General features: G+C 42.0%; 93 protein-coding genes and 1 CRISPR repeat array (1 of these 94 running past the window's edge). Of the genes, 55 read left to right on the forward strand and 38 right to left on the reverse strand.

Annotated features, from left to right (window positions below):
* Positions 1-773 precede the first annotated feature (773 nt).
* Entirely contained in the window at positions 774-1,166 is a 393-nt protein-coding gene (locus HWQ39_RS24500; RefSeq protein WP_094350326.1) for a carboxymuconolactone decarboxylase family protein, read from the forward strand.
* A 54-nt stretch (positions 1,167-1,220) separates the two neighbouring features.
* Positions 1,221-2,042, forward strand: a complete 822-nt coding sequence (locus tag HWQ39_RS24505) for an alpha/beta hydrolase (protein WP_292850825.1) — start codon at positions 1,221-1,223, stop codon at positions 2,040-2,042.
* Between the two features lie 44 nt (positions 2,043-2,086).
* On the opposite strand, the gene HWQ39_RS24510 is transcribed toward HWQ39_RS24505, so the two are convergent.
* Complete coding sequence (locus HWQ39_RS24510; protein ID WP_292850828.1) at positions 2,087-3,652, reverse strand: hydantoinase B/oxoprolinase family protein; 1,566 nt, start codon at positions 3,650-3,652, stop codon at positions 2,087-2,089.
* 105 nt (positions 3,653-3,757) lie between these two features.
* Here HWQ39_RS24510 and HWQ39_RS24515 point away from each other — a divergent pair, with 105 nt between their 5' ends.
* Positions 3,758-4,525: an SDR family oxidoreductase gene (locus HWQ39_RS24515; protein ID WP_292850831.1), complete on the forward strand. Its 768-nt coding sequence runs from the start codon at positions 3,758-3,760 to the stop codon at positions 4,523-4,525.
* 159 nt (positions 4,526-4,684) lie between these two features.
* On the opposite strand, the gene HWQ39_RS24520 is transcribed toward HWQ39_RS24515, so the two are convergent.
* Entirely contained in the window at positions 4,685-6,790 is a 2,106-nt protein-coding gene (locus HWQ39_RS24520) for a hydantoinase/oxoprolinase family protein (protein ID WP_292850834.1), read from the reverse strand.
* Positions 6,791-6,921: 131 nt separating this feature from the next.
* Here HWQ39_RS24520 and bchH point away from each other — a divergent pair, with 131 nt between their 5' ends.
* Complete coding sequence (gene bchH, locus HWQ39_RS24525) at positions 6,922-10,644, forward strand: magnesium chelatase subunit H (RefSeq protein WP_292850837.1); 3,723 nt, start codon at positions 6,922-6,924, stop codon at positions 10,642-10,644.
* A gap of 40 nt (positions 10,645-10,684) precedes the next feature.
* Here bchH and HWQ39_RS24530 read toward each other — a convergent pair whose 3' ends face one another.
* Positions 10,685-12,196, reverse strand: a complete 1,512-nt coding sequence (locus HWQ39_RS24530; RefSeq protein ID WP_292850840.1) for a hypothetical protein — start codon at positions 12,194-12,196, stop codon at positions 10,685-10,687.
* A 603-nt stretch (positions 12,197-12,799) separates the two neighbouring features.
* A CRISPR array of direct repeats spans positions 12,800-12,981; the repeat unit is 38 nt; unit sequence TGTTTCAATCCCTAATAGGGATTTAGGTTAATTGCAAT.
* Positions 12,982-13,282: 301 nt separating this feature from the next.
* On the reverse strand, positions 13,283-14,374 hold the full coding sequence (gene ald / locus HWQ39_RS24535) for an alanine dehydrogenase (protein WP_292850843.1): 1,092 nt from the start codon (positions 14,372-14,374) through the stop codon (positions 13,283-13,285).
* Between the two features lie 396 nt (positions 14,375-14,770).
* On the opposite strand from ald, the gene HWQ39_RS24540 reads away from it, so the two are divergent.
* The 6 genes from HWQ39_RS24540 (at position 14,771) to HWQ39_RS24565 (ending at position 21,248) form a co-directional block, all read left to right on the forward strand.
* Complete coding sequence (locus tag HWQ39_RS24540) at positions 14,771-14,941, forward strand: hypothetical protein (RefSeq protein WP_292850846.1); 171 nt, start codon at positions 14,771-14,773, stop codon at positions 14,939-14,941.
* A 460-nt stretch (positions 14,942-15,401) separates the two neighbouring features.
* Positions 15,402-15,698 (forward strand): hypothetical protein, encoded by a 297-nt coding sequence (locus HWQ39_RS24545; protein WP_292850849.1) that lies wholly within the window; start codon positions 15,402-15,404, stop codon positions 15,696-15,698.
* A 76-nt stretch (positions 15,699-15,774) separates the two neighbouring features.
* A complete protein-coding gene (locus HWQ39_RS24550) occupies positions 15,775-16,842 on the forward strand; it encodes a WD40 repeat domain-containing protein (RefSeq protein ID WP_292850852.1) in 1,068 nt (355 codons plus the stop codon).
* Positions 16,843-17,648: 806 nt separating this feature from the next.
* Positions 17,649-18,701: a permease gene (locus HWQ39_RS24555; RefSeq protein ID WP_292850855.1), complete on the forward strand. Its 1,053-nt coding sequence runs from the start codon at positions 17,649-17,651 to the stop codon at positions 18,699-18,701.
* Positions 18,702-18,819: 118 nt separating this feature from the next.
* Entirely contained in the window at positions 18,820-19,593 is a 774-nt protein-coding gene (locus HWQ39_RS24560) for a TIGR03943 family protein (protein WP_292850858.1), read from the forward strand.
* Between the two features lie 158 nt (positions 19,594-19,751).
* Positions 19,752-21,248 (forward strand): Ig-like domain-containing protein, encoded by a 1,497-nt coding sequence (locus HWQ39_RS24565; protein ID WP_292850861.1) that lies wholly within the window; start codon positions 19,752-19,754, stop codon positions 21,246-21,248.
* A 66-nt stretch (positions 21,249-21,314) separates the two neighbouring features.
* Here HWQ39_RS24565 and HWQ39_RS24570 read toward each other — a convergent pair whose 3' ends face one another.
* The 4 genes from HWQ39_RS24570 to HWQ39_RS24585 form a co-directional block, all read right to left on the reverse strand.
* Positions 21,315-22,307, reverse strand: coding sequence for an RNA ligase (ATP) (locus HWQ39_RS24570; protein WP_292850864.1), 993 nt, complete (start codon positions 22,305-22,307; stop codon positions 21,315-21,317).
* A 27-nt stretch (positions 22,308-22,334) separates the two neighbouring features.
* Complete coding sequence (locus HWQ39_RS24575; protein ID WP_292850867.1) at positions 22,335-23,126, reverse strand: sulfite exporter TauE/SafE family protein; 792 nt, start codon at positions 23,124-23,126, stop codon at positions 22,335-22,337.
* 36 nt (positions 23,127-23,162) lie between these two features.
* Positions 23,163-24,449, reverse strand: a complete 1,287-nt coding sequence (locus tag HWQ39_RS24580) for a sulfite oxidase (protein ID WP_292850870.1) — start codon at positions 24,447-24,449, stop codon at positions 23,163-23,165.
* A gap of 242 nt (positions 24,450-24,691) precedes the next feature.
* The gene (locus HWQ39_RS24585) at positions 24,692-26,146 is read right to left on the reverse strand and encodes an aminotransferase class V-fold PLP-dependent enzyme (RefSeq protein WP_292850873.1); all 1,455 of its coding nucleotides are present in this window, start codon (positions 26,144-26,146) and stop codon (positions 24,692-24,694) included.
* Between the two features lie 1,236 nt (positions 26,147-27,382).
* Here HWQ39_RS24585 and HWQ39_RS24590 point away from each other — a divergent pair.
* Positions 27,383-28,924 (forward strand): hypothetical protein, encoded by a 1,542-nt coding sequence (locus HWQ39_RS24590; RefSeq protein ID WP_292850876.1) that lies wholly within the window; start codon positions 27,383-27,385, stop codon positions 28,922-28,924.
* Between the two features lie 42 nt (positions 28,925-28,966).
* Here HWQ39_RS24590 and HWQ39_RS24595 read toward each other — a convergent pair whose 3' ends face one another.
* Positions 28,967-31,111: a flavin-dependent dehydrogenase gene (locus tag HWQ39_RS24595; protein ID WP_292850879.1), complete on the reverse strand. Its 2,145-nt coding sequence runs from the start codon at positions 31,109-31,111 to the stop codon at positions 28,967-28,969.
* 160 nt (positions 31,112-31,271) lie between these two features.
* On the opposite strand from HWQ39_RS24595, the gene HWQ39_RS24600 reads away from it, so the two are divergent.
* Positions 31,272-31,505: a hypothetical protein gene (locus tag HWQ39_RS24600; protein ID WP_179065172.1), complete on the forward strand. Its 234-nt coding sequence runs from the start codon at positions 31,272-31,274 to the stop codon at positions 31,503-31,505.
* 618 nt (positions 31,506-32,123) lie between these two features.
* Here the strand turns inward: HWQ39_RS24600 and cimA are convergent.
* Entirely contained in the window at positions 32,124-33,785 is a 1,662-nt protein-coding gene (gene cimA, locus HWQ39_RS24605) for a citramalate synthase (protein WP_292850883.1), read from the reverse strand.
* 74 nt (positions 33,786-33,859) lie between these two features.
* On the opposite strand from cimA, the gene HWQ39_RS24610 reads away from it, so the two are divergent.
* The 6 genes from HWQ39_RS24610 to HWQ39_RS24635 all read left to right on the forward strand — a co-directional run bounded on the left by HWQ39_RS24610 (position 33,860) and on the right by HWQ39_RS24635 (position 40,822).
* On the forward strand, positions 33,860-34,198 hold the full coding sequence (locus tag HWQ39_RS24610; protein ID WP_292850886.1) for a 2Fe-2S iron-sulfur cluster-binding protein: 339 nt from the start codon (positions 33,860-33,862) through the stop codon (positions 34,196-34,198).
* A 16-nt stretch (positions 34,199-34,214) separates the two neighbouring features.
* Positions 34,215-34,598 carry a hypothetical protein gene (locus HWQ39_RS24615; RefSeq protein WP_292850889.1) on the forward strand — a complete coding sequence of 128 codons (384 nt, stop codon included), beginning with the start codon at positions 34,215-34,217 and terminating at the stop codon, positions 34,596-34,598.
* A 140-nt stretch (positions 34,599-34,738) separates the two neighbouring features.
* On the forward strand, positions 34,739-36,787 hold the full coding sequence (thiO, locus tag HWQ39_RS24620; protein ID WP_292850892.1) for a glycine oxidase ThiO: 2,049 nt from the start codon (positions 34,739-34,741) through the stop codon (positions 36,785-36,787).
* A 214-nt stretch (positions 36,788-37,001) separates the two neighbouring features.
* The gene (locus HWQ39_RS24625) at positions 37,002-37,181 is read left to right on the forward strand and encodes a ssl1498 family light-harvesting-like protein (protein ID WP_292850895.1); all 180 of its coding nucleotides are present in this window, start codon (positions 37,002-37,004) and stop codon (positions 37,179-37,181) included.
* A 261-nt stretch (positions 37,182-37,442) separates the two neighbouring features.
* The gene (locus HWQ39_RS24630) at positions 37,443-39,656 is read left to right on the forward strand and encodes a tetratricopeptide repeat protein (RefSeq protein WP_292850898.1); all 2,214 of its coding nucleotides are present in this window, start codon (positions 37,443-37,445) and stop codon (positions 39,654-39,656) included.
* Positions 39,657-40,153: 497 nt separating this feature from the next.
* The gene (locus HWQ39_RS24635) at positions 40,154-40,822 is read left to right on the forward strand and encodes a choice-of-anchor K domain-containing protein (protein WP_292850900.1); all 669 of its coding nucleotides are present in this window, start codon (positions 40,154-40,156) and stop codon (positions 40,820-40,822) included.
* Positions 40,823-40,879: 57 nt separating this feature from the next.
* Here the strand turns inward: HWQ39_RS24635 and HWQ39_RS24640 are convergent, their stop codons facing one another.
* The 4 genes from HWQ39_RS24640 to HWQ39_RS24655 all read right to left on the reverse strand — a co-directional run bounded on the left by HWQ39_RS24640 (position 40,880) and on the right by HWQ39_RS24655 (position 46,625).
* Positions 40,880-42,004 carry a site-2 protease family protein gene (locus HWQ39_RS24640; RefSeq protein ID WP_292850903.1) on the reverse strand — a complete coding sequence of 375 codons (1,125 nt, stop codon included), beginning with the start codon at positions 42,002-42,004 and terminating at the stop codon, positions 40,880-40,882.
* Positions 42,005-42,439: 435 nt separating this feature from the next.
* Positions 42,440-43,342, reverse strand: coding sequence for an adenine-specific DNA-methyltransferase (gene yhdJ, locus HWQ39_RS24645; protein ID WP_292850906.1), 903 nt, complete (start codon positions 43,340-43,342; stop codon positions 42,440-42,442).
* Positions 43,343-43,652: 310 nt separating this feature from the next.
* Positions 43,653-45,365, reverse strand: a complete 1,713-nt coding sequence (locus HWQ39_RS24650; RefSeq protein WP_292850909.1) for a bifunctional diguanylate cyclase/phosphodiesterase — start codon at positions 45,363-45,365, stop codon at positions 43,653-43,655.
* A 561-nt stretch (positions 45,366-45,926) separates the two neighbouring features.
* The gene (locus tag HWQ39_RS24655) at positions 45,927-46,625 is read right to left on the reverse strand and encodes a phosphorylase (protein ID WP_292850912.1); all 699 of its coding nucleotides are present in this window, start codon (positions 46,623-46,625) and stop codon (positions 45,927-45,929) included.
* 158 nt (positions 46,626-46,783) lie between these two features.
* Here HWQ39_RS24655 and HWQ39_RS24660 point away from each other — a divergent pair, with 158 nt between their 5' ends.
* The 4 genes from HWQ39_RS24660 (at position 46,784) to HWQ39_RS24675 (ending at position 52,550) form a co-directional block, all read left to right on the forward strand.
* Positions 46,784-49,468: an efflux RND transporter permease subunit gene (locus HWQ39_RS24660; RefSeq protein WP_292850914.1), complete on the forward strand. Its 2,685-nt coding sequence runs from the start codon at positions 46,784-46,786 to the stop codon at positions 49,466-49,468.
* Positions 49,465-50,451: a hopanoid-associated sugar epimerase gene (gene hpnA, locus HWQ39_RS24665; RefSeq protein ID WP_292850916.1), complete on the forward strand. Its 987-nt coding sequence runs from the start codon at positions 49,465-49,467 to the stop codon at positions 50,449-50,451. The genes HWQ39_RS24660 and hpnA overlap by 4 nt, the downstream gene beginning before the upstream one ends.
* Before the next feature lie 108 nt (positions 50,452-50,559).
* Positions 50,560-51,579: an adenosyl-hopene transferase HpnH gene (gene hpnH, locus HWQ39_RS24670; RefSeq protein ID WP_292850918.1), complete on the forward strand. Its 1,020-nt coding sequence runs from the start codon at positions 50,560-50,562 to the stop codon at positions 51,577-51,579.
* Positions 51,580-51,734: 155 nt separating this feature from the next.
* Entirely contained in the window at positions 51,735-52,550 is an 816-nt protein-coding gene (locus HWQ39_RS24675) for an alpha/beta hydrolase (protein WP_292850921.1), read from the forward strand.
* A 274-nt stretch (positions 52,551-52,824) separates the two neighbouring features.
* On the opposite strand, the gene HWQ39_RS24680 is transcribed toward HWQ39_RS24675, so the two are convergent.
* Positions 52,825-53,919, reverse strand: a complete 1,095-nt coding sequence (locus HWQ39_RS24680; protein WP_292850924.1) for an aliphatic sulfonate ABC transporter substrate-binding protein — start codon at positions 53,917-53,919, stop codon at positions 52,825-52,827.
* 172 nt (positions 53,920-54,091) lie between these two features.
* The gene (locus HWQ39_RS24685) at positions 54,092-54,748 is read right to left on the reverse strand and encodes a class I SAM-dependent methyltransferase family protein (RefSeq protein WP_292850927.1); all 657 of its coding nucleotides are present in this window, start codon (positions 54,746-54,748) and stop codon (positions 54,092-54,094) included.
* Positions 54,749-55,562: 814 nt separating this feature from the next.
* Here HWQ39_RS24685 and HWQ39_RS24690 point away from each other — a divergent pair.
* The 13 genes from HWQ39_RS24690 (at position 55,563) to HWQ39_RS24750 (ending at position 67,302) form a co-directional block, all read left to right on the forward strand.
* Positions 55,563-56,084: a phycocyanin subunit beta gene (locus HWQ39_RS24690; RefSeq protein ID WP_179063954.1), complete on the forward strand. Its 522-nt coding sequence runs from the start codon at positions 55,563-55,565 to the stop codon at positions 56,082-56,084.
* A 92-nt stretch (positions 56,085-56,176) separates the two neighbouring features.
* Positions 56,177-56,668, forward strand: a complete 492-nt coding sequence (gene cpcA / locus HWQ39_RS24695) for a phycocyanin subunit alpha (protein ID WP_094328476.1) — start codon at positions 56,177-56,179, stop codon at positions 56,666-56,668.
* A gap of 603 nt (positions 56,669-57,271) precedes the next feature.
* On the forward strand, positions 57,272-58,084 hold the full coding sequence (locus tag HWQ39_RS24700; RefSeq protein WP_292850930.1) for a phycobilisome linker polypeptide: 813 nt from the start codon (positions 57,272-57,274) through the stop codon (positions 58,082-58,084).
* A 180-nt stretch (positions 58,085-58,264) separates the two neighbouring features.
* On the forward strand, positions 58,265-59,134 hold the full coding sequence (locus HWQ39_RS24705; protein WP_292850933.1) for a phycobilisome linker polypeptide: 870 nt from the start codon (positions 58,265-58,267) through the stop codon (positions 59,132-59,134).
* 84 nt (positions 59,135-59,218) lie between these two features.
* Positions 59,219-59,476 carry a phycobilisome linker polypeptide gene (locus tag HWQ39_RS24710; protein ID WP_292850936.1) on the forward strand — a complete coding sequence of 86 codons (258 nt, stop codon included), beginning with the start codon at positions 59,219-59,221 and terminating at the stop codon, positions 59,474-59,476.
* Complete coding sequence (locus tag HWQ39_RS24715) at positions 59,476-60,321, forward strand: HEAT repeat domain-containing protein (RefSeq protein ID WP_292850939.1); 846 nt, start codon at positions 59,476-59,478, stop codon at positions 60,319-60,321. The genes HWQ39_RS24710 and HWQ39_RS24715 overlap by 1 nt, the downstream gene beginning before the upstream one ends.
* Positions 60,322-60,490: 169 nt before the next feature.
* Positions 60,491-61,219: a HEAT repeat domain-containing protein gene (locus HWQ39_RS24720; protein WP_292850942.1), complete on the forward strand. Its 729-nt coding sequence runs from the start codon at positions 60,491-60,493 to the stop codon at positions 61,217-61,219.
* 1,008 nt (positions 61,220-62,227) lie between these two features.
* Positions 62,228-62,539 (forward strand): co-chaperone GroES, encoded by a 312-nt coding sequence (gene groES, locus HWQ39_RS24725; RefSeq protein ID WP_292850945.1) that lies wholly within the window; start codon positions 62,228-62,230, stop codon positions 62,537-62,539.
* Positions 62,540-62,643: 104 nt separating this feature from the next.
* Complete coding sequence (gene groL, locus HWQ39_RS24730; protein ID WP_292850948.1) at positions 62,644-64,284, forward strand: chaperonin GroEL; 1,641 nt, start codon at positions 62,644-62,646, stop codon at positions 64,282-64,284.
* Between the two features lie 30 nt (positions 64,285-64,314).
* Complete coding sequence (locus HWQ39_RS24735) at positions 64,315-64,464, forward strand: hypothetical protein (RefSeq protein WP_292850951.1); 150 nt, start codon at positions 64,315-64,317, stop codon at positions 64,462-64,464.
* Between the two features lie 28 nt (positions 64,465-64,492).
* A complete protein-coding gene (locus tag HWQ39_RS24740) occupies positions 64,493-65,392 on the forward strand; it encodes a YihY/virulence factor BrkB family protein (RefSeq protein ID WP_292850953.1) in 900 nt (299 codons plus the stop codon).
* A gap of 88 nt (positions 65,393-65,480) precedes the next feature.
* A complete protein-coding gene (locus HWQ39_RS24745) occupies positions 65,481-65,987 on the forward strand; it encodes a DUF4112 domain-containing protein (RefSeq protein WP_292850956.1) in 507 nt (168 codons plus the stop codon).
* A gap of 382 nt (positions 65,988-66,369) precedes the next feature.
* Positions 66,370-67,302: an alpha/beta hydrolase gene (locus HWQ39_RS24750; protein ID WP_292850959.1), complete on the forward strand. Its 933-nt coding sequence runs from the start codon at positions 66,370-66,372 to the stop codon at positions 67,300-67,302.
* A 961-nt stretch (positions 67,303-68,263) separates the two neighbouring features.
* On the opposite strand, the gene HWQ39_RS24755 is transcribed toward HWQ39_RS24750, so the two are convergent.
* Entirely contained in the window at positions 68,264-68,914 is a 651-nt protein-coding gene (locus HWQ39_RS24755; RefSeq protein WP_292850962.1) for a hypothetical protein, read from the reverse strand.
* 201 nt (positions 68,915-69,115) lie between these two features.
* Entirely contained in the window at positions 69,116-70,216 is a 1,101-nt protein-coding gene (locus tag HWQ39_RS24760; protein WP_292850965.1) for a D-alanine--D-alanine ligase family protein, read from the reverse strand.
* Positions 70,217-70,578: 362 nt separating this feature from the next.
* On the opposite strand from HWQ39_RS24760, the gene HWQ39_RS24765 reads away from it, so the two are divergent.
* The 4 genes from HWQ39_RS24765 (at position 70,579) to argC (ending at position 73,012) form a co-directional block, all read left to right on the forward strand.
* A complete protein-coding gene (locus HWQ39_RS24765) occupies positions 70,579-71,130 on the forward strand; it encodes a hypothetical protein (RefSeq protein WP_292850968.1) in 552 nt (183 codons plus the stop codon).
* A gap of 128 nt (positions 71,131-71,258) precedes the next feature.
* Positions 71,259-71,573, forward strand: coding sequence for a hypothetical protein (locus HWQ39_RS24770; RefSeq protein WP_292850971.1), 315 nt, complete (start codon positions 71,259-71,261; stop codon positions 71,571-71,573).
* On the forward strand, positions 71,563-71,931 hold the full coding sequence (locus tag HWQ39_RS24775; RefSeq protein ID WP_292850974.1) for a pentapeptide repeat-containing protein: 369 nt from the start codon (positions 71,563-71,565) through the stop codon (positions 71,929-71,931). The genes HWQ39_RS24770 and HWQ39_RS24775 overlap by 11 nt, the downstream gene beginning before the upstream one ends.
* Before the next feature lie 106 nt (positions 71,932-72,037).
* Positions 72,038-73,012 (forward strand): N-acetyl-gamma-glutamyl-phosphate reductase, encoded by a 975-nt coding sequence (argC, locus tag HWQ39_RS24780; RefSeq protein WP_292850977.1) that lies wholly within the window; start codon positions 72,038-72,040, stop codon positions 73,010-73,012.
* 125 nt (positions 73,013-73,137) lie between these two features.
* Here the strand turns inward: argC and HWQ39_RS24785 are convergent, their stop codons facing one another.
* The 5 genes from HWQ39_RS24785 to HWQ39_RS24805 form a co-directional block, all read right to left on the reverse strand.
* Positions 73,138-75,558 carry a hypothetical protein gene (locus HWQ39_RS24785; protein WP_292850979.1) on the reverse strand — a complete coding sequence of 807 codons (2,421 nt, stop codon included), beginning with the start codon at positions 75,556-75,558 and terminating at the stop codon, positions 73,138-73,140.
* Between the two features lie 260 nt (positions 75,559-75,818).
* The gene (locus HWQ39_RS24790; protein ID WP_292850981.1) at positions 75,819-79,703 is read right to left on the reverse strand and encodes a TonB-dependent receptor; all 3,885 of its coding nucleotides are present in this window, start codon (positions 79,701-79,703) and stop codon (positions 75,819-75,821) included.
* On the reverse strand, positions 79,700-81,247 hold the full coding sequence (locus tag HWQ39_RS24795) for a hypothetical protein (RefSeq protein ID WP_292850984.1): 1,548 nt from the start codon (positions 81,245-81,247) through the stop codon (positions 79,700-79,702). The genes HWQ39_RS24790 and HWQ39_RS24795 overlap by 4 nt, the downstream gene beginning before the upstream one ends.
* Before the next feature lie 143 nt (positions 81,248-81,390).
* Complete coding sequence (locus tag HWQ39_RS24800) at positions 81,391-81,954, reverse strand: hypothetical protein (RefSeq protein WP_292850987.1); 564 nt, start codon at positions 81,952-81,954, stop codon at positions 81,391-81,393.
* 185 nt (positions 81,955-82,139) lie between these two features.
* Complete coding sequence (locus HWQ39_RS24805) at positions 82,140-84,629, reverse strand: hypothetical protein (RefSeq protein ID WP_292850990.1); 2,490 nt, start codon at positions 84,627-84,629, stop codon at positions 82,140-82,142.
* An 830-nt stretch (positions 84,630-85,459) separates the two neighbouring features.
* On the opposite strand from HWQ39_RS24805, the gene thrC (HWQ39_RS24810) reads away from it, so the two are divergent.
* A complete protein-coding gene (gene thrC, locus HWQ39_RS24810) occupies positions 85,460-86,764 on the forward strand; it encodes a threonine synthase (protein ID WP_292850992.1) in 1,305 nt (434 codons plus the stop codon).
* 145 nt (positions 86,765-86,909) lie between these two features.
* Positions 86,910-87,185 carry a ubiquitin-like small modifier protein 1 gene (locus HWQ39_RS24815; protein ID WP_292850995.1) on the forward strand — a complete coding sequence of 92 codons (276 nt, stop codon included), beginning with the start codon at positions 86,910-86,912 and terminating at the stop codon, positions 87,183-87,185.
* Positions 87,186-87,325: 140 nt separating this feature from the next.
* On the opposite strand, the gene HWQ39_RS24820 is transcribed toward HWQ39_RS24815, so the two are convergent.
* Positions 87,326-87,679 (reverse strand): hypothetical protein, encoded by a 354-nt coding sequence (locus HWQ39_RS24820; protein WP_292850998.1) that lies wholly within the window; start codon positions 87,677-87,679, stop codon positions 87,326-87,328.
* A 953-nt stretch (positions 87,680-88,632) separates the two neighbouring features.
* A complete protein-coding gene (locus HWQ39_RS24825) occupies positions 88,633-90,300 on the reverse strand; it encodes an iron uptake porin (protein ID WP_292851001.1) in 1,668 nt (555 codons plus the stop codon).
* A 333-nt stretch (positions 90,301-90,633) separates the two neighbouring features.
* Between HWQ39_RS24825 and HWQ39_RS24830 the strand changes: the two genes are divergently transcribed.
* Positions 90,634-92,982, forward strand: a complete 2,349-nt coding sequence (locus HWQ39_RS24830; RefSeq protein ID WP_292851004.1) for a hypothetical protein — start codon at positions 90,634-90,636, stop codon at positions 92,980-92,982.
* A 60-nt stretch (positions 92,983-93,042) separates the two neighbouring features.
* Here HWQ39_RS24830 and HWQ39_RS24835 read toward each other — a convergent pair whose 3' ends face one another.
* A complete protein-coding gene (locus HWQ39_RS24835; protein WP_292851007.1) occupies positions 93,043-93,234 on the reverse strand; it encodes a hypothetical protein in 192 nt (63 codons plus the stop codon).
* 769 nt (positions 93,235-94,003) lie between these two features.
* Here HWQ39_RS24835 and thrC (HWQ39_RS24840) point away from each other — a divergent pair.
* Positions 94,004-95,095, forward strand: a complete 1,092-nt coding sequence (thrC, locus tag HWQ39_RS24840) for a threonine synthase (RefSeq protein ID WP_292851010.1) — start codon at positions 94,004-94,006, stop codon at positions 95,093-95,095.
* A 94-nt stretch (positions 95,096-95,189) separates the two neighbouring features.
* Here thrC (HWQ39_RS24840) and HWQ39_RS24845 read toward each other — a convergent pair whose 3' ends face one another.
* From HWQ39_RS24845 to bcp, 4 genes are all read right to left on the reverse strand, one after another.
* Positions 95,190-95,654: a hypothetical protein gene (locus tag HWQ39_RS24845; RefSeq protein WP_292851012.1), complete on the reverse strand. Its 465-nt coding sequence runs from the start codon at positions 95,652-95,654 to the stop codon at positions 95,190-95,192.
* 88 nt (positions 95,655-95,742) lie between these two features.
* The gene (locus HWQ39_RS24850) at positions 95,743-96,924 is read right to left on the reverse strand and encodes an aminotransferase class V-fold PLP-dependent enzyme (RefSeq protein ID WP_292851014.1); all 1,182 of its coding nucleotides are present in this window, start codon (positions 96,922-96,924) and stop codon (positions 95,743-95,745) included.
* Between the two features lie 5 nt (positions 96,925-96,929).
* Complete coding sequence (locus tag HWQ39_RS24855) at positions 96,930-97,556, reverse strand: type I restriction endonuclease (RefSeq protein ID WP_292851016.1); 627 nt, start codon at positions 97,554-97,556, stop codon at positions 96,930-96,932.
* A gap of 109 nt (positions 97,557-97,665) precedes the next feature.
* Positions 97,666-98,145 (reverse strand): thioredoxin-dependent thiol peroxidase, encoded by a 480-nt coding sequence (bcp, locus tag HWQ39_RS24860; RefSeq protein ID WP_292851018.1) that lies wholly within the window; start codon positions 98,143-98,145, stop codon positions 97,666-97,668.
* A 134-nt stretch (positions 98,146-98,279) separates the two neighbouring features.
* Between bcp and HWQ39_RS24865 the strand changes: the two genes are divergently transcribed.
* Positions 98,280-98,759 (forward strand): SH3 domain-containing protein, encoded by a 480-nt coding sequence (locus HWQ39_RS24865; protein WP_292851021.1) that lies wholly within the window; start codon positions 98,280-98,282, stop codon positions 98,757-98,759.
* Positions 98,760-99,110: 351 nt separating this feature from the next.
* On the opposite strand, the gene HWQ39_RS24870 is transcribed toward HWQ39_RS24865, so the two are convergent.
* Positions 99,111-99,689 carry an NAD(P)H-dependent oxidoreductase gene (locus tag HWQ39_RS24870; RefSeq protein WP_292851024.1) on the reverse strand — a complete coding sequence of 193 codons (579 nt, stop codon included), beginning with the start codon at positions 99,687-99,689 and terminating at the stop codon, positions 99,111-99,113.
* A gap of 104 nt (positions 99,690-99,793) precedes the next feature.
* Between HWQ39_RS24870 and HWQ39_RS24875 the strand changes: the two genes are divergently transcribed.
* The 7 genes from HWQ39_RS24875 to HWQ39_RS24905 all read left to right on the forward strand — a co-directional run bounded on the left by HWQ39_RS24875 (position 99,794) and on the right by HWQ39_RS24905 (position 105,996).
* The gene (locus HWQ39_RS24875; RefSeq protein ID WP_292851027.1) at positions 99,794-100,282 is read left to right on the forward strand and encodes an NUDIX domain-containing protein; all 489 of its coding nucleotides are present in this window, start codon (positions 99,794-99,796) and stop codon (positions 100,280-100,282) included.
* 214 nt (positions 100,283-100,496) lie between these two features.
* The gene (locus tag HWQ39_RS24880; RefSeq protein WP_292851030.1) at positions 100,497-102,206 is read left to right on the forward strand and encodes a fumarate reductase/succinate dehydrogenase flavoprotein subunit; all 1,710 of its coding nucleotides are present in this window, start codon (positions 100,497-100,499) and stop codon (positions 102,204-102,206) included.
* A 366-nt stretch (positions 102,207-102,572) separates the two neighbouring features.
* Complete coding sequence (locus tag HWQ39_RS24885; RefSeq protein WP_292851033.1) at positions 102,573-103,169, forward strand: HAD family hydrolase; 597 nt, start codon at positions 102,573-102,575, stop codon at positions 103,167-103,169.
* A gap of 135 nt (positions 103,170-103,304) precedes the next feature.
* Positions 103,305-103,472 carry an acetyltransferase gene (locus tag HWQ39_RS24890; RefSeq protein WP_292851113.1) on the forward strand — a complete coding sequence of 56 codons (168 nt, stop codon included), beginning with the start codon at positions 103,305-103,307 and terminating at the stop codon, positions 103,470-103,472.
* 185 nt (positions 103,473-103,657) lie between these two features.
* Positions 103,658-103,885 carry a ferredoxin family protein gene (locus HWQ39_RS24895; protein WP_012408944.1) on the forward strand — a complete coding sequence of 76 codons (228 nt, stop codon included), beginning with the start codon at positions 103,658-103,660 and terminating at the stop codon, positions 103,883-103,885.
* Between the two features lie 45 nt (positions 103,886-103,930).
* On the forward strand, positions 103,931-104,926 hold the full coding sequence (locus tag HWQ39_RS24900; RefSeq protein WP_292851036.1) for a HEAT repeat domain-containing protein: 996 nt from the start codon (positions 103,931-103,933) through the stop codon (positions 104,924-104,926).
* Between the two features lie 2 nt (positions 104,927-104,928).
* Complete coding sequence (locus tag HWQ39_RS24905) at positions 104,929-105,996, forward strand: Mrp/NBP35 family ATP-binding protein (RefSeq protein WP_292851039.1); 1,068 nt, start codon at positions 104,929-104,931, stop codon at positions 105,994-105,996.
* A gap of 14 nt (positions 105,997-106,010) precedes the next feature.
* Here HWQ39_RS24905 and HWQ39_RS24910 read toward each other — a convergent pair whose 3' ends face one another.
* From HWQ39_RS24910 to HWQ39_RS24920, 3 genes are all read right to left on the reverse strand, one after another.
* Positions 106,011-106,991, reverse strand: a complete 981-nt coding sequence (locus tag HWQ39_RS24910) for a 2-dehydropantoate 2-reductase (protein WP_292851042.1) — start codon at positions 106,989-106,991, stop codon at positions 106,011-106,013.
* A gap of 50 nt (positions 106,992-107,041) precedes the next feature.
* The gene (locus HWQ39_RS24915) at positions 107,042-107,911 is read right to left on the reverse strand and encodes an inositol monophosphatase family protein (RefSeq protein WP_292851045.1); all 870 of its coding nucleotides are present in this window, start codon (positions 107,909-107,911) and stop codon (positions 107,042-107,044) included.
* A gap of 274 nt (positions 107,912-108,185) precedes the next feature.
* The gene (locus tag HWQ39_RS24920) at positions 108,186-108,788 is read right to left on the reverse strand and encodes a PEP-CTERM sorting domain-containing protein (protein ID WP_292851048.1); all 603 of its coding nucleotides are present in this window, start codon (positions 108,786-108,788) and stop codon (positions 108,186-108,188) included.
* Between the two features lie 119 nt (positions 108,789-108,907).
* Here HWQ39_RS24920 and HWQ39_RS24925 point away from each other — a divergent pair, with 119 nt between their 5' ends.
* Both HWQ39_RS24925 and HWQ39_RS24930 read left to right on the forward strand, forming a co-directional pair.
* The gene (locus tag HWQ39_RS24925; RefSeq protein ID WP_292851050.1) at positions 108,908-109,051 is read left to right on the forward strand and encodes a hypothetical protein; all 144 of its coding nucleotides are present in this window, start codon (positions 108,908-108,910) and stop codon (positions 109,049-109,051) included.
* Between the two features lie 338 nt (positions 109,052-109,389).
* Complete coding sequence (locus HWQ39_RS24930; RefSeq protein WP_185584679.1) at positions 109,390-109,662, forward strand: GlsB/YeaQ/YmgE family stress response membrane protein; 273 nt, start codon at positions 109,390-109,392, stop codon at positions 109,660-109,662.
* Positions 109,663-109,892: 230 nt separating this feature from the next.
* On the opposite strand, the gene HWQ39_RS24935 is transcribed toward HWQ39_RS24930, so the two are convergent.
* Positions 109,893-111,059, reverse strand: a complete 1,167-nt coding sequence (locus HWQ39_RS24935) for an AAA family ATPase (protein WP_292851052.1) — start codon at positions 111,057-111,059, stop codon at positions 109,893-109,895.
* A 332-nt stretch (positions 111,060-111,391) separates the two neighbouring features.
* Here HWQ39_RS24935 and HWQ39_RS24940 point away from each other — a divergent pair, with 332 nt between their 5' ends.
* On the forward strand, positions 111,392-112,222 hold the full coding sequence (locus HWQ39_RS24940; RefSeq protein ID WP_292851055.1) for a metallophosphoesterase: 831 nt from the start codon (positions 111,392-111,394) through the stop codon (positions 112,220-112,222).
* A gap of 195 nt (positions 112,223-112,417) precedes the next feature.
* Positions 112,418-113,251, forward strand: coding sequence for a metallophosphoesterase (locus HWQ39_RS24945; RefSeq protein ID WP_292851059.1), 834 nt, complete (start codon positions 112,418-112,420; stop codon positions 113,249-113,251).
* Positions 113,252-113,874: 623 nt separating this feature from the next.
* Here HWQ39_RS24945 and HWQ39_RS24950 read toward each other — a convergent pair.
* From HWQ39_RS24950 to HWQ39_RS24960, 3 genes are all read right to left on the reverse strand, one after another.
* Complete coding sequence (locus HWQ39_RS24950) at positions 113,875-114,627, reverse strand: hypothetical protein (protein WP_292851062.1); 753 nt, start codon at positions 114,625-114,627, stop codon at positions 113,875-113,877.
* Between the two features lie 289 nt (positions 114,628-114,916).
* Positions 114,917-115,117, reverse strand: a complete 201-nt coding sequence (locus HWQ39_RS34470; RefSeq protein ID WP_366932299.1) for a hypothetical protein — start codon at positions 115,115-115,117, stop codon at positions 114,917-114,919.
* Positions 115,118-115,202: 85 nt separating this feature from the next.
* Positions 115,203-115,343 carry the final stretch of a DnaJ domain-containing protein gene (locus HWQ39_RS24960; RefSeq protein WP_292851068.1) on the reverse strand. The gene runs 468 nt beyond the window's last position, so the window shows 141 of its 609 coding nt (coding positions 469-609); the start codon falls outside the window, past its right edge; it ends in the stop codon at positions 115,203-115,205.

Genomic DNA, 115,343 nt, shown 5'->3' on the forward strand with positions numbered 1-115,343 from the left:
TTAATCAACTTTTGTTACTTCAGTAAACCTGATGCAAGTTATTAGTTTTGCTTATCTAAAAGTAAACACTCGTTGTTTGCTTACTTCTCTGGGAATAATAGCTTTGTATATTACCGCTATTCTGAAAAAAATTAACCCTCAGCTTACAACTGGGGGCTTTTTTTGTTTGGCAAAATGGCATATCTCTAAATTAGAGGGTTGTTATGGTATTGGAGTAGGATACATTCCATGCGAAAAGTACTGACTTGCATTACCCCTGGTAGTTTGCTAGGGGTTTTATTTTTTATTTAAACTGAGAGCGATCGCTTTTAAATATTGTGCTGAGAAATTTATTTTTAGCGATTCTAATATAATTAACAACTACCCCTTTCAGGGTGACTCGTAAAATCTCTGTTTTTCTCTGTTGCGCCAGTTGCTTCTCCCTTGGCGCTAGCTTCTCCCTTTGGGAGAAGAGAAGACGCTACGTGTAGCAAGATCCCCGCAGGGGTACAAATCGGGGAACCGCAAGGGCGCACTGGCAAGTCTATTACCTCTGCGGTTTAAAAGTAATTTATTTCACCACTTCAGACGCAGAGAACGTAGAGTTAAGAGATTAAAGAAGAATTTTTTGAGCAAAATTTTTACTCACTTTGAAAGGGCTAGTTCTATATGAGTAATTTTAGAATTCTCTACTTTTGGGAATTAATTAGAGATGGCAATTTTAATTCAACCATAGAACTGACAATAAATATAAGCTTATATCAAGTGGAAAATCAAGTACAACGAATCAAAACATGACTAAGCTGATCGAATACGAAGAAGCCAGCGACGAAGTACGTGCAGTGTATGACGACATCCGCGTTACACGTCAGAATGACTATATTAATAACTTTTGGAAAGCCATAGCTAACCATCCGCCCACACTGCAACGAACGTGGCAAGCGTTAAAGGAAGTGATGGTTAGCCCTGGTGAAATTGATCCACTCATGCGCGAACTGATTTATATTGCAGTGAGTGCAACCAATGGCTGTGAGTATTGCATCGCCTCGCACACAGCGGCAGCACGTGCCAAGGGTATGAATGATACTATGTTCGGGGAACTAATGGCGATCGCAGCCACAGCCAATATGACCAATCGCCTCGCCAATGGCTATCAAATTCCGGTGGATGAGAAATTCAAGACGTAGGAGTTTAGCCTTGTCTATCCTGTTTAAAAATAAGGTTTAGCCGAATTATTTACTATGCCCAAGGTTCAGATTAATGGGATTGATTTGTTCTACGACATTAAGGGAACAGGTGAGCCTTTGCTATTAATAGCTGGCTTTCTTTGCGATCATGCTTATTGGTCGCTGATTATGCCATCGCTGGTTTCGCAATATCAAGTCATTCGCTTGGATAACCGAGGTATGGGGAGAAGTTCTGCTCCCGAAAGCCCCTATAGTATGAAGCAGATGGCTGGTGATGTTGCAGCCTTACTCGATCGCATCGGGATTAATCAAGTGCATCTAGCAGGGCATTCAATGGGTAGTCAGATAGCCCAAGAACTAGTATTAGCACACCCTGAAAAGGTAAGAAGTCTGATGCTACTTTCATCTTTGGCAAAGGGTGATGCCTTATTCAACAGCATCATCAAGACTTGGGGCGAACTTCCTAGTAATGTAGACCTCAAACTTTATGAAAAAGTCATATTGCCCTGGATATTTACAGATGCTTTCTATTCAATTCCTGACATGATTGAAGGTCTAATTGAATTTGCCATCAGATATCCTTTCCCACCGACAACTCATTCACTTTATTCTCACAGCCAAGCCATCCTTAACAGTGACACAACAGACCGTCTCCAACAAATTCATTGTCCTACTTTAGTTTTGGTTGGTAAACAAGATATTCTCACCCCGCTAAAGTTTTCCCAGCAACTTGCTCAAGGTATTCCCAATGCTGAACTTGTAGTCATCGAACGTGGTGGTCATGGCTTCTTGATTGAGTCGCCGGATGCTGTGGTTTCAGCCATGCTCGATTTTCTGGGGAAGTTGAAGCCAGCTTATAGCAATTTTGGGTTTTAGATTACTTCCTAAAACCCTGTTTATAGAATCTCAAATAATACTAACTAAGAGACTTTACCAAATCCACCACCGCCAGGAGTTTCTATTACAAAAACATCTCCAGTTTTCATATCTACTGTTGCTGTACTGTCTAAATTCTCTTCAATTCCGTTCTGACGTTGTATCCAGTTGCGTCCTACTTTACCTGCTTCCCCGCCATTTAATCCAAAGGGAGGAACAAGCCGATGACCAGAGAGAATATTAGCTGTCATCGGTTCTAGAAATCGAATGCGGCGAATAACTCCATTACCACCCGAATATTTTCCTTTGCCACCGCTATCAGGACGAAGACTAAAGCTTTCTAAAAGTACAGGATAACGGGTTTCTAAAACTTCTGGATCGGTCAAACGAGAGTTTGTCATGTGAGAATGGACACCATCAGTGCCATCAAAATCAATCCCCGCGCTCGAACCGCCGCAGATAGTTTCATAATATTGATATTGCTCATTACCAAAAGTAAAATTATTCATCGTTCCTTGGGAACCAGCCATGATACCCAAAGCACCATATAAAGCATCGACAATGGTTTGAGAAGTTTCGACATTACCCGCTACTACTGCGGCTGGATAAGTTGGGTTGAGCATACAGCCAACCGGGATAATAATTTCTAAAGGATTAAGACACCCAGCATTGAGAGGAATATTATCATCAACTAAAGTACGAAAAACATATAAGACTGCTGCTTGAGTTACAGCTTTAGGAGCATTGAAATTACTATTTAGTTGTAGAGAAGTCCCAGTAAAATCGATGGTAGCACTGCGGTTTTCTGGGTGAATCGTTACTTTAACTTGAATTTGTGCGTCATTATCCATTTTATAAGTAAATGAGCCATCCTTTAGAATTGCGATCGCACGTCTAACAGACTCCTCAGCATTAGCTTGCACAAATTTCATATAAGCTTGAACAGTATCAATCCCGTATTGTGCAACCATTTTACAAAGTTCTTGTAGTCCTCGTTCATTTGCAGCAATTTGGGCTTTAAAATCAGCTATATTTTGGTCAGGTTTACGAGCAGGATAAGTATGATTTGAGAGGTGCTGTCTGACTGCGGTTTCTCGAAAATTTCCCTCTTCAACCAAGAGTAAATTATCAAAAAGAATTCCTTCTTGTTCTACTGTGTTGCTGTGTGGAGGCATAGAGCCGGGAGTAATTCCACCGATATCTGCTTGATGTCCGCGAGAAGCAACGAAAAATAAGGGGGTAGGAAATAGAGTATTTTCAATACTTTCCAAAAAAACAGGGGTAATTGCAGTGACATCAGGAAGGTGTGTACCGCCGTTATAGGGGTTATTAGATAGATAAACATTTCCCGGTTTTAGGGTGTTGCTTTTATCGTTAACTAAACTGCGGACACTTTCACTCATTGAGCCTAAATGTACGGGAATATGGGGAGCATTTGCTACTAATAATCCCGATGAGTCAAAAATAGCGCATGAAAAATCTAGCCTTTCTTTGATATTCACTGATGTAGCCGTGTTTTGCAACACAATTCCCATTTGTTCGGCGATAAATTGATAGAGGTTTTTGAATATTTCTAAGCGGATAGGATCGGGTTGAGATGTTATGTACATTTTGATTCCTATTTTTGAATTTGTAATGAGAATATAATTTTTTTCAGCCAACTGCCACATCAAAAGTGATAAGTTGTTAAAGGATTAATTCAGAAAGAAAACGTTGTGACATCACCTGAATTTTCATTGGATGGGAAAATTGCTCTAGTTAGTGGAGGAGGGCAAGGATTAGGATTAGAAATCACCAAAGCACTTGCGAGTGCTGGCGCTTTTGTTCTTATCAATGGGCGGAACCATGAAAAGCTAAATCGCGCAGTTGCAGCTGTCACCGCAATTGGTGGATCAGCCTTACCATTGGAATTAGATATTACAGATGAAGCAGCCGTTAAAAAAGCGTTCAGGGAAATTCGAGAAAAATATGGGCATCTAGATATCCTTATCAATAATGTTGGTATGCGCGATCGGCGCAGTTTTTTGGAATTTGAAATGAATGCGGTGCGTCGGTTAATCGACACCAATCTTATTGCTTCCTTCAATCTATGCCAGGAAGCAGCACGGTTGATGATTGAGAATGGCGAAGGAAAAATCATCAACATAACGTCAATCGCTGGGCCAATCGCAGGTGCAGGCGATGCTGTGTATACTGCTGCCAAGGGTGGACTCGAATCACTAACTCGCGCTCTTGCTGCTGAATTGGGAATGTTTGGAATAACTGTCAATGGTGTTGCTCCGGGTTTTTTTGCGACTGAGAGCAATGCAGATGTCGTTGCCGATAAAGAAATCGCCGTTTGGTTGGAAAAACGAACCTCCCTTGGTCGTTGGGGAGATCCAAAAGAAATTGCTGGTGCTGTCGTTTTCTTTGCTTCTCCAGCTGCATCCTATATCACTGGTCAGATTTTAGCGGTTGATGGTGGATACCTCGCCCATTTTTGATTTATATGTCAATTCTAATTTTTAGCGCTAGAGGCTGTTTGAAAAGCCCAGGCGATTAGAAATCGTGGCTACACGTGTTAGTCCGCGGAGGCGGACAATGTTAGTGTAGTAGCGAATTATATTCGCCCAAAACTTTTCAAACATCCTCTTAGACAGATTTTATCTATAGCCTGTTGATAGATACTGTAAAATTAGATGATTTTGTGCTGTTAATCTCGCTTGCCAGTTAGGCTCAACTACAATTGTGCTAATTTTTTCCACAACGATAGCAGGGCCATTAATAATATCTTCTGGTTGTAAATCTTCACGTCGATAAACAGGAGTATCATGCCATCTATCAGCAGTAAACATCGTTACTGTCTCAACATTTACGGGGGCTTTATCTAAAGGACGAGTACGAAGAATGAAAGGTTCTTCGGGAGTATCCATTTTCTGAATTACTTCGACTGAAGCGGATTCGACAATTAAGTTTTTCTCTAATTGAATAAAACCATAACGCGATTGATGTTCAGTCTCAAATTCTTGTCGCATCACGACCACATCATCGGCAAAATTAACTGTCAGTGTAGAGTTAGTACCCTCATATTTTAAATTAGCTTTTCGGATTATTTCTACTTGACTTAGTGCCTCATCTACTTCACTTCTAGCTTGAGTTTCTAAATATACTATTAACTGCTGTAACTGAGGAATTACTGCTTGATTTAAAGGTTGTTCAACTCCTCCTTCTCTAATTGCCCGCACATCAGCTAATCCCATTCCGTAAGCAGAGAGAACGCCAGCATAAGGATGTATAAATATCTTTTTCATTCCCAAAGTATCGGCAATTAAACAAGCAACTTGCCCGCCTGCACCGCCAAAACAACAAAGCACATATTGGGTAACATCATAACCGCGTTGCAGACTAATTTTTTTTATTGCATTTGCCATATTTTCTACTGCGATCGCAATAAATCCAGCGGCTACTGCTTCGGGAGTACAATCATTTAATGTAGCAGCTTGAATGGCTTGGGCTAATTGGGTAAATTGCTGAATCACAGTATCTTTATCTAAAGGTAAATTGCCATCAATTCCAAAAACTGAGGGAAAATATTGTGGGTGAATTTTACCTAATATCACATTGGCATCAGTAACCGTTAATGGCCCCCCGCGTCGATAACAAGTAGGCCCAGGATTTGAACCAGCAGATTTAGGGCCAACACGATAACTCGAACCATCAAAAAAGAGAACTGAACCACCGCCAGCAGCAATGGTATTAATTGCTAATACAGGAACTCGCATCCTTGCCCCAGCTATTTCTGAATCTAGTTGTCGTTCATACTCTCCTTGAAAGTGAGCAACATCTGTACTTGTTCCTCCCATATCAAAGGTAATAACTAACTCAAAACCTGCTCTTTTACTAGTTTGAACTGCGCCAACAATACCGCCAGCCGGGCCACTTAAAATGCTATCTTTTCCTTGAAATTGCTCGGCTGCGACTAAACCGCCATCAGATTTCATAAACATTAATTTGACGCTGGGTAACTGACTCGCTACTTGGTTTACGTAGCGGTGCAGAATAGGAGTTAAATAAGCATCGACTACTGTTGTATCTCCTCGGCTAACCAACTTCATTAAGGGACTAACTTGATGGGATACGGATATTTGAGTAAAACCGATCTTTTGGGCAAGTTGTGCTATTTGTTGTTCGTGTTTGGGATAGCGATCGCTGTGTATAAAAACAATAGCACAACTCCGAATTCCTGTATGGTAAACTGCTTGTAAGTCACTTTTTGCTTCTTCAATATTTATAGAGATTAATTCATTACCATTAGCATCATACCTTTCATTTATTTCAATCACCTGCTCATAAAGCATCGTTGGTAAAACGATATGACGAGCAAAAATGTTAGGACGGTTTTGGTAGCCAATTCTTAGAGCATCTTTAAACCCTTTGGTAATGAGAAGAACGACGCGCTCGCCTTTCCTTTCTAACAGCGCATTTGTAGCTACTGTTGTCCCCATCTTGACAACTTCTACCGCTTCAGTTGGAAGAGGTTCGTTATTAGCAATACCGATAATATCCCGAATACCTTGAATTGCTGCATCTTGATATTGTTCGGGATTTTCTGAAAGTAGTTTATAGACTATAATCCATTGCTGATTGGGCAGATTTACAATTAAAAAACGCTTAGGATATTTTAAGAGTCTATCTATAATTGCTTGATTATTAGTAACAGCAACAATATCTGTGAATGTGCCACCACGGTCAGCAAAAACCTTCAACATGACTCTATTTCCTTGACACTATCGCATCCGATTTTATTTTTGAACTCACAGCAGTTTGCAAGCAACTGACGCACAAAATATAGAGATTGCATCTAAAATTTAAGTAAAGAAATATTTCGTAGCTTACAGGCATGAAACGCATCGTCTTGATTGCTGGGTTTGAATCGTTCAACGCTGAATTGTATAGAAAAGCAGCCTTTTTGGCTAACTCTCGCTGTCCACAGTTGGATATTCGGGTATTTAGCGATCGCGATCTTACCAGTCAACGTGCTGAGGTAGAAGCAGCACTGCATGACGCTGATGTGTTTTTCGGTAGCCTACTATTTGATTATGACCAGGTTGTGTGGTTGCGCGATCGCATTTCCCAAATTCCCATCCGTCTAGTCTTTGAGTCAGCCTTGGAATTGATGAGTTTAACCAAGTTGGGTGACTTTGCCATTGGCAATAAACCCAAAGGAATGCCCAAACCAGTTAAATTCATCCTCGACAAATTTAGCAACGGACGAGAAGAAGACAAACTCGCTGGTTACATCAGCTTCTTAAAAATTGGCCCCAAATTACTGAAATACGTTCCAGTGCAAAAAGTCCAAGACTTACGCAACTGGTTAATTATCTATGGTTACTGGAATGCTGGTGGTTCAGAAAACGTCGCTTCATTATTCTGGACACTAGCAGAAAAATATTTAAATTTAAAAATCGGCGACATTCCCCCGCTAATCGAAACCCCCAACATCGGATTACTCCATCCCGACTATCAAGGGTTTTTTGAATCGCCAAAAGCATACCTGGAATGGTATCAGAAGATCCCCCCTACCCCCCCTTATAAAGGGGGGAATATTAGCCCCCCTTTTCAAGGGGGGTTGGGGGGATCTAAAACTGCAAAACCTGTTGTAGGAATTCTCCTCTACCGAAAACACGTCATCACCAAACAACCCTACATTCCCCAACTAATTCGCAGTTTTGAAAAAGCTGGCTTAACTCCTTTACCCATATTCATCAACGGCGTAGAAGGACATGTAGCGGTACGAGATTTAATGACAACCGACTATGAAATTCAGCAACGACAACTAGGCAATATAGAGACTCCCTCACTTTCTAGTGAAGCAGTGAAGGTGGATGCGATCATTTCGACAATTGGCTTTCCTCTGGTGGGTGGCCCGGCTGGTTCGATGGAAGCTGGCCGCCAAATAGAAGTAGCAAAGCGCATCCTCACTGCCAAGAATGTACCTTATATTGTTGCTGCACCACTATTAATTCAAGATATTTCCTCGTGGACGCGCCAAGGTATCGGCGGATTGCAAAGTGTGGTGTTGTATGCCTTACCAGAATTGGATGGCGCTATTGATACCGTTCCCCTTGGTGGATTGGTGGGCGAAAATATTTATTTGGTTCCCGAACGGGTGCAGCGATTAATTGGTAGGGTAAAAACTTGGGTGGCTTTGCGACAAAAACCTGCTTTGGAACGCAAAATTGCAATTATTTTATATGGGTTTCCTCCAGGTTACGGTGCTGTGGGGACGGCTGCATTATTAAATGTGCCGCGTAGTTTGCTGAAGTTTCTCCACGCACTAAAAGAACAAGGTTATACCGTCGGAGATTTACCAGAAGATGGCGAAGAATTGATTCGTTGGGTGAAAGAAGCGGATGAATCTTTAGATGATACAAAAAATATCCCTGCGTCTGTTAGCGCCCGTACCCTAGAAAAATGGCTGGGATATCTGCAAACCTCCCGCATTGAAAAACAATGGAAATCTCTGACGGGAACTGGTATTAAAACTTATGGCGATGATTTTCAGATTGGCGGTGTGCAATTAGGGAATGTGTGGATAGGTGTACAACCACCTTTGGGGATACAAGGCGACCCGATGCGTTTAATGTTTGAACGAGATTTAACGCCCCATCCACAATATGCTGCTTACTATAAATGGTTGCAAAATGAGTTTCAAGCTGATGCTGTAGTTCACTTTGGAATGCATGGGACGGTGGAATGGTTGCCTGGTTCTCCGTTGGGTAATACGGGTTATTCTTGGTCGGATATTTTGTTAGGAAATTTGCCTAATCTATATATATATGCGGCGAATAATCCTTCTGAATCGATGTTGGCAAAACGTCGCGGTTATGGTGTGTTGATTTCTCATAATGTACCGCCTTATGGTCGTGCAGGTTTGTATAAGGAATTGGTGGGGTTGCGGGATTTGATTTCGGAATATCGGGAAGATCCGCAAAAGAATTATGTTTTAAAGGAAGGGATTTGTAAAAAAATTGTGGATTCTGGGTTGGATGCAGATTGTCCGTTTGCGGATGCGAAGAGGTTGGGAATTGCGTTTACTCCAGAGAATGTGCGGATGTTTAGCAGTCATGCTTTTGATGATTATTTGGTGGAGTTGTACGAATATTTACAAGTTTTAGAAAATCGGTTGTTTTCTTCTGGGCTACATACTTTCGGGGAAGCACCAAATGAGGAGGAATTGGCGTCGTATTTGGAGGCTTATTTTGGGGAGGAGGATGGAATAAACAAAGAACACCAAGAGGAAAGAGAAGAGGAGGAAAAATTAATAGGGGATTTGTTGATGCAATCTACGGATGAGTTAACGAATTTGTTAAGGGGGTTGAATGGTGAGTATATTCCGCCTGCGCCTGGTGGGGATTTGTTAAGAGATGGGGCTGGGGTTTTGCCTACGGGGAGAAATATTCATGCTTTAGATCCTTATCGGATGCCTTCGCCTGCTGCTTATGAACGGGGACGGGAAATTGCTCAAAAAATTATCGCCCAGCATTTGGATGAATATGGGAAATATCCTGAAACAGTGGCGGTGATGTTATGGGGGTTGGATGCGATTAAAACTAAGGGTGAATCTCTGGGGATTCTTTTGGAGTTGGTGGGGGCTGAACCTGTTAAGGAAGGAACTGGTAGAGTTGTTCGTTATGAATTAAAGCCGTTGGCTGAGGTTGGACATCCCCGCATTGATGTGTTGGGTAATTTGTCTGGGATTTTCCGGGATAGTTTTGTCAATATCATCGAATTATTAGATGATTTATTTCAACGGGCGGCTAATGCTGATGAATCGGAAGATCAGAATTTTGTTAGGAAACATGCTTTGGCTTTGAAAGCCCAAGGTGTGGAAAATGCATCGGCGAGATTGTTTTCTAATCCGGCGGGTGATTTTGGTTCTTTAGTGAACGATCGCGTGGTTGATGGTAATTGGGAATCTGGTGAGGAGTTGGGGAATACTTGGCAAAGTCGCAATGTGTTTAGCTATGGGAGAGAAGATAAAGGTCAAGCTAGACCGGAAGTTTTGAATACGTTGTTAAAAACTAGCGATCGCATTGTTCAAGAAATCGATTCGGTAGAATATGGTTTAACTGATATTCAAGAATATTACGCCAATACAGGCGGTTTGAAAAAGGCAGCAGAAAAACAAGGCGGTAAGAAGGTTACAACCAGCTTTGTGGAAAGTTTCTCGAAGGATACCACACCCCGGAATTTAGATGATTTGCTGCGAATGGAGTACCGCACCAAGTTGGTAAATCCCAAATGGGCGCAAGCGATGGCGAATCAAGGTTCTGGTGGTGCTTTTGAAATTTCCCAACGGATCACAGCGTTGATTGGTTGGGGTGGTACTGCCGATTTTACTGATGATTGGGTATACGATCAAGCGGCTGATACTTATGCGTTAGATGCAGAGATGGCGGATAAATTACGTAAGGCAAATCCTGAAGCTTTTCGCAATATTTTAGGGCGAATGTTAGAGGCGCATGGGCGGGGTTTCTGGGAAGCTGATAGTAACAAGTTAGATAAATTACGCCAATTGTATGAGTTGACAGATGAAGAGTTGGAGGGAGTGACAGTTTAGTGAATTGGGTACATTAGTGTGCGTCATGGTTCCAGTTTTCTCAGTTCAAAATATACCAAACACCATCATTACTTTTGGATAATAGATGATATCTTTTCTCAATCAATTCTATAATCTTGGGAAACTCTTGTTTAATAAGAGGCTGATAGTTATCACTAAGAAATATATAAGGAGGCTTGGATAAATCTAACTCCCGTAACAGTTGTGGCCATTGCTCAGACAGAAAAAACTCAAGTGACCATGCATTTAGAGATGTTGCTTGAGTACGACCAGATAAGTAGTAAATAGATGGGTCGCCAGCAACAAAAATCTTACCAGGTAAATTTCCTGGTTGAGAAAGAAAATCAACTTCTGAACGCAGCGATGTATAGTCTTCTCGAAATACAGTCTGATATTTAAATCGTGTATCTTCAGTCAAAGCAAAATTATTCTTCACTAAAGCAACAGTCTTGAATTGAAAATTTAATAATAAAGGCAATAAAAACAAAAAGGATGCCAGAATCTTAATTAGTGGTGAACTTAATTGTTTTAAAGGCTGCCATAATATATCTAACCCTTTCGTTGCTAAAATACCTATAGGTACAAATAATAGTAAATAATGGTAGCTCCAGAGTGACCTAGTTTGTAAAACAATAACAATCAGCCCCAAAACAAACCAAACAACAAGTAGCAAAGTGAATAAATTTCTATCTTTACGCAAGGATACATTGACTGCAACAGTAGCTATTAAAACTAAAGTGATAAAGTTCTTTAAAAACCATGCTGTTCCAAAAAGTAACTTAGATATATTAAATTTACCATTAGCAACCACTTGACCAGGATATACAAAAAATGTCTTATATACAATTGATAAACTATTAGCCTCAACAAAGTAGCTGAAAACAACTAGAAGAGGTAAGATAACTCCGATAGAAATTGGCAATAAAATCTCAATAAGTATTTTTTGAAAGTTCTGATGTTTTATCAATATAGAATGCAGCAAGATAGTTAGCCAAAAGCAAAGCAAGATTGGCAAAAATATTAATTTAAATATCAGGACTATCCCACCCATTAAACCAGATATTAAAAGTTTAATAAATCTTTGTTCTCTTTCATGACTAAAAGATTCATAAGTCAGCCAAAGACATAAAAATAAAGGAAACCCAACTAGTCCTTCTACTTGGGTAAATTGCCGATGATATGAAGAAATATAGTAAACACCAACGGTTAACAAAGGTACTAAGCTTGCTATTATATGATGCCGAAAATAGGTTTTTAGAGTCAGTTGCAATATGATAGAGAAAAGCACCATATAAATAAGTTCAAAGATATGGATGCCAATCTCATTAAAACCAAAGAAAGTTCCTGCTAAAAAATAAAAGTAATAAATTCCAGGTTGCTTTAAATCCCAAAAATCTCGATAGAGTACCCTTCCTTGTTGCATCTCTAAAGCACCTGTTGTAAATAGTGCTTGATCTCCTGAAAATGGTAAAGGTAAATGCATCAAACCAATTATGACAACAGAAATTAAAACCAGAAAGTCAATTTTACTTAATTTAGGAAGATTAATCATAAAAATTTACTCTTATTGAATAAATATAATATTGTCAAGTTTCATAAATAACAGAAGAATTGGAAATTAAGCTTTTTTGACTTGTATGTACACGGGAGCATCCCAAATGTGCAAGTATATAATATCAAACTCAGGTTACAAATTGTCATTGCGTACTCTTTCGGAGAACCCGCAGGGTACGCTACGCGAACACTACGCTTCGCATGTACCCAACTCTTGGAGAGGCTGCGCCAACGGAAACGCCAGGGGTTTTCTTTAAACTCTTTTTTCTTCTCTAGATTTTGTCTGTATTTTAGACTATACAATGCCTGTAAGGTAAGCATACTTTTTTCTTTTTAATACTTTCCTCACTTGCGAACCGCTTAATTTTAATCCTGTTTATCTAAAAATGTTGTTAATCTTTCTGCTGTCAATCTTCCAAATTCATAACCTAATTCACTTGGTTATTTATCTACTAGTTCTAATAATTTGTCTATGTAAATTTGGTTGGCTTTTCTCTTTTTCTTCTTCCGTCTTCTAGACTTTCTATCTTATCTGGATATCCATGCACACACCAATATGCTACCATCCTCCGCACGCAACTAAGAGAGGTTTTGAGAATGGTGTTTCAATCCCTAATAGGGATTTAGGTTAATTGCAATTCTGTTTGTAGCGTTAGAGTATCTGTCATACTTATGTTTCAATCCCTAATAGGGATTTAGGTTAATTGCAATATGATGCGAACACTCAAACTCTGGGTGTGTCCTTTGTTTCAATCCCTAATAGGGATTTAGGTTAATTGCAATCGCTGGAAGCTGAAAGCGCTGCTGTATTTGGTTTTCAAGGTACGGTTGCGCGAGCAAGCAAATCATAACACAGGGAATAGTTATAGCACAAGATACAAATCGCTGAAACGCAGTCCCCATAAGGTGCGCGGATGGTTTAAAGGTATGATCGCCCTCAAAGCCTTGTATAGATGGAGCGTACAGCCTTTTTTGTTCCTTCTTATTTTGTACACCTACCCATCCGCGTATAAGGCAAGGAAATTAGTCTAATTAGCGATCGCTACCACCATTAAAATAAGCGATCGCCTGACACTTGCACGCCTTAATTTACCAAATCAGGGAATACCTCTTGCACGGCTGAATGTACTAAGTGATGATTCTGCACATTCACACCCTTAGCTAAGGCTGAGTTAACTTCCAGTGCTTTAATTCCCAAATTCGCCAACTGGACAACATAAGGTAATGTACTGTTATTGAGTGCCTGAGTTGCTGTCCAAGGTACTGCACCTGGCATATTAGGAACGCCATAATGCACTACACCCTCTTCAACGTATACCGGATTTGTGTGGGATGTAGGGTGTAAGGTTTCTATGCAGCCGCCTTGGTCAACGGCTACATCAACTATTACCGAACCAGGACGCATTTGTTTGACCAATTCACGGGATACTAATATTGGCGCTCTACGTCCTAACACTAAAACTGCACCGATGAGCAAATCGGCTTCTTTGACTGCGGCTTCAATATGAGCAGAGTTGCTATAAATCAATTCGACTCTAGAGCCAAAAAGGGTTTCTAAGTAAGATAAGCGTTCAACACTTACATCTAAAATCTGCACGATCGCACCCACGCCCACAGCAATTTTAGCCGCTTCTGTACCGACAACGCCGCCACCTAAAATTACTACTTTGCCCGGTTGCACTCCAGGAACACCGCCTAAAAGTACACCTCTACCACCTTGCTGACGTTCTAAGAATCTGGCCCCAAATTGTACTGCTAACCGACCGGCAATTACGCTCATGGGGGTGAGCAAGGGTAATCTGTTAGCGCCTGGTTGTTCTACAGTTTCGTAAGCGATCGCAGTTGTGCCAGAATCAATTAAATGCTCTGTCAACTTGCGATCGGCTGCTAAGTGTAAATAAGTAAATAATATTTGTCCTTTTTGCAAAAAATTATACTCAGATGTCAACGGTTCTTTGACTTTAACAACCAATTCCCGATTCCAAGCCGTTTCTGATGTGGGGACAATTTCGGCTCCAGCACTTCTGTAATCATCATCGGAAAAACCAGCACCATTACCTGCTTGTGTCTGCACAAAGATGCTATGACCATTTTCTCGCAGCACCCGCACACTAGAAGGACTTAACCCTACCCGAAACTCTTGATCTTTATTTTCCTTAGGAACACCAATTTCCATATATCGCCTCTGATAATTTTTTTGTTTAACTGTAGCTTGCCAATTTCAACCTTGCTACTTTCCTATTGCTGCTGACATATTACAGATAGCTGCATTAAAGATAATTAATCTGTGTTCAAAGTTTCTCAATTAAATCTGAGTAGCCCTAAACTCTTACCCTTGACTATTGCCCCAGTATTTATACAATATATAAAGAATAGTAACAATTTATTAAAAGAGCGATTGCATAGCTCCCGACTAGGAAGCTTTTGCTGAATTTCTCAAGTTATCTTGGCATTCAAGCAGTGCAATTGGTCTTATAAGTTACCAAATGTAGGGTAAAAACCCCACTTTCCCTGACTTCTGCCAGAAGTCTGATATCAATTCCCGTTTGCCGAAAAAAGGTTTCTCAAAAAAATGACACAGACACAACCAACGATTACACCTAAACTAGAAGAGCCTAAGTTTGGCTTTAACGAATATGCCGAACGCTTGAATGGTCGAGCCGCAATGATTGGCTTCGCTTTGCTGCTGGTGATTGAATATATCACCAATCAGGGGGTGATATCATGGCTGGGTCTAAAGTAGTGCTATCAACAAGCATAATTTTGAAGTTGTAAGCTAGTGGTCTGTCAAGAACTAATTGACGGATAAATTTCCTCTAGAGACGGCGATTTATCGCGTTTCTCTAACCGCAAAAATGAATTTGACAGACCACTAGTAATTAAAAGAGTTTCAACCAGTTGGAACAACCAGTTGGTTTTGACTCCGCTATAAATTAGCGAAGCACTTCGCCCTAAATACTTTAATTAGACTTATTCATAAATAATTGCCTTAAAATGTAAGTAAGACAGGAATCGAAATACCTATTTTTGATGGAAATATTATAGACTTGCAACTAGCTGATGCAAAGCGATTAATGAGTAAACTTCCTCCCCTACTAAAGAAAATCATAAATTAGTGTCTGCCTGGATGAGAAAGGCAAATTACGGGTGAGGTATTCTTGGTAAATATACACAAAAGGTGAACAGGAACCAAGCAAGCTGTGATGAATGCTGTATTACCTCGTTTTTTGAAGTCAACCTACCGAAAAGAGCCATTAATCAGTGTATTGATGACGATGGGCGTTATGGATGCCCTGATTGGCGGATTGAATGATAGCTGGTCTTTGTTTGCTTTTGGTTTGGGAACGGCAGGGATAGCGCTAGGCTTTAAGTTGTGGCGTTTCCAGCAGCGTCGCCCTTTACCAGAGGAACCTGTAGTGCAACATTATTTGCCCTCTCGTTCTTCTTCTAGTACGCCTTTACCAATGTTAAGCGTTTCTAAGAAAAAACCGCCTCTTTAAGAATTTGCAGAGTTATTTGGTAATAACTCTGCAAAATTAATTTGGGTAACTGTATCTATAAAAGTGAGGAAAAAGAGTGAGTAGTGAGGGAAGAGGTGGCGGTAATTTTCTGCGGCCGTATATTATCTTGGCATTTATGGCAGCTGTTGCCCTTCCAGTGACTATCTGGAAAGGGTTTTACATTCATCAGGCTCATGCTGCTGTTGAAGTAACGCCAAACTCCCAAGCTACCAGCAACTTTGCTAATGCCCAATTGCTTTACACACTTATAGGACATAACGGAACCGTCAAATCCCTCGCTTTCAGTCCAGATAGCAGAATTCTTGCGAGTGGAGGTGCAGAAAACGAGGGTATAATTCGCCTGTGGAATACAGCAAACGGCAAAAAGTTAGCGGATATTAACAAAGCACACAAAGCAGCCATAGAATCTTTAGTGATTTCGCCAGATGGTCAAACCCTGGCTAGCTGTAGTGATGACAACACGATTAACCTCTGGAGCCTGAAAAATTTTAAATTTAGCCGCTCTTTTGTTGGACATACCAGTAACGTATTATCTTTAGCGGTGTCTCCTGATAGTAAAATTCTCATCAGTGGAGCTTTGGATGGGATTCGTCTCTGGGATTTGCTACAGCAGCGCCCTCTAGGGACTCTAGTTAACTTTGATAATTTGATTTATACCCTGGCTATTAGTCCTGATGGCCAGACCTTGGCTAGTGGTGATAATAAGGGTGTAATCAAGCTGTGGAATTTGAGTACTGGTAAATTAATCCGTGAATCAGTAGCTCATTCTAATGCTGTTAGCGCTGTTATCTTTACGCCAGATGGAGAAACATTAGTTAGTGCTAGCCGCGATCGCACCATAAAACAGTGGAATATTAATACTGGAGAATTAATCCGCACCTTTACAGGACATAATAACTGGGTAAATGCGATCGCTATTAATCCCGATGGACAAACCCTTGCTAGTGCCGGCAGAGATGGAATTAAATTGTGGAATTTAACTACAGGCGAGTTAATAAATACCCTGAGTGGACATACAGACTGGGTAAGTGCGATCGCTTTTAGTCCAAATGGTAAAATTCTTGCCAGTGGTGGATTTGATCGACAAATCAAGATTTGGGGGATTCCAATAAAACGTAAATAATCGCGATGGTACAAAATAATCGTGAACTAGTGAAGTAGATCCCCGGCTTCTTTAAGAAGTCGGGGATCTAGATTGTTTTATATTTTGACCGAAAAGGGGACTGGGGATTAGGGGATGGGGACTTTCAGCATTTACCGTATTTGCTAAAATTTGGTCTTGCCTTTTTAGAGTTGTTATATTGACATACTCCCTGACCTGAGAGTTCAGGGATTCTGGATTCAAACAGCAACAGCAGGCATAGCCCGTCTTACATCACCTAGCCCAACAGACAATGCCCTGCCTGTTCCCACTACTGTACCAAAAAGCCGTCCTATAAGGACGGGGCTTTAGACCCAAATTTTCGGTAAATAATCAATCAAAGATCAGATAAAATCTTGCCAAAACAAGCCAAAATCAATGATGGTCGCAAGCAAGAGCGATGTCTACGACAGGCTACACCTACCCCAAATGTTGCATAACTGTGAATACTTGATGAAAATAGAGCCGAGCTAATATCTAATCCAGTAAATTACTGTAAGTATAAACATAGGGAATTTCAAATCATCTATGCAGCTACTTGCCCTCTAGAACGGAACAAATTCTGAACTTAGACAATCTTAGAAATGGTCATCGTCAGTAAATGCACTCAGGTAAAAATCACTATCTTGCCTAAAGCAAAGGTTTGTAGCGCTGAAGCGCAATTTCAAACATTAGATAACTTGCTACTTAAATAATGTTTAATTTTCCCGAACTGCTTTTGATCCCCATTTCGATAGAATGACTAGGCAGAACTCTAAAACTAAAAACCGCTTTTGACTGCGACGCCCATGAATCAATTGAACAATGGTTTTACGCTATTTCTGAGTCTGCTAGTCGAGGCGATGCCTTTTTTGCTTCTTGGGGTTTTATTCTCCAGTTTGCTGCTGTTTTTTGTTGATGAGCGCAAACTCGTAGAAAAAATGCCCACAAATCCGCTGCTGGGTGCTTTAGTTGGCAGCATGATTGGCTTTTTATTTCCGGTGTGTGAGTGCGGGAATGTACCGGTAGCGCGGCGGTTCCTGATTCAGGGAGTACCCACACCAGTGGCAATTGGTTTTTTGCTAGCAGCACCAACAATTAACCCAATTGTAATTTGGTCAACTTGGACAGCATTTCGAGATCAGCCAGAAATAGTAGTCTTACGAGTCGTATTTTCTCTAGCAATTGCCACAATTATCGGGTATGTTTTCAGTTTTCAAAAGGACTTAAATCCGATAATTCAGCCTGCGATCGCTCGTTACATGAAGTTTAACCCACCCGCACCGCCTGAAACCAAACGCCGTGGTAAGCGTTACCAAGCACAAGAGGAAGCACTAGTACCGAATCTCTTGCAATCTGGGACTTATATCTTAGGAGGAAAAGCGGGTATACCATTGCGGATAGATGCTAATTTAGTACCGCCTACCTCAGCATCTACTTCTAATAAACCTTTGGCAGCCAAACTGCGTCTAGTGGTGGATAATAGCATCCAAGAATTCCGAGAATTAGGCGGAGTCATGGTTGTAGGAAGTGCGATCGCGGCTGCCATTCAAGTCCTCGCTCCCCGTGAATTAATTCTCAGTTTGGGTGCTGGCCCCATTACCTCAATTGTGGTCATGCTGATATTAGCAGTAGTGGTGTCAATTTGTTCTACAGTTGATTCTTTCTTCGCCCTATCTTTTGCCTCAACCTTTAGCAGTGGTTCATTGTTGGCATTTCTAGTGTTTGGGCCAATGATTGACATCAAAGGTATTGGTTTGATGTTATCCATTTTTAAACCAAAAACGGTCTTTTACTTATTTGCTTTAGCAGCACAATTAACATTTGTGTTCACCCTTTTCCTGAACTTGCACGTCTTTTAAAAAATTATTTGTCATTTGTCCTTTGCTAATGACCAATGACTAATGACCCTTCGGGTTCACCAGTTGCTCATGGGGGAGACCCCCAAGACTGCACTGGCTCACCAATGACTAATGACTAATGACTAACAAAACCCCCAAATCTAAAATCCCAAATTTGTTACTTCCTTGGCTGGATGCTATAGCAATTACAGCTTGGGGCACTTTGATGTTGAGATATTGGTTAACTAACAAGCTGAACCTGTTGATTCATCCAAATTACATTTGGTTCGTGGTTGTGACTGGTATCAGCTTGATTATTATTGGTTTATTCAAGATGCAGGAACTTTGGCAACGTCGTCGCCGTGATGTGACATCAAACGCCCCGCATATTAGTTTATTTCCCCCTGGTTGGGGTAGTTCTTTGTTATTGACTACGGCGATTTTAGGTTTTATCATTACACCGCAGGTTTTTGCTAGTGACAAAGCACTCCAAAGGGGTGTAACGACTGATTTATTGGGAAGCACACGTGTTAAGCCTCAAGCCTTTCGCGCTACTGTTCGCCCAGAAGAGCGATCGCTTGTAGACTGGGTACGCACTGTCAATGTCTATCCTGAACCAGATACATATACAGGGCAAAAAGTCAAGGTGCAGGGATTTGTGATTCACCCGCCCGATATAGGAAAAGAATATTTGTTTTTAGCACGATTTGTCTTAAGTTGCTGTGCAGCAGATGCTTACCCTGTGGGATTGCCCGTCAAACTACAAAATAATCAAGAGCTTTACTCTGCTGATACATGGCTGGAAGTAGAAGGACAAATGGTGACAGAAAATTTAGCAGGTAAACGCCAACTTACGATTGCCGCTAACTCTCTGAAAAAGATTCCTCAACCTCAGAATCCTTATAGTTATTAGTCATTTGTCCTCTGTCATTTGTCATTTGTAGATAACTAACGGTCAATGCCCAATGCCCTTCAGGAGTGCTGAGTTAGGAATCTCACTTCTTGACTCAGCACGGGCTAAACGCCCTGCTAACGGAACTCGGAACTGTTTTTCCCAATGCCCCATAACCAATGACTAAATCTAAAGCATTGCAACCACTAGATCGTATAGCGATCGCACTAATGTTACTGCTAAGTGTGCTGATTGGGTTAATCATCTTGCAAGGTGATGTGGTAACTGCTCGTGTCCGGGAATTTACTTGGCAAAATCAACAAATTGGGGCAGAAGATAATTCCTTCACCCTCACCTTCAGCCGCCCAATGGAAACAAAAAGCGTCGAGGATAACTTGAAAATCGAGCCACCCCTAGCAGGTAAATTCAGTTGGGCAGGGCGGCGGATGGTTTATACACTGGTGACACCAGCACCTTATGGCACAAATTATAAAGTGCAGCTACAAGGAGCTAAAGATAAATTTGCGGAGCAAGAGGGTACAAATCGGCTGATACAGGCTTTTACAGGTAGCTTCCGTACACGCGATCGCGTCATCCTTTATATCGGAACCGACAAAGAAGAACAGGGACGGTTAGTTCTTTACAACTTAACCCAAGAGCAAAAAAGGATACTTACCCCCAAAGACTTGATAGTTATCGACTTTGAGTCATTTCCTGATGGGGAGAAAATTTTATTTTCTGCTCGCGCCGCAAACAATCAAGACTTACTTTCAGCCCAACTGTATACAGTAACAACAGGTGTTTCTGCTAAATCTGGACAAAAAGCACAACCAGAAGGCAAAGTTGACCTGACTTTAGATAGTAAAGATTATCAAAACCTGAAATTTGACTTATCACCTGATGGGCAAACTATTGTCATCCAACGGGGTAATAAAACTAATCCTGGTGATTTTGGACTATGGTTTATGCCAGCAACCAGTGATGGTTCAGCAGAAAAACCCACCCCGAAACGCCTAAAAAGCCAGCCGGGGGGAGATTTTATGGTGACACCAGATAGTAAAGCCGTAGCGGTTGCTCAAGGACAGGGAGCAGCGATTTTACCACTGCAAGGTGATGCCAGTAAACCTTTGGATTTTCTGCCACAGTTTGGTTTGGTACAAGCTTTCTCAAAAGACGGCTCTCAAGCAGCGATGGTAAAGTTTAATACAGATTACACGCGGGATTTGTTTTTGGTAACAAACCAAGGTGTGCAGAAACAGCTATTAAAAACAACAGGTTCAATTCTCAGTTGCCAATTTGACATCGCCTCACCCACCCTCTACTGCTTGCTAACACAGCTAGTATCCAAGGAACAATACATAGAACAGCCCTATGTGGTGGCAATTGATTTGAAAACCGGGCAACAGAAACCATTGTTAGTACTGCCTCCCGCTCAACGGAATGTGCAAATGAGTTTATCTGCCGACGGTTTGGGCTTGTTATTTGACCAAGTAGTACCGCAGACAAATCCCCCAGGATCATTACCCCCAAACACTTTAAAAACTGATGATGGAGATACGATCGCTACCAGTAGCCTGTGGTTAATGCCTCTGTTGCCCATCGCTGATGCTACGACTGTTGAAATTAAACCAGAACAACTCCCCTTAGCCGGATTTCATCCCCGATGGCTACCTTGAGAGAATAATTGCTAAGTCGATTTCGGAAGGTTAGTTAAGGTGTCGCCACCAAAAATTAAGTTGAACCTAATGGAGTTCAGTTCCATCCTTACGGAGCAGATAGCGATCGCTAATCAACTTCAAGACTACTCTACCTATTTCTGGATGTGTTTTCTCAATGACTGGTTGCACAATAACGCCTTCCATGATGCAGTCGGGACTGACTACACTATTGGCATTATTGAATTGAGACACCGCTTCCCAAGTGTAAGCACCGATGTAAAGCACAGGTACTCTTGGCAAAGCAAATTCCTCGCAAAAAGTCACAAAATCGCTGTAATTGAGAAAATAACTGCCGCGACGCACAGCAAATATAGCAATTCCAATGTTTCCATTATTCAAGCCATATTTAATATCTTGTACGCCGTAGATTTCTCCAAAAATCTGAGTTCTTGGTGGAAGTTTCTGGAAAGCCTCGTTTTCGTTGTAAGCACGAATATAAACTAATTTTTTGTTGACTTCGCTGTTTTTCCAGAAGTAATTATGGCTGCCAATTTTAGTTGTGCCATCAGCATCAACTAAAACAGTGAAGTTAGTTCCGTGCAACTTCTCTGTTACAACAACTTCTTCGCCTTCCATGAGGATATTTTTGTAACGTTTTAGGTTTTCTGGACTGGGGAATTTGTAATGTCCAATAACATTTTCTGCTTCCCCACTCATCCCTTGAGGTATTGGATATTCGTACTTTATGACACCAAAATACTCCGTGTAGTCGTCTCCGACATTTCCCGTAAAGTTTTTACCAACGGGAATAAGCAAACCCTCAGAAAAAATTCCGCGAAGTTTGGCAGCACGTAGTTTTTTCGAGTAGTAGTTACGAATACCAAACTCATCTAAAAAGTTTTCTGGAATAACACTATCAATAGGAAAGTAAAAAGCTAAATCTCCAGGATTAAAGTTACCTTTGACTATAATTACCTGATATCCCATATCTTCAATAGAGGCAATATCTAGCCGATCGGCATTGGGATGAGGATTAATGCTATTGATTTTGACAACTTCAACTTTAAAAATACTCATAGCTCATCTCTTTGAAAAACATCCAAATTACAAAATAGTAATTATTTGTTGATAATTTATCCAAGCTTCCCAAAAAATATAAATTGATAGTATTCCTAAGAAGATGCGAAGTACTAAGCTCACAGTAGAATCTGGTAGTTTTGGCAATGTGCGAGTACTCATTTGAACACCTAAGAGACCTCCACATCCCAAAACCATACCTTGAGCAAATAGAATATTTCCTTCTAATGTATGTCCTGTGCAAGCAGCTAAACCAGTAATGACAATCACACCCAAACTAGTCTGAATTGCTACTTTTATTTCTTCTCCCAGTAATAACATTTGCAGCGGAACCATAATCGTACCGCCACCTAAGCCGAATAAACCTGCTAAAATTCCTGCTGCTCCCCCGGTTCCAATTTTAGAAACTAATGGGTTGAATATTGGGGCTATATCCTCTTTTTCCTGGAAGGACAATTGCTTGCGAAGCTCAATCAGATAGATGTTAGCAAGTAGTATGATGCCAAATGTAAATAGTATTATATAAGATGGAATTTTATTGGCAAAATATACACCTATTCCAGTAGTTAGAAAAGCTGGAATTCCTAAATAAATTACTCGTTTAAAGTCAAAGTAGCCCATCCACCAATTTTGCAAACTTCCAGAAATTGAAGTAATTACAATAGCAAGGCTACTAGTAGCGATCGCCTGAACGGGAGTATAACCTAATGTCACTAAAAGAGGAATTGTGATAATACCGCCACCTATTCCTAAAAGTCCAGCTATGACTCCAGATATTAAACCTCCACTCCCTAAAATCAACCAACTAAAATCAATCATAAATAATTATTTTTCTAGAGAAGTGACTTGGTGCGATCAACCTTGTACTGTCACAGGATGGCTAACAACACCTCCATAGAGCAATCCAGAGTCATTCCACGGAACTGTACTCGGTTGTGTATTACCTAAATTGTCAGTAGCACGAGCCTGGAGAAAATATTCCCCAGGAAGTGGGTTCCATTCAATGTCCCAGCGTACCCACGCAAATGGAAAATTTGGTTCTCTCAGTCGTGCAAATTGCCAAGTTTTACCGCCATCTAGACTGACTTCCACACGGACAATTTTTCCTTTCCCAGACCAAGAACGTCCACGTAGTAAGTAGGTTTTAGCCGAAAGCGTAGCTGGCCAAGCCAACTCGAAAGCGCTCTTAACATTTTGATAGGTAATCAGCTTACCTTTATATGGTGCGATCGCTGGGTAGTCTGCACCAACTAGCACCATCTGCTCCGTCACCCACTGGGTATATATCGGTGTTTCAGAAACCTCAATCCGCTCAATCCATTTAACGTTGGCGTTTCCTCCCCAACCAGGGAATAACACACGGCACGGCTGACCATGATCTGGAGGTAATGGTTCTCCGTTCATGGCGTAGACGACGAGCGAGTTATCTGCTAATGCTTTGCTAATAGGAACTACACTGCTGAACTTGGATTTATTTGTCTCCTTTGAGTCCAACGAATCCACATCTGCACCCTCAACGAGTACATCTTTTGCTGTGGATTTCAGTCCAGCTCGTTCCAATAACATACTAAGTGGTACACCAGTCCACTCAGCTACACCAATAGCCCCAAGTCTCCACCGTGTTCCAGGGAGTGGTGTGTTGTAAGCGTCTTCAAAGAAGCGCCGACCATTAGCAGCACACTCAATAGCGCAAGTGACTGAGATGGATGGCATGGCGATGATTTGATCGTAAGTAAACTCGCAGGGGGCAGAAACGCCAGTTCCATGAATTTGCAAACGCCATGTAGATGGGTCAAAAGGGGGAGGTGTATGGCGGTTGTGAACATAGAACCAATCATTTGGTACTAAATAACCACACCCATACATCGCTTCCCAGTTCATCTCTAATGTGCCTTTGCTATGAGAGATATACCCTGGTGGTAATGGCTTAAGTATGTTAATGCCTTTAGTTTTAATAGCTGTCTGACTCTGAGCAGGTGCAGGTTTAGCGAACCCTCCAATGGCTGTTGCACCAACCAAAGTAGCTAGTATTTTCAGAAAGCGCTGGCGCGAAATACCCGCATCTGTACTTTTTTGCCAGATATACCGATCAACGCGTGCCTGTAAATAATCCTCTTGGTCAAAGAGGTTTTCATCGCTCAAGCTATTACCCCCTTTTAATTATTTGTAATTTTCAGTCAACTTAAGCCTTGGCGAATGGAATTGCCTGCGGCACACTGCGTGAACGCGGCTACACAGGCAAAGTCCGCCTCCGCGGACTAAGGTCAAATCAAAGTTTTGAAACCCACGGAGGTGGGTTTTGTTATATCTAGACGCGGTTTATAACCGCCCATTTCGCGTTAAGTTGACTGCCATATATTTTTTGGTGAGAAAAAGAGGCGAGACTAGCTGTTTAGCGCTGTCCAAACACCAGTTATCTGGTCTTGTGTGTAGTTGGGCAAATAGTGAGCCAATCCGTTTTTAGCTATTTGGGCGATCGCATTTATAAAGCGATCGCAATCTTCTAATGTATTATATACAGCAAAGCTGGCTCGGATAATACTAGGAATATTACGTGTAATTCCTCTATCTACTTCCTCAGCAATCTCACAGTCTTGCTCGTCTGAAACATTCTTGAGTTTGCGAATATATTCATAAGTGCAGAAAGCCCCAGCCCGAACGCCAATACCATATTCTTGTGCCAGAATCTCTGCTACTAAGCGTCCATCAAATCCATCAATATCAAAGGGAATAACATGGGCTAAGTTATCTCCGGGAATATGTATTTTAACACCAGGAATCAGCCCTAGTCGTGTATACGTGAATTCAACTAGAGAGTGTTCATACTGAGCAATGCGATCGCGCCCTACTGCTTCGATAATTTCAATCGCCTTGGCAATGGCGATCGCACCCATTGCGTTTGGTGTTCCGGGGTCATGGGCCCGTTCTGTATAAAAACGCTTGATCTCTAGGTTTCTGGTGATATAAGGCAGGTTTCCACCCCCAATTTGATAAGGGTAGGAGCTATCAAAAAATTCCTTCGGCCCTAGCAAAACCCCGGTTCCATAAGGGGCATACATCTTATGTCCAGAGAAAGCCACAAAATCTAAATGACATGGGTCATCATCAGCACGCATATCTACTCGTTCATGCTGAATTAACTGACACACGTCGGCAAAAATCTTCGCGCCATACCGATGTGCTAAAGCTGCAATTTCGTAAATTGGGGGTCTGTAACCTGTAATTGTCGAAGCACCTGTAATAGTTACTAACTTAATTTGCTCGGCTTCGGGGAGATTTTGGTGTGCTTTGAAGATATCTTCAATTTCTGCAACACTTACACTTCCATCCGCCTGGGTTCTATACTGCACAACTTCGTCTCTAGTAACCCAAGGCAGCAGGTTAGATGAATGCTCGATATCAGAAACTAAGATTTTCCCCGGTTTTTTTGCCCAAAGTGTGGCGGCTCCATTAATTGCTTCTGTTGTATTCTTCGCAAAGATTACATAGTTGTCTAAAGATGACCCCACAAAGTCTCGAATGATGTTTCGGCTAGCGTCATATTCTCGTGTACTGATGATGGACTTTTGCCCAGAACCTCGATGCACGCTGCCATAAGTGTCAAGCATTTCGTCAACATGCTGCTTGACGGTTGCAAAGGGAGTGGTTGTAGCTCCATTATCCAAGTTTACGTACTTGACATAGTTTCCGTTGAGAGTTTTAACCTTGAAAGATAAAGACTCATCTGTAAATAACGGTCTGATTTCTTTGTCCCAAAAACTGTCAAAATTTTCTGACGACAGCGATAGTTTGGCAGCTTCTTGCTTGATCTTTGCACTCATTGCAAGTATATCGGTCATCTTTAGCACCCCTATTTTAAAATTGAATTTTTTGGACAAGCCTAACTGCCATAACGCTTTATTTCACACCAAAATCATCTTAATGGCAGTAATCATAGTCTTTATAACTACTTTATTACTAGTGGAAAACTCGGTTATATAAATTATTCTTTAACAAAATGATTAAAAAGTGTATCCATGTTAATACTTAATTATGATATTTTTATTGTTAACAAAATTACAATGTAAATAATATTAGTAAGTAGTTAAGTATACTTTAAATAATTTTCTTGTAGTCATTAAACAAACTTGACACATTGAAGGCAAGTTGAGAGAAAAACCTCTCACGAACTAAGCCGATAATTGCTTACTAGAACCGCATTTACCCAGATAAGAGCCAGTACTAGGTTGAGATTACTCTTTAAAAAAGTTTCATAAATACACTTAAAAGTATTGTTACTTCTTCAACAAGTCTTTATAAGTATTTATTCGTGCCCAGCAGAATTTTTTAACATTCTAGTTCTGGTAGAAGCTCTTAGTTGTTTGCTGACATTAAATAGCGATTTTCTAGATGGAGGCTGAAAACGAGATTTGAAGAGGCTTTTAGCTTAAGTCGCCTTTGGATACAGGCTCTCGTGTCGCCCACCCCACAAGAAATAGTTGAGTATTTTTGTATTTGTCGTCCCTTACAGAATCCAATACAGTTGAGAATGAGCAACAAAACACTTGTAGAGAAGGCGATTTATCACGTCTCGAAAACCCAAAATTGTTGCCATTAGCCATTAGCCCAACCGTATTGTTACAGAATCATCATTGAATAGAAGATACTTGTACTGAGATATATCCTAAGTAATAAATAAGCCAACACATAAATGTATTTAAAAGCACATTTATTGTTTATTTCTGAAGACAGATGCGGTTTTAAATAATAAAGTATATGTTTAGGCAGTTTTTTCACATAGAAAAACTTCATCAGCCAATACAACTTAGTTCATAACTGTCGAGTTTCTCCTCTATCTTGCCTATTCTCAAAGATCGCCGGAGTTCCCTTTCTGCCTATCCTTGACGGGAAAGAGCATCATAGTGTTATAACGGCATCAGTCTAGATACAAAATGGGGAACACCAATTGATAATTAATTGCTGGTGCTTGGAGAGAGTTAAACTTAGCTTCTAGAGCAAACCCTGATTAGACAGAGTTGATAAGCAATGCTAATGCCAGCACTGCTGAATATTTTTAAGCAGGTGAGTCAAGAGTGATGAATGAAGCTGACACCTCAAATAAGGGGGCTGTGATGGAATCCCTAAATTCTGCTAATTCGCCACAATCTGAACAGGCGAGTTGTCCCTTTTACTCAGTTGTGCCTAATGACAATATGGCAGTTAAAAAGCTGCCACTCCTCATGCCAGCTGAAGATACACAATTTTCACAAGATACCACCGAGCAGGACTGGGTTGCAGAGCCGGAAAGCGGCAAACAAGCACTTATTGACTCGGAGTTTCAAAACCTGCTGGCATTGAACGAAGAATTACGTGCGGCTAACAATAACTTGTATGAACAAGTAGAGCAGCTAAAAGATAACCTAGCTGAGTCAGAAAAGGTTTTGCAGTGGCAAAAAACGCGCTCCAGCGTTAGTGAGTCGATGCTCAACCAACACACTCAGGAACTCGCTGCCGCTCAAGAACAGATAAAATCTCTATTTCAACAATTAGAAATCGCTGTACAAACTATTCAGCGCCAGGAAATTTTTACTGATACTTATAAAGCACAGGTGCAAATTAGCCAACAACGCCTTGCCCAGTTAGAGCGAGAATGTACGTTGCTACATACTAGCAACAACGAACAGTCTGAGCAGCTATTGCAGTCAGAAAATGTTTGTCGGGAATTACGTACTAGACTGATGCGACAACAACGCCAAACACTGCAATTTAAAGCAGCTTTGGAAAAATGTCTAGATACATCGGTTCCTAGCTATGACTCCCTAGAGGATGCGGCAAAACATCCTAAAGACATAACTAGTAGCCAAGGAAGATTCTCCAGAAAAGCTCGGTCTTTGTTTCCTAACGCACAGCCAATTAAACCTTGGTCAGCAGAAGAAGAATCCTTGAGTAACGATCCAGATAATTCTTGGGGTGAACCTTCAGCACCCATCCCCTTCCAAAGAAATGAAGGCTCTGCAACGCCGCCATCATCTCCTTGGAATTGGACAGTTAAGAAAGACACGCCAACACCGACACAACCAGAGCCATCTCCAGAAGTTAATGATTCCCTAAATACGGCGGAAGCTGTTTCATCTTCGGGTTCATCAAATTTAGATCAGCAATTAGATAGTCTAATTCAAATGTTTTTCACCTCCCAGCCTGCATCTACATCACCATCACCTGCTGCAAAAACGGATGTAGGTGATGCGCCGATCTGGGAGACTTTAGCAACAATCTTAGAAGACGATGAGGAACTAGAAAATCCACAAAAGGAGCCGATAGAAGCAGAAATTAATCCTCCTGCAACTACCTCCACTTCTTTGACGACTGATTCTGTGCTTTCACCAGCAAATAACTTACTGGTTCCCTCTACTCCAACTCACACCGAAACGCCTGTTGGGGAAGCTGAAGACTACTGGTCAGAAGTTTCACAATTGACGAATTTGGAATTGTCGACAACTGATTTATTCTCAGATTCATCAGATGATAACACTAAGGATACCAGTTCACCTTCACCAGTAGTTTATCCTCGGCGTCCACCCAAGGGGCGTAAGTCATTGGCATCTGTGGAACTACCGAATTTTCGCCCCAAGAGTTAAGAGTGCTGAGTTGGGAGTAATAAAGTGATTAGTGACCAATGACTAATGACTAATTCTTGCTTCTGACTTCGGAATTATGGCTTCTGGGTTGGTTTTTGCGACTTGACTGCGCGATCGCGGTTTGCCTGTAGCGATCGCATAATTAATCGCCAATAGCCACAGCCACAAGCCTGGATTCCGGGGTTCTAGCCAAAAACCTACCCGATTCAAGAAGCGCTCAAACCACGGACTCAGCAAAGTGCTAACTATGGCATGACGACCGAAGTTGAAATAACTACCAAGCCATCGCACTAAATCTCTAGGGCCAGCAAGTTCCCAAATCCATAAAAGCAAGGCAGGATTTTTACTGGCGGCTTTCAGTGCTAGGCGGTTAAAGGTTAACCAATCACACTTATCTTTGATGAAATTATCTGCCACCTCTAGAGGTTCGTCTGCTAACAGTCCAAAAAAGGTGTTGAGCATGGCGTTAATCCGTTGCGGTGGTAAAAATTTCCCTGTGGGTACCATCATGCCTTTGGAAAATAGCCAAGTCACGGAAACGTTGCTTTGGTAAGCGCGAATTTGGTTTAAGTGTCGGAAAGTTAACAAGTCATGTTTGAGAGCAATATCCAACAGTGTTGTTAAACGCTCTAAGTTACGAACTAGCGAACCAAAACCAGTGAACACCAGGGGAGACTGGAGTGATGCCGCATCACCGATCGCCATCAATCGATCGAAGGCAACTGTGCGATCGCTACTTCCGATACTAAAATGCCCCGGTATATACCCAAATGTCGGTTTCTTCCACACCAATTTGTCCATGTCGCACCTGCGATACTCTGGCAAAATCGTGAAAAAGTCCTCGTACATCTCTAGCAAGGAACCAGGATTTTCAGCATTGACTTCGTGGTAATGAAATAAATAAATCGTCAGTTCATCACCTGCTCCAGGAAACAATTCCCAAATTAACTGCCTTCCCCGCGAAATATCCCCATGACTGTAAAGAACGTCTCCATATTGGGAATCCCATACTCCTGGCTCAAATCCGCTCTCGATTGCTGCTCCCACTGTCGGACAGACACTATCAAAAGCACGACCGCCATTTAATTGCCAAGCAATGGGTGATGCAGTTCCCATCGCATCGATTAGCAGTCGTCCACTTACTTGTTTTTCAATCTGACTGGGTAAGTGCTTGACTTTCAAAATGACTTGTGATATATCAATATCTGCATGGATAAACTCTGTTTCATCCCAGATTTCGCCACCTGCGGCTTGCAGCTTTTGCCCACACATTTGGAGCCATTTTTCGGAATCCAAGCCTAAATTTAGGACTGTGGGCGTGTGGAGGACGGGCGATCGCAGTTTGGCTAGATTATTAGCATCAAAAAACTTATTGAATCCATCTTTGTATTCCCTGGCAATGATGGTTTCTAACTCAGCGGGGGTGACTAAACCCAGGTTAACTAAGCTTTGAATCTCATCGCGCGAAATATTCCATTCTCGGTTCATCCGCCCAAAGGGCATTCGTTCCACCAGCAGGACTTTATATCCTAGTTTTGCCATCAGTGCTGCATGAATCGCACCTAATGCGCCGCCGATATAAATGATGTCGTACTGGGGATTGGGGACTGGCGATTGGGTCTTGGGATTATCTTTTTCCCAGTCTCCAGTCCCCAGTCCCCCGTCTCCTTTACCAGAAAACACAACCTGACGCGGCTGCTGTGGATTCCGTACCCCTTCGCGCCATCGTTGTTCCCACCAATAGGCACGTGTGAGGTCATATTCACCGTTGGGCATTTTCTGAAAATACTTGACGGTGAGGGGATAAGCAGAGGCTAGCGCAGCAAAAATCGATTGTTGGGATAAATCAATCGCTGGCGGTTCTGGGTAATGATGCGGAAAACGGCTTCTGATTTCTTTGGTTAGGTGTCGCAGAATTTGTCCCTCTCCGGGAAAGGGTTGTTCTGCCCAACGAAACACTTTCAGATAGGTAGTTCGTTGCACTGACCAGACAAATACCGAAAGTTCCGCAGGCAAGTTTTCGGAAAGAGCCGTGCCAGCAGGTGTAGTAGCACTAGGTATTTTGAGGCGAAAGCCTTCCGAGGTAAGCAATTTTTCCCCATTTCCAGGTTCAAAATTTGTTTGTAGCCAGCTACGCACAGTTGCCATATCTGGAGTTGGAATTTCTAAATAAAGGATTTCTCTCATCGTTTCCTGACATCTCCGATCAATCTACTCACTAAGACAGGTTTTCTTCAGGCACAAAGTAAGGTAAGCTCCGCCCTATTAGTTTGGTAAAGATTCAGTGAAGAAATTTTAAGAATTTGTTGAATTTATTGTTCATTTTGTATTTCTGTAAACCCACGCCATGAATTATCCCATTCCAGACAGTCCCCAGGAAATTTTTGCTTTGCGACAACAGCCGATTGATGAAGAACTCGTTGCTGCTGCGATCGCTGGAGTAATTAAAGTTGTCCGCGCTCAGGGTCAATCTTTGGAAGAATTAACCGCTCAGTTACTAGCAGATGATCCACTGCTGGATCAGCAACAGCGTCGCTGGTTGAGCCAATTAGTTGCCCAATCATGGGAAAAGTTCTCCTAAAACCTTTTATTATGATGAAGTTTTGGTCGCAGCATTAGATTTCTCTGTTTGCACCTAAATATTAGCGATGCCTGCGCCTACGCATTTTAGGTATATAGGTATAGAAGTAACAATTGGGTTACTATTTTTGTGTTCATGGTATCAGAAGCCACTAGATTAACCATATCAGCGTTTTAAATCTCGTTCCCAGTCTCCGACTGGGAATGCTCGTTGTTGAGGCTCCGCCTCTCTTCCTGGCGGCAGAGCCGCCAGGAGCAGCATTTCCAGCCGGAGGCTGGAAATGAGGTTTTAAAGGAGTTTCAGCTTACAGCTATTTTCAGGTAAATAGACCACGCGGTAGGGGTACAGCATTGCTCATAGGTGTCAATTTAAACTGGAAATAGCTTATATGTTGGCTTCCATGCCCGCCCCGAAATAAATTTTCGGGCTAATAGCTAAAGTCTACTGAAGTAGACTGGAGATTTTTGGCGATATTTAGTCATCTTCAGATGACTTTAGCTATGAGACGGGAATTTCAATTTCCGGCGGACAAGCGGTTTCACGTTAAGTTGACACTAATAGGCAATGCTGTACCCTATTGTGTATTGCATCCAAACGAGAACCGCTATACATCTTTTGTCAACTAGAAGCTTTCACCGCCGTTTCTGCTTGGGAATGTAACAACAAACCGTATTCCAGTCCCTCCACCACCGCTTGATAGGAAGCCGCCAAAATATTGTTAGAAACCCCTACCGTCGTCCAGCGTTGACGGCCATTACCTGACTCTACTAACACACGGGTTTTGGCGGCAGTACCCGTATACCCATCGAGAATCCGCACTTTGTAATCTGTAAAATCAAAGGTTGCGATTTGGGGATAAAAATTTACCAAAGCCTTGCGTAAAGCTGCATCCAAAGCTGCCACAGGCCCGTTACCTTCCGCCGCCTCCAGAATATTTTTGCCGTCAACAGCGACTTTGACTGTAGCTAGGGCATTGCTAGTTTCTTTCCCCTCAATTAAGTCGCAGTGGACTTGAAAACCTTTGACTTCAAAAAACTTCTGGCGATCTCCTAAAGCTTCGTGCATCAACAGTACAAAACTGGCTTCTGCTGCCTCAAATTGAAATCCTTCACTCTCCAAATCTTTGAGGCGCTGAAGAATTTCCCTGGCCTCTGCCTTTTGCTGATCCAATTCAATGCCAAAACTGCGGGCTTTAGCTAAAACATTGCTCAGTCCAGACTGTTCAGAAATCACAATGCGGCGACGATTCCCGACTTGTTCCGGCTGAATGTGTTCGTAAGTTAGGGGATTACGTTCCACTGCTGATACATGAATACCGCCCTTGTGGGCAAAAGCCGAACGTCCTACAAAAGGGGCATGTTCATCTGGTGCAAGGTTGACAACCTCACTCACAAAACGACTAGCTTCTGTAAGTTGGGTGAGCTGGTCTTCTGTGATACAACTGTAACCCGCCTTCAATTGTAAATTGGGAATTAACGAACAGAGGTTAGCATTGCCGCAACGTTCACCATAACCATTAATTGTGCCCTGTACCATCTTTGCCCCGGCCATTACTGCGGCTATTGCGTTAGCAACCGCCATTTCCGAATCGTTATGAGTATGAATTCCAATTTGGGGAATTATCCTTTGTCCTTCGTCCTTAGTCATTGGTTCTTGACAAATGACAAATGACAAATGACCAATGACATCTTCAACAATTTGGCTAATTTCGTGGGGTAAAGTGCCGCCATTGGTATCACAGAGGACTACCCATTCAGCACCAGCTGCGATCGCCACCTCTAATGTCTGTAAAGCATAATCTCGATTGTGCTTATAGCCATCAAACCAATGTTCAGCGTCGTAGATAATTCGACGACCTTGAGAACGGAGGTACTCAATTGTGTCGCGAATCATCGCCAAATTTTCTTCTAATGTCGTCTTGAGTCCTGTTGTCACGTGTAAATCCCAAGACTTGCCAAAAATCGTTACCCAGCGAGTTCCCGCAGCCAAAATATCCTGTAGCATCGGTTCGGTTGCAGCAGTGGAGTTGGGGCGTCGAGTCGAACAAAAAGCCACAATTTCAGCTTGTTTTAGCGGATCTTCTTGGAGTTGCCAGAAAAATTGTACATCCTTGGGATTGGCACCAGGCCAACCGCCTTCAATAAAGGGAATTCCCAGTTGATCGAGTCTACGAGCAATGCGTAACTTGTCTTCTATCGATACTGATAGCCCCTCGCGCTGAGTACCATCCCGTAATGTAGTGTCATAGAGCCAAAGTTGAGGTGATGAATTTGTGGTCATAAAACTGGGATCGACGAGACAACTTCGAGGCAATGTGTCAATATACAACAAAAAGCCATTTTGGCAGTTTAAAAATGCCTAAAGTACTAGCTAAAGGTAAAACAATTGATTGTGAGCAAGGAAGCAATCTCCGAGAGATTTTGCTGCAAAATACTATTGAACTCTACAATGGCAGTGCTAGGGTAATAAACTGTCGGGGCATTGGCAGTTGTGGTACCTGTACGGTTAAGGTAGAGGGCAAAGTATCAGCAGCGAATTGGCGCGACCCTGCGCGGCGTTCGCTTCCTCCCCATTCTCCTACAACAGACTTACGTTTAGCCTGTCAAACTCAGGTCTTAGGCGATGTGAAAGTGACAAAGTTTGATGGATTTTGGGGACAAGGTTCTCGAATAGTGTGGACACCAAAAGGTTAAAAAGGAGTAAGACAAGATGGGTAGATGGACACCCTTAATTTTGATGGCTGGAGGTTTGGCCATTCTGCTTGGTACGTTACTAGGCATCAATTTTCCGATGGGGGTACAAACCGCTAACGCTCCCAGTGAGAAAAAATCTCAAGTTCTCCCAGCTAATATCAATGTTAATAGCAGTGCAGGCAGCAAGAATGATGAAACTGCAACTGAAGGAAATGAAACAACTGAAACAAACGAAAACAGACGCGGCATTGTAGCCCCAAGATCTGATAACAGGAGTAGTGTTGCTCAGAATCCTTCCACTGACTCAACCTCACCGGCTGACAGTACAGATACTTCCGAAACAAACACCCCATCCAGCGATACAAATCAAAACAGCGAACCGATTCGCGCCTTGTGGTAACTCTCGATCCGTCTTTAGTTACGAGTTATAAGTTATAAGTTATGAGTTATGAGTTATGAGTTATGAGTTATGTACAAATGACTAATGACTAATGACCAATGACTAATGACCAATGACTAATGACCAATGACTAATGACTAATGACTAGTGAGACTGTAATTATTGGTGGCGGCGTTATTGGTTTGGCGATCGCCATTGAACTAAAATTGCGCGGGACAAATGTCACCGTGCTTTGTCGTGACTTCCAGGCTGCCTCTACCCACGCCGCCGCCGGGATGTTGGCACCAGATGCGGAAAACATCCCTAATGGGGCAATGCGTTCCTTGTGCTGGCGAGCGCGTGCCTTATATCCCGACTGGACGCGCAAATTAGAAGAACTGACCAGCTTAAATACTGGCTACCGTCCCTGCGGTATCCTCGCACCTGTTTTTGAAGAGGCAGGGGGGGAGGGAGCAGGGGGCAGGGAGCAGGGAGCAGGGAGCAGGGGGCAGGGGGCAGGGAGCAGGGAGCAGGGGGAAAATTTCTCTCCTCTGCACCCTTCCCCCTGCCCCTCTGCCTCTTCCCCGGCTTATTGGTTAAACAAAGAGACAATTCATCAATATCAGCCAGGATTGGGAGCAGAGGTGGTTGGTGGTTGGTGGTATCCTGAAGACGCACAAGTTGATAATAAGGCTCTGGCTCACGTATTGCGGACGGCGGCTGAGTCTGTTGGTGTTGAACTCAAAGACGGTATCACGGTAGAAGCATTTTTACAGCAGCAAGGGCAAGTGGTTGGTGTACAAACTAATGCTGGAATGATTTACGCCGCGCACTATGTTTTAGCTTCAGGTGCTTGGTCAAATGAATTGTTACCACTACCCGTGCGTCCCAGAAAAGGACAAATGCTGAGTGTGCGAATACCAGAAGTTTCGCCGGAATTGCCGTTAAAGCGGGTTTTGTTTGGGCAGGATATTTACATCGTACCAAGACGCGATCGCCTCGTGATTGGCGCAACCAGCGAAGACGTTGGCTTTATCCCCAACAACACCCCAGAAGGTATTCAAAAATTACTACAAGCTGCTATCCGGCTGTATCCCCAACTAAAGCATTATCCCATTCAAGAATTTTGGTGGGGATTTCGCCCAGCTACCCCTGATGAATTACCCATCCTTGGCACTAGCCACTGTCAAAATTTAACCCTTGCTACTGGTCATTACCGCAACGGGATTCTACTTGCACCCGTCACCGCCGCATTGATTGCCGATTTAATCTTGGAACAAAAGTCTGACCCCTTACTTGCTGATTTTCACTATTCGCGCTTCCAGTCCCAGCCATCTACCTCCACCCCAATGCTGACTCACTCTGCCAATTTCTCCAACGGGCATCGTACCCCAGACGCGATGAATCACGTCTCTACAAATTCCCCCTTGATTATTGCTGGCAAAACCTTCCAATCCCGCTTGATGACGGGAACTGGTAAGTATCGCAGCATTGAGGAAATGCAGCAAAGCGTCGCTGCCAGCGATTGCCAAATCGTCACCGTAGCAGTCCGACGGGTACAAACCAAGGCTCCTGGACATGAAGGTTTAGCAGAAGCCTTAGATTGGACAAAAATTTGGATGTTGCCCAATACCGCAGGTTGTCAAACTGCTGAAGAGGCGATTCGGGTAGCGCGTTTGGGGCGAGAAATGGCGAAATTGTTAGGACAGGAAGATAATAATTTTGTCAAGTTAGAAGTAATACCTGACCTTAAGTATTTACTCCCAGATCCAATCGGGACGCTGCAAGCAGCAGAACAACTAGTAAAAGAGGGCTTTGCAGTATTGCCCTATATTAACGCTGACCCGATGTTAGCCAAGCGTTTAGAAGAGGTAGGCTGTGCGACAGTAATGCCTTTGGCATCGCCAATTGGTTCTGGACAAGGGCTAAAAACAACTGCCAATATCCAAATCATCATTGAAAATGCAGGTGTGCCAGTGGTGGTAGATGCTGGTATTGGTTCACCCTCAGAAGCCGCCCAGGCAATGGAATTGGGGGCAGATGCCTTGTTAATTAATAGTGCGATCGCTCTTTCTCCCAACCCAGCAGCAATGGCCCGTGCCATGAATTTAGCAACAGTTGCCGGTCGTCTAGCATACCTTGCTGGCAGAATGCCTATTAAAGATTACGCTAGTCCTAGTTCTCCTCTGACTGGGACGATTACTAGTTAGGGAATGGGGACTGGGAAGAGTTAGAACTCATTAATCCACCTTAAAAACTTAATTAACAGAGTTCAAAGACTCATTCATCTAGCTCAAAATTCCCAATCCCTAATCCGTAATCTCTAATGCCCAATGCTCAATGTAACGATTTATCTAGCAGTTTAAGAGCAGATTTAGCATTTATGTAACATTAAATTAACGATAAAGATAAAGGAATTAATTCATGCCCTATACCAATGAAGAAGGCGGCCTTCTGAATAATTTTGCTCGGGAACCAAAGGTTTATCAAGCAGAACCTCCCACAGAAGGGCAAAAGCGAACTTATCTCCTACTAGGAATTGCCGCTACAACTTTGGTTGTAGGCTTGATTATAGTCGCCTTCTTTGTTTCTAAAAGCAGTTGATCGTAAAACACTTTAAGAAAATTTCATCTTTATAGGTTTTCAGGTTCCGATTTTAAGAGGGGCCTGGTTTTTTGTTTTTTGTTAAAATTGGAGGAGTCAAAGTATACAATTATACTTTATTATTCCGATTAGACATCAAGGCTCAATATATTTTGAGCAGCACAACATCTACTAGTTAAAAAATCATTTTTATTATGAATTTATCCTACTTGGATGCACCTATAAAGGTGATATATACTGTGTTTTGGCTCTTTAGCCGCTATGAGCGTGAATGATACTGCACACAACAATAATTCTACTTGGAATCGGCAAGTATACCACCGCCTAAAACTTGCCCTCAGTCTTGGCTTACGACGACAACTGTTTTTAGCTGTATGTGATAATTTACACTTAAGAAATCAGGTAGCAGCCCGCTTGCATTCTACATTGGCTTATCCTGTTGGACAAGTGCTATATCAGTCATCAAATGCTCAAGAAAATAGCACTCCAGCTTACCCGCGATTAGTGACGTTGCGTTTGAATTTAAACGATCCCAATCCCATAATCCAGATTAATCAATGGTTGGCTAATTATCCACCGCCAATGGTTGGAGTATCAAAAGATAGCCCTGGAAGACCTTTTCCAGTACCAGCATTTCAGATTGTCGGCGTGGAGCATCTCACTAAGCAACCAGTCGCCACACAACGATTATTTTTACACTATCTCCGCTTAAGTGAACAATATTTCTCTACACAAGATTCCAGCCGATTCCTAGAATCTAACTTGCTGCTGTGGATACCACGTCCTTGGTTATCTGCTATCAAGCAATCAGCACCACAATTTTGGCGTTGCCGTACTGGCGTATTTGTGTTTGCTGGAGAACCCACACCAGCAAATCAGAATTCGGGCTATCCAGAACGTTTTTCACGTTCTGGAAGCTTAGATTTACGGAATATTGAGCAGTCGATTTTAGATGAATCAGTTAACCAAGCAGAACTTAGAACCGCAGCCACCAAGTTCAAGTTTGAGAATAATTCCGATTTCCCAGTGGAGAGACAAGGGAATCGCGTACACAAAACTCAGGAAGCTTCATCATCAACAGCGGATTTATTGAAGGCTACGCCACAACCGCAGGAATCTACGAATAGGTCTGGTAGTGGAATTAATAATCAATCGCTGTTGTCTTTATCTTATATTAGCAGTGAGTTAACGGAGCTAGTAATAGCAACAATCAATACAAGCAACGCTCAAAATACAGAGAATTCTTTACAACCACAACAGATTTTGTTGGAAATTGAAGAATTACACGAAAATCTTGTTTCAGAAGAGATACTGGCAGAGGCTTATCATCGTCTGGGCACTTTATACCGCCTTCGCATTGAGCAAGGAGAGTCAACCCTAGAAAACTTGATGGTAGCAATTATTGCTTATCAAGAGGCAATTAGCTATGACGAAAATTCACCACAACTTCCAGATATCTTAAATGACTTGGGTACACTCTACTGGATGCTATATCGCACACCACCTAATTCAGAGGAAGGACAAACTTATATAGAGCAGGCTATAGAGTTTTATCAGTTGGCGTTAAAGATGATTTCACCCCAGACACATTCAGAAACTTACGCTCGTGTGCAAAATAATTTGGGGACAGCTTATGGTGATTTAGCCCGTTTTTCTCATCCATCTGAAAATTGGCAGCAAGCAGTTTTAGCTTACAGTGAAGCACTTAATTACCGTACAGCCGATATGGATTCATTAAAGTATGCGGCTTGTCAAAATAATTTGGGTACTGCTTACTGGCATCTAGGGCAATATAATCAACCAATTTTACATTTAAAGAAAGCGATCGCAGCTTACAATGAAGCACTTGTACACTACAACCCCGAAGAGGAACCGCTCAAGTATGGCATGATTCAAAATAATATCGGTACTGCTTGCTGGAATCTGGCACAATACGAACAACCTGCCCAAAATCTCCAGTTAGCGATAAATGTCTATAACGAAGCTCTCAAGTATCGCACTCCAGCAAATTTCCCCACCGCCTGCGCCGCTACACAAAATAATCTGGGTACTGCCTACTGGCATCTATCAAACCTATCTCAGACAACTAAAGAGGCACGGCAAAATTATCTGCAACTATGTATCAGTGCTTACGAAGAAGCTATAGCTTTGGCTCACTCACTTAGCGATACCTCTTTAAGTTTTGATTTGCTCACCTCTTACAATAACCTGGGATTAGCTCATTATCAGTTAGTAATAGATGAGTCTTTTAAGGGTGACAAAACAACACGTTCTCAACACTTAGAAGTAGCATTAGATAACCATTTGCAAGCCTTAAACGGATTCAGTAAACAATCCGAGGCTTATCAAACAACCTTCACTTATGTAGTGAAAACTATTCGTGCTTTTCATAATGCATTAGGAATACAGGGGCAAAATCTGGCTTTATCTAAAGTTCCTAGTCAGTTGTTGCCAGAGATTTTGTCAAAGTTATAAAACTACAGCAGGGAATAGGGAGTAGGGAACAGGGTTTAAAGTCTCTTATTATATAGCTTTTGTCTTAAAGTTTATACCTAATTTATCTGATGCTATCTGATGTACTTCTAACACTTTTCTATTACTCTGGTCAAAGAAAAATCTTCAGCCAATTTTGAATAGTAACTTTATATCAACTTGACAATCAATTAAGAAACCAAGTAAAGTAGCGATGTCTACGACGGGCTACGCTTACGCAACTCCTGTTTTAATAATGACCAAGCCATGAAATCTTTTAGCAATCCATAAACTTAACTTCACAAATATAAATTATTCATTAATTTATTTTTAAATCCATATAAATATTTTATGAAAAACACTATAAGACATTGGCGTATTTTCCGTAAATTTACTAAGGTAGATTTGAGGTCTACTTGAAATAAACTTCAGAATGATAATTAAAACCTAAAATTATGAAACTAAGTTTTATTTTTGCTACTGCTATATCGAGTTTTTTCGTGAGTTCTGCTTCAGGATTTGGTTTCTCTGCTCAAGCTTATGCTCTAACTTTTCCTGGTATCTCTAGCGCTACATGGGGAGAACCTACTCCAGGAAGCGCTAATACTGAACCCCTATATACAGGTGTGGGAAGCAATACATTTACTTGGGGTGAACCTGATTTACCGACAGGACTTCCAAATAGACTAACCTTTAATGGAACTTCGTTTTCTGCGGATATTAACTCTGTATTCAAAATAGCTGATTTAACTTACTTTAACGGAACGGTATTCAGCGGTACAAGCGTTGAATCTGTACCTTTAAATCTCAATGTATCCTTTAGCCCACCCGTTGGCATCAGCCAAGTTTTTGACTTCAAATTGGGTCTAATAAATACGCTTAACGACGCAACCGATCCTGAAAATAGTGCAGATTTTGTATATATAGACACAAATTGGAGTAATCAAAATTTTACATTTGAAGGCAATAATTATACTCTTGAGCTAACTGGCTTTAATCCAAACGTTCCCCAGATAAGTATTAAGGCTCTTGAAGGAGCCACAACTACATCAGCCGTTTATGCCAAAATCAAAGCTGTGCCCGAACCTACGGCAGTAGTGGGTTTATCTTTGCTGGGAATATATCTAATATCTCGTAAAAATTCTTGGAGAAGAATACTAAGAGCATAAAAATGTAGAGACGCGATAAATCGCGTCTCTACAAAGGGTTGCCGTTTTTGCAGACAACTATGCAGGATTAGGTTGGGTTCGGCTTTGAAGTAGCTGGATAATTGCAGCTTTTTCTAAGATGCCAACTAGAACACCATTCTCACGAACTACGGGAAGCACGGATAGTTTTTGTTGTTCGAGCAACTGCATAACTTCCAGCAGAGGTTGATCGGATTGGACTGTGGTAGATTCAGTAATTGGTCGCATGACTTCTTTGACTTGAGTTTCTGACCACAGTGTTGTGGGGATGGTTCTTAAATTATCAATTGTGATCGCACCTACTAATTGTCCATCATCATCAGTCACTAAGAACCGATGCCAGTTTTGCCCACTGATGACTCGCTCATCGGCAAACTCTCTCAAGGTAAGATTAGCAGATACAATCGGGCTGTCATAAGTTACAGCATCCTGGGCTGTCAAACCTGTGAGTTTTTCTTGCACTCTGGCAAATTGAGCCGAATTACCAGCATTTTGCAACAAGAAGAAGCCTATTAACAGATTCCAGAAGTTACCGGAGTTGCCAAATAATAATAAAGGAAGTACGCCTGAAAGAATTGCTACCCAACCAAAGATTTGCCCAACTCGACTCGCAAAGGTTACACCTTTATAAGGATTACCTGTAATTTTCCAAACGATGGCTTTCAGTATATTTCCGCCATCTAAGGGCAAGCCAGGAATCAGGTTAAACAGGGCTAATGCCAAGTTAACAGAAGCTAGAACACCAAGAATTGCAGCTAACGGCCCTGATGCAGCAGTAGTAACACCAATAGCTGTAACGATACCGCATAGTAGTAAACTTACCATTGGTCCGGCGATCGCAACCCAAAAAGCCTCACCTGGAGTTTTCGACTCTTTTTCTAAGCTTGCTAAACCGCCAAATATAAACAGCGTGATGGATTTGACATCGATTCCCTGACCAATCGCAACGAAACTGTGACCTAATTCATGGGCGACGACAGAGGCAAATAACATTAGCGCTGTCATCAATCCTAGTAGCAAAGCTAATCCCGCAGATAATTGAGGAAATTGCGCCGCCAGTCCACTGCTATAACTCCAAGTTACCAAACCCAGAACTAAAAACCATGACGGATGGATATAGAAGGGAATTCCGAAGAGATTACCAACGCGAATTGTGCCATTCATGTCGTTCACCTTTGATTTCAGCTTCGAGAGGTTTTGCTTTCTTCCGACTCGATGTCTTTACTGTAACGAAAGGTTAAGAGATTTTAATCTTGATGGCTGTAGTGGTGTCCGTCCGTAAAGGTGTGGTTATTGGTAATAATGACATTTGTTTTGACCGAAAGCGATTCATGATACAGCAATACAGTTCAGATTAAGCCCAAAACACTTGTATAGACGGCAATTCATCGCGTTTCTTGCCTTATAAGGATGTATTATTTCTCTCTACGAGACGCAATCATGCGAACGCGCTACGCCACGATGCTCGATAGCGCAGCGTTAGCGACGTAGGAGCGTCTGACTCGCTCTAAGCGAAGCCATGCCGAAGGCTTTACGCTGCGCTATAGTTATAAATTTAGTTGCTCTCAAACCATTTTTATTTTTCTTTATGAGTGCCTTTTAAATCTTTAGTTTTGCCTTATTCGGTAACTGTTCCTCAATCAAAGCTCTCGCTTTCTTGGAAAGATTTTTTGTTTTTCTTATTTTCTCTTTTGCTAACTCATCAGGAGCATAATTGGACGGCAGATTTAAGCGGCGAATTCCCATTTTTACGTATTCTTCATTTATCTCCATCCCAATGGATTTTCTTCCTAAGCGTTTAGCAACTGCACATGTAGAGAAACTACCAGAAAATGGATCTAATACGATATCTCCAATATTTGAAGATGCCAAAATAACTCGTTCTAAAAGTGCTTCTGGTTTTTGAGTTGGGTGATTTTCATATTCTTCCATTTTGAAACGTACTCGTGTAAAATCCCAAACATTACCCGGTACTTTCTGAGTATTGTAAGGCTGAGGAGGTTCTTTTCGATAATCAATCAATTGACGCTTTGCACCAGTTTTTGCCTCTACCATGATATTGTCGGAATTAAACGTGTAGTTCTTTTCATGCTTCGTTAGCATAATTATTGGCTCATACATAGAACCAAAGTGATTTTTTGCTTGCACTCCTGAGCTATCGTAATTCCAAACAATCCTACTTTTAATATAGAAGTTCTTGCGGCACTTGATATCAAGGTAGGGCATATTCTCTGTGCTGTTCATTAGGTAAAAAGTACCATTGGGCTTTAGGACACGATGGCATTCATCGATCCATTGATATGTCCACCTAAGAAATTCTTCTTCCGACCAATTTTCAACTAAACCATCGAAGTTTTTGCCAATATTGTAAGGCGGGTCAGCAAAAATTAGGTTAATGGATTCTGATTCAAGACGCTTTAAATTTTCAAGAGCATCGCCATGAATGATAGTGTGAAAATCGTCTTTATATATTTTGATATCTATCAAATCGTTGGAAATCACAGTTAGCGCCTTGAGGAAGTAACACAAAAATGTGACTTAAAATCTACAATATTGATTTGAATATTGCAAGGCTTGCTTATATCTTATTTTTGAGGATATGGATATTAAAACCACAAATAAGTGCTATGAGTCTGCTGATTTTCGTAATAAAAATAGATTCTAATACGGCTCAACCCAGACAATTTTTTGTGTGGAAGTCCCACTACCACACAAAAAGAATCTCAATCTAGTGCATAGTGCTATACAAGTATTCGGGCGATCGCCGAGATAGGTGCAAAATGGAACACGTTGTAATGGCTTAGGCATCTATTTATACTGCAATTGTCTCCATCTGCTGAGAACTTTTCTGCAACATCGGGATAATTAGATCGGCAGGGATAGGACAACTGAAGTAGTAACCCTGTCCTTCATGACATCCCTGCATTTTCAAGTATTCAACCTGTTCTTGGGTTTCTACACCCTCTGCTGTGATGTTCAATCGCAGGCTTTTTGCCAGAGCAATAATCGCATTAGTGACGGCAGCACTATCAGGATTGGACGTGACATCCTGCACAAATGACTGATCAATCTTCAGCATATTCACAGGAAAGCGCTTCAAGTAGTTGAGTGAGGAATAACCGGTGCCGAAGTCGTCTAGAGCCAACCATATACCCAGTTCTCGTAATTTTTTTAAGGTTTTAACCGATCGCTCTATGTCACCCATCAAGAAGCTTTCCGTGACTTCCAGTTCGAGATCGGATGCTTGGAGTCCAGTCTCCTCAAGAATTTGGCTGACTATTTCAACCAGATAGGGTTGTTCAAATTGTCGAGCTGAAAGATTCACAGACATCCGAATCGGGGTAAATCCAGCAAGCTGCCAAGCACGGTTTTGGGCGCAAGCAGTTCGCAAAATCCATTCACCAATTTCGACGATCGCACCATTGGTTTCTGCAATGGGAATAAACTTTGCTGGAGAAATCATACCTAATGTGGGATGTTGCCAGCGAATCAATGCTTCCATAGCTGTAATTTGTCCGCTATGTAAATCAATCAGAGGTTGATAATAAACCAGCATTTCGTTGCGGGTAAGCGCTCCACGTAATTCATTTTCTAAAGTTAATCGCTCCTGCAACTGAGCATTGATTTCCGGCGAATAGAATTGATATCGGCTACGTCCTTGCTGCTTTGCTTCATACAGTGCTATGTGAGCCTGTTGCAAAAGTTGATCTATGCTATTTTGCTCATTTATGCCATTCATGGTGATGCCGATGCTGACGGTGATATGAATCAAGTTACCCTCTAGAGAAAAAGGTTTACTGAGGGTACTTAACAATAGTTGAGACAGCTTAATTACACTTTCAAAAGAAACAATCTCTATACGAGCAATGGCAAACTCATCTCCACTCAAATGAGCAATAATATCTGTTTGCCTTATGCAGCTTGATAATCTCTGAGCAACTGCTCTTAACAACAAATTTGTTGTTTCAGGCTCTAACCCATGACTAATATCAGTGAAATCATCAATACTCAGTAAAAAGACGGCTACAAGGCGCTGGTTGTTTTCAGGTTGGGATAAAATCTGATTGAGGCGATCGCAGAATAAATCACGATTGGGTAATCCAGTTAGCTCGTCATAATTAGTGATGTAGTGAATTAATTCATCTAATTTGTGAAGAGTTTGTGAGGTATTCGCCATCAATGTACCCGCTTCATCAGTAAATTCTGTGGGTAATTCAGGTAAGGTTTTGGTGTTCAGATAATTTTGCAATGCAGCAGATGTCAAAATAACCGGTTTGAGGAGGTGGTGTAGCGCGTAGAGGGTGGCAGCCGTACCTGCTAACGTAGCCAACAAAGCAATGCTCATAACTCGGATCGCCATCTCTAAAGAATAGGAGTTTGAGATGACGAAACTCAAGAGTAAAGTCAAAAGTGGTACGTGAGTTCCCAAAAATGCCACCAACATTATTTTACCGGTGTAACTTTTTTTGAGCCATCCAAAACGAGCTAGGAACGAGTACAAGTAGAGGTTGTGATTGAGCTTCATAAATTTTGTACGGGAGTTGCTAAATTAGTTCCGAGCTATTGGGTGTTTTTGATTCACAATTCAGTAGAATTAGCTCTTCTGGAACCCAACCCTGATGAGGTTATATATTATTGTTCCCAATATAGGTTTCTCTTTATATGGATAACGATAAAGCTTCTGTAAAACTTATCTTTAATAAATTTCACAATTAATACCTAAATTATGTTGATTGTTATTAGTTTTTCTTTAGATGGTATAAGAGTAAAAAATATATAGCGTTCTAAGTTGATTCGCGGAAAATAATTTTTATAACTAACCGCATAAACACAGAAAACGCAGAGATAAAGATAGATTTTCACGAATGATTTAGGACTGGTATCTGTTGTAAGGGACTTCCAAGAAATAAATTATCCATCTTGTGGGATCGGTGTCCCCACCCGTCCCAGATTTAGGGCGCTCATGTTGCCCACCCTCACAAGAAAATTTGGGGTGTTTTTTTATTTGGAAGTTCCTAAAGGCACAGCATTGCTGTCCCTTACGCATGGTCTATTTACCTAACCATTGCTGTAAACAAACAACAGATTATTTCTGACTAGAGCCTGAAAAGAGCAGATTTGTAACTTTCTCTAACACCTTTAATGCTGTTAATGAACCTCGAATCAGCCCAATAGCAGCAAGGGGTTGTCGAAGCATTGCCATTGCCAAAGGAAAAGGATTTAGAGAGCCATCAGAGTTAATTCCTGATGTGAGATCGGGGATATTATGCTGACAATCGTCGCTGACTACTCGCAATATTGCTACGGATACCCCGGCTGTATTGAAAAATTCTAGGGCGGTAAATCCTTCCATATCAACAACATCAGCGGCCAAACTCTTACCCAAACGGCGTTTTTCGGCAGCAGACCAAATAACGCGATCGCTTGTCAGTGACTTGACTAAATTTAGTGGGGAGTGGGGAATAGGGAGTGCTGAGTGCAATTGGGCTGTAAAAGTGCGATCGCATTCTTGCTGTTTCCCCTGATAAACACAATCTTGATACAGCACAAGATCGCCAACTGTATAGCGATCACTTAAGCTGCCACATAAACCCATAATCAGCACTCTGGATTTTGGAGCTAGAAATTGTCCTTGTTGCAAATATTTGAGTAGAGGTTTCATGCCAACAGGTATAGCTACTATTGTTGGTATGGAGCCATTAATGCCGCTTAATCCGCGACACACAGCTTTATATTCTGCTCCCTGAGGCACCAGAATTGTGTTAATGGGTAAAAAATTAGACACTAGCGCTCTCAACAAGTTTCCTTTTGTATTAAAAATTGGGTCATATCTGAGTCAGAATAAGTAATATTGCCGTTTAGTACTAACCAAAACTCGCAAACCGAAGGTGATTGCTGTAGCATGACTAAATAATTGTGTCACCCACACGATAATTTTCCAAGATGGTAAAGCTTGATCGCTCAAAATCCGCACGAGAACTCTTCAATATTTCCAAATTGGCGATTCAATTTTCGTGGCTGACGGTGAGTTTTTGGATTGCCGTAACGGTAGCTGGGATTCTGGCTTTCAGTTCTCTTAAGTATGCCTTGTTTCCAGATATAACCTTTCCAGTGGTGGTTGTGAATGCTACAGCCCCCCTGACAACTGCCCTGGATACCGAGGCGAAGCTCACAAAACCCCTAGAAGAACGCCTCCGCTCCCTAGAAGGACTGGAGAATATTCGCTCATCCACCTATCCTAGTCAAACAGCCATTGCCCTTTCTTTTGCCGTTGGGACGAATTTAGAAACATCGACCAAAAAGGTTGAAACTGCCCTCAAGCAGTTGACTTTGCCTCCAGGAGCAACTTCTAAAATTATTCCCCTGAATTTAAACGAATCAGCCGCCATTAGTTATGCCATTGAGAGTCCCACACGGAATCTCAAAGATTTGACGAAATTGGCACAAGATGAGATTGTGAGTGCGATCGCTAAATTACCAGGAGTTCTGAAAGTCTCACTACTAGGCGCTGCTACTGCAATTCCTCCGGTAAATCCAGCGAATGCGAGTGCAGCAGCCGCTCAAGGTGGGGCGACATTAGTTAGGTTTAACGCTCAAGATGCACTGGCATTTCAAGTAATCAAACGCGGTAACGCTAACACTCTGGAAGTCGTGAGTCAGGTTGAGAAAGAAGTTCAAAGGCTACGCTCTACCCTGAAAGATGTCAAACTCACTTTAGCTGCCACCCAAGCAGAATATATCCGCCAAGCCACCCAGTCAACAATTGATGCTTTGCTGGAAGCAGTCTTGCTATCAATAGTGGTAATTTTTCCTTTTTTATGGAACTGGCGGGCAACTCTTATCTCTGCCTTGGCAATTCCTACGTCCTTGTTAGCGACGTTTATCGTCATGGCGATTTTCGGCTTCAACCTGGAAACAATCACCCTGCTGGCGTTAGCTTTGGTGATTGGTAGTATTGTTGATGATGCGATCGTTGATGTAGAAAACATCATGCGACACGTTGAAGATGGGGAAACTCCCCGCCAAGCGGCGCTTTTAGCAACAAATGAGATTGGGTTGACAGTTACCGCCGCCACTTTGACAGCAGTCGCAGTTTTTCTGCCCATAGGTTTGATGGGTGGGGTAATCGGTCAGTTTTTTAAACCTTTCGGCATAACTGTTTCAGCCGCGATGCTTGCTTCTATGCTAGTTGCTCGGACTTTATCTCCAGTTCTAGCTATCTACTGGCTGAAACCTAAATCCTCGCTATCTCCACGTCAGGAAGGAAAAATCTGGTTAGCTTTTACCCAATTTTACAGAAACTTGCTGAGTTGGTCTTTAAATCACCGCAAGATAGTTATCGGGTTAGCTGTCCTCAGCTTCATCGCAGGTATAGTGCTGATTCCACTCATTCCCAAAGGCTTTATTCCCAAACTCGATCGCGGCGAATTTAATATTGCTTATACAGCCCCTTTGCCAAGTATACCTAGTGGAGGAGAGCGACAGGGTATAAATTCCAATCCCCAGTCCCCAATCCCCAATCCCCAATCCCCCATTCCCAACCCTTTAAATGATTCTCTAGAGGTTGCGAAGAAACTAGAAGAGGTTGTGAGAAAATCACCGGCAGTTGAAACGGTATTTACTACTGTTGGTTCTCGTGAGGGTGAGCCGAATAAAGGAATACTATATGTAAAGTTAAAGGGCGATCGCAAAATCACCACTGGAGAACTACAAGACCAATTGCGCTCCTCCTTACCTGCTCTTTCTGGGGTAACTACTAGTGTTGAAGATATTCAATTTGTCGATTCCGGCGGTCAAAAACCCCTGCAAATAGCATTACAAGGTGATAATCTCCAAGCTCTGAGCAAAGCAGTCAAAGTGATTAAAGAAAAGATTCAGAGGCTACCGGGATTTGCTGATGTCACTATTACAGGTGAAACGAATCCACAGGGCACGGTTTTTCAGATCGAGCGTCTGAATAATCAGCGCGTGGCCTACATCAGTGCTAATCTTGGTAAAAACCTATCTTTAGGTGATGCCACTGACAAAGTGGTGGCTGAAGCAAAGGCGGTGTTACCCTCTAATGTTTCCTTAAATTTGGGGGGAGACTCTGCTAACCAAAATAAAGTTTTTAGCAGTTTTGGAACTACTCTGGCCTTATCCGCCCTGTGCATTGTCATAGTACTAATTTTGTTATTCAAAAGCTGGGTAGACCCTCTAGTTATTGGTGTCTCTTTGCCTTTAGCATTAGTGGGGGCAATGTTGGCGCTACTGATTACCAAGAGCGACTTTGGCATGATCTCATTAATCGGTTTCGTCTTTTTATTGGGACTAGCAAATAAAAATGCCATTTTGCTTGTAGATTACATCAACCAGTTACGCAACGCTGGCTTAGAACGTACTGAAGCGATTCTCAAGACCGGATTAGTGCGCCTCAGACCAATTATGATGACCACTGCCTCTACAATTTTAGGAATGTTACCGATCGCTTTAGGTTTAGGTGCGGGTTCGGAGTTGCGATCGCCTATGGCTGTAGCGATCGCAGGTGGACTAGTAACTTCAACTATCCTCAGCTTGATTGTTGTGCCAGTAGTTTACACCATTTTGGATGATTGGTTTCCCCGATTTAAGCAGAGGGGGACAGCTTGAGCCAGGTTTTTGTCACGGGAGGTACGGGTTTTATTGGTGCCCATTTGGTACGGTTGCTTCTGCAACAGGGTTATACAGTCAAAGCGTTGGTACGCTCAAGCAGCAATTTGGAGAATCTACGCGGTTTGGATGTGGAAATTGTCAAAGGCGATTTAAACGATCCAAATCTTTGGCAACAGATGGCAGGTTGTCAATATCTATTTCATGTCGCAGCTCATTATTCCCTCTGGCAAACAGACCGAGAGTTACTCCACCAGAACAATGTCCTGGGTACGCGCAATGTGTTAGCAGCAGCTCGCAAAGCGGAGATTGAGCGCACCGTCTACACCAGTTCCGTAGCGGCTATTGGGGTAGGCTCATCTGGTGAAGTCGTCGATGAAACACATCAGAGTCCCTTAGAAAAATTGGTGGGTGACTATAAAAAGTCTAAGTTTTTGGCTGAACAAGAAGCTATCCAAGCTGTTGCTAGAGGTCAAGAAGTAGTTATTGTCAATCCCAGCAGCCCTATTGGTTCGTTAGATATCAAACCTACCCCAACAGGTGATATAATACTGCGGTTTTTACGACGGCAAATGCCTTTTTACTTGGATACTGGTCTAAATTTTATCGATGTGCGGGATGTGGCATGGGGGCATTTACTGGCTTTGCAACGGGGTAAATCAGGCGATCGCTATATCTTAGGTAATCAGAACCTCAGTCTCAAAGAACTACTCGAACAACTCGCTGATATCACAGGTCTTAGCGCACCTCAACGAACAGTACCCGCTTGGCTGCCCCTGAGTGTTGCCTGGGTTGATGAAAAGATTCTCGCACCACTGGGAAAATCGCCCTCAGTACCATTGGATGGTGTTCGGATGGCGAAACAACCTATGTATTACAATGCTTCAAAGGCTGTACGAGAGTTGGGTCTACCTCAATCTTCGCTGAAAGTCGCACTCAAAGATGCTGTGGATTGGTTTGTTGCACAAGGTTACGTCAAATGAAAAATATAGCGATTCACGTGTGGATGCAATACGCGTTAGGGTAGCACAAGTACCCAGACCGATAATGACTGTGGTGTATTTATCTCTAAAAGAGGAGCGATCGCAACAATGGCAGTTAATCTACAACAAGCTATGGATATTGGGAAGTATCTGGTTACGCAACGTTTGAAAGGACGTAAACGCTTCCCCTTAGTATTGATGTTGGAACCTCTTTTTCGGTGTAATCTCGCTTGTACAGGTTGTGGTAAAATCCAACATCCAAAGGAAATTTTAAAGCAAAACCTCACCCCAGAACAATGTTTTACCGCTGTGGAAGAATGTGGCGCACCAGTTGTCTCAATTCCTGGGGGAGAACCTCTGCTGCATCCTCAGATTGATAAGATTGTCCAAGGATTAATTGAGCGCAAGAAATATATTTACTTGTGTACCAATGGTTTGTTGTTAGAAAAGAACCTAGATAAGTTTCAACCTTCCCCTTACCTGACTTTTAGTGTGCATTTAGACGGAATGCGGGAGTTACACGATCAGTGTGTCGATCGCAAAGGTGTTTTTGATATTGCTGTCAAAGCCATTCGCGCCGCTAAAGCTAAAGGCTTTCGTGTCACCACTAACACGACGATCTTTGAAGGTACTGAACCCAAAGATATGCAAGAGTTCTTCGACTTTCTGGAAACCCTAAATACTGACGGGATGATGATTTCTCCCGGTTACAGTTACGAGTGGGCACCAGATCAAGATCATTTTCTCCACCGTGAACAAACCCGCGCCCTCTTCCGGCAAATTCTGGCTCCATACAGAAGTGGTGAAAAAAACTGGAACTTCAATCACAATCCATTATTCCTAGATTTTCTCATTGGTGAGAAAGACTACGAATGCACGCCTTGGGGTAGCCCTAGTTATAGCGTTCTCGGTTGGCAAAAACCTTGCTATCTGCTGAACGAAGGTTATTACTCTACGTTCAAGGAATTACTAGCCCAAACTGACTGGAGTCAATACGGCCAGAAGAGTGGTAATCCCAAGTGTGCCGATTGTATGGTTCACTGCGGCTACGAACCCACCGCCGCAATGGATGCAATGCAACCGCAAAATATGGCACGTGCCCTTGGCAGTGTGTTTGGTAGGAACTAGTAAATACTAAAGGGTGCGGTGGGCTATGCCTATGCACCCTTTAAAGGTTCTGATTCCACTGGAATGTATGCAACAACATCCAGTGAGGATAAAAAGAGGATACTTATTTAGAGATATTGCGATCGACTTATACAAAATAATCAGGGAAAATACTCATGCCATTTGTATCTATTCGTGATTTGCAAATGTATTATGAGATTCGTGGCACTGGTCAACGCCTACTCAGTATTAGTGGTACTGGAGGAGACTTGCGGCGATCGCCTACTATTTTTGACTCACCGCTAGCCCCACACTTTGAAATTCTGGCTTACGATCAGCGCGGTCTCGGTCAAACTTCAAAACCTGATATTCCCTACACCATAGCAGATTACGCCGCCGATGCAGACTCTTTGTTAAACGCAGTCGGGTGGGAGAGCGCTCATGCGATCGGAATTTCTTTCGGGGGTATGGTAGCCCAAGAGTTGGCACTGCACTATCCGCACCGTGTTGAACGTCTTGTTTTAGCCTGTACTAGTAGTGGCGGTGCTGGTGGATCATCATATCCACTACATGAACTCGTGAACCTTCCAATTGAGGAAGTGGCTCATCGGCAAATCACAATTGCTGATACCCGATGGCAAGAGGAAGCTTGGCTATCTAGCCGAACTGCACAATTTCAGGATTTAGTGAAGCTGACACTAGCAGCTGCTCAAGAGGGTGTAGACGAACCAAATCGTGAACTTGGCCGTCGTCGCCAGCTTGAGGCTCGTGCTTCTCACGATACACATAATCGACTTTCTCAACTGCATATTCCTGTCTATATCTGCGGCGGTCATCACGATGGCATATCTCCTCCAGCCAATCTTGAGGCGATACACAAACAGATACCAGGTTCGTATTTAGAGTTCTTTAAAGGTGGTCATCGCTTTCTTTACCAAGACCCCCAAGCATTCAAGCGCGTTATCGCCTTTCTCCAAAATAAATTTGAGTAATTTTACAAAGGAATTTCGTCTTGTTTCTCAACCCATTAATCCCAAAACCCTGATGTAGAGACGCGATTTATCGCGTCTTCTCTAAACCAATTATCTACACCAATAACCCTTAGGGACTGACAAATAAAAAAATATCCAATTTACTCTTGTGGGGTGGGCAACATGAGCGCTATATAGCCTGGGCGCTCATGTTGCCCACCCCACAATATTGGATAATTTATTTCTTTGAGTTTCCTTAAATGAACCGTATTACACCATAGCTGCCTTCTTCAAACTATTTTTGGCTAATAGATTCTGGTGTAATTGCTGCATATTGTTCAGGTGTCAGCACAGCTTCCTGAATATTGACCTGTTTAGGAATCACACCATATTTATAAAAGTAATCTGCAACTCGCTGTTGTTCCTTAACTAATTCTGGGGAAATGGCTCTCAAGCCATAACTGCGGCGGCTAACTACTTTTTCCATGATGTCAGGAGGTAGTTTTTGGATTGGCCCAATGATTTTTGCGACTTCTTTGGGATTTGCCTCAGCCCAGCGCTGGAGTTTATCAATCTCCTCAATCACTATCCGCAGAATTCCCGGATTATCAACCGCAAACTGCCTTGCACCAATATAGTATCCACCAGGAGTATCAAGTCCTTCAGCAGTCTTAATTACTCGGATCTTATTTGATTTTTCAGCCAAAGCTAGATAAGGATCGCCCGCTACCCAAACCGGAATTTTCCCTTCTAGAAAAGCACTACTAGCTTCTACTGTAGGTATACTCAAGATTTTAATATCGCTGGGTTTTAAACCCGCATCTTCCAAAGCTCTAAAGACAAAATAGTGAGATGCAGAAGCTTTTTGAAAGACGATTTTTTGTCCTTTGAGATCCTTGACGCTCTTAATGGGAGAATTTGGCGGGACAGCAATCACACTTGCTCTACCCGTGGTTGGAGTGCGTCGAGAACCAACCACATAAACGATTTGAGCGCCAGCAGCTTGGGCGAAAATAGGCGGAGTTTCTCCAACGGAACCTAAATCGATTTTGCCGACATTCATCGCTTCCATTAGTTGTGGCCCTTGGACAAATTGTGCCCACTCCACTTTTACCCCTAGAGGTTCTAGACGCTTTTCTAATACTTTTTGCGATCTGACCAAATCGCCTGCTGATTGATACCCCATACGGAGTACCTTAGCTTTGATTCCAGATGAATTGGAATTGGTATCAGATACATTTGTCGCAGCAGATGGGGTTTGAGCTTTTTGCCCTTGGGTTGTGCAACTAACTAATGTTAACGAAGTTGCCAAGGTTAACAACCCAGGTGCTAAAAGCCGCGTGAAACGGTGAAAGATGTTTGTATGCTGAAGCTTAACTGTAGCGGTCATAGATTTTGTGTCAAAAAAATTTTAGAGATATTATTTACCACACTCAGTCCTGAGTACCTCGGCAAAGAGAGTGCTGAGTAATCAAGAAGATTACTCAGTACTTCCGCACTATGGTAAAAGCCCCGCATATTGTAAGCGGTCTTTCAACTCAGCACTCATCACTCAGCACTCTTCATCTGGCTTTACTTGGAGTACCAGTAAAGGCGAAAAACTGTTGCTCTTTGGGTGCAGCCAAACTTTCACCCAAGTAACGATGAATACCTACTCCCATGTCTCCTGTTGCAGTGAGTTTGAAGTCCACTTCTTCAAATCCATGTTCACGGAAAAATTTACGAACAGTTTCAGAGTGAGCAATACCTTGAGAGTGTCCACGAGTCCAAATTACAAAAGCACCTTTTTTGCTGAGAAAACTCAGGTTTGCCAGTAAGCGATTGAGTTCAGCTTCATCTGCAAGATTGCCAAATACACCACATACAATCACGATGTCTGCTGGTACTGCTCCTACATAGTTTGAGGAAATAGTTGCATCACCATTGATAAACTCAATTTGTTTTGTCAAACCCAACGATTCTATTGTTTCTTGTCCACGTTCAACTAGTTGGGGATTTAGCTCTACAAGTCGCGCATGAACATCTTTTGCCCGTGGATGATTTGATAGCGTTTCTAGCAAATCTCGTCCATCGCCCGCGCAAACGCTAACTACACGGATTAACCCTGGTTGGGACAAATTCAAGCTATGAGAAATGTATTCCTGCACAATTTGCAGGCGTTGTTGCAATTTCGGTTCGTTCTTGTAGAGGTCGTGCCATTCAAACCAGTCTTTGACCATAATAAGAGGTGATTTTCGTTTCCATTAACTATGAGGAAAGCAAAGTGACAAAGACACTGTGCAGATTAAACTACGGTAAATATATCAATAAACCGTATTTTGTATAGAACGCAGACTATCATGGAAATTCATCCAAAATCAAGTCTTTTTTCTTTGGTATGTAAATCTTGCAATTTAACAATTGAGAACTTCCTAGACGGCGTTGTATTCCAAATCTAGAAAAACTCACACAAATACTGAATTATAGCAAATTTAAAATTACAATATAATTACACTATATACTTAAATACTGATCGGCAAAAATTTAAATTTGTATTGCTCAAGACTGAATTTCTCCGTATTACTAGCAGTCGCAAAAAATATGGCGCGTGCCTTTGCTAAAAGCCATTTGAGTAGTAAATAATACATAATTCTAGGCGCGATACCTGCGGCGGGTTACGCCTAAGCATTCTTGAAGGAATTTCTCAGAATAAATTTCTCTACGGTCTAACAGAGACAAAGATGTAAAGTTATGTAAATCAAATTCACAAACATAACAATAATTTGTAATAAATAATGATGCGGCAGCATTGTATAAAGAGAACTTGAGAGTAAAAAACAACATCTTAATCAGGTTTTTCAGTCCTTCATAGAAGTTTGAAGTTTTCTAACAAAAGTTTTAATCTGAAAGCCTGGAGATCGTAAACTTATTCCGTGGATGTCTGTTTTAAACCTTTCGTAACTCGTCAGGCAGTGCTGACATCGGAAAATAAACTGAACCATTCAGTTTTGAGTCCAATTATTCTTAACCAAGCAAATTAGGAGATTTAACGCAATGGTTTTAGATGCATTTGCAAAAGTAGTATCCCAAGCTGATACACGTGGCGAATATCTCTCCGATGCACAATTGGATGCGTTGAGCGAACTAGTCAAAGATGGTAACAAGCGTGCAGATGCGGTTAACCGGATTACCAGCAATGCTTCAGCTCTTGTTGCTGCTGCGGCTCGTGATTTGTGGGCAGAACAACCCCAATTGATCACTCCTGGTGGTAATGCTTATACCAGCCGTCGTGCAGCGGCTTGTATCAGAGACTTGGACATCATTCTCCGCTACATCACTTATGCTATCTTTGCTGGCGATTCTAGCGTGCTAGATGACCGTGCCCTCAACGGCTTACGGGAAACCTATTTAGCATTGGGAACTCCCGGAGCTTCAGTTGCAGTTGGTATTCAGAAGCTCAAACAAGCTTCTTTGGCAATTGTCAACGATACAAACAATATCACCAGAGGCGATTGCAGTGCTTTGGCATCTGAAATAGCTGGCTATTTCGATCGTGCTGCTGCTGCTGTAGCTTAAGCAAAGCTTGCATTGCTGATGTTGACTAAATAATTGTCCATTAGGACAAAACAAAATTTCAACCATAACGTTTGTAAAAGGAAAATACCAAAATGACAAAAACACCTCTAACTGAAGCGATCGCATCGGCTGATTCTCAAGGACGCTACCTCAGCAGCACCGAAATTCAAGTTGCTTTTGGTCGCTTCCGCCAAGCACCAGCTAGCTTACAAGCAGCAAAAGCTTTAAGCGCTAACGCTCAACGCTTGACCGAAGGTGCTGCTCAAGCAGTATATAACAAGTTCCCTTACACCACCCAACAACAAGGCCCTAACTTCGCGTCTGATTCACGCGGTAAAGGCAAGTGTGTTCGTGATGTCGGCTACTACTTGCGGATTATCACTTATGCTTTAGTTGTTGGTGGCACAGGCCCCTTGGACGATTTCTTGATTTCTGGCTTGGCTGAAATCAACCGGACTTTTGACCTGTCTCCTAGCTGGTACATTGAAGCTCTCAAGTACATCAAAGCTAACCACGGTCTAAGCGGCGATCCTGCTGTTGAAGCAAATTCCTACATTGACTATGTAATCAATACTCTAAGCTAAGAGTATTTCTTTAGCCCGGAGAGGAAATCAGCTCTTATGACAAGTAAGTTCTATGAGTTGTTTACCTCTCCGGGCAGTTTTTTAGGAAACGCTAGCTGAATACCCTGGAGAAAGAGTTATAAAGGGATGAAAGCTGCCGATGTAGCACCGTACTTGCTACAACTTTTGGGAAAGTTCGCAACTGAGTGCCTATTTTAGGCTACCGTCAATTGGCACAATATTTTTATCAGTACAAGATTTAAAAACCTACCCCTGATCTGGGGAAAGTATACGCCCGAAATAACGTAAGGAGATATCACTATGCCCTCGTGGCAAATGTGGTGAGGCACTACAATCTTCTCTAGCGTAGCGGTAGCGAGTCTGCATAACCCTAGAGGAAAGCAAGCTACGTGCAGCGTTTGGGGGTTTCTCAGATTAGAGAATGCTGAATCCATAAAGTGAGCCTGGGAACCTGTGCAAACAGGATATTAAGGCAGCGATGTCTTAACAATCACCGTATCTAAAGATGCAGTGAGTGTCAATTTCAAAGGACTGTTAAAAGACTAGAAAAAATTTTTCTAAAAAGTTTTTAGTTTTGCAGTTAAAACTGAGGAGGTTTTAAAGATGGCAGCTTTGGGACAAGCAGCAAGATTAGGGATTGGAGCGTTTGAAAATTCGGCGCCAGTAGAACTACGTCCTGATAGAACAGAAGCGGATGTAGCAGTGGTTATCCGGGCGGCTTACCGTCAGGTTTTGGGTAATGACTATCTACTTGAAGGAGAGCGTCTTGTCAGCGCAGAATCACTGTTGCAGCAAGGTGGAATCTCCGTTCGGGGATTTGTGCAAGCCATTGCTCAATCGGAACTGTATCGGGATAAGTTTTTCCACTCCAATTCCCAAACTCGGTTTATCGAGTTGAATTATAAGCATTTATTGGGGCGTGCCCCACAAGATGAGTCAGAGATTTCGTACCATGTTGAGCTTTATAACTCACAAGGTTACGAAGCTGAGATTAATTCCTACATTGACTCATTAGAATATCAAGAGAGTTTTGGTGAAAATATTGTCCCCTACTATCGCGGCTTTAAGAGTCAAATAGGACAGAAAAACGTTGGCTATAGCCGACTGTTCCAACTGTATCGGGGTTATGCCAATAGCGATCGCGCTCAAGGACAAAAACAAGGACGGCTAACCTGGGAAGTGGCGAAGAATCTAGCTTCACCCATTTATCCAGTCTCAGCTGGAGCCTTAACAGGACTCTCTACAGGTGGTCGCGGCGAAACATACCGCATCAGAGTGCTACAATCTGCTTCCCCAAACTCAACTGTAGTCAGGCGCGGTACTGCGGAGTTGATCGTACCCTACGAGCAACTTTCTAGTAAATTGCAGCAGTTGAATCGCAAGGGCAGCCGAGTTCTTAGCATTACAGCCGTATAAATAGGGACTGGGGATTGGGGACTGGGGAAGGCGGAACCCCCTCTGTGGATAAGGGGTAATGGGGACTAGTAATTGGGACTAATGAGGATAAAAGGGATAACCGATACCTAATATTTAGTACCCAATCCCCGATCCCTAATCCCCAGTCCCCAATTATTAATTACAAAGGGAAAATTACCAATGGCTATTACAACAGCAGCTTCCCGTTTGGGAACAGAACCTTTTAGCGATCAGTCTCCTGTAGAATTGCGTCCAAATGCAAGCAAAGAAGACATTGAGAGAGTAATTGCTGCCGTCTATCGTCAAGTTTTGGGCAACAACTACATCTTGACATCTGATCGGCTCATAAGTGCTGAATCTATCCTGCGCGATGGAAAAATTACAGTGCAAGAGTTTGTGCGTCAACTAGCTAAATCAGAACTATACAAATCGAAGTTTTTCTACGACAACTTCCAAACTCGCGTCATCGAACTCAACTACAAACATTTGTTGGGTCGTGCCCCTTATGATGAGTCTGATGTCGTCTATCACTTGGACTTGTATCAAAACAAGGGATATGAAGCCGATATTGATTCTTATATTGATTCACCAGAGTATCAATCTAGCTTTGGTGAAAATATAGTGCCTTACTATCGCGGCTTTAAAACCCAAACAGGACAGAAAACTGTCGGATTTAGCCGGATATTCCAGCTTTATCGTGGTTATGCCAGTAGCGATACCTCCCAACTCAAAGGCAAATCTTCCCGCCTTGCTAGCGAACTAGGTCGCAATAGTGCATCCATCGTTGTTCCTCCGTCTGGTGGCCCCTCCGGCTTTTCATACGTTGCTTCTGAAAAAGGCGTTACCCCCAACAGTACTTTTGGTGGTGCGGGAACTTTTGGCAAAGAAGGCAGACTTTATCGCATTGAAGTAGCAGGCGTTTTCGGTGCCGGCTACCCTAGCACCCGCCGTGTTAACCAAGCGGTGATCATACCTTATGAAGAACTATCTACTTACTTCCAAAGAGTGGTAAAACAAGGTGGTAAAATAGCTAGTGTGAAACCACTTTAGTCTCATTAGTCATTAGTCATTAGTCATTATTAAAGACAAAAGACTAATGACAATAACAACAATTTAGTATTAGGAATTAATTTTATGGTTGGACAAATTAGTAGTAGAACGAGTAGTCGCTACTTTCGGTACGAAGTAGTGGGTCTGCGCCAAAGTGAAGAAACTGAAAAAACCAACTATCCCATTCGTTCTAGTGCCACTGTGTTTTTCACAGTACCAGAGAACCGGATGAATCAAGAAATGCAGCGAATTACTCGCTTGGGTGGCAAAATAGTGAGCATTCAACCATTGAACGCTGAAGCTAAAACAGATAGCGAACAAAGCGATCCTCCTTCTTCATAATGAATTCCAGTCCTCAGAAATTTGAAGATTCACCATCGACAGGGAACTCTGGCGATGGTGAATCTTTAACGGTAGAGCAAGCGATCGCTCATCTAGAGAGTTCAGATTTAGGTCTGCGGTTTTATGCTGCCTGGTGGTTGGGTAGATTTCGGATATCTGAAACAGCTGCGGTTACAGGATTAATTAAAGCTTTAGAAGATGAAGCCGATCGGACACCAGAAGGCGGATATCCTCTACGACGGAACGCAGCTAGAGCCTTAGGAAAACTAGGCGATCGCCAGGCAGTCTCACCTTTAATTGCGTGTTTAGACTGCTCAGATTTTTATGTGCGGGAAGCGGCGGCACAATCCTTAGAAATGCTGGGCGATCCGGTTTGTATTCCCGTCTTGATTAATTTATTACAAGTAGGTTTGCACGGTGAGCAGCTAATATCAAAGCAGCCTGATTTATCTCAACCCTACGAGGCCATATTAGAAGCCTTGGGAACCTTGAGGGCGACTGAGTTCACCCATTTGGTAAAACCATTTTTAGAGCATCCAATCGAATTGGTGCAATATGCTGCCGCACGAGCCATGTATCAATTAACCCAAGAGCCAGTTTATGGAGAACGGTTGGTACAAGCTTTGGCGGGTGAGAAATTGCAATTGCGTCGAGCAGTTTTAGCAGATTTGGGAGCGATTGGATATTTACCCGCCGCAGATGCGATCGCCGAGACTCTTGCTGAAAATAGCCTGAAGTTAATTTCTCTGAAAGCATTACTAGAACATCAAGTTAACCACACAGCAATAAGCACTTTGTCAGATGGTGCGATGAAAGTGATGAATTTGATGGACTTGCTGTTGTAGTTATAAATTTCCAGGAATTAGTTGTTATTAATACGTTTAAAAAAATACTTATCAAATGTAAACCCCCAACCCAACTGCAAAATCAGGGCTAGGGGGTTTATGTGTAGTGCCAACTACGGATAACTGAAGCTACAATTGGCTGATCCCTAATGACCCATGAAAAACTATTATGAATAACAGTGATCTTGCCCAAATATTGATCCGTGCTGTAGAAGAAGCAGACTCCTCAGATCGCTTATTAGACGCAGTTCAGGAGTTAGCGGCAGCTGGTATAGAGGAATCTGTTCCCACCCTGATTGCAGCTTTGGGCTACAACAATCCAGGGGCGGCAGTAGCGGCAGTCGATGGGCTGATTGCGATCGGGGAACCCGCAGTACCATCTCTATTGGAACTAATTGATGACTACAACTACAGTGCTAGAGCCTGGGCGATTCGTGCCTTAGCAGGAATTGGCGATGTTCGGGCACTGGATACTTTATTCGAGGCAGCAAAAACCGATTTTTCCTTGAGTGTACGGCGGGCTGCTGCTAGGGGATTAGGCACTTTGCGCTGGCATCAACTACCGCCACAGAAAGTGGAATCTGTTCAGACTCAGGTATTAGAGGCGCTATTACTAATTTCTCAAGATCCAGAGTGGGTAGTACGCTATGCAGCAGTGACCAGTTTAGAAATACTAGCGATCACTATAGCAACTACTTTACCCGATCAAGCATCACGAATTACAAATCAACTTCAGCAAATACTGGATAATGATGCCGATTTGGGAGTTCGCACCCGCGTCAAGTTTGCACAGCAAAAAATTCAACAGCAGCAACATCAAGAAGTGTTTGCACCGAAAAGAAAGCTAGAAGATGCTGATGTGTCGGAAGTGCCTCATCGTGGTGGTGGTAGACGTTGAAGTACCCATCACCTCCTCACAATCCCCAGGCTATGAGTACTTGGAGACTTCTACAATCGGCTAGAAATTTCTAGCCGATTCCAATTGCAGAGAATACAAGCTTATCTAGAAAACCTCTTTAGCATCAGTTTTTGTTCCAGCAATCCCAGGAGAGAGACTGGCGATTGATGGTAAAGGCATTTGCTGCACAGTCAGTCTTAGCAAAATTTTATCAATACAGTTCACATAAGCCCAAAACACTTGTAAAGATGGCGATTTATCGCGTCTCGAAAACCCAAGCGTATTAGTTCTATAGTCAACCTATCAGCCATGACAGCATTCCCCCGAAAACAGCTGTTGAGGTAATAATTTAGTGGAGCGATCGCAGATTTCATCTGGTGACAGACATACCCGAACCTGGCAGAGATTCCAATTTAACGTGAGTTCGACGAATCATATAGTGTCCATATAATTAGCCGTAAAAAAGACCTCTCCCTGGTTTTACTACGCAAAACCGTCCCTCTCCGACTCGGAGAGGGAGAGACTTAAACTTTAGTTCAAGGCTAGGGAGAGGTTTATCGAACTCATGTCAATTTACCAACTGCAAGGAGTCCCAGAATCGAAATACGAATCGAATGCTGAAACAAGGTCTTACTTCACTAAGCTTAAGCGTTTCCAAACCCTTGATTTTTACAAGACCATGTGACATGATACTTAACATAGTAAAATCCGGTATCTCGATAGACTTACCGGATTTTGATCTTGGACTACTTCACTGTTCCTTAGATTTGTTTCATCAGAAAACTATCCACTCCTAGTTTTTGATTTGAGAAATACTAAGCATGATGAACTGTCCTCCTAATCACTTACAGCAGTTTTCATGTATCTGTCGTAAGGACACAGCAATGCTGTGCCCCTACCTTGTGATCTATTGTCCTGAAAATAGCTGTAACTCCCCATTGAGTAACAATTGATCGCCTAATTACACCCATTTGTCCACATGAAGAAAGTTAATTTGGAGAATTTTGTATGGCCGCTATAACGTTGAGTGTATCTACTGTGAAGCCTTTGGGCGATCGCGTCTTCATCAAGGTTAGTGAGTCAGAAGATAAAACTGCGGGCGGAATTTTTCTACCTGATAGCGCCAAGGAAAAGCCGCAGGTGGGTGAAATTGTGGCAGTGGGTTCTGGTAAGCGTAACGATGACGGCACTCGTCAAGCGATCGATATTGCAGTTGGCAATAAAGTCCTCTACTCCAAGTACGCAGGCACCGACATCAAGCTTGGTACAGAAGAATATGTCCTGTTGTTTGAGAAAGACATCCTGGCAATTGTTTCATAGTCGATTGCCATTAGTTATTGGTCATTGCTACTCCACAAGCTGCCATAACCAATGACAATCGCAACTGCTCAACCTACACACTATTAAAGGGAACTGGAATTACTATGGCAAAACGCATCATTTACAACGAAAATGCTCGTCGCGCTCTGGAAAGAGGAATTGACATTCTCGCTGAGGCGGTAGCTGTCACCCTTGGCCCAAAAGGCCGTAACGTTGTTTTGGAGAAAAAATTTGGCGCTCCTCAAATCGTCAATGACGGTGTAACCATCGCTAAAGAAATTGAACTGGAAGATCACGTTGAAAACACAGGTGTAGCCCTAATCCGGCAAGCCGCTTCCAAAACCAATGATGCTGCCGGAGATGGTACTACAACTGCAACCGTTTTGGCTCACGCCATTGTCAAAGAAGGATTGCGGAACGTCGCTGCTGGTGCTAATGCCATCGAACTCAAGCGTGGTATCGACAAAGCCACAGGCTTTCTAGTAAACAAGATCAAAGAACACGCGCGTCCCGTAGAAGACTCTAAAGCGATCGCTCAAGTTGCTGCCATCTCTGCCGGAAACGATGAAGCCGTAGGTGCGCTGATTGCAGAAGCATTAGATAAAGTTGGTCGTGAAGGGGTGATTTCTCTAGAAGAAGGTAAGTCAGTCACCACCGAACTAGAAGTTACAGAAGGGTTGAACTTCGATAAGGGTTATATTTCTCCCTATTTTGCTACAGATACCGAACGGTTGGAAGCAGTGCTAGATGAGCCATTCCTGCTGATTACAGATAAGAAAATTGCCCTGGTACAAGATTTAGTACCAGTACTAGAGCAGGTTGCCCGTGCAGGTCGCCCATTGCTGATTCTGGCTGAAGACATTGAGAAAGAAGCACTAGCTACCCTAGTAGTAAATCGGCTCCGGGGAGTGCTGAATGTAGCAGCTGTGAAAGCTCCTGGTTTTGGCGATCGCCGTAAGGCTATTTTGGAAGACATTGCCATTCTTACAGGTGGCCAATTGATTACAGAAGATGCCGGTCTGAGGCTAGATGCCACCAAGCTTGACCAACTCGGTAAAGCTCGCCGAATCACCATCACCAAAGATAGTACGACCCTCGTTGCCGATGGTAATGAAGTAGCCGTTAAAGCCAGGGTAGAGCAAATCCGCCGGCAAATCGAAGAAACCGAATCTTCCTATGATAAAGAAAAGCTGCAAGAACGTTTGGCGAAGCTATCGGGTGGGGTTGCTGTGATCAAAGTTGGTGCCGCCACTGAAACCGAACTCAAAGACCGCAAGCTACGTCTAGAAGATGCCATCAACGCGACAAAAGCTGCTGTTGAAGAGGGTATCGTTCCTGGTGGTGGTACGACGCTGGCCCATCTAGCTCCTGAATTGGAAAGCTGGGCAAAATCTACCCTAGTAAATGAAGAGTTGACAGGGGCGTTGATTGTATCTCGCGCCCTGAGTGCCCCTCTGAAGCGGATTGCCGAGAATGCAGGTCAAAACGGTGCTGTAATTGCGGAGCGCGTGAAAGAGAAGGACTTCAATGTGGGCTATGATGCAACCACCGGCGAATTTGTGGATTTGTTTGAAGCTGGAATTGTTGACCCTGCCAAAGTGACCCGCTCGGCCGTACAGAATGCAGCGTCAATTGCCGGTATGGTGCTGACCACTGAGGCAATTGTAGTTGACAAGCCAGAACCAAAAGATGCTGCTCCTGCTGGGCCTGGTGGTGGCGGTTTGGGTGGGGACTTCGATTACTAATTGTTAATCCCTGGCGAAAGTTTTTGCGTCTTGCCTAAATCTCAAGAGGCGATCGTGCCAAATTATAACGATCGCCTCTTGTTTCATTGCATATTACCTCATCTTCCTCATTCTCCACCCCGTATTCTTGCGGTAAAAAGATCAGTGCGATCGCTACACAAAATTTGGCACAGTAGTTAAGAAACCTAACCAGTTTTAACTCTAAATTATGCCAAGGCCTCGTTTTTTCCGCTTCTTTCGCCACCTCAATTGGGGCACACTCAAAAAAACTTTTACCAGGACAATCGAAAGGCGACTTTTGGGACTTGCCTCGGAAATCGCCTTCAATGCGATGCTATCCTTGTTTCCAGCAATTCTTGCTCTGATTACAGCCATTGGCTTATTGGCAGAATCTTTGCAAACCACCTTTAGACAACTGGCGGTAGAACTAAGTCAAGTCCTACCCGAACAAGCTTTGGATCTGATTCGTGATTTTGCCACTACAGAGATTACCAACTCCAAAAACAGTGGTTTGTTTTCTCTGAGCTTTGCCTTAGCAATTTGGGCTGCTTCTGGGGCGGTAAATACCGCGATGACAGCCCTCGACCAAATTCATCAAATTCCTCCAGAAAACATACGTCCTTTTTGGAAAGCCAAACTCGTCTCTCTGGGATTAACAGTCGGGACTATGTTGCTTTTAGTATTGGCTTCTTTCTTAGTGTTTACCAGTGATTGGCTGCTGGCAATAGTAGTACATGAAAATGCTTCTTTAATCTTTTTGTTACATCTTTGGCAGCTGTTACGCTGGCCTTTAGCTTTAAGTATTGTTGCTGTCGCCTTTGGTTTCGTCTATCGCTATGGCCCAAGCAAATGGAACTCAGGTACGCCAATGATGCCTGGAGCAATTTTAGCTGCTGTTTTCTGGGCAATATTGTCTGCCCTCTTTCGGTTGTATGTGGCGAATTTTGGCAATTATAATAAAGTATATGGTGCTGTAGGGGCTGTGATAGTTTTAATGCTCTGGCTGTCAATGAGCGCTGCTGTGCTGTTAATCGGCGATCAGTTAAACGTAACTGTGGGCGAAGATATGCGCTTAAAAGGGCAGTTGCAATCTCAAGAAAAATATTAAATAGTAAATCCCTGAAAATAGTGATTGCAAAAGATCAGTAGGGGAGTAAAATATCTAACGATTCAATACAAATTTAGCGATCGCCTTCATGTCTGATTCTCCTCCTCGATTTTCGATGATTGAACCTGATGCCAAAGCACCCACCTTAAAGCGCCTGCGTCAGCTAAGTCGGCTTCTGGATAATATTATTACCATTCCTGGTACAAAGATTGGTTTTGGTCTAGATCCAATCATTGGACTCATACCGATTGGTGGTGATTTTTTGGGAGTTATGTTTTCTAGCTACATCATCCTAGAAGCAGCGCGGCTGGGTGTATCTAGAGCCACTTTAGGTAAAATGGTTTTAAATGTGATCGTTGATGGCTTGGTAGGCACTGTTCCAGTTTTGGGAGACTTTTTTGATTTTGCCTGGAGAGCTAACACTAATAATATCAAGCTATTAGAAGAGTACTTAAAGTTTCCCAGCGAGCAAAAGAGTGCAGACAGATGGTTTATCTTTGCCGTTTTGGTGGGATTGTTGCTAATCTCAATTGTCTTAGTAGCATTGCCTGTGATCTTAATTAGAATCCTGTGGAACGCTTTAACAGGTGGTTAAAATAATCCGTAATTCTTAATGGCCGAAAACGAAAAAGATACAAGCCCCTAAATTTATTTATGGAGAAGCAAAAAAATGTATAACGAGTGGCACAGTGAACCAGCGCCTACGGCGGGAAACCCGTTGTAGGCGACTGGTTTTCCCGTTGGGCGCAAGAAATACGAAGTTCATTTACAAGCCCCTAAATTTATTTATTGGGATCATTAATTTTTAATTTTTAATTCGGAGCTTTCGTCCTTGGCGTCTCCAAGAGTTGCGACGTGACGCCAAGGACGAGAGGCTACGTCAACGCTTGTAATGACGTAAAATCTTAGTCTGTGCATAATTACTATTAAACCCCTAGAATTAGTTCAATTATGTTCAATTATTTATTGATAACGGAATGAAAGATTGGTGGCAAGCTACTTTTCCTAAAGGGCGGCAAAATCTAATTATTACTGATGCTAAAGGGTATCCTATACAAATTGCTTATGGCGAAAAAGGTGAAGGTAAACCGCTAATTTTATTACATGGTATGGGGAGTTGGAGCTACAATTGGCGCCACACTATAGCACCATTATCTAAATATTATCGGGTAATTTGTTTTGATGCTAAAGGTTTTGGTTTTTCTGAAAAACCATTATTTCGTAGAGAACATAGTGGGCATCAACTTATTGAGTTTAAAAGAGTTATTCAGGCATTATGTGATGAACCCGCAGTAATTGTGGCTGAATCTTTGGGGGGATTAGTTGCCCTTGCCCTTGCTCAAGAAAATCCGCAATTAATCGGGCGGCTTGTAGTAGTAAACGTACCTGTTTTTACCGAATATCTACCCCATTGGGCTATGTGGTTACTAGCCCAAACGCCTTTAGAAATAATGCAAACAATTGACTCCTTACGTCTGGCATATCTGTTTGCACCTCTATTTAGAGAAATTATGGCAATAGAAAGACGTGGGGTATTATTTGATCCCTCAATCCTGACACAGGAAGATGTCTATTGGATAACTTACCCATTTATTGAATTGCCTGGTACAATTGCAAAAGTTGCCGAAGAGTTACAAATAGCCGCGCGAGAAATTGAGAATTGGCAAGCAAATAAGCCAAATATGCTCACCAAAATTCAAAATAAACTGAGTGCAATTAAGTGTCCTACACTAGTTTTGTGGGGTGAACAAGATAGTTGGTTTCCTCCTAGTCATGGTGAAAAATTGCATCAGCATATCCCCAATTCTAAATTACAGATTTTGCCTAACTGTTGTCATGATGCTTCAAGCGGTGCTTTTGAAGTACTGAATGCAGCAATTCTTAAGTTTTTACGTGATACTAATTTTTAGAGAATAATTCAGAATTCAGAATCAACCTGAATTCTGTTTTCATAAAAAGAGAGTGGGAGGAAGCATATCAGTCAGCTTTCAAACTCCCACTCTGCTATTTGCTGCTGAAGTGAACAGGAATATATACAGACGTTGCCCGTTAGTTGGGGGCTAATGCGTACTTAAACAACAACGCCCATACGCATTTAATATTCCTGTTGCAGCAAATGCTAAACCTAATTATTGATATTTATTTACTGAGAAAATACTCTGTAAATAATTGATAGAGATAGCTTTTTATGTTTACCAATCACTTAGTAAATAGTATTTTACAAAAATAAATTTGCTTACGTGGTAGCCCCTGATAACAAAACCCTTGAAGTCGTTTATCTTTATACAATTTAACTTGGTTAATCGAAAGCTGGTTGCCATTTTGGCAGGTTTTTAAATTTGCTAATTGCTCATATATAACTTTTTAAAAGCTCTTAAGCAGCTATAGCAATCCGATAGCGCAGCGGTAGCGAGTCAGACGCTCCTGCGTCGCTACCGCTGCGCTATCGAGCGTCTTTGATTTCTGAATCACTCGTAAAGAAAGGGAACGGAGAATAAAGATATAATGAGTTTTTTCAAAAATCAAATAGGAGTCCTATATGGCAATACAGTTCAGAATGAGCAACAAAATACTTGTAGAGACGGCGATTTATCGCGTCTTAAAAACCCAAAATTGTTGCCAGTAGCCCTTAACCCAAGCGTATTGCCCTATATGACAATAAATAATGTGTATATAGCGGTTCTCGTTTACATGAGGTATACCCGTAGGGGCACGGCATGCCGTGCCCCTACACCTTGCGATATAACGTGTACCCCATCTGAATGAGAAACGCTATATAACAAGATTCCCGACTTATTTAAAAAGTCGAGAATCTCAGCCAAGTAATTGGCAAAAAGTGTTAATTTAACGGGGTTTTACTTTACGGTAGTATTAATACTGGCGTAAAATTGCAGACAATGAACTATTTTTACGAAGATCCATCAAGTCTGCTAAAGGTTCTGTGGGCGTATCGAGGTGATGCTTGTGTTCTGCTGGTAAAACCGTCACCAGATGCTTTGTCTTGGGTTGCATCTGCATAAGGGGCATCAGTTGTGGCTGTGGCACAAAAATTGGTTGGTTCTTAGGAAGATGTGGTTCCAATTTTTGGTAATGGTTCTGTGCCAAACGTGCCTGATGACGGTTAACCTCTTTTTGGACTTTATTGCTAATCTTTGTCCGGTTGAACATTCGGAAAATGAATAGGGAACCACTACCACAACTGAGGGCGATCGCAGCCACCATCCATAAAGGTGTAGGATTAGTGTTCTCAGAGGGCGCATTAATTGGTTCTTCAACTATAACTGGGATTTTTTCTGGTTCTTCCTGTGTTATCGGGCCAGCATTACCTAAGCTATACAGCGCAAAGGCACCACCTCCCATAAACATGGCTAAAAACCCAGTTAGCAATAGCCAAGGATGATGTACAACTAAATAGATCAGAACATTCGAGCTTTTTCTTAGTCTCGATTTCCTGTTTGTCAGCTCTGGAGTAGCCCGTCTTCGTTGGGTTGGCTCGCGCTGTACATTCTGACTTTTTTCCATGATTACTTTCAGATTTGTACCCCTCTAGTCAATAAATTGTACTGGAGGAGTCAAGCATCAGGTATCCGTAGCAAAAGTGTAGATTCAAGTAGCTTTTTTGTAAAATACAGGCTACCAAATTCGGTTGAGTTTTGCCAAAATTCTGTATTTATTGTGACTTTTCGCTGTAATAATCTGAAATCAGTTCGCTTATTTTCTCCATCAACTAGGAGAATGCCTAGCGATCGCAAGTTGAATTAACCGATCAACTAATTGTGGAAAAGGAACTCCGCTATGGGCCCAGAGTTGAGGATACATACTCGTTGCAGTAAAGCCTGGCAACGTATTGATTTCGTTAATTAAAACTTCTTGTGTCGCTTCCACATAGAAAAAATCTACCCTTGCCAACCCAGCAGCATCAACAGCTGCGAAAGCCTGCAAAGCCATGTCTTGAACTTGACGAGCGATCGCATCTGGAAGCGGTGCAGGTATCAGTAAATCTGCTCGACCTTCAGTATATTTAGTTTCATAATCATAAAAATCGCTGTCATAAGTAATCTCTCCAACGATAGAGGCTTGGGGTTGATCGTTACCTAAAACGGCACACTCAACTTCCCTGGCAACGACACCAGCTTCTACAACTAATCGGCGATCGTAACTGGCAGCACTATCTAAAGCTGCTTCTAATTCTTGGCGCGATCGCACTTTCGCAATACCCACTGATGAACCCAAATTCGCAGGCTTGACAAAAGCGGGATAACCTAATGCTGCCTCAATGTCATCACAAAGTTTCGGAAATACGCAAGGATTAGACCAAACCTGCGCTCTCGTAATCGCCTTATATTTTACCTGTGGTAGTCCCGCTTGCTCAAAGGCAATTTTCATGGCAATTTTATCCATCCCCATTGCCGAACCTAACACCCCAGAACCCACAAAGGGAACCTGCATCAAAGTCAGTAACCCTTGAATTGTCCCATCTTCACCATTGGGGCCGTGGAGAATGGGAAACCAAACATCCACTTGGGCAACTTGAGAGGGAGATTGCCACTTACTCAGGGTTTGGGCTTGCGGGTTGGATGTCAGATTTCCTTCAGAAGTTGATTCTTCCGATTCCAGTAGTGGACTACCGGTTGTTAAAACCTTTTGAGGTACAACTCCTGCAAGCCAGCGGCCATTTTTTTGGATATAAAAAGGCAGGATTTCGTACTTATTAGCATTTTCCTCTGCACTTAAGGCTTTAGCGATCGCCCGTGCTGAGTTGATCGAAACTTCATGTTCTCCCGAACGACCGCCAAACAGTAACCCCACGCGCAGCTTAGTCATTTTCGGTTCCTCGACACTTCTCCAGCAGATAGCGTATCATAACCTGCAAAAGTTGCCATCTTTTTCTTTGATTTCTTTTACTTAGGACTTACGCAGAAGAGATCCCCCAACCCCCTTAAAAAGGGGGCTTTTCAGATCCCCCCCTTAAAAAGGGGGGTTAGGGGGGATCGAGGTTTCAGGTTTTCACTGCGTAAGTCCTATTACTGTTAGGACTAGTACCGCAAGGCGAAATTCAAAATTCAAAATTCAAAATTCAATGGATGTTGCCCAATTCGTAAAAATAATTTTATCTTTGCCCAACCATAGGGAACCTTGACCCGGAAAACATGGCAGATTACTTGAATAAGTATCAAAAGTCTGACATGAAAACCATAATAATGAGAATTTGGACTACTACTGCTGTGCTAGCTTCTTTTTGGCTAATATCTGGAGCCATCAGTTCTGAGCCAATCAACGCTACTTCTGTTTTGGTAGAAAATGCTATATCATCTCCTGTGCCAACGAATGTAAAACAGATTGTTGTCAGTAACACCGAGTTTGGGCTGAAGAGAGTTGACTCCCAAGGGAACGTTACCATTTTTCAGACAACAAGAGTACCACTTCAGGAAGGAAACACCTACGGATGGCGGATAAAACTCAAAGACTACCGAGGTGAAGTGAAATGGCGCGAAGTCTTACGTTTACCAAAACCTCCAGAAACTTGGGGTACAGATAACGGTGAAAATTTCTCAATATCAGCCGATGGCACTACATCTGTAACACGGCGTATACAATCGGCTCCAGAAGGTGTAATTGAAAATTTTTGGACGATCGCTCCTGGCGATCCAGTTGGTAAGCATAGAATAGAGGTTTATATTGATGACCGTTTGATCAGTACTTTCGAGTTTGAAATTATTCCAGTGAGGCAGATTTGAAAGGTATTGAGCATTGGTTAATAATCAATTGTTCTTCTTCCCCAGTTCCCTTGCTTCTACTTTTCCCGTTAACCTTAAGCTGAAGAGTATCTTAGAGATAGAAGTTTGATTCTTGTTAGGTGGCGATCGTGAATACAGAGGAATTCCTGCGATTAATCGAAAAGCAGCGCTCATGTCCCCAGACGCTACCAAAAGCGCTGCAAGCAATGTGGTATGACAAGAAAGGTGATTGGAGCAAAGCTCATGAAATACTTGGAAATGCCAGTGATGCCGATAGTGCTTGGGTTCATGCTTACCTGCACCGCAAAGAAGGCGATTTGAACAATACCCGTTACTGGTATCAGCGCAGTGGTCAGCCAGAGTTTTTAGGAGAACTAAGCCAGGAATGGGAACAAATAACTTCTGTATTGCTAAGGAAGGTGAACGCAACGCATGAATGCTGAGGAATTAAAAAGGCGTTTTGCCGCAGGAGAAAGATATTTTACAGCCGTCAACTTGAGTAAAGACAAGTTGATTGGAGCCTATTTGCCTGGAATCAATTTATGGGGGTCTGACTTGAGTGGAGCTAATCTAGCTAAAGCTAAACTCTGGGGAGCAGATTTAAGTAGAACTAACTTAGCCAATGCGAATTTGACTAGAGCTAATTTGAGCGGTGTCAAACTGAATGAAGCAAATCTTCGGGGAGCCAAACTAAATTATGCCAAGTTGTATGGAGCGAATCTGACTGGCGCTTACTACGATGAAAGCACACGATTTTCTAAAGGTTTTGACCCCATCAGTAGAAACATGCAGAAGGTGTGAAGGCGATTGAGACATTAAATTGGTGAACTATTAACATCTATAATTCATTTACCAGAGGTCAAGTAAGTATTAATCAGTCAAAATATCACTCACATATCAGAAGCGCATGACTACCAAACCGAAGATTTTCATTGATGGGGAATCGGGAACCACAGGCTTACAAATTTACTCACGCCTCAACCAACGCGATGATATCGAGTTAGTTAGCATTGAGGCATCTAAGCATAGAGATGCAACTGAGCGAGCCAAACTAATCAATGCCGTTGATGTTGTCATTCTCTGCCTACCTGATGATGCAGCCCGCGAAGCTGTTAGCTTAGTTAGTAATACTAGGGTTAAGATCCTGGATGCTAGTAGTGCCCATCGCACAGCTAAAAACTGGGTATATGGCTTCCCGGAACTCAATCCAGGACAGCGAGAGAAAATCACCAGCGCCCAGTTTGTCAGCAATCCAGGCTGTTATCCTACAGGATTTTTAGCCTGTATCCGTCCGTTGATTGCTAAAGGACTTCTAAACAGTAACTTTCCCGTCACCGTGAATGCAGTGTCAGGTTACTCAGGTGGCGGAAAGAATCTCATCAAACAATATCATAGCTTCCATGAACAGCAAGCCGGGGCAGAGTCACTCTATCCTTATGGCATCTACGGTTTGCAGTTTGGGCATAAGCATGTTAAGGAGATGCATCATTACTCAGGGTTAGCATCGCCGCCGCTATTCGTACCGGCAGTAGGAGATTTTGAACAGGGGATGCTAGTACAAGTGCCTTTGCCGCTGGGTAATTTGGATAATCCGCCATCAGGTGAAGTTATTCATCAAGCGATCGCTGACTACTACCAAAGTGAAAAGTTTGTGCAGGTTGCTCCATTCCAAGATTCTACTCTACTACGAGACGGAACATTTCTAGATGCGACCGCACTAAACGGTACCAATATTGTTCAGGTTTTTGTATTTGCCAATGACACCACCAAAGAAGTGTTGTTAGTTGCTCGTCTTGATAACCTGGGTAAAGGTGCATCAGGAGCCGCCGTCCAAAACCTAAACATCATGCTCGGTTTTCCAGAAGAGTTGGGATTGTCATGAAATGGCGATGAAGTAGTAGTCTGTCAATAAATAATTGATGGATAAATTACTTGTAGAGACGGCGATTTATCGCGTCTCTCTAACTAGTAGTGTTAATTAATTACCCCAGTTAACAGTAGCTAAAGCTATTTCACCTTAGCGCGGAAGCGCACAAAACCATAAGAATTAGCTGGTGTACCAGATCCAGTAGCAGCTGGCAGACTGGGAAAACTTGGGACTGTAATATTGACCACTACTCCCCCATTGGTGTTAATACCGCAGTATGATGGTGTGGCTGAGTCATTAGCTGTATAAAAACGCCCGCGATTGCTATCCGCTACATTAGTTAGATAAGCCGTAGGTGTAGTAGAACCAATAGCTAGGGCAATTCCTTGATCTGCTCCTGGCAAGCCGCCATCATTAGGAGTCATCCCATTAAAACTATTAGAAATAAAAGTAACATTACCAGGCACTAAGTCACAAATGCGGACATTAGTAGCATTAGACAGACCATTAGAAAGAAAGTATATGGTATATTCTAATTCGTCTCCTAGTTTGACTATCCCAGCATTAATCAATCCCCGCAAATAACCAAGTGGCCAAGGTTTATCGCTATCATCGTCAGTCTCATAAAGGGGTGATACATAATTGGCAGCACTGGTAGAAACGTCACTGCGACCATCCACAATATTGTTTAAATCTTGGTTATTGATGCGTGTGATCCGTTTAACTAAAAGTAGCTTAGGTTTACTAGTTGTAAATGGCATAGTTACAGTAGCAGGTGTGGGATCTTCTTTGCCTGCTGCATCTACACCTGCCACAGTAAATGTAACGGTTATCGTGCCATCATTTGGATCTAATGTCAGTTTAGTCGGGTCATAATTATTAATGACTTGGTTCGCTGTCACAGCTACGTTGTTGTAATAAAGTATCCCATTTGTTGGCAAACTAATAATCTTGAAACTTTTGCCAACACTAAAGTTGCCATCTTCAGGATCGGTAGCTGATAGGGTAGGTACTTGCGATTTATTGGTTCCCCCTGGATTCGTTTGCACAGATGCAGTGACGTTATTAGTATCGGGTAACTGTTCAATCCCAAAGTCCTTACTGGAGATGTTTGTGCCAGTATCAAAAGTAGCCGTCATCAGTGGGCTAGTATTGACCCAATTAGAGGGAAGAGATGGCGTAGGGGCAGTATTACCCACTGTGCCAGCAGTTGTACTTAAAATAATTTTAACGTTGCTTTGATTCAAGGGGACATCGAGAAAAGTGTAAGTACCATCTGCTGCGACGAGTATTGTTTTTAAAACCTTATTATTTGCATCCACCAGAATTGCATTTAACAACCCACCTGCATTAGTACCTGTTTCCGAGCCAGTATTGATATTAGTAAAAGTATTATTAGCGCTATTATCAGCATCATCCCAAACCTTGCCGCTTAGGAAATCATCATCATAGATCGTATAATTGGAGACGACTGTTGGAGAACCACCACAAGTTGCGGTTGAACTGGCGAAAAAACTAGTTGAAGTTTGTATGGTGAATATAATGTTCCTCACACCTTGAGGAACATTATTATTAATAACAGTAAAGGGAATGGTAAAAACACTAGTGGCATCACTACCATCATAGTTTCCCGCAGGGACAGTGATATTAAAGGTAGATGTGCCTGATATTGTATTGTAATCTGTGCCCAAAACTGCTGTTCCACTCACGGAGATAGGAACGCTTATCCCCCCAGTTGGCACTAAACCAACGATTCTGAGTTTTGGGGGGTTAGTCGTAGGGTTAGTTTCTGATTCTGCTGCACCACCCGAACTTGCTGTAAACTCGACCACAGGTTTCCCAGCAAATTGGACTTCATCAAGGAAGTTACCTATAGTATTGTTCCCGCCTGCTGTGGAAACAGCCGCAAATCCTACAGGTTTGTTTCCAGTAGTTCCGGTGTAAGGAACAGTGCCAGTGTATCGCACCCAGCCATTTCCGGCGTTATTGTTAGTTACAGTAGGAATAGTTGCACCATTCTGTGCAACTGGTTGTGCCGTAACTGTTCCATTGCTAGTTGTTGAGAATTTGCCAAAAACAGTTGGTGTTGGATCGGTAATTAGTCCAATTAAAAAGTTGGCCACATCAGCAACAGTTGTACTTGAACGCCCACGATGTAGAAAAGAAAATGTAATCGTCTCATCTTTAAGGAGGCATAAATTCTGATATAACTCAGAAGCTTCCTCAGCATTTAACTCAGCAAATTGATTCCCTGCATTAGTTGCTGTATTAACACTACCAAATCCTTTTGTCCAAATCTCAATAATTTTACCGGCTTGTCCGTATATGCCAACTGGACAAGACCTTGTTCCTTGCCTTGAACTGTGGCTTGTCGTCCAACCAATGATAAAGCTTTCGTCCACTTGAATATAACATGAAGTACCAAATACAGGCTGCTCAAAGCTTGGATTCAGAAACGATCGCTGGATATATTGAGCTTGCGCTGACGTAGGTTGAAGTACTAATGTCGCACCGATCAGCCCCCAGCCAAAAATATTAAAATTTTGCCATAAATTCTTCATTAGTAAATCACCATAAAATAACTTTTAAAAGATGCTAATTACCCTAACCATAATTATTAATCATGTCTGATTCACCTCAAATAAATCTCCAGTCTCTAGCTTGCCCAAAATCTTAGATAATCTACCATCTGTATTCCGGTTGAGTGTGGCGATCGCTTTTAAATAGTGAAAAATGATTTGATTTTAAATTTAATAAATCTTGGCTATAAATTGACGATTTGTAGAGACGTTGCATTGTAACGTCTCTACAAATAACCGTTTTATATTTCACGTTTTTGCATTGCCGTTGTTGCCGCCTTGAGTTTATTCACCAAAGTTTTCATTGCCGATTCCTGTGGCTGGCGTGGCGGAATTTTTTGCTGTCCAAAGCCGTCAAACAATTCGTTGAGCTTAACCGTAAAGCCTAAATATGCGCCTCCTGCAGAACGTGTGCCTGAGAAATCTCGGTCATCAACTTTACCAAAGACATAACCAGCAGAGACGCGCAGGTTAGGCGTGAGGTAGTAGCCTGTTTCTACAACAAAGCCTGTCTCACTATAGCTAGACTGACTAATTACACGAGCTTCACCCACCAAATCCCAGCTATATCCCAAACGATAGGTAGCTCGAAATTGCGCCAGATTCACTGTGCTAGTACCAGCTAAATCGTTAGCTAAATAAGAGGTGCTATTACGCAAAGCATACTTACCGTAGAATTCCCATTGCCAATTAGGAGCGTAAATTGCTTCTAAAGCAAAGGTATGGTCTTGGGAACCCGTACCACTTCCTAACAGGATGGTGTCAGGAATGGATGAAGGATTTTGGCGATATTCATAACGCAATAAAGCATTAAATTTATCGTTATTGGGGTCGCGGTAGGCTAAACCCAGCTTGAGGTTAGCAGTATCTCCCAGTCCTGAAAGCTTTTGATTGGAAGAACCAGCTTGTTGATAACGTACTAAGGCTGTGAGAGCCGGAGAAATTTTACCCGCAGCAGCAGCGGTAATTACTGTATTCCCTCCACCAGAAGAGGAACGATGTTCATAACGGGCGCTGGCTTGAAACTGCGGATTATCACTGTATTCCAGCCCAATGCTGTAGCTATCGCCACCATCAAATCCGATCGCAGATGCAGATTGACCAAAAGCGAAGGGTTGGGCATATTGTTGACCCGCCGCAGTCCGTCCGAAGAAGTTGCCAAATACGTGTTCGTAAGCAACATTCAGCCGCAATCCCGAAGCAATAGTCCAACGATTATTTAGACCAATTGCCCCTTGGGTAGTCATTTCGTTAGCACCACCCAAAATTGAATAACGACCTGTCAAGGTAGTATCCGATCCGAGTTTGTGTTCGCCGTTGACACTCAAGCTAGTGATGGAGTTACCCGAATATTGACCGCTACTGTAAAACTGTTGGGCTAAACTGACGCTGACACCAGGAATTACTGCCCAATTTAACCCGAAGATGGTGCGGTCTGGGTAAATAGGATCTTTTTGGGAAGATAAACTCAGTTCATTTTGCGCTTGGAAAGTCAGGTTTTTCGCAAGGGGAATGGAAAAACGCGATCGCAATTGATCGGAATTACTACTCAAACTACTATCGGGGATGCGGTCTTCCCGATGACGATGAATCCAATCCAGATCAATAATGGCACTACCTAAACGTTGTTGAATCCCAGCAGAAATTGTCGTCAGCGAATTATCAACCCTGCTCCCAGGTATCGCATCAGAACGCGGTGCAAATAGTTCTTCAAAGGTATCTAGAGGTTGGGGAGCAATCCCAAAATTGTCTTCGTGGTCGTATTGCGCTCTGAGGTTGGTAGTTGAGGTCACTTTCGCTGTAACCTGCGCTCCATAACGAGTTTGTCCTGGGACAAAGCTGACAGTGGCATTATTAGCAAAACCTGTATCAGCAAAGCGATAATAGCCACGGCCTTGAATTCCGTTAGCAATTTGTCCCTCAACTTCCAATCGGTAAGCATCACCTCTGACTTTTCCCACAACATCAGAATCATTAGTGGAATGGGCGTATTCTGCGATTAACTTACCGTTCTCACCCAGAGCAATCAGCGCATCTGCACCGTAGAGTTGAAAGTCGCGTACTCCGTGATTTTCTTGGATATAAGTTGCTCCAATCCAGCTTTCCTGATTAAGCTTGCGGGAAAGGTTATATTGCAAACGACCAGCATAGATATTGCCATCAGAGTTTTGATCGTCGTATTGGTAGCTAACAACAATCCGACGTACCAATACTTGTCCAGCCTGATCGACATCAGTACGAAGCATCGGTTCGCGGAATAATAATGTACCGCGATCGTAGTCGATTTCGTAGTCTGGGCCTCGGTTAAGCTGTTTACGTTCTAATACAGTTCCAGGACGATTGAGTTCTTCTAACTCGATAAAGACATTTTCACTACCTACTTGTAGTAGTCTGCGAGAGAGGAAGTAATAACCACTAGTACCATCGGGAGCAATAGTATCCCGTTGAAACCCCTCTAAGTGGTCGCCATAGAAACCTGTAATTTGGAGATTTCCTAAGTTGTAGTTAGCTTTAAAACCGTGGAGTTGACGGGTAATCGCAGTAAATTGCTGAGATCCTCGCGCAAATTCTTCTGTGTTATAGTCACCCCACATAGCATAATCAGGGGAAACTCCGGGGATACGAGATGAACGCTCGAAACGCAGAAATACACTGTCAATGGAAGGAGTAACGACATCAACTGTCGAGCTATCACCGTAAACAGGATAGTTTTGCTCGCTGGATTGGTAAGTTCTAAATAACCGATTATTACAGTCACAATCTTCATTGAGGCTACGAGAACTGTTGTATGCACCCGTAAACAACCATTCCCCGATCGCACCAGTGGCAAATACTGCGGAATGGAAATCTAATTGCGTGCCGTTGTTTTTGTCAGGAGGGAGGAAATCACGGAAACTGCCGTAATAATTTGTACCTCTAGCTCCCAAACGTAAATCTATGACTCCAGTAACTAAACTCGGACGCAATGCCGTTTCAAATTGCAGTTGAGTAAAGGCTTCTAGATTGTTAGTTATGGCTCGAATTCGGACAGTTTCGGCTTTGAGTTGCGATCGCAACGTCGTTGTAAATTGTCCTCCTTTCGCCTCCACTTGAAATCCGGGTTCATCGGGCTTAAAGTCTTTCCCGACAAACTCCCCAGCAGTGGGTATGAGGGTGATAACAGCATTACGATTAGAGCGATTGCCATTTGCATCAAGCAGTTGACCCCGGATTGTTGCTGTAGAACGTCCATCTGCTGGGATACGAGACTCAACTGTTTCTAAAGTTAGTTGCTGTGGCGCTCCCCGCACTGCGACTTGTACTGTTACAGGGGGTTCTGTTCCTCCAATAATTTTTGCAGAGATGGTGTTTACACCTTCTTTTAACGAGACACCATACCATGTCTGCGTTACTAAGTTAGTGCTAGCATCACTTTCCGTTCGTCCCAATAAAGAAGGGTCTACCAGCGCCCCATTCACCCGCAATTCTACCTGACTACCAACAGGAAACTGCACAATCACCGTGCTAGCTTGGACATCTACAACACTGTCAGCCGTTGGAGTCAGGATTTTGATGGCTGTAGATATGGGGAGAGTGGGAGACACGGGAAGATTTTCATTCACTCCTTGTCCGTTCTCTACTCCTGCTGTTTTGCGTAAGCCTCTAGGCAAACCTACCGAAGTTGCTGGTTGAAATGGTTGTATTGCCGTTGGAGAAGCTTGCAACTGTGTCTCTGTATCTTTACCTCCATCATTTTTGTTCTTGATTTCGGCTACTTTATTTAAGGCTGTGGGCAAATCAACAGAGTTTACTGGTTGAAACGGTTGTATTTCCGTTTTACTTGGCTGGACATCTGCAATTGAAGTATCAGTAGTCGGTGCTGAAGAAGTGGAAGAAAATTCATCAGATGGAAACTGCTGTTTAGAACTTCCCAAAAGATAAGCCTCTCTCCTGCTCCCTGCTCCCTGCTCCCTTGCCTCTTCTTCAACACCCTTGTGTGCTTGCGAAGGTGAATCAGGGAAAAGGAGATTTTCACTAGTGATTTCAGCTTTGACTATAGCAGGATACAAAACCAGGCAGAGAGCTACTGACATTGCCCCCATCAATTTCAGGTTAAATATAGTTGCACAGTGCAGTCTGGGTTTCATTTCTTGACTGGCTCCTGAAATGTGGGGGTGACAGCAAAGTTCATACGTACCAAGCCACCAGGCTCTAAATGCACCAAGCGAGATTGGCTATTTCGTTCGCGGAATTTTTCGTTATGAGCTAGGGTGTAACCAGTTACACTGCTCAGGTCTAGTACACCTGTGTGGTATCCAGGTAAGGCATTAGCTAAGGAGAACAAACCATTAGGATCTGTAGTGATGCGGTTTCCGTCCTCCAGAAAAATCACTGCATTTGGTATCCCCGGCTCACCAGATTGTTGTTCACCGTCAAAGTTTTTATCAACAAACACCCGACCGATAATCGTGCCACAGTCAGAAACGATTCCTGAACTAATTTTCAACTGGTGTGTTGCAGGGCCATCCTTGGTGCTAAAACGGTTATCGGCTCGTTGAGCATTAACGATCGCACTGTTGCGACCAGTCCCACGCAACGCATCAGGTGTTAGTTGAGCAGCGTAGACAATATTCAAGACTTTCTCTGTGGGAATGCTTGCATCTGTGCGGAATGTTACTGTGTTACCATTGCGTTCTGAAGTAATAGTGACGAGTTGACCATCTACCTCTCCCCGCACAGATTTCGGCAAAAAATCGAATCCTAAAGGTAGGTTGTCTGTGACAAATATATTATTCAAACTAGCATCAGCGAGATTTTTTACTGACAGGCGGTAGATTACTGTATCTCCAGGTTCAGCAGCAGCGCGATCGCTTGTTTTGATAATCTGTAACTGATTGGCTTGACACAAATTTGTAGTAAATTCAAAGGCTAATAAATCCAGTCCCACAACTTCTGCATTGGGAACTAAAACAACTGTTTGCTCTACTCTGGTTTGGCCTGTGAGACTGATTGGTTGACCATCCAGAGAACTAGCGACATATCGCACGACATTATTACCTTGTGTGCCAGTGCTACCAAGGATTTCAATCTTGATTCGCCGTTGTCTGTAGATAGAATTTGGTGGCGGATTAACTACAAAAATGTAGGTTCTACCTGGATCGGTTTGACCCTTATTCGGATCGAGTAGGAAATTGTAGACACCCGCAGGACTATTCGTAACGAAGTAAGGGTTACTATTCTCAGTATTTGGCGATCTACCGCCAGGAACATTGTTATTAGGAATATCTGGTAACTCTGTTCGAGTCAAAGCAACCAAGCTGCCTAATTCTGTCCCCGTTGGATCGCTAGAGTTAGGTTCGTATACCCCAACTGAAAAACCTGTATAGTCAGGTAAAATTGTGCCAGCGCAACCTAAGATCCGTCCTAAAGGATCAAGTAATGGGGTAGGACTAACATTTATCTGACTAGAACTTCCTTGATATTGATTATTAGCTGAATCTGTATAAGTGTAAGTAGCTTGATTTATTAATGGCGAAGACGCAACTAGATTATTAGTTTGTTGCGCGATCGCTGGTATAGATATAGTAGTATGCAAAAAACTTCCCAGAAGAACACTAGCTGTTAACCGTCGCCACCAGCCACTGCTAGAAGTAATTTGCTTTTGGTTTTGAGGACGGCTCACTGAACACATCTCCTATGAAATGTCAAGCTTGTTGTTAATAAAAGCACTTATTTATTTGTGGAAATCCAGTTAAGCCAAAACCTTTTAAAAATTTTGTTTCCAGTTTCCATCTCGAAATACAGTCAGAAAGACGGCGTATCTACGCGTCCTAATCAGCGCACTTGGGTTTGATAAGTCGCTTTCACTGTTGTCTTCGCTGCAAGAGAGGGAATCTGCAAACGGATATGGGTGTAAGCACTGGCTGGTGCTGGCTTTGTTTCCACTTTGCCGTTAGGAAGAGTAACTTTCACAGTGGGATTTTCGACAAAGCTACGTCCGCCATCAATGCTATAAATAACTTTGGCATTCTTGGCGACATTGGTAGAATTCAGCACGTAGACCATTCCTTTGGGAATAGGTTGATTAAACGTCAAATTCTTTACTGGGCGATCGCTATTATTTTCGCCAGTTAAGGTATATCGCAACACATCTCCAGGTTGCACCACAACTTGACCTTTTAAAGGTTCCCATTTCTGACTTTGCTTACCCTGCTGATCCTGTGCTACTACTTGTTTTTCTGCTTCTAAGCGCAATTGAATTTGCCCTTGAGTTTTGATATTCTCAGCAACAGCACTTGTAGAATGCCATACATTTGCGATTCCTGGAATTTGACCGACAAATGGGACTGTAGCAATGAGAGCAAATGCTCCTAAACCTGCAAGAGAAAAATGCTTCATAATAAATAACCTCAAAAAATTTCCAGAATCTTGATTGTTGACTTATCTTTCCCTGCTTTTGCGAAGAAAGAGTCACTCCCCTATTTGGTTCCTGTTTAGAGGTTGGGGATAAGGTTAACTGGTTGCGGCGATCGCTCTCTTAGAATCTGCGAACGTCACAACCCCCAATCCCCAATCCCAAGGAATTAGTTCACCTTGCGTTGGAAGGTAAATGTTCTTTGAATGCCCGGTGCAATCTGTCCAGTAGCAGTATTTACATACTTTGTGACATCACTGTTTACCGTGGTTCCAGTTTGATCAATACCAAGGTTACTAGCTGGATTACCACTGAAGAATTGGATAGTTGAAGCTCCAGAATCTTTAGCTGAACCAACAATGTTGCTAGTATCAATTTGAGTGTTATTGTCGTTGTCTAGCGCCCAGTTGTTGGGGGTTTGCGTACCATCTTCAGTAATCACAACTTTGTTAGCATTCAAAATCACGTTACCGGTTCCAGCTTGAGGATCGGAAATATTTGTGTATTGAATTTGGTACTCAATAATGTTTCCTGGTGCAGGCTTCTTCGGAGTGGTACTGAATGTGCCATCAGTGCCTTGTACTGCTGGGCCAGTTCCTAATAGAACTCGTGACATCTTCACCATTTTCAAGAAACCAGTGTAAACGCGATCGATGGAGATGTTGTTAATCTCACCACTATCAACTACACCATTATTATTAGTGTCAATAAAGGCAGTAATGGGTACTGGGAAGCCCTTATTGATATCAGTCGATAGTTGCGTACCAGCTGGTAGGTCAACTTCTACGCCATAATTTACACTGCTTCCAGCAGCAACACCAGAGATTTTAATTGGTGTATTATTGGCTGCTAGGGTAAAAGTGCCAACGTTATTGGTGATGCTGTAAGTATAGACAGCAGATTGACTGTTATAGCTAACAGTCACCTTTGTACCATTGGGCAAATCTGTGGCTGTAGCTGGTACTGTTGGTACTATTGTAATGTCATTAGGGTTAGTCCCACTGTTCTTAATTGTGTTAGTGAAACCAACTGATTGTGGGTCAAGCGTACTACCAGGTGATGTGTTAGGAGGAACAAAAGAGGATTTGTTTGTGAAGTCGTCGTTATTATTTGTTGGGCCAACAGCATCAGGGGCATTATTCGGCCCGTTTAAAACTGAGTTTGCTTGGGCGACTGAAACGGTGTAGACGTTGACATTTCCTGTAACAGAATTACTACCTTGGTTGTTATTACCTGTGTCAGTTTGATTGGTAGGAACTGTATCGGGATAATAGCCAGAGTCTACTGTAGTAGGAAAGGTTCCATTAGTGGGGTTAATGTTATCTGGATTTTGATCGCCTGAATCGTCAAAGAGTAGAGGGCTATTTGGATCTCCAGCAGTTTTACCGAACACTTGAGCGATGTTGTTAATATTTGTCGCTGTCGTTCCTGTGATTCCAGTGGTCTTTACTTGTACTGTAAAACCTGTAACAGTTGTCCCTGTGGCAACTGAAGAGATAGAGTTAGGATCGTTAATAAAACCAACCCGTTTAACAACACCACCTGTTACATTAGCACTGTTAGTTTTCCACAAAGCCTGATCGGCAGTTGTAGTTGCAGGATCTTCACCAGCGTAAACCACTATCCACCCTGAAGGAGCGGTTGGAGTTCCATTAAGAGTTGTTGATGCTGGAAGTGCATCAGAAACTAAGATGCGAGTAACTGGATTACCGTCTACATTGATACTTGTACCAGCTAAAGCTGCGGGTGTTAGCCCACGATTGGTTACGTCGTTGCTCTCAACTCGCAAGCTTAAACCATAAGTCAGCACATCATCATTGAGTACGGAAGTGTTACCAGCGTTATAGCCTGTTCGAGTTTTGAGTATTGTGGCTAGAGCAACAGTTTTAGCTGTGTTGCCTACTTGAATTTGCTGGGTAATACTAGATTCTCGTGTACCGTTAACTGGTGTACCAGGAACTTCCCCGCCACCTGCGTTATCAGCATTATCTACAGTATAAACGTCACCACCATCGGGACTCCGCAGTTGGTTTTGGGCATCACCAGGAGTGTTACCAAGGGTAACTTTAATTACGTCGCCCGATTGAGCGCCAGTCTGTACAGTTATCGGCACACGCACCAACACAGTACCACTAACCGGAATTGAGGGTGTATCTACACCACCAGCTGTTACGTTTGTCCAAGTTGCACCACCATCTGTACTGTATTGGAGTGTGCCACTAGCTGGTGTTACCCCATTTTTATCAGCAGGAAGTACACCAGAAACTGTACCAGGCCCAGTTGTTGTTGCTTGGTTAGGAATATGGAATTTGGTGGGGTCGTTACCTACGTTTGTTAGGGTGTAGGTGTAGGTTAGTAAATCGTTAATTGCAACAGTGCCACCATTGTTATCTGTAACACCCGACGCTGTGACAGTAATACCCGCAACCTCTGCTACAGTCACGGTGACAGTGTTAGAGGTGGAATTTATAGTTGTCCCTGGATTGTTAGGATCTTCGTAGGTTGCTGTTGCAGTGTTACTGATAGATGTACCTCCAGTAGTTCCGTCAGCTAATACAGGTGCGACAAATTGGAAAAGGCTACCAGTTAATAATGCTGTTGCTACTAGAGATTGGTAAACTTTACGCTGCTTGTTGACAGATTGATTTCGATTTACCATAGAAGTAGTTTGTTTTTTTGCTGAACTTGTATCTTGGATTTTGAGACAGGATAAAGTTCGGCAATTCCTTAAAAAATTGCCGATTATAGCTGCCCAAAGCTTCAATGTTTTGGGAATGCCTATTTAAGAAGTTAAATTACTGACACTCCTAAGAAACTGTATTGAGGCAATAACCAGAAATAATTTGTCTACTTGTTTTACGCTTACCCTTGAAAATCAAGGCTGGCAATCGCAAATATGTGTAATTTATTACTGTGTTTTGCTAATTTATCGTTCTATATAGCAATGTAGCTTTTAAAGCAAAAAAAATCTTCGGTGTAAATAAGTAACTCCTTTGGCTGTGAATAAGTGCATTAAAGCGGAGAAATTAGCTTTATTTTGGCAACACACATAGAAATTTTAATGGTTGAACTCAGACTTTAGGAAGACTAAAACCTATATTTGAAAACGCTTTTGAGTTTTGGCTGTCATAAATCTGTATTACTCTGTGGAGTTATTTAGATTAAAAAATTGAAAGTTAACTAGGCGATCTAGATCGCTTAAATGAGATGGTATTTTTAATAAATGCAATTTAATCATAACTATGATGCAATTTAATCATATTTATTCTCAATATTAATACTTATTAATTTAAACTATTTCTTTTTTTTTAACGTTCTATATATACGTATAAATGCTTAATATAGGGATTACTGATATTAAAGTTTTACAAGAATCCTTTTGCTCAACACCAAGCATACCAGACTATTTTTGTCGGGTATGTTTGACTGGTATTTTTGCTCGTGTTACTATCAGGCGACAGTCGACAGACAAACAGGGAAAGCTAGTTTATGACTCAGGCAATTACAACCCAAACCCAAACCAGCACTGCCTACTTTCAAGCCTTGAAGTGTAAGGAATGTGGTGCAGAATATGAACTCAAGGCCAGCAATGTTTGTGAGTTATGTTTTGGGCCATTAGAAGTTAAGTATGACTACAACGCCCTACGTCTGACTGTCACTCGTGAAACAATTCAAGCTGGCCCCAATTCAATTTGGCGCTACCGTCCCTTTTTGCCTGTCGCAACTGATAATGTTATTGATGTGGGAACGGGGATGACTCCCTTGGTTCGTTCCCACCGTCTTGCCCGTCGCTTGGGTCTAAATAAGCTTTATATAAAAAATGATGCCGTGAATATGCCCACCCTGAGCTTTAAGGATCGGGTGGTGTCAGTCGCCCTATCTAGAGCGCGAGAGTTGGGTTTCACTACTGTTTCTTGCGCTAGTACTGGTAATTTGGCAAATTCTACAGCCGCGATCGCAGCTCATGCCGGCTTAGACTGCTGTGTGTTCATCCCCGCAGATTTAGAAGCCGGTAAAATTATCGGTAGCCTGATCTACAGTCCCACCCTAATGGCAGTCAAGGGCAACTACGATCAAGTAAATCGCCTTTGTTCGGAAGTTGCTAATACACATGGCTGGGGTTTTGTCAACATTAATCTGCGTCCATATTACTCTGAAGGTTCTAAGACGCTAGGTTTTGAAGTTGCGGAACAACTAGGCTGGGAACTACCCGATCATGTTGTTGCTCCCTTAGCATCTGGTTCGCTGTTTACAAAAATTTATAAAGGGTTCCAAGAATTTATCGAAGTTGGTTTGGTAGAAAACAAGAGCGTCCGTTTCAGTGGCGCTCAAGCTGAAGGTTGTTCACCCATTGCCCAAGCCTTCAAAGAAGGACGCGACTTTATTAAGCCAGTTAAACCAAATACAATTGCGAAATCGCTAGCGATCGGCAATCCAGCAGACGGCATTTATGCTGTGGAGTTAGCTCAGAAAACTGGTGGTAACATTGAATCAGTCAATGATGCCGAAATTATTGATGGCATCAAACTGCTGGCAGAAACCGAAGGCATCTTCACAGAAACGGCTGGTGGTACAACCGTCGCCGTGCTGAAAAAGCTGGTAGAAGCTGGCAAAATTGATCCAGACGAAACTACTGTGATTTACATCACTGGAAATGGTCTGAAAACTCAAGAAGCAATCCAAGGCTACGTTGGCGAACCCTTGACTATTGATGCGAAACTCGATAGTTTTGAACGGGCGCTAGAGCGATCGCGTACTCTAGATCGCTTGGAATGGCAACAAGTCCTCGTTTAAGTAGGAGTTAGGAGTTAGGAGTTAGGAGTTTTTTTATTCATAACTCTTTACTTTATTCTCCACTCCTCACATCTCACCCCTTACAGATGACTCCTAACTCTTCACTCCTCACTCCTCACTCTTCACCCCTTCACTTTGTACTTCTATGGCTGTAAAAGTTTTAGTTCCTACAACTCTTCAGAGTTTTACCAATAATCAAGCTACTCTAGAATCCACCGGCAGCACTATTGCTGAATTGTTAGATTCCTTAGAAAAAAGCTTTCCTGGTATTAAATCTCGGTTGTGCGATGAACAAGGTAAACTACGTCGGTTTGTAAATTTTTACGTCGATAGCGAAGATATCCGTCATCTAGATGGGATTAACACAACTCTAAAAGATGGCGATGAAGTAAGTATTGTCCCAGCTGTCGCTGGTGGTTAATACAGAGAACCCCAAATCAGTAGAAACCTGACAATACAACTCTTTGAAAAATTACCCCGTTCCCAGTCGGAGACTGGGAATTCTCATTAGTGGACTATCGCCTCCCTTACTCGCGGCAGAGACGCTTTTCATTTTGCTAACTATGCAGTAATTATCTGAGAAAGTCTTTGTCGCCAAGACTCATTGTCATCGATAGTTAAGATAATCCGTTTGTAGGATTCATCTCGCAATTGAATCGTTAAATAATTTGTCTCTCGATTTACATACCAAAACTCTTTACCACGGTTAGTGTAATAAGTTCCAGCCTTAATCACTCCAGGAATAAAGCTACCAGGGGCACGCAATTCTCGCCAATTACTTTGGGGTTCATCTGTTGTAACTTGTTCAATATGGGCTAGTGATATTTGCCAAAGTTTATTCAACCGAACAGCTAGCAGTTGCTCTTGAAACGTAAATTCTATCTGCAATTTATCATCAACTATACTTAGGTTCATGATGAATTTCGTTGCCAGTAATTTTTTATCTAGTATTACTTACAAACATCCGATCATAATCAGTAAGCAGGTGGGCGTCAATATTTTTCGTTGGGATAAGACAGGATAGCGCAGCGGTAGCGAGTCTGCGTACCCTTACAGGGAAGCAAGCTACGCTTTTAGCGTCTGTCTGCGACACGCTGCGCGAACGTAGAGAGCGTCGGCAGGAGAGAATAGGGTTTCAGCCTCGTTCATTTTTGTTAACATCGGGTAGCTATTAATTTGTGGTAGTAGTAAAATTTATAGGTGATAGAAATATCCACCTACAGATAAATTTATATTCTTGTTTTATTGGTGAGCATTTGGCAATTTGGCAGATTGTAATTAGAGTATTTTGATATATTGCATGAAATTACCAAGATGTTTTTACTTATTATACAGAGGACGGGCTAACCCCCGTCTTTTTTGTTGCTGATTAGCATTTTGGGATTAATTACAATCAAGTAGTTAGTATGATTATTTTTAACATCTATATTAATTAATATGCCCTGACTTATGGTAGATTAATTTTATATTCTATGTATTCAGTTATACCAATCAATCTATTATCAGGTTTCAAGATATTTGCACACATCCTATAGGAAGATGCCCTATGAATAGAATAATGGGTAAATTGACTTGGAATGTTGTTATGCACTGGATTTATATAAAGGTTTGGTGGTGAGCCAAACCTTTTTTATATGTATTTAAAATGGGAGCATCCCAATTTTGCAAATTGATTAAGATAACAGATTGTCGCGAACGCTCCATTTCATTACACTTGCAATGACAAAATATGTTTTTACACATTTGGGATGCTCCCTTTAAAATTGGGTATGAGGCATTACAAAATAGATTTTCATTGTTTTTTGTAAGCAATTAGGTATAAGCCTCTATCAAGACTTAAGTTCTATAAGATTTATCTGCAAACAGAATTAAAAACTGAAAGTACTCCGCAAAATGCCAATAGTAACTGAATCACTATCTGGTGTGTTACCAGGCTGGATAAGATGAATTATTCCTGGTGTAATGCTGATATTATCTGATAATTGGAAACGATAAAATGCTTCAATTTGAGTAGTTGTTCCTGGTTGTCCACCGGCACGTCCTAAACCTGTATTGATAAAATCAGGGACATTATTCCCTACAGGTAAGTCGCTACTGGTGATTTTAGGAGGTTGACCGACATAAATTCCCCCCAAATTTCCTTTAGCAAATAAATCAGGGAAATTCAAAAACACCATATAATTTGTTGTCTCTACATTTCCCGATTGCCCAGGAATGTAAGATTTAGTATAACCACCCCATGCGCCTGCGCTAATACGGGGAGAAATTTGCCAAGTTAAAGTTGCACCCACGGCGTTGGTTTGCAGGGGTGCTGATTTTCCAGTCGTAGTATTAACCGCAGTTAAGCATTCATCACCAACAAAGGTTAGCAAACAACCATCTGAAGCGTAATTATTAACGTAGTACAAACTTAAATCTAGAGTATCGGTTGGTGTCAGCAGCAATTGCACGCCTGTAGTAGTGGTTCCATCAAATAAACCGCTATCTTTACCGGGATTTCCTGGTTTATAACTAGTATAAATTGCCTGCAAACTAGCGCGTTTAGCAAATTGCCAATCAATAGCTATACCGCCGTGACCGTATCCCATATTTAAAATTGGGTTTCTTTGGGCAAAGTAAGACAACGGCCCAGTTGCAGCACTTTCTACCCGATTGGGGCCTCGGAAAGCAGCTGGCATACTTACACCTTCTGTTCCTACCATTACTGCTAATGTATCTGTTATCAGCCAATGAAAATTGAGGTCACTTACAATTAAGTTACTTGTAGGAAATTCGTAGCCAAGTAAAACATCATTCCGAGAAACACTATTGGTAAATCTAGGTGTAGTTTTCCCTTTACCATCTAGAAGACCTGTAAATAAGTAGCTAGTGGGAGTGATTTGACTAGTTAAATATAGCTGTGCCAGGGACATAACATTAATGTTTGTACCTGCATCATTTGTATCTTTTTGTCCATCTCTAGGATTAACATCACCACGATTGCTAGTCCGTCCTTGAATGCCAACTATCAGTAGTCCACTGAGTTTGGTTGTTGTTGAAAATTGGTTGGCTGCAATTTCGGTGGTTTTGGCTTCTAAACTATCGACACGACCCCGCAAAGTTGCTAATTCAGGGGTAAATTCTGACTGCAATTTTTGTAATGTTGCTAAATCTTCGTGCGTGACTAAATCGTTGGTGGCTGTAGTGATTAATTCGTTGACTCTATCTAAACAAGCATTTACACCAGCAGCAAATTCATAGCGGGTTAAGGCGCGATTACCGCGATAGCTGCTATCTGGATAGCCTGCTATACAACCATAGCGTTCTACCAAAGACTGTAGTGCTTGGAATGCCCAATCGTTGGGTTGTACGTCTTTGAGTTGAGATACCGATGTAACTTGCGCCATCGGTTCATCTGAAGAGAGGGAGGGAGACGAGGGAATAATATTATCACTCTTAACTCCTGACTCCTGAGTAGTTTCTGTATTTACGTACTCTTGTGCTAGTACTTTTTGTACAACTCCATTTACTCCTGCAATAAGTAACCATGCAAGCATCCATGTTTTACAATGATTGCGGCTAATAAATCTACCTTTCAATTTTTTACACTCTGCTCACATACTTAAGTGAAGAGTGTATCCGCGATTATCTAATGTTCACATGGGGACATTTACGGATTTTGTCCCAAATGAGACTTAATGCTTCTAGGCAACTTCTGCAAGGACGAGTATAACAGGGTATTGGGGATTGGGTACTGGGGGCTGGGGACTGGGTACTGGGTATCTGGGGACTGAGGATTAGGAAAGAGTTTTCTCAATCCCTAATACCCAATCCCCAATCCCCAATACTCAATCCCTAATCCCTAATCCCTAATCCCTAATCCCCAATTTATGGCAAATCGCTCACGCAAGCTGACGCCAAAAGCCTCGAAACTAAATAAACCTCGTGCTGATGCAATGAAACGTGTCGCTAAAAATCTCCAGAAAAAGCTAAAACGGGGAAGTTGGTTGTCGTCAATACTAGCGATCGCAATTCTGTTCAGTAGTGCTAGTCTAATAATGGCTTTTGCCTGGATTAGCGTTCTCTTTATATTCAATCCAGATCGGGTAAGCTGGCTAAATAAAATTTTACCTGCATGGGCACAAATCCCCCTTGGGAAGCACGAACGTCCCCAAACTCTCAAACAAATTCAACTCGATTTGAGTAAAAAAAACCAAATATTTGGGGAACCTCTGCCTTTAAATCAAAATACGGAAACCTCATTTTTACTGCCAGTTTTTCAACAGCGTGCTAATTGTCAATTTGATTGCAAAGAACTTGTCGAACTCAGGGTTTACGAGCTATCAGTTGAGTTAGAGTTTACATCTCAGTCAGAAAATTACTACTATTTAGCGACTCAATTACCTGTAACGGGGCCAGAGGAATTTTTTGTAACTTCTCCCTGGCTTGATGAGACATCAGAATCCCAAGATATCAGCATTCCCTTACCTTTAACTCAAGTGCAACGCTTTGAAGGTGGGACACCATCACCAGGAGTTTGGTTTAATTTACGGGGTCAACGCCAACAAGAAACTGGTGCCTTCGCCTACGGTCAAATCGTATACTACAATCCAGAACGCACGAATTTACTACAAATGCTGTCTTGGAGTAGTCCGAATGGACAATTGCCCAAATGGCAGCAGGTAACTGGTGATAGTACCAAAGAATTAGTTGTCGATCAAACAGTAGGTTTAGAACCGCACTTACAGGTTTACCAAGTCAAGTCTCTGAAGTTATTCCTTAAACCAATTCAATTGGAGGCAATTACCCTCAAATCACCAGCCCTTAAGGATTATGGATACCAAAATGCCCTGTCAATTGCCCGTAGTGGACTGTGGACACCAGCTTTTGAATGGTTAAAATTCATCAAGAAACAGCGTAAAGGAATTTTGCCAGAGGCGGCGCAAGCGCAAATGGATTTGATTCGCTTGCATTCCCAATTTACTCAAACCCAAGCCCAGAAAATTTGGGCAAGTCCTAGTCAAGGGGTGTTGGCAGATTTGATTGATGGTCGCTGGGGAAAAGCTTTACAGGTGTTTGAAGCCTCGCCACATAATTCCCAAGAAATAGCGACTCTACTTAAAGCTGATAAAAAACGATTGTGGAATCGGATAGCGGCAGCGTTGCGGGTGAACCCAAATAGACAAGAGGTACAAGCTTGGTTTGCTTTGATTTTAGCGGTTCAACAGGGAGAAGGACAGGCTAATTCTTGGTTAAAGGCGCAACCAAAAGTTACCAAAGAAAATCTTGATTATATTCAAGGTCTGTTAGCAAGACTTAATGGTGAGATTACAAAGTCGCAAATATCTAGTCAGATTGTTGGTACGGTGCAGCCAATCGCTCAAGTTACTAGCAGTGAGTGGCTGCAAGCAAATTCTACCGCAGACCTGAAACTCACGGATAATCAAGTTTGGTATCAAGTGGAAGTGAGTGCATTTAATGACGGTAAACGCTGGCTAAATTCCCCTTTTGAGAATTTGAACCCACCTAAAACTGACGCCGCCAAATTTTTTTGGAAAACTTTGGGAATCACTTCTGACCCTGAAATCCAGATTGTGGTCTGGTTGCCTAATGGAGAACAAAAAATTAGTATAGCCGCTATCAAGGCGGTGCAACTACGGGGTAAAGTTTTGCGCCTATTAGCTGCTGGCCCAAAAATCCCAGAGAATCAAAATGATGTTCTTCAACCTAAACCTTTAGCCTTGACCAATGCAGCACTGGAATGGGTGCAACCATCTCCCATTACTCTACGAGAACTGTATCAACAAAATCCCCAAGGGGTGAAGGTAATATTATCAAGTGTGTGGCAATCTTTGCAGAAATCTGGTGAAATTCTGGCTGGTGCTATTCCTACCTTTGAGGAGATGCAGGAAAAATTGGGTGATTGGCCGGTTCAAGTAATTGATTTAACAAATAACGCTCAACCAGAAATAATACTGACTATCTCACCAGAAGCAATAGCATCTTTGAATCAGTCTAAAGCGGGAACTTCGGCGGAAAACACAGAGCAACGCCGTGACCGAACTATAATTTTTTCTGATAGCAATGAAGTTATTTACACTGATTTTACAGGAAATGACTTACAAAGACTCTCTGCGATCGCCAAGCTTTCGGGCGTGCAATCTCTAGCTTTACTGGTAGAAAATGCTCATAACTACAGTTTAAAGCGCTGGTCAAAGAAAAATCAGCGCTTTGAATAACACGCCCTCCATTCAAATTTAGACTAAAGATGGACAAGGCGATCACTCTACAAAATAGACTTATTCTTTTGGGTTAGTTTCGGCTAGACGTTGGTGTTTTAGGTTTTCTAACTGCTGCAACAGAGAATCTACCTCTGCTTGTAAATGCAGCAATTTAGCTTGCTGGTCGTCTTGGTAGTAAGACTTAGTTAACTTACTGACCCAGTTAGCCTGGGACTGGCAATCGGAAACACTAGATAAATAAGTAGGCATCGTTAATTAAATCCACAATTTAACTCACACCATTAGAAATATTATAATAATGCTCTTTTAAGCTTTATTAAATTATTGTATATTTTCAATCAATTACTCTAATGGATTTTAGGTTCAATCATAAGAGACGGTGATTAGAATGGCTGAGTTCCAAATAAAACATCGGCTGAAGCGTGTGAAGCTTCCGTCCACTCAACGTTACTTAGAACTATTTAATTTGGTGGACTGTCAATTATGGCTGTACTAATTATTATGACCGTTTTTAGGGAATTTACGCAAGAAATTATATGTAGACTACATCAAGAATTACGCCAAATTATGAAAAAACGTACTTATTGACGTGTCTCAACTTCAGCTAAAACTCCTTTAAAACCTCGTTTCCAGTATATAGAGTAGGAACTAGACAATCTCTAAAACTTGAACAGAGACATCTATGTATATTTCCGCAGTGAAAAATAAGAGTTTCAGAGAGTTCTTGCGTAAATCTGAATACGTTTGCGATCGTTTCTCACCCCGTCAGCATTCTCAAGCTAAATTTGTTGAACTGAAGGTTGCTATGGCAGTTATGATAAACTGACATTCTAAATAAAAAATAAAAATACCAAATTTAACGCCTGCACCACAAAAAATAATATTCTTAATTGAATTAAGGGACTCATAACTGGGAACTGGCAAGGAAAAATTCACTTTTTTCCTCTTAGCCATTCTGCACTTCCCGATCTCGCCTTCTCTAAATATCCAATCCTTACATTAATAAATTTTAAATCCCGTGACTTTGAGCCTGTCTGTTGCTACATCTTATCGCCAACCCTGGCCTGGACTGATAGAAGCCTATCGCGAATACTTGCCTGTCAGCGAAAACACACCGATTGTGACTCTGTTGGAGGGTAACACGCCTCTCATCCCAGCGCCAGCGATCGCAGAACGTATTGGCAGACAAGTACGGGTTTTTGTCAAATATGACGGTCTCAATCCCACCGGCAGTTTTAAAGACCGGGGAATGACTATGGCAATTTCCAAGGCCAAGGAAGCAGGGGCAAAAGCAGTAATTTGTGCCAGCACGGGAAACACATCAGCCGCCGCCGCCGCTTATGCTAGACGTGGGGGAATGAATGCCTTTGTACTGATTCCCGACGGTTATGTGGCGCTGGGCAAGTTGGCACAAGCGTTGCTATATGGGGCAGAAGTATTGGCAATTAAAGGTAATTTTGACCAAGCGCTAGAAATTGTCCGCGAGATGGCCGAAAGCTATCCAATTACTTTGGTGAATTCGGTCAATCCCTACCGCCTAGAAGGACAGAAAACAGCAGCCTTTGAAATTGTTGATGCCTTGGGTGATGCACCAGACTGGCTATGTATCCCCGTAGGCAATGCGGGAAATATCACAGCATACTGGATGGGATTTTGTCAATATCATCAAGCCAGAAAATGCGATCGCTTACCCCGAATGATGGGATTCCAAGCCGCAGGTGCAGCCCCCTTAGTACACGGTAAGCCAGTGGCGCATCCCGAAACTCTAGCGACAGCAATTCGCATTGGCAACCCTGCTAGTTGGGAGTTAGCGATCGCAGCCCAAACCGCCAGTCAGGGAAATTTCCACGCCGTTACCGATGCCGAAATTCTCGATGCTTATCGACTTTTGGCAGCATCAGAAGGTATCTTCTGCGAACCTGCTAGCGCCGCTTCTGTCGCTGGGTTGTTGCAGGTGAAAGACCAAATTCCCACAGGGGCAACAGTAGTTTGTGTCCTCACAGGCAATGGTCTAAAAGACCCGGATACGGCCATTAAACACAATCACAGTCAATTTCAACAGGGTATTGCAGCAGAATTGGGTGCAGTAGCCAAGGCAATGGGATTTTAGGAATGGGGATTGAAAAGAGGCAGAGGGCCGGGGGGCGGAAGGGAAAATTCTCCCTTGCTCCCTGCTCCCTGCTCCCTTGCTTCCTCCCCACTCCCTACTTCCCCTGCTCCGCCGCCACTGCTCGTTCGCGTGTCAAGCTATCAATGGCATCGCCCAAGGCAGTAGTTAGGCTATTGCGGCTTTGGGCGTGGTTATCTTGCTCAGTTTTCAAAGCTTGCAAAAGGCGATCGCGTTCTTTAATTACAGCGATGAGTTTAGCTTGCAAGTCCTCGACAGATTTTAGCTGCTCTATTTCTTGTTCGATAGCTTTGACTGTTGTCCCAGCTTCGAGTATCCCTGTTTCAAGACCTTGGAGTTTGTGCAAATCTGCTTTGAGAGATGCGATCGCCTGTTGGGAGAGTTGGGCATCTGTGCGGCGTTGTTCTGCTTCTGTGTTGTAAAGCTGACGCCATTTTTGGGCACTTTCCCAAGCAGCATCGCGCTCGTGTTGCAGGAATGCCATCTGTTCTTTGATTGTCTGGATTTCTGTCAACCACTGCTGGGTTAAATCTTGATTCATAAATTAATAGTCATCGGTGGAGAGTCAACAGTTATTATTCTGCTATCCCAGATTGCTTTATGTCTCTATATCTGATGAGCTTTCATGCTTAACGTTTATTTTGTAAACTTTCAATGGTAGCGATCGCATGTTTCGCCACAATATCAATCTCCTCTTCTGTATTAAACCTGCCAATGCCAAACCGCACTGAGGCATAAGCTAGCTGTTGGGGATGTCCCAGCGCTGTGAGAACATGGGAAGGTGCAGTATTTGCCGACGAGCAAGCAGAACCAGAAGATATAGCCATTACTGGCTGTAATCCTAGTAAAAGTGCGGCTCCATCTACTCCCTCAACACTGATATTCAAGTTTCCCGCCAATCGTTCCTGAGGGTGTCCGTTGAGATGAATTCCCTCAACTTGCGAAAGCTGTTCCCACAATCTTTGTCTTAACTGGGTGAGGCGTTGGTTTTCTGTTGCTTGTTCAGCCAAAGCGATTTCTACAGCTTTCCCCAAGCCGACAATTTGCGGTGTATACAATGTACCAGAACGCATCCCCCGCTCATGTCCACCGCCGTGCTGCTGGGGAGCTAGTTGTACTCTGGGGTCGCGTCTACGGACGTACAGCGCTCCAATGCCTTTGGGCCCATATACTTTATGGGCTGTGAGTGACATCAAGTCAATTTTCATCGCTTGTACATCCAAAGGAATTTTACCAATAGCTTGGGCTGCGTCGGTGTGGAAAATGATATTGCGATCGCCTCCAGCAGCGCCTAGCCCATCGCGGCATATTTCTCCAATTTCTACCAAAGGCTGTAACACGCCAATTTCATTATTTGCAGCCATCACCGATACCAAAATCGTTTCAGGACGTAAAGCTTTTTTTAACTCAATTAAATCAATCAATCCATCTTTTTTAACAGGGAGAATAGTAATTTCAAAACCGAGACTTTTTAAATAATTACAAGGATCAATAACTGCACTATGTTCAGTGGCAACAGTGATAATATGCTGACCTTTTTTAAAATAAGTTTCGGCAACACCTTTAATAGCTAAATTATTTGCTTCTGTTGCACCACTGGTAAAAACAATTTCTTCTGGAGTAGCGTTGATTGCTGCCGCTAAAATTTCTCGCGTTTGCTTAACAGCGGCTTCTGCTTCCCAACCATAAACATGACTAATGCTTGCTGGGTTGCCAAATTTTTCTGTGAAGTAGGGGAGCATTGCTGCGAGTACCCGTTCATCTATAGGTGTAGTAGCGTGACCATCAAGGTAGATAGGACGAAGAGACATAATTATTAACTCAAACTTTGACTTAGTTTTCTTAAAATTCTGAGAACTTGATATAATTCATTTTCTCGCTTAGATAAAGTGAATTTATCAGACAAAGCATACTTCGGTTTATCTTGATTTATGAGCTTGATAAATTGAAAATCTTCTCCATTAGTTACACATCCAAACACAGGTTTATCTGGATTATGATTGCCTAACATATAAGCCAGTGCTTGGGGTATGGCTGCTAAAATAGAAAAGCTCGCTCTTTTCGATTCAATTACTAACAGCCACAATTTTTCTTTAATAACCAGAACATCAATGCGCCCTCTAATAATTTCTTCTTCATCCTCTAAGGTAATTTCTAGAGATTCTTCAGTAGTCAGAAAAAATGGTTCCCGATAAAATCCTGCCAAGTCTAATAAAGGAGATAAGACAACCATTTTGACTGCATTTTCTAAGATTGGTGGATGTTTAACCAATCTCATAAAATTAGTTTTCACTCTGTCTAGATATTGTTTTTCTATATCTGTGATTTCTGGCAGAGTGTCAAACCACTCTGGAAAAAAATCTTCACCTTCAGTTTGTTGTAGACCAAATCTTGCTTCTAAATAAGTAAGACTGACGTTATGAGCTTGGATGACTTCAACCATAATTATTTCAAGTTGCGAAAAGTCTAGTTTCTTTCTTGAATCATCATATCGGCAGTTTCTAGAGCAATTTTATATAGGATTGCTGTCACTATACTTATATCCAATTGCGTTACGTAGCTGCTAATTCCCGTAATTTAGTTAAAACTGCCTGAGCATGACTTTTGGTTTTTACATTAGGCCAAGCATAGACAATAATTTTATCAGGTGAAATGAAAAAAGTTGAACGAGCAACACCCATATATTCTTTGCCCATAAATTTTTTCAAGCGCCAAGCGCCGTATGCTTCTATCAGAAGATGTTCTGGGTCACTCAAGAGGCTAATTGACAAGTTATGTTTGCTGATAAATTTACAATGGGACTTACCCGAATCTGGACTTACGCCTAAGATTTTCGCTCCTAATGCGCTGAAGTCTTGATACAAATCGGTGAAATCTTTTGCTTCGGTGGTACAGCCAGGGGTGTCATCTTTGGGGTAAAAATAGAGAACAATCCACTTACTGCTGAGATCGTCGAGAGTGACCGAATTGCCATTTTGATCGGGAGTAGAGAAATCTGGTGCTGGTTGTCCGACTTGGGGAATGTTACTCATGATGGGGATGTGAGAGATTGTGTAAGCGTAGTCGGTCGTATCTTAGATACTGATGTCATAAAATTGAAGAAAATATAACAAAAAAAGTGAAAAATTCCGCATCAAAGCTATTGATAACATTGGCATTCAGTTGTATGAGTGTGATACTCAATACTGGTATAGCTCATCAAATAGGTTTAGCGAAATCAACTAATCCTCAAAAATGTGATATTTTTGCCTACGTCATTGATACAGATCCGCAAGGTTTAAATGTGCGGAGTGGTGCAAGTACAAACAACACAATTCTAGGGCAAATACCTATAGACGAGACAGTTCAGGTTATTAGTGCTGCTGGAAATTGGGTACAGATTACTAATGCTAGTGATGGTTTTCAAGGAACTGGATGGGTATTTGTGCCAAAGTTAGGTTTAACAACGCGGGGCTACGGTACTAATGGCGTGGATTTCTATGCTAGTACCAGTCAACAAAGGCAAAAGGTGGGAAGAATTCCTGCTAATACGGCTATCAAATTGCTAGGCTGTCAGGGAAATTGGGCACAGGTGGAATATCAAGGTGTTAAAGGTTGGTTGGCAAGGGAAGATCAATGTGGTGCAGCCCTTACCAGTTGTTCTTAGTACAACCCACGGGAGCATCTCAATGAGTGTAAAAACACACCTTGCCCTGGCGAATAGAATGAGACTGTTGGCGAATTAATAAGGGATCTAACCCATCATTCCTGATTACTCTAATTTCAGTCCGTTTCAACAGACTTGAGCTATTAGCCCGAAATTTATTTCAGAGCAGGAAAGCAACGCCAAACCAATGTTTTAGGGATGAGGGGTCAAACACAGCGTTAATTGACCAAGAGTCTCATAGAATTCGCGACATACAGACAAAACCCACCTCCGTGGGTTTCAAATTCTTTGAGTCCGCGTAGGCGGACTTGGTTTGTGTAGCCACGATTTCTAATCGCCTAGTATATTTGGTTAGTTGAGCTTCAGCAATATTTTTGTTAAGTTATCACCTAACTTTTCAATAGATTCTTGCTGTTTAGGATCTTTCAACGTGCCATCAGGGTTGAAGGCTTCGTAAGCTTTAGGTACGGCTATCTGGTCGGGAAGTACCAAAACTTTGATGTTTCCTAAAATAGACCGCAGATGAACCAACCCCCGCAAACCGCCAAGAGCGCCAGGGGAAGTACTCAGAATGGCAGCAACCTTTCCTGCAAAAGCCGCTAATGGTGCTTCATTTGGGGCTGGACGGGATGCCCAGTCGATGGCGTTCTTTAAAACTGCTGTGAGCGAACTGTTATATTCCGGCGAAGCAATCAGCAATCCTTGATGAGAAATCAGCAAATCTTTGAAAGTACGGGCGTTACTAGGTAGTCCTTGTTCAGCTTCCAAGTCTTCATCAAACAGAGGTAAAGGCAAATCGCGGAGGTCTATATAAGTTACTTCTGCGCCTGCTGCCTTAGCGCCAGCCGCCGCGATTTTCACCAATTTTTTGTTGTAAGAATCAATCCGGGCGCTGCCTGCAAAGGCGAGGATTTTGGGTGTAGATGCCATAGTTTTAGGTTGAATGGGAAGGATTGGCTAGTTCAGCTGCATTATCCTGTTTTCAGGCGATCGCTATTTGCTACCTTTAGAGTTTCTTTAGAAACTTTCTCGTTATGGCGAATTGGTCAGACTCCTATCTTGGCAAGTTACGACAAGTTGTAGGCGATCGCCTACTTTTATTATTTGGCTCACGTGTGATTATTGAGGATAGCTTGGGGCGGGTTTTGTTGCAAAAGCGGAGTGATTTCAAGCTTTGGGGGCTACCTGGCGGCTGTCCAGAGATAGGCGAATCTGCCGAAGAATGTTCAACACGAGAGGTTTTTGAGGAAACTGGTTTAACAGTTAAGCGTTTTACCGCTGTGGGATTTTCTTCTAACCCAGCCTATGAAACTGTAACCTATCCCAATGGCGATCACGTGCAAAACTTCATTTTGATTTTGCGAGCCGTTGAATGGTCAGGCAGTCTCGCTTGCTTAGATGGAGAATCGCTGGCGCTGGAATTTTTTGATTTGGCGGACTTACCTATATTAATGCCAAACGATCGCCCTGTTTTAGAAAAGTTTCAAGAATACAAGAAAAGCGGCGAATTTCAATTGTTCTAAAAATCTAGTGATTGAGATTTTAAGTAGTACATTGTAGGGTCACATAAATATGTTATTCTACACTTTTTTACATTCCATAAATGACTTTTAAATCAAAAAATACCCGACAATATTGAATAATTTATTTGTTGTAAATCCCGAAAAATGTTAAAATACAGTAACTTGCTAAGTTTACCGTATTTTGTGCAAAAACCTATAAAAAATACTTGATATTATGAATATCAATACCCAGTGGATCAAAACAGATGTACTCGTCATTGGCGGTGGTACAGCAGGAACAATGGCAGGTATCAAGGCAAGACAAGCCAATCCTGATGCAGATGTGCTGATTTTAGAAAAGGCTAACATCCGTCGCAGTGGTGCGATCGCAATGGGTATGGATGGAGTGAATACCGCAGTCATTCCCGGACATTCCACACCCGAACAATACGTGCGCGAAATCACCCTTGCTAATGATGGCATTGTCAACCAAAAAGCTGTTTATCAAACAGGCAAATTAGGTTATGAAGTCATCCAAGAATTAGAAAGTTGGGGTGTGAAATTTCAAAAAGATGCCCAAGGCAACTATGACTTAAAACAAGTGCATCGTGTGGGTAAATATGTCTTACCCATGCCAGAAGGAAAAGACCTCAAAACAATTCTTACCCGACAAGTTAAACGCCACAAAGTCAAAGTTACAAATCGCGTCATGGCAACCCGTGTATTAGTCAAAGCCGGACGTGCTATTGGTGCAGTAGGATTTGATGTCAGAAACGGAGATTATATTGTTATTCAAGCGAAAGCAGTCATCCTGTGTACAGGTGCTTGTGGCAGATTAGGATTACCTGCTTCTGGCTATCTCTACGGCACTTATGAAAATCCTACCAATGCTGGAGATGGCTACTCAATGGCTTATCATGCAGGAGCAGAACTCAGCAACATTGAATGCTTTCAAGTTAATCCTTTAATCAAAGATTACAACGGCCCCGCCTGCGCTTATGTCGCCGGGCCTTTTGGCGCTCATACTGCTAACGCCGAAGGAAATCGCTTCATTAGTTGTGACTATTGGAGTGGTCAAATGATGTTGGAAATCTGGAAAGAATTAAATTCTGGTAAGGGGCCAGTCCAACTCAAAATGACCCATCTTGATGAAGATACAATCGCTGAAATTGAATCTATACTGTGGGCTAATGAACGACCAAGTAGAGAACGTTTTCATCAAGGTAGAAATGAAGATTATCGCACTCATGGCATCGAGATGCACATTTCCGAAATTGGCTTATGTAGTGGTCATAGTGCCTCTGGTGTGTGGGTGAATGAAAACGCTCAAACAACCGTCACAGGTTTATATGCAGCCGGAGACATGGCTAGCGTTCCTCATAATTACATGATTGGGGCATTTGTTTTTGGTCGCATAGCTGGAACTCATGCCATTGAATATATCCAAGATTTAGATTTTATCGAACCAGATACAGATTTTTTAGAAGCTGAAAAATCCAGAATTTATGCACCCTTAACTCGCCCTAATGGTGTACCTCATACTCAGGTAGAATATAAATTAAGACGCTTAGTTAATGATTATCTGCAACCACCCAAATCAGGTAATAAAATCGAGATTGGGCTAAAACATTTTGTGCAATATCAAGAAACATTAGATTTAATGAGCGCTCGTGATCCCCATGAATTGATGCGTAGTCTAGAAGTGCATTTTATTCGTGACTGTGCAGAAATGGCAGCGAGAGCATCATTATATCGTCAAGAGACTCGTTGGGGACTATATCATTACCGCTTAGATTATCCAGAAAAGAATGATGATGAATGGTTTTGTCATGTCAACTTAAAGAAAGATGAATTAGAGCAAATGGTATTGTTTAAGCGTCCTGTAGATCCTTACATTGTGGAAGTAGATGTAGTCAAAGAAGTTTACAATGTTGCTGTTAATTGAGGGACGTTTTAAAAGTTTTGGGTGAATAGAATTCGCTACTACACAAACAAAGTCCACCTCCGTGGACTAATCCAAATCAAGGGTTTTTAACCTGCGAAGGCAGGTTTTGTCTGTGTAGCCGCGATTTTTAATCGCCCAAGTAAGTAGGACTTACGCACTGTAAAAAAAACTATCTTGTGTATTAACGTAAATACGTTGTTTAAGGCTTTTGGCGGTCACTTTTGATTGCTGGCGATCGCCAAAATATGACTGAAAAACCTACCTAGAAGCCTTGAAAACTATACCTCTTATTTTGGCTTTTCTGTCAATGCGTAAGTCCTAGTAAGTATAAATTAGATTTTTAAAACAACCTCTAAGATAACAACAATGGGTTATAAAGCCATAATTTTCGATCTCGATAATACACTGTTGAATTTTGAGCTATGTGAACGCCAAGCTATTCTGGGAGCGCTGGAAGATTGTGCAGTATCTTTAGACTTAAATGGGGTAAGTGAGACTATTTTCCTTCAAGTCTTTGAAACTTATAATTCCCAGTATTGGAGACAGCGAGAAACCTTTTCTCCTAGTGAGTTAATCGAGATGTCTTATCGAAGTACACTTGCTCAATTAGATATACTAACACATCAAATAAGCAATCTTGGTGAAAGTTACTGGCATATTTTTAATCATTCGGGCGTAATGGAACCTGATGTAAATAAAGTGCTAACTGTTCTCGCACGCAGTTATCGTTTGGCTGTCATTACGAACGGGTTTGTATCAGCACAACTACCGAGAATGCAGGCTGCTGGAATTGAGCATTTTTTTGAAGAAGTTGTAGTTTCTGAAGCAATTGGTTTTGCTAAACCATCTCCTGAGATATTCCATTATGCATTATCCAGGTTAAATTTAACCGCAGCACAAGTCCTTTATATAGGAGATTCTCTAAAGCACGATTATACAAGGAGCAACACAAGTCAATATTGATTTTTGCTATTACAACAGAAAAAATCAAAATTTACCACCAGAAGTACAACCAAAGTTCATTATAAGTGAACTCTTAAAATTTTTGGAGTTAGTTAATTAGTGAGAAATAAAAAATAAAATAATCGACATAGTGGAATTGGGCGTTGTTTAATGCAGCAAATTGAGCAGTGGGCTTTTCTAGCTGGATGTGACAATGTTTTGTTAACTTCTAATATTAAACGCAAAGAGGCACACTTGTTTTATGATAAAATTGGCTATACCAATATCAAACAATCATTTACTTTTCAGAAGAAATTGATTTAGTGAAAAATGTGCAGTGCGATCGCTCTATTCTGTATATTGGGTGGAAGGTAGTGTAAGCTAACACGTGATATCGGGAAAACAGAAAATATTCACACTATAATAATCTCTCATTTTATTGGATAAACTCAATTGCTAAACCTATTTTACCGTTTAGCAGTTTCAGTACAAAATCATGGAGTTATTTTATGGCTTTGATCAATCAAAGAATAGATGTTCCTGTCATCGTTGATGAATCAAAATGTTTAGAAAAATGCACAGCCTGTATTGAAGTTTGTCCCTTGGATGTATTGGCGAAAAATCCAGAGACGGGGAAAGCTTATATGAAATATGATGAGTGTTGGTTTTGTCTGCCTTGTGAAAAAGAATGTCCAACGAATGCAATTACTGTACAAATTCCGTTTTTGTTGCGCTAGTTGTGTGCAGTGGTAGAAAAAGTAATTATTTCTAGAGGATTCAAAATGTCTACAAGTAATAATCTGGAATTAAACCAATGGTTGGAAATGTTGCGATCGCCTGACGTAAATGATCGGATAGTAGCTGTCAAAACCTTGCAACATCTAGGCGATGACGAAACAATAGATCCTTTAATCATCGCTTTGAAAGATGAAAATATTACTGTTCAAAAAATAGCGATCGCTGCCCTTTGGGAAATTGCCAATCCTGTTGCCATCCCTGCTTTAATTGAATGCCTCAGTTCAGCAGATACAGATATTCGTACTGAAGCTGCATCAGCATTAAACGAGTTAGTTACACAAGACGAATTGTTACTTTTACTAGATAAGCTTCAAAGTAATGATGTAAATCTTCAATTAAATATTTTGGTGCTTTTGCGGAAGATACATGATATTCAATCTTTGCCATATATTTTGCCATTTTTAGAATCAAAAAATCCTGAGTTAAAAGAAGCAGCAATTACGACACTGCGATATATCAATCAACTAGAAAAATGTCCACAAGCTTTAAATTTAATCTTTGATGAGGAAGCAAGTGTACGTCGTGCTGCTGCTTTAACTTTAGAACATTTACAAGATACAGAAGTGATTACAATCCTTTGTCAAGCACTTACAAATGATAGTGACTGGCAAGTTCGCCGGAATGCAGCTAAATCTCTGACTATTCATGCAAATAATCAAGCGATTTCAGCATTAGCAATAGCCTTAGATGATGAACATTGGCAAGTGAGGAAATCAGCAGCACAAGCTTTGCAAAAAGTTCCAGATATTCAAGTTATGTCGAGATTAATTCAAGCATTAACAGATGAATATGCAGATGTACGGAAAGAAGCTGCGATCGCACTTGGAAATTTAGCTCATCCCGACATTATTAACCCCCTGCAACAAGCCTTAGACGATCCTGACAAAGAAGTATCCATCCAAGCGCAACGGGCAATTCAGAAGATTCAAAGCAATAGTCTCAAGGGAGCAGTAAATAACCAAGAGAAAGGCTTCTCCTAACTATGTCTTACCACCAATCCCCCTTTCAGTATTCGGAACAAGAAGTAAAACCAGATACTAATCCCCATCAGCAAGAAGTCATTCAACTTCTGAAACAGGTTATCGAGCCTACCTTAAAAAATGATATCGTTAGTTTGGGAATGGTGCGAAATCTCCGCATAGTTGATGACTATGTTTACTTGCGTTTATATATTGGTTCCCATCAGCAGCAATTACAGATAGAAATTCAATCTAAATTATCATTTTTAACTTGGTGCAAAAAAACTTATATTCAAATTTGTACAATTCCTGGCGTTAAAATAACCCTAGCAGTTTCTAGCGGCAAAGGTGGTGTGGGTAAATCAACAACAGCCGTAAATATAGCCGCCGCTTTAAAATTACAAGGGGCAAAGGTTGGGCTACTTGATGCTGATATTTATGGCCCTAACGTGCCGCAAATGTTGGGTTTAGGACAAGCTGATATTCAAGTAATTAATACTCCTACAGGTGATAAGTTTTTACCTCTAGAAGTTCAGGGAATTAAACTGATGTCAGTTGGTTTACTTGTAGAAGAAAATCGTCCTTTGGCGTGGCGTGGCCCTGTGTTGCATAAAATTATCACTCAATTTTTGCAAGATGTGGAATGGGGCGAATTAGATTATTTATTAATAGATTTACCTCCCGGTACAGGTGATGCTCAAATCACAATTATCCAAGAAAGCCCTGTTTGTGGAGTGATTCTCGTGACAACTCCTCAGCAAGTAGCGATCGCAGATGTCCGACGTAACATATATATGTTTCGCCAAGTAGGTGTACCCGTGCTTGGGATCGTTGAAAATATGAGCTATTTAATCTGTGGTGATTGTGGCGCACGCACGCCAATTTTTGGCAGTGGTGGCGGCGAACAACTCGCAGCAGAATTACAAGCGCCACTGCTGGGGCAAATTCCTATTGATCCCAATATTTGTAGTGGTGGTGATACTGGAAATCCGATTGCAATCAGCGATAGCACTTCACCTGCAAGTGAGGTTTTTATCCAAATTGCCACTGCGCTAAACGCAACTTTTACCAATTGCAGACAATCTAAATAAAAACTCAGGGAGGATCAAATCTTTAGTTTAGTCGCCTCCAGCAGCTTGACGCTGGCATAAATAGCATCAATATAAGGTGTGGGAATTTGAGTAAGTTTTCCCAATTCTGCCACCGCGCCAACAATAGCGTCTATCTCCGTAGCGCGTCCAGCTTCAATATCTTGTAGCATTGAGGTTTTATGAGCGCCAACATTTTCTGCCCCATTAATTCGCTGTTCTAAAGTGATGCCAAACTTTATACCCAAGTTTTCTGCGATCGCTTGAGTTTCAGTCATCATCTGCCGCGCTAGTTCACGAGTGAGGGGATAGCGACAAATATCCTCTAGAGTCGCACCAGTCAGGGCACTGATGGGATTAAAGGCCACATTTCCCCACAACTTGATCCAGATTTCCGTGCGAATTTGATTGCGGATTGGTGCTTTGAATCCTGCCTGTTTTAAAGTCTGTGCTAATAATTGGATGCGTCCTGTTTTAGTACCGTCAATTTCACCAAGAGTAAAGCGATCGCCTTCAATATGTTTAATTACACCTGGTTCAATTATCTCAGTTGCCGGGTAAACCACACAACCGATGGCACGTTCGGCACCGATACTAGCTTCAATAATCCCATCTGGATCAACAGATTGAATTCGCGTACCTTCATACTCACCGCCATGCTGACGGAAGTACCACCAAGGAACACCATTTTGGGCTGTCACTACCATTGTGTGAGAATTATAGAGTGCAGGTAGAAAAGGTGCGATCGCAGGTACACTATGAGCCTTCACAGTTAAAATTACTATATCCTGTGGCCCTGCTGACTGAATATCGCTAGTTGCCAAAGTCGGAGTAGTAATTTGGCTAGAACCATCTGACATGAGCAACTTCAGCCCATTTTTTTGAATTGCCTCCAAATGAGAACCACGCGCAATCAGCGTTACTGCTTCACCAGCTAGTGCCAGTTTTGCCCCTAAATATCCACCAATTGCACCCGCACCAACAATACAGATTTTCATTTTGTCAAAAGCTTATGAGTCGTGGAAGACAGTATTCAGTTGCTTTTACCTCAAACAGCTATGCTTTGCAGCGCTGACAACAGGTCTTGATGAATAGATTTTGAGGCAGCTACGATCAATCCAGGCAGACTATAGTTTTGACAAGTATGCAGTGGTGGTAAAGTCGAACCGTCGAGAGTAGTCAAAATCCAGCCAGCCTCTTTCGCAATAAAAGCGAGTGCAGCACTATCAATAAATTTGCCCGATTTGATGACTGCTCCACTCAAGTCGCCACTAAGAATACCATTAAGATTGGGAATCTGAATATCACTAGAGTAATCGGTCGCTATATCGATTACTTTATATCGATCTTTTAGTAAATGAGCAATAGAATTCATTCCCCATCCCAACAAAATAGCAGGTTGAGCGGATGTTATATGTAATGGGGCACAGGCTTCTAAGCTCATCTCTAACGTCCCTTTAAAAGCACCTTCACCTCGAAGGGCATAAAAATAAATGTTTTGGGCAGGAGAAATAGCAATTACTGCTTCAAAGTCATCCGAATTTAGAATACTGAGAATAATTTGGTAATTAGAATGTCCATCCATATAAAACTTCGTGCCATCAATCGGGTCGAGTGTGACTAAGTAATCACCTTCTGAACCGAGTTCGGTAGCCCGAAAATACTTGGTATTATTAGAAATTTCATATTCTTCACCATAAAAGCGAATATCTGGGAAAGTGGCCAGTAATACTACTTCTATTAGATTTTGAATAGCCACATCTGCATCAGTAAGGGCGGCAGCAAAAAAGTTTTTTGCTTGTTCTTTAGCAGGAAGTGCAGCAATTTTTGGTTGCAGAAAATTGGCATAGGCTGCTGCTACTTTGAGATGGGGGAGTAAAGTCTCTAAAATTAATCGAGTAGTTGGTGTTGTGGACATTGCAGCAAACTCCTTTTAGAAATAATCTATCGTTGGCAAGACGATAGAATTCTATATCTAGACAAAATTACGGTATCATTTGGATGTAATGATACCATCGTTGCTGCTATATTACTCTAATCTGTATGTCTCAAAGAGCCTATAGAGACATAGCAATCTTTCTTGCAAATTTAAGGGTTTAAATTTCTATCTGAAACTCTCTTCTCTACGAGACGCTGCGCGTAGGCGCGTAGCTTGCTTCCCTGTAGGGGTTTTTCAATTATTATTGATGGTTTTAGGAAACTTTTTCGAGCTTCTTATGAGTTAATTTGAATAGCTTATGACGTTTGAGTACTGAAGATGTGCCCAGAGTGCCAAGGATGAATAAGCTAAAAATAGAAGTGGATTCAGGGATGGTGATGATGCTTGCAGAAAAACGAATGGGTAACTCACTATCTTCCAATCCCAAATTTTCAAAACCTGGTATGATTGGCGGCGCAGAAAAAACCTCTAAATAACCTGGTGTCGGCAAAAAACTCGCGAAAAATGGACTAGAGTAGTTTCCTCCCGAAGTGGAATACCCAAAACCATCCCCTGTTAACTGCTCAGTATTAAGACTAATTAAATTATCAACATTAAAAGGTTCGTTTCCTGGTATTGGAGTTCCGGCAGGTTGCAGACCAGTAATTGTTTCACTATTTCGTGTACCAGTAATTCCAGATATCAGGTAAAAACCCAAATCGTTAGGGGTGTCATTAGTGGTCAGAGTACCGTTTGCTGCTATGCCAGTACCAGAATAATTCCAGTTCCAATTTAAAGCAGAGGCAGTTTGCATTTTCCCGAAAGCTAATCCAGATACGGTGGTGAGGGCTATAGCAGATAGAGCTAGATTTTTCATGGAAGTCTTAGTGCGATCGCGGATCTTCTAGAATTTTCCCATGTATTGTACGGAATCCTCAGAGACTAAAACTTATAGCTCTCTGCGACTGGCTACAAGTGCCACCGGGTGATTTATTCGTGACGGATCATCAACCGCAGCAGCAACTAGATATTGGTGAAGAAATCATGATTTTGCTGTTGGGTGACAAACGGCTTGAGTCGGATACAGCTTATGCGCTAGCCCAAATCGTCAAAGCAACCTACCGTTATTTACTAGAGTGAAGTTGTCCGTCGCCTCAATCACCTATCTAGCTTCCTTTACATTACTTTAGAGACAGTCTCTAAAAACTCAGCTTAATTCTTCTAGTAGAGGAGAGAGCTGATTAAAATGCCTATACTGCAATTACCAAGCAATAGTTTGATAAGCCCCTAGTTAAAGACCTACTAGGAGCTTTTTTTAATTGACTATTTACCTCAATTAGGTTACATATCCAAAAACTCCGTAACGATTAAACTATTCCTTATGGATATTCATAATTAATTCTGATGATAGATTGAGCAAAAAATGGAAATAGTTAATATGTAGTTGTAAGTCAGAAACGTTTACCCAACTAATAACAATGAATATTCTTGCTTGGATTGTTTTAGGTTTAATTGCTGGTGCGATCGCAAAAGCTATCTACCCTGGTCATCAAGGCGGTGGAATTCTCGGAACCATATTGTTAGGAATCATCGGTGCTTTTGTTGGTGGTAGTTTAGGTGTATTCTTCAGTACGGGAACCTTATCTCTAGCAGCTCCTAGTCTCAGCATCCCAGGTATTGCAGTAGCAGTTCTTGGTGCAATTGTTGCAGTTTTCTTGTGGAACTTGTTAACCAACCGCAGTGCTGTATAAATATAAAATTGCGGACAATCAGCAACAAGCATTTAGCAAATTCATTTAATTATTTTTAACTGTGAATTAAATTAAAAAATAGCGCCACCTAATTATAGGTAGGCGTTATTTTTTGTTTTTCTCCCTCTCTACACCCTCATCCTAAAAGTAATTTTTGTTTCTGCACAGGTATTCCTAAAAATTTTATCGAAAGATTAGCGAGCGCTAAGTAGATAATTTTCTTAAAAGTATTAATTAGCTCTAAGCACACTTATGCCAGCTTTTCTTTCAATGTAATCTGCTAAGTTGATAAAATCTTCACGTGGGTAGCATCTTCCGCCAACCAGATCAAACGCTAATCTACTGGCAGGATTTTCTGGGTTCTCGAGTATATGTATACCCCAATAATAAAGTAAATCGCTAGTCCGAATACAAACTTCTTCTGGATCTATACAATGAAATTTATTATCTCTTTTGCTAATTTCTTTATAAGCATTAGAATAGACTTCTTTTAAAAGCCTTAAACGCTTAATGCCAGGATCTTTAAAATTGTTAACTAGCACAAACAAATGAGCTTCATTATTAATTTCACGTATCTCTCTAACAGTTGATTGAATAACTTTACCATGCTTGCTTATTCCTAGTGGATTGAAGGTTGTTGGAATAATACAATAATCTAATCGCTTAACTAGCTCTGGGGGATTACGCTCTAGTGCTGGTGAGCAATCGCAAATTACTATTTGACAGTCACGAGCAGCATCTTCATCCCAATCATTTCCATCAAACACTTGAATAGTTGTACCTACCCCTTTAGGATTGGGAACAAAAACACCATCACCTACTAATTTTTGCAGATTTTGTTCTGGGTCTAAGTCCACAAGTGCCACATTAAACCCTTGCAATGCTAATGCTCCCGCTAAATGCCCTGCTACAGTTGTTTTTCCTACTCCGCCTTTACAGGTAAAAACTCCAAAATAAACTTTTTTTGGTTTAGTTTCTTCATGAGGTTCAGGATTATCTCTGCCACCAATGACGGAATCACCATCAATCCCAACCAGCTTATTTTCATGGGCAATACCACAGCGAATTTTAGTATCTTTACCCCAGGTTCTCATTAATGCCAATGCTGGGCCGCTAAATCCTTTTGTGGTTATGAACCAACCAAAATTAAATTTTTTGCCTTCGTCAGAATCTAAAAAATCAGCAAATTTTAAAAGCTGCGGCGCTGCTACATTACTTTTTAGCCATTTAACCTGAACAGCACCAATTATATTTCCTTTTTTGACCACTAAATCATAGCCAGGTTGATTGGTCTTTGCAGTTTCAACTGTCCAATCTGCTTTATGAATCAGTTTTGCTACATGCTGCTCAAAGTGGGTAAAATCCTGGATGAACTGTGGCTCTAATAGTGATGACATAAACAGCTTTAAGTGTTTTTGCTCAATCTGGTAGTGTGTAATACAGTATACTATACAAAAACAAACTCTAACCCTAGAGTTGATTGATATACGTAATATCAATTATTTTTATTCATAATCTCAGGGTTGAATCCATATACCCTCTCTGTCAAAGAAAGATAGTGTACTCGACATAAATTGACAGCAAAGTTACGTCTGATTTGAGTAAGTATAAATACGCTAGAACCTAGAGCTTTCATAAAATTTTCAATAAGTTGCATTGGTCGCTGCACACAAACCGACAATGTTTAGTTAAGCTGTAAGCGCTATGATTGAAGTTTATTAAACGTCTTATGCACTGGTTGTTATCTGGGCCGTTGAGTACAGAGGAATTAACGGTTAACATTGCAGGGTTGCCTGCATCGTTACAGGGTAAGAAGGTAGTGCAATTGTCAGATTTTCACTACGATGGTTTGCGGCTGTCGGAGGATATGCTAGAAAAAGCGATCGCAGTTACTAACGAAGTTGAACCAGATTTAATTTTATTAACTGGTGACTACGTAACTGACGATCCGACACCGATTTATCAACTGATACTTCGACTCAAACATCTGCAAAGTCGCAATGGTATCTATGCTATTCTTGGCAATCACGATATATATCACAAACAAGCCCAAGCAGAAGTTACAAAAGCCCTTACTAGCATTGGCATTCACGTCCTTTGGAACGAAATTGCCTATCCACTAGGAAAAGAATTGCCACTCGTTGGACTGGCAGATAGTTGGTCACGGGAATTTCACCCCGCACCAGTTATGAACCAGCTAAATCCCGACACACCCTGCATCGTTTTATCCCACAACCCAGATACGGCAGAGATATTACAAGCATGGCGAGTCGATTTACAATTATCTGGACATACTCACGGCGGTCAAATCGTGATTCCTGGTATTGGCCCTGCGGCGTTACTTTACGAAAAGCTTGCAAAAAAAATACCCAGAAAAATCCGGCGTTTAATGCCATTTTTGGAAGTAAATGTTTCTGTAGTCAACCATTGGGAATGGGCGCAAGGTTTCCATCGGCTAGGAAAAAATCAGCTATATGTCAATCGTGGTTTGGGAACTTACCTCCCAGGACGCTTATTTTGCCGCCCAGAAGTTACTATAATCACCCTACAAGGTGAGTAGGTAATTCAAAATTCAAAATAAAAGAACGCAATCGCAGCAGGTATTCTAGGCTAATAATACTTAGTTTGATTGCATATTTTGAATCAATGAATCAATTGTATCTGGAATAGATGACATAAATTATTGCATTTTATCAAGTTACATTTTGATTTTTGGTAAGCTGTAAGCGCTGGTATGAGGAGTATCGGTTGACTTATGCATTGGTTATTTACAGGACATTTAAGAGTAGATAAAATAACGGTTAAGATTGCAGAACTTCCAGCATCTTTACAAGGTACAACGTTAGTACAGTTGTCAGATTTTCACTATGATGGTTTGCGACTGTCGGAAGATATGTTAGAAAAAGCGATCGCACTTACTAACGAAGCTGAACCAGATTTAATTTTATTAACTGGTGACTACGTAACTGACGATCCCGCACCAATTCACCAACTGGTGCTTCGACTCAAACATTTGCAAAGTCGCTGTGGTATTTACGCCGTACTTGGGAACCACGATATCTATTACAGCCACTCCAAAGTAGAAGTTACACAGGCGTTAACTAGTATTGGGGTGCATGTACTTTGGAATGAAATTGCCTATCCACTAGGAAAAGAATTACCATTCGTCGGACTGGCTGATTATTGGTCACGGGAATTTTACCCCGCACCAGTCATGAATCAACTAGATTCTGTGACACCACGCATCGTTTTATCTCATAACCCAGATACAGCTAAGATATTGCAACAATGGCGCGTAGATTTGCAACTATCTGGTCATACCCACGGTGGTCACATCGTAATTCCGGGTATTGGCCCTCTAGTATTTTATTACAAAAAGCTACTTAAACAAATTCCTAAAAAATTGCGGCGTTGGATAACATTTTTTCTGGGAGACTGTTCTAAAGTAGTGCGATATTGGGAGTGGGCGCAAGGGTTTCACAAGGTAGAAGAAAATCAACTATATGTCAATCGTGGTTTAGGAACTTACCGCCCAGGACGTTTATTTTGTCCGCCAGAAGTGACTGTAATTACCTTAATTAGTGATTAGTTATTGGTCATTGGTCATTAGTCATTAGTCATTAGTTATTGGTCTAAATAAATTACTAATGACAAAGGACAGCCTTTGCTGGTCAGAGTCCAATTTAAATGCATAACACTCAAAGCAGAAACCGCCTGAAGCTACGATAGATAAATGTCAGCAGCTTGGGGCGGTTTCTTGAAGATTGGAGAATTCAGGAGTAACTAATTTAAAATTTGGTGGACAGTATTCGCAATCGCTAAACTCAGAATTGCACATCCTAACATTTCAACTAGGCAGGCATTTTCTGGCAGTGCGTTTTAAAACCTCCAAAACAATTCATTGAACTTAAGGCAAAATACATTCAATGGATGCCACAACTTCGGAGCGATGTCTACGACGGGCTATGCCTACGCGAGAACATTAGAACAGGAGGCACAGGCTCTAACTTGAAAGTTTTGTTTAACTTTTAACCTGTTTGTACCTTGGTCTTAATCTAGCATTGTGTTTGTTTAGCTACAACACACATTTACTAAACTTGATTACCATTAATTTATCGCAATAATTCCGAAATATTGGTTAAGAATTATCCCACTTGTTATGTATTGGCATGAATACCGACATTATCAAGTGGGCTAAAAGTTCAGAAACCGTTATTGACCAGAACTACCTGTAGTCGCATTACCTGCGGTAGAAGAATCGCTATTAGATTTACTGTTTGATTGGTCTACTCCTTGAGGTGGAGTGGTTTTAGAGCTATCACTCTTTGTACCTGAACTATCGTTCTGTGAAGCCGGAGTATTAGTAGTTGGACTCGTCGCCGGACTTTGTGCCGCTTTCGGGGTTGACTGAGTTACAGAAGGTGCTTTTTCTGCCGCAGGCTGTTGGGGTGGAATAGTAATGTTAATATTCGGTTGGCGAGGTGCAGATGGAGGCACAGCCTGCTGTTGTGGAACAGGAACAGGAACAGCAACAGGTACAGGTACTTCCCTAGTTCTTTCAATTATCGTCGTTGGTGGTTGAGGAGATGCACTGGGCGTTGGATTACTCTTACTCGGTACAGGAACCACTACCGGCACAGCATTGTTAACCGCAGCATTATTCTGCTGGTTGAAGTACCAAACCCCACCTATAACCAAACCAAGCACGGAAGTAATGATAATACCCAACAGCAAACCACCACTAGCATTGTTTTCATCACGCTGGGCTAAATCTGCTTGCTGATTGCTACGCTCAACATTTCGACCATGTACGTAACCGTTAGTGTAAGAGTTGGGATTAGTTGTATTGTTCTTAACTGTTTCAGTGGTTTGTGTGAAATTGGTCTGAGTATTGCCATTAATATCAGTGTAAGATTCTTGCCTAACTTCACTGTTTTTGCTTTCGCTTTCATTGGGAATAGACATTGATTTCACTCCTCAAATAGGATATTGACAAACTAAAGCTTTCTAAAAACAAGAGGTTTTAATGAATTGAAAATATATGTTGCTGATAAATATTGAGTTTTATTTGCTACTCAACTGTTGGTAATCTCAGAATAACCTCTGTCCTGAAACAAGTGGCTCTATCTCCAGAGAGTTAATACTCAATCAAGAGAAAGAGTATCCCAAAGATGGATGTTATTAAACTGTCAATTAATGGATTGCTCAAAAAATCTAGCAATTTGCTTCAATTCTCTAAATTTTTAATTTGTTGTTAGATATCGCATCGCCAAAGCTTGATGGTCATGTCTCGGCTAACCAAAGTTTTGCTATCAGGGCTGAAAGCGACAGAGTTAACCCAATCGGAATGGTCATTCAAAGTGTAAAGTTCTTGTCCAGTGCTAACGTGCCACAGCTTTACAGTATGATCTGCACTACCACTAACAAGATGCTGACCATCTGAGCTAAAAGCGATCGCTCATACTATGAAATCAGCAGCAAATCTAACTATATTTAGTATTATCGAGTATAAATATTAACTAACTCCAGGCATAGTGCTGCTATCTCCAACGCCGATTTAATCGCAGTAAACTTTTTATCCTCTGACAAAATCTTTTTAGCAAAGGTCTAGGTTTTGATACATATCTAGGCGATCGCGATACACGCGCAGCACCCGGATTTCTTAATTCTTCTATTTGTGC

It is taken from the genome of Nostoc sp. NMS8 (assembly GCF_017115045.1).
GTDB lineage: Bacteria > Cyanobacteriota > Cyanobacteriia > Cyanobacteriales > Nostocaceae > Nostoc.

Excerpts from the sequence above, each read along its gene's own strand:
- HWQ39_RS24500 (WP_094350326.1), top strand. The coding sequence starts at position 774 with ATGACTAAGCTGATCGAATACGAAGAAGCCAGCGACGAAGTACGTGCA.
- HWQ39_RS24505 (WP_292850825.1), top strand. The coding sequence starts at position 1,221 with ATGCCCAAGGTTCAGATTAATGGGATTGATTTGTTCTACGACATTAAG.
- HWQ39_RS24510 (WP_292850828.1), bottom strand. The coding sequence starts at position 3,652 with ATGTACATAACATCTCAACCCGATCCTATCCGCTTAGAAATATTCAAA.
- HWQ39_RS24520 (WP_292850834.1), bottom strand. The coding sequence starts at position 6,790 with ATGTTGAAGGTTTTTGCTGACCGTGGTGGCACATTCACAGATATTGTT.
- bchH (WP_292850837.1), top strand. The coding sequence starts at position 6,922 with ATGAAACGCATCGTCTTGATTGCTGGGTTTGAATCGTTCAACGCTGAA.
- HWQ39_RS24530 (WP_292850840.1), bottom strand. The coding sequence starts at position 12,196 with ATGATTAATCTTCCTAAATTAAGTAAAATTGACTTTCTGGTTTTAATT.
- ald (WP_292850843.1), bottom strand. The coding sequence starts at position 14,374 with ATGGAAATTGGTGTTCCTAAGGAAAATAAAGATCAAGAGTTTCGGGTA.
- HWQ39_RS24540 (WP_292850846.1), top strand. The coding sequence starts at position 14,771 with ATGACACAGACACAACCAACGATTACACCTAAACTAGAAGAGCCTAAG.
- HWQ39_RS24545 (WP_292850849.1), top strand. The coding sequence starts at position 15,402 with ATGAATGCTGTATTACCTCGTTTTTTGAAGTCAACCTACCGAAAAGAG.
- HWQ39_RS24555 (WP_292850855.1), top strand. The coding sequence starts at position 17,649 with ATGAATCAATTGAACAATGGTTTTACGCTATTTCTGAGTCTGCTAGTC.
- HWQ39_RS24560 (WP_292850858.1), top strand. The coding sequence starts at position 18,820 with ATGACTAACAAAACCCCCAAATCTAAAATCCCAAATTTGTTACTTCCT.
- HWQ39_RS24565 (WP_292850861.1), top strand. The coding sequence starts at position 19,752 with ATGACTAAATCTAAAGCATTGCAACCACTAGATCGTATAGCGATCGCA.
- HWQ39_RS24570 (WP_292850864.1), bottom strand. The coding sequence starts at position 22,307 with ATGAGTATTTTTAAAGTTGAAGTTGTCAAAATCAATAGCATTAATCCT.
- HWQ39_RS24575 (WP_292850867.1), bottom strand. The coding sequence starts at position 23,126 with ATGATTGATTTTAGTTGGTTGATTTTAGGGAGTGGAGGTTTAATATCT.
- HWQ39_RS24585 (WP_292850873.1), bottom strand. The coding sequence starts at position 26,146 with ATGACCGATATACTTGCAATGAGTGCAAAGATCAAGCAAGAAGCTGCC.
- HWQ39_RS24590 (WP_292850876.1), top strand. The coding sequence starts at position 27,383 with ATGAATGAAGCTGACACCTCAAATAAGGGGGCTGTGATGGAATCCCTA.
- HWQ39_RS24595 (WP_292850879.1), bottom strand. The coding sequence starts at position 31,111 with ATGAGAGAAATCCTTTATTTAGAAATTCCAACTCCAGATATGGCAACT.
- HWQ39_RS24600 (WP_179065172.1), top strand. The coding sequence starts at position 31,272 with ATGAATTATCCCATTCCAGACAGTCCCCAGGAAATTTTTGCTTTGCGA.
- cimA (WP_292850883.1), bottom strand. The coding sequence starts at position 33,785 with ATGACCACAAATTCATCACCTCAACTTTGGCTCTATGACACTACATTA.
- HWQ39_RS24610 (WP_292850886.1), top strand. The coding sequence starts at position 33,860 with ATGCCTAAAGTACTAGCTAAAGGTAAAACAATTGATTGTGAGCAAGGA.
- HWQ39_RS24615 (WP_292850889.1), top strand. The coding sequence starts at position 34,215 with ATGGGTAGATGGACACCCTTAATTTTGATGGCTGGAGGTTTGGCCATT.
- thiO (WP_292850892.1), top strand. The coding sequence starts at position 34,739 with ATGACTAGTGAGACTGTAATTATTGGTGGCGGCGTTATTGGTTTGGCG.
- HWQ39_RS24625 (WP_292850895.1), top strand. The coding sequence starts at position 37,002 with ATGCCCTATACCAATGAAGAAGGCGGCCTTCTGAATAATTTTGCTCGG.
- HWQ39_RS24630 (WP_292850898.1), top strand. The coding sequence starts at position 37,443 with ATGAGCGTGAATGATACTGCACACAACAATAATTCTACTTGGAATCGG.
- HWQ39_RS24640 (WP_292850903.1), bottom strand. The coding sequence starts at position 42,004 with ATGAATGGCACAATTCGCGTTGGTAATCTCTTCGGAATTCCCTTCTAT.
- HWQ39_RS24650 (WP_292850909.1), bottom strand. The coding sequence starts at position 45,365 with ATGAAGCTCAATCACAACCTCTACTTGTACTCGTTCCTAGCTCGTTTT.
- HWQ39_RS24660 (WP_292850914.1), top strand. The coding sequence starts at position 46,784 with ATGGTAAAGCTTGATCGCTCAAAATCCGCACGAGAACTCTTCAATATT.
- hpnH (WP_292850918.1), top strand. The coding sequence starts at position 50,560 with ATGGCAGTTAATCTACAACAAGCTATGGATATTGGGAAGTATCTGGTT.
- HWQ39_RS24675 (WP_292850921.1), top strand. The coding sequence starts at position 51,735 with ATGCCATTTGTATCTATTCGTGATTTGCAAATGTATTATGAGATTCGT.
- HWQ39_RS24680 (WP_292850924.1), bottom strand. The coding sequence starts at position 53,919 with ATGACCGCTACAGTTAAGCTTCAGCATACAAACATCTTTCACCGTTTC.
- HWQ39_RS24685 (WP_292850927.1), bottom strand. The coding sequence starts at position 54,748 with ATGGTCAAAGACTGGTTTGAATGGCACGACCTCTACAAGAACGAACCG.
- HWQ39_RS24690 (WP_179063954.1), top strand. The coding sequence starts at position 55,563 with ATGGTTTTAGATGCATTTGCAAAAGTAGTATCCCAAGCTGATACACGT.
- cpcA (WP_094328476.1), top strand. The coding sequence starts at position 56,177 with ATGACAAAAACACCTCTAACTGAAGCGATCGCATCGGCTGATTCTCAA.
- HWQ39_RS24700 (WP_292850930.1), top strand. The coding sequence starts at position 57,272 with ATGGCAGCTTTGGGACAAGCAGCAAGATTAGGGATTGGAGCGTTTGAA.
- HWQ39_RS24705 (WP_292850933.1), top strand. The coding sequence starts at position 58,265 with ATGGCTATTACAACAGCAGCTTCCCGTTTGGGAACAGAACCTTTTAGC.
- HWQ39_RS24710 (WP_292850936.1), top strand. The coding sequence starts at position 59,219 with ATGGTTGGACAAATTAGTAGTAGAACGAGTAGTCGCTACTTTCGGTAC.
- HWQ39_RS24715 (WP_292850939.1), top strand. The coding sequence starts at position 59,476 with ATGAATTCCAGTCCTCAGAAATTTGAAGATTCACCATCGACAGGGAAC.
- HWQ39_RS24720 (WP_292850942.1), top strand. The coding sequence starts at position 60,491 with ATGAATAACAGTGATCTTGCCCAAATATTGATCCGTGCTGTAGAAGAA.
- groES (WP_292850945.1), top strand. The coding sequence starts at position 62,228 with ATGGCCGCTATAACGTTGAGTGTATCTACTGTGAAGCCTTTGGGCGAT.
- groL (WP_292850948.1), top strand. The coding sequence starts at position 62,644 with ATGGCAAAACGCATCATTTACAACGAAAATGCTCGTCGCGCTCTGGAA.
- HWQ39_RS24740 (WP_292850953.1), top strand. The coding sequence starts at position 64,493 with ATGCCAAGGCCTCGTTTTTTCCGCTTCTTTCGCCACCTCAATTGGGGC.
- HWQ39_RS24745 (WP_292850956.1), top strand. The coding sequence starts at position 65,481 with ATGTCTGATTCTCCTCCTCGATTTTCGATGATTGAACCTGATGCCAAA.
- HWQ39_RS24750 (WP_292850959.1), top strand. The coding sequence starts at position 66,370 with ATGAAAGATTGGTGGCAAGCTACTTTTCCTAAAGGGCGGCAAAATCTA.
- HWQ39_RS24755 (WP_292850962.1), bottom strand. The coding sequence starts at position 68,914 with ATGGAAAAAAGTCAGAATGTACAGCGCGAGCCAACCCAACGAAGACGG.
- HWQ39_RS24760 (WP_292850965.1), bottom strand. The coding sequence starts at position 70,216 with ATGACTAAGCTGCGCGTGGGGTTACTGTTTGGCGGTCGTTCGGGAGAA.
- HWQ39_RS24765 (WP_292850968.1), top strand. The coding sequence starts at position 70,579 with ATGAAAACCATAATAATGAGAATTTGGACTACTACTGCTGTGCTAGCT.
- HWQ39_RS24775 (WP_292850974.1), top strand. The coding sequence starts at position 71,563 with ATGAATGCTGAGGAATTAAAAAGGCGTTTTGCCGCAGGAGAAAGATAT.
- argC (WP_292850977.1), top strand. The coding sequence starts at position 72,038 with ATGACTACCAAACCGAAGATTTTCATTGATGGGGAATCGGGAACCACA.
- HWQ39_RS24785 (WP_292850979.1), bottom strand. The coding sequence starts at position 75,558 with ATGAAGAATTTATGGCAAAATTTTAATATTTTTGGCTGGGGGCTGATC.
- HWQ39_RS24790 (WP_292850981.1), bottom strand. The coding sequence starts at position 79,703 with ATGAAACCCAGACTGCACTGTGCAACTATATTTAACCTGAAATTGATG.
- HWQ39_RS24795 (WP_292850984.1), bottom strand. The coding sequence starts at position 81,247 with ATGTGTTCAGTGAGCCGTCCTCAAAACCAAAAGCAAATTACTTCTAGC.
- HWQ39_RS24800 (WP_292850987.1), bottom strand. The coding sequence starts at position 81,954 with ATGAAGCATTTTTCTCTTGCAGGTTTAGGAGCATTTGCTCTCATTGCT.
- HWQ39_RS24805 (WP_292850990.1), bottom strand. The coding sequence starts at position 84,629 with ATGGTAAATCGAAATCAATCTGTCAACAAGCAGCGTAAAGTTTACCAA.
- thrC (WP_292850992.1), top strand. The coding sequence starts at position 85,460 with ATGACTCAGGCAATTACAACCCAAACCCAAACCAGCACTGCCTACTTT.
- HWQ39_RS24815 (WP_292850995.1), top strand. The coding sequence starts at position 86,910 with ATGGCTGTAAAAGTTTTAGTTCCTACAACTCTTCAGAGTTTTACCAAT.
- HWQ39_RS24820 (WP_292850998.1), bottom strand. The coding sequence starts at position 87,679 with ATGAACCTAAGTATAGTTGATGATAAATTGCAGATAGAATTTACGTTT.
- HWQ39_RS24825 (WP_292851001.1), bottom strand. The coding sequence starts at position 90,300 with ATGCTTGCATGGTTACTTATTGCAGGAGTAAATGGAGTTGTACAAAAA.
- HWQ39_RS24830 (WP_292851004.1), top strand. The coding sequence starts at position 90,634 with ATGGCAAATCGCTCACGCAAGCTGACGCCAAAAGCCTCGAAACTAAAT.
- HWQ39_RS24835 (WP_292851007.1), bottom strand. The coding sequence starts at position 93,234 with ATGCCTACTTATTTATCTAGTGTTTCCGATTGCCAGTCCCAGGCTAAC.
- HWQ39_RS24845 (WP_292851012.1), bottom strand. The coding sequence starts at position 95,654 with ATGAATCAAGATTTAACCCAGCAGTGGTTGACAGAAATCCAGACAATC.
- HWQ39_RS24850 (WP_292851014.1), bottom strand. The coding sequence starts at position 96,924 with ATGTCTCTTCGTCCTATCTACCTTGATGGTCACGCTACTACACCTATA.
- HWQ39_RS24855 (WP_292851016.1), bottom strand. The coding sequence starts at position 97,556 with ATGGTTGAAGTCATCCAAGCTCATAACGTCAGTCTTACTTATTTAGAA.
- bcp (WP_292851018.1), bottom strand. The coding sequence starts at position 98,145 with ATGAGTAACATTCCCCAAGTCGGACAACCAGCACCAGATTTCTCTACT.
- HWQ39_RS24865 (WP_292851021.1), top strand. The coding sequence starts at position 98,280 with ATGAGTGTGATACTCAATACTGGTATAGCTCATCAAATAGGTTTAGCG.
- HWQ39_RS24870 (WP_292851024.1), bottom strand. The coding sequence starts at position 99,689 with ATGGCATCTACACCCAAAATCCTCGCCTTTGCAGGCAGCGCCCGGATT.
- HWQ39_RS24875 (WP_292851027.1), top strand. The coding sequence starts at position 99,794 with ATGGCGAATTGGTCAGACTCCTATCTTGGCAAGTTACGACAAGTTGTA.
- HWQ39_RS24880 (WP_292851030.1), top strand. The coding sequence starts at position 100,497 with ATGAATATCAATACCCAGTGGATCAAAACAGATGTACTCGTCATTGGC.
- HWQ39_RS24885 (WP_292851033.1), top strand. The coding sequence starts at position 102,573 with ATGGGTTATAAAGCCATAATTTTCGATCTCGATAATACACTGTTGAAT.
- HWQ39_RS24895 (WP_012408944.1), top strand. The coding sequence starts at position 103,658 with ATGGCTTTGATCAATCAAAGAATAGATGTTCCTGTCATCGTTGATGAA.
- HWQ39_RS24900 (WP_292851036.1), top strand. The coding sequence starts at position 103,931 with ATGTCTACAAGTAATAATCTGGAATTAAACCAATGGTTGGAAATGTTG.
- HWQ39_RS24905 (WP_292851039.1), top strand. The coding sequence starts at position 104,929 with ATGTCTTACCACCAATCCCCCTTTCAGTATTCGGAACAAGAAGTAAAA.
- HWQ39_RS24910 (WP_292851042.1), bottom strand. The coding sequence starts at position 106,991 with ATGAAAATCTGTATTGTTGGTGCGGGTGCAATTGGTGGATATTTAGGG.
- HWQ39_RS24915 (WP_292851045.1), bottom strand. The coding sequence starts at position 107,911 with ATGTCCACAACACCAACTACTCGATTAATTTTAGAGACTTTACTCCCC.
- HWQ39_RS24920 (WP_292851048.1), bottom strand. The coding sequence starts at position 108,788 with ATGAAAAATCTAGCTCTATCTGCTATAGCCCTCACCACCGTATCTGGA.
- HWQ39_RS24930 (WP_185584679.1), top strand. The coding sequence starts at position 109,390 with ATGAATATTCTTGCTTGGATTGTTTTAGGTTTAATTGCTGGTGCGATC.
- HWQ39_RS24935 (WP_292851052.1), bottom strand. The coding sequence starts at position 111,059 with ATGTCATCACTATTAGAGCCACAGTTCATCCAGGATTTTACCCACTTT.
- HWQ39_RS24940 (WP_292851055.1), top strand. The coding sequence starts at position 111,392 with ATGCACTGGTTGTTATCTGGGCCGTTGAGTACAGAGGAATTAACGGTT.
- HWQ39_RS24945 (WP_292851059.1), top strand. The coding sequence starts at position 112,418 with ATGCATTGGTTATTTACAGGACATTTAAGAGTAGATAAAATAACGGTT.
- HWQ39_RS24950 (WP_292851062.1), bottom strand. The coding sequence starts at position 114,627 with ATGTCTATTCCCAATGAAAGCGAAAGCAAAAACAGTGAAGTTAGGCAA.